Origin of the sequence: Aggregatibacter segnis ATCC 33393 (assembly GCF_000185305.1) — a bacterium.
Taxonomy (GTDB): domain Bacteria; phylum Pseudomonadota; class Gammaproteobacteria; order Enterobacterales; family Pasteurellaceae; genus Aggregatibacter; species Aggregatibacter segnis.
The window spans coordinates 152157-267499 of record NZ_GL622200.1; the positions used below are offsets into that span (position 1 = coordinate 152157).

At 42.6% G+C, this 115343-nt stretch carries 117 protein-coding genes and 1 pseudogene (2 of these 118 cut by a window edge); 63 read left to right on the plus strand and 55 right to left on the minus strand.

The window, feature by feature from the left end:
* The 15 genes in view from HMPREF9064_RS08565 to HMPREF9064_RS08495 are tightly spaced (at most 49 nt apart) and all read left to right on the plus strand, a layout consistent with a single transcriptional unit that may run on beyond the window.
* Positions 1 to 221 carry the 3' portion of a phosphopantetheine-binding protein gene (locus HMPREF9064_RS08565; protein WP_005715810.1) on the plus strand. The gene continues 43 nt to the left of window position 1, outside the view, so 221 of the gene's 264 nt are visible here — the last part of the coding sequence; its start codon lies beyond the left edge, outside the window; its stop codon occupies positions 219 to 221.
* Between the two features lies 1 nt (position 222).
* On the plus strand, positions 223 to 474 hold the full coding sequence (locus HMPREF9064_RS08560; RefSeq protein ID WP_005715813.1) for an acyl carrier protein: 252 nt from the start codon (positions 223 to 225) through the stop codon (positions 472 to 474).
* On the plus strand, positions 474 to 2138 hold the full coding sequence (locus HMPREF9064_RS08555; protein WP_032997742.1) for an AMP-binding protein: 1665 nt from the start codon (positions 474 to 476) through the stop codon (positions 2136 to 2138). Before HMPREF9064_RS08560 ends, HMPREF9064_RS08555 begins: the two co-directional genes overlap by 1 nt.
* A 48-nt stretch (positions 2139 to 2186) precedes the next feature.
* Positions 2187 to 2732, plus strand: a complete 546-nt coding sequence (locus HMPREF9064_RS08550; RefSeq protein ID WP_032998066.1) for a COG4648 family protein — start codon at positions 2187 to 2189, stop codon at positions 2730 to 2732.
* Positions 2725 to 4035, plus strand: coding sequence for an AMP-binding protein (locus tag HMPREF9064_RS08545; RefSeq protein WP_005715819.1), 1311 nt, complete (start codon positions 2725 to 2727; stop codon positions 4033 to 4035). Before HMPREF9064_RS08550 ends, HMPREF9064_RS08545 begins: the two co-directional genes overlap by 8 nt.
* Positions 4032 to 4754, plus strand: a complete 723-nt coding sequence (locus HMPREF9064_RS08540) for a glycosyltransferase family 2 protein (RefSeq protein WP_005715821.1) — start codon at positions 4032 to 4034, stop codon at positions 4752 to 4754. Before HMPREF9064_RS08545 ends, HMPREF9064_RS08540 begins: the two co-directional genes overlap by 4 nt.
* Entirely contained in the window at positions 4751 to 5671 is a 921-nt protein-coding gene (locus HMPREF9064_RS08535; RefSeq protein WP_005715823.1) for an LpxL/LpxP family acyltransferase, read from the plus strand. The genes HMPREF9064_RS08540 and HMPREF9064_RS08535 overlap by 4 nt, the downstream gene beginning before the upstream one ends.
* The gene (locus HMPREF9064_RS08530) at positions 5664 to 6125 is read left to right on the plus strand and encodes an acyl-CoA thioesterase (RefSeq protein ID WP_005715825.1); all 462 of its coding nucleotides are present in this window, start codon (positions 5664 to 5666) and stop codon (positions 6123 to 6125) included. The genes HMPREF9064_RS08535 and HMPREF9064_RS08530 overlap by 8 nt, the downstream gene beginning before the upstream one ends.
* Positions 6125 to 6709: a LolA family protein gene (locus HMPREF9064_RS08525; RefSeq protein ID WP_005715826.1), complete on the plus strand. Its 585-nt coding sequence runs from the start codon at positions 6125 to 6127 to the stop codon at positions 6707 to 6709. The genes HMPREF9064_RS08530 and HMPREF9064_RS08525 overlap by 1 nt, the downstream gene beginning before the upstream one ends.
* Positions 6710 to 6716: 7 nt before the next feature.
* A complete protein-coding gene (locus HMPREF9064_RS08520; RefSeq protein ID WP_005715827.1) occupies positions 6717 to 8990 on the plus strand; it encodes an MMPL family transporter in 2274 nt (757 codons plus the stop codon).
* A 6-nt stretch (positions 8991 to 8996) separates the two neighbouring features.
* Positions 8997 to 9473 carry a hypothetical protein gene (locus HMPREF9064_RS08515; RefSeq protein WP_005715828.1) on the plus strand — a complete coding sequence of 159 codons (477 nt, stop codon included), beginning with the start codon at positions 8997 to 8999 and terminating at the stop codon, positions 9471 to 9473.
* Between the two features lie 7 nt (positions 9474 to 9480).
* Positions 9481 to 10704, plus strand: coding sequence for a beta-ketoacyl-ACP synthase (locus tag HMPREF9064_RS08510; RefSeq protein WP_005715829.1), 1224 nt, complete (start codon positions 9481 to 9483; stop codon positions 10702 to 10704).
* Positions 10697 to 11140 (plus strand): ApeP family dehydratase, encoded by a 444-nt coding sequence (locus tag HMPREF9064_RS08505; RefSeq protein ID WP_005715830.1) that lies wholly within the window; start codon positions 10697 to 10699, stop codon positions 11138 to 11140. The genes HMPREF9064_RS08510 and HMPREF9064_RS08505 overlap by 8 nt, the downstream gene beginning before the upstream one ends.
* A gap of 49 nt (positions 11141 to 11189) precedes the next feature.
* The gene (gene fabG / locus HMPREF9064_RS08500) at positions 11190 to 11918 is read left to right on the plus strand and encodes a 3-oxoacyl-ACP reductase FabG (protein WP_005715831.1); all 729 of its coding nucleotides are present in this window, start codon (positions 11190 to 11192) and stop codon (positions 11916 to 11918) included.
* A 39-nt stretch (positions 11919 to 11957) separates the two neighbouring features.
* The gene (locus HMPREF9064_RS08495; RefSeq protein ID WP_005715832.1) at positions 11958 to 13202 is read left to right on the plus strand and encodes a beta-ketoacyl-ACP synthase; all 1245 of its coding nucleotides are present in this window, start codon (positions 11958 to 11960) and stop codon (positions 13200 to 13202) included.
* Between the two features lie 27 nt (positions 13203 to 13229).
* Here HMPREF9064_RS08495 and HMPREF9064_RS08490 read toward each other — a convergent pair whose 3' ends face one another.
* The 15 genes from HMPREF9064_RS08490 to ilvG form a co-directional block, all read right to left on the minus strand.
* Positions 13230 to 13817, minus strand: a complete 588-nt coding sequence (locus HMPREF9064_RS08490; RefSeq protein ID WP_005715833.1) for a hypothetical protein — start codon at positions 13815 to 13817, stop codon at positions 13230 to 13232.
* Positions 13814 to 14800 carry a beta-ketoacyl synthase N-terminal-like domain-containing protein gene (locus tag HMPREF9064_RS08485; RefSeq protein ID WP_005715834.1) on the minus strand — a complete coding sequence of 329 codons (987 nt, stop codon included), beginning with the start codon at positions 14798 to 14800 and terminating at the stop codon, positions 13814 to 13816. The genes HMPREF9064_RS08490 and HMPREF9064_RS08485 overlap by 4 nt, the downstream gene beginning before the upstream one ends.
* A complete protein-coding gene (locus HMPREF9064_RS08480) occupies positions 14800 to 15090 on the minus strand; it encodes an acyl carrier protein (protein WP_005715835.1) in 291 nt (96 codons plus the stop codon). Before HMPREF9064_RS08480 ends, HMPREF9064_RS08485 begins: the two co-directional genes overlap by 1 nt.
* Positions 15090 to 16331: an ABC transporter permease gene (locus HMPREF9064_RS08475; protein ID WP_005715836.1), complete on the minus strand. Its 1242-nt coding sequence runs from the start codon at positions 16329 to 16331 to the stop codon at positions 15090 to 15092. Before HMPREF9064_RS08475 ends, HMPREF9064_RS08480 begins: the two co-directional genes overlap by 1 nt.
* A complete protein-coding gene (locus tag HMPREF9064_RS08470; RefSeq protein WP_005715838.1) occupies positions 16325 to 17047 on the minus strand; it encodes an ABC transporter ATP-binding protein in 723 nt (240 codons plus the stop codon). Before HMPREF9064_RS08470 ends, HMPREF9064_RS08475 begins: the two co-directional genes overlap by 7 nt.
* Positions 17044 to 18033, minus strand: a complete 990-nt coding sequence (locus HMPREF9064_RS08465) for a BtrH N-terminal domain-containing protein (protein ID WP_005715841.1) — start codon at positions 18031 to 18033, stop codon at positions 17044 to 17046. The genes HMPREF9064_RS08470 and HMPREF9064_RS08465 overlap by 4 nt, the downstream gene beginning before the upstream one ends.
* Before the next feature lie 32 nt (positions 18034 to 18065).
* Positions 18066 to 18455, minus strand: coding sequence for a hypothetical protein (locus HMPREF9064_RS08460; protein ID WP_005715843.1), 390 nt, complete (start codon positions 18453 to 18455; stop codon positions 18066 to 18068).
* Positions 18445 to 19605: a beta-ketoacyl-ACP synthase III gene (locus HMPREF9064_RS08455; protein WP_005715845.1), complete on the minus strand. Its 1161-nt coding sequence runs from the start codon at positions 19603 to 19605 to the stop codon at positions 18445 to 18447. Before HMPREF9064_RS08455 ends, HMPREF9064_RS08460 begins: the two co-directional genes overlap by 11 nt.
* Before the next feature lie 2 nt (positions 19606 to 19607).
* The gene (locus HMPREF9064_RS08450) at positions 19608 to 20528 is read right to left on the minus strand and encodes a hypothetical protein (RefSeq protein ID WP_005715847.1); all 921 of its coding nucleotides are present in this window, start codon (positions 20526 to 20528) and stop codon (positions 19608 to 19610) included.
* A gap of 158 nt (positions 20529 to 20686) precedes the next feature.
* Positions 20687 to 22228, minus strand: a complete 1542-nt coding sequence (gene ilvA / locus HMPREF9064_RS08445) for a threonine ammonia-lyase, biosynthetic (RefSeq protein ID WP_005715849.1) — start codon at positions 22226 to 22228, stop codon at positions 20687 to 20689.
* Positions 22225 to 22662 carry a hypothetical protein gene (locus HMPREF9064_RS08440; RefSeq protein WP_005715851.1) on the minus strand — a complete coding sequence of 146 codons (438 nt, stop codon included), beginning with the start codon at positions 22660 to 22662 and terminating at the stop codon, positions 22225 to 22227. Before HMPREF9064_RS08440 ends, ilvA begins: the two co-directional genes overlap by 4 nt.
* A 135-nt stretch (positions 22663 to 22797) precedes the next feature.
* Positions 22798 to 24636, minus strand: a complete 1839-nt coding sequence (ilvD, locus tag HMPREF9064_RS08435) for a dihydroxy-acid dehydratase (protein ID WP_005715853.1) — start codon at positions 24634 to 24636, stop codon at positions 22798 to 22800.
* Positions 24637 to 24672: 36 nt separating this feature from the next.
* Positions 24673 to 25308, minus strand: coding sequence for a hypothetical protein (locus HMPREF9064_RS08430; protein ID WP_005715854.1), 636 nt, complete (start codon positions 25306 to 25308; stop codon positions 24673 to 24675).
* Entirely contained in the window at positions 25308 to 25523 is a 216-nt protein-coding gene (gene ilvM, locus HMPREF9064_RS08425; protein ID WP_005715857.1) for an acetolactate synthase 2 small subunit, read from the minus strand. Before ilvM ends, HMPREF9064_RS08430 begins: the two co-directional genes overlap by 1 nt.
* A gap of 4 nt (positions 25524 to 25527) precedes the next feature.
* Positions 25528 to 27180 (minus strand): acetolactate synthase 2 catalytic subunit, encoded by a 1653-nt coding sequence (gene ilvG, locus HMPREF9064_RS08420; RefSeq protein ID WP_005715859.1) that lies wholly within the window; start codon positions 27178 to 27180, stop codon positions 25528 to 25530.
* Between the two features lie 154 nt (positions 27181 to 27334).
* Between ilvG and HMPREF9064_RS08415 the strand changes: the two genes are divergently transcribed.
* Together HMPREF9064_RS08415 and crcB are read left to right on the plus strand one after the other, a co-directional pair.
* Positions 27335 to 28153 (plus strand): Cof-type HAD-IIB family hydrolase, encoded by an 819-nt coding sequence (locus HMPREF9064_RS08415; RefSeq protein ID WP_005715861.1) that lies wholly within the window; start codon positions 27335 to 27337, stop codon positions 28151 to 28153.
* Complete coding sequence (gene crcB, locus HMPREF9064_RS08410; RefSeq protein ID WP_005715863.1) at positions 28153 to 28539, plus strand: fluoride efflux transporter CrcB; 387 nt, start codon at positions 28153 to 28155, stop codon at positions 28537 to 28539. The genes HMPREF9064_RS08415 and crcB overlap by 1 nt, the downstream gene beginning before the upstream one ends.
* Here the strand turns inward: crcB and HMPREF9064_RS08405 are convergent.
* The 4 genes from HMPREF9064_RS08405 to HMPREF9064_RS08390 all read right to left on the minus strand — a co-directional run bounded on the left by HMPREF9064_RS08405 (position 28517) and on the right by HMPREF9064_RS08390 (position 32768).
* Positions 28517 to 29449, minus strand: a complete 933-nt coding sequence (locus HMPREF9064_RS08405) for an alpha/beta fold hydrolase (RefSeq protein ID WP_005715864.1) — start codon at positions 29447 to 29449, stop codon at positions 28517 to 28519. The genes crcB and HMPREF9064_RS08405 overlap by 23 nt on opposite strands.
* A 118-nt stretch (positions 29450 to 29567) precedes the next feature.
* Positions 29568 to 30647, minus strand: a complete 1080-nt coding sequence (gene fbaA / locus HMPREF9064_RS08400; protein ID WP_032998070.1) for a class II fructose-bisphosphate aldolase — start codon at positions 30645 to 30647, stop codon at positions 29568 to 29570.
* A 124-nt stretch (positions 30648 to 30771) separates the two neighbouring features.
* Entirely contained in the window at positions 30772 to 31935 is a 1164-nt protein-coding gene (gene pgk / locus HMPREF9064_RS08395; protein ID WP_005715868.1) for a phosphoglycerate kinase, read from the minus strand.
* Between the two features lie 137 nt (positions 31936 to 32072).
* On the minus strand, positions 32073 to 32768 hold the full coding sequence (locus tag HMPREF9064_RS08390) for a ribonuclease T2 family protein (RefSeq protein WP_005715869.1): 696 nt from the start codon (positions 32766 to 32768) through the stop codon (positions 32073 to 32075).
* A 66-nt stretch (positions 32769 to 32834) separates the two neighbouring features.
* On the opposite strand from HMPREF9064_RS08390, the gene HMPREF9064_RS08385 reads away from it, so the two are divergent.
* On the plus strand, positions 32835 to 33095 hold the full coding sequence (locus tag HMPREF9064_RS08385; protein ID WP_032997744.1) for a YfhL family 4Fe-4S dicluster ferredoxin: 261 nt from the start codon (positions 32835 to 32837) through the stop codon (positions 33093 to 33095).
* Positions 33096 to 33154: 59 nt separating this feature from the next.
* Here the strand turns inward: HMPREF9064_RS08385 and HMPREF9064_RS08380 are convergent, their stop codons facing one another.
* The gene (locus HMPREF9064_RS08380) at positions 33155 to 34231 is read right to left on the minus strand and encodes a tRNA/rRNA methyltransferase (RefSeq protein WP_005715872.1); all 1077 of its coding nucleotides are present in this window, start codon (positions 34229 to 34231) and stop codon (positions 33155 to 33157) included.
* 171 nt (positions 34232 to 34402) lie between these two features.
* On the opposite strand from HMPREF9064_RS08380, the gene pssA reads away from it, so the two are divergent.
* Complete coding sequence (pssA, locus tag HMPREF9064_RS08375; RefSeq protein WP_005715874.1) at positions 34403 to 35770, plus strand: CDP-diacylglycerol--serine O-phosphatidyltransferase; 1368 nt, start codon at positions 34403 to 34405, stop codon at positions 35768 to 35770.
* Positions 35771 to 35904: 134 nt separating this feature from the next.
* Here the strand turns inward: pssA and uvrA are convergent, their stop codons facing one another.
* Positions 35905 to 38736 carry an excinuclease ABC subunit UvrA gene (gene uvrA / locus HMPREF9064_RS08370; protein WP_005715877.1) on the minus strand — a complete coding sequence of 944 codons (2832 nt, stop codon included), beginning with the start codon at positions 38734 to 38736 and terminating at the stop codon, positions 35905 to 35907.
* Between the two features lie 170 nt (positions 38737 to 38906).
* Here uvrA and HMPREF9064_RS08365 point away from each other — a divergent pair, with 170 nt between their 5' ends.
* The 3 genes from HMPREF9064_RS08365 (at position 38907) to HMPREF9064_RS08355 (ending at position 40639) form a co-directional block, all read left to right on the plus strand.
* A complete protein-coding gene (locus HMPREF9064_RS08365) occupies positions 38907 to 39383 on the plus strand; it encodes a single-stranded DNA-binding protein (RefSeq protein WP_032997746.1) in 477 nt (158 codons plus the stop codon).
* Positions 39384 to 39775: 392 nt separating this feature from the next.
* Positions 39776 to 40183 (plus strand): SRPBCC family protein, encoded by a 408-nt coding sequence (locus HMPREF9064_RS08360; protein ID WP_005715880.1) that lies wholly within the window; start codon positions 39776 to 39778, stop codon positions 40181 to 40183.
* Between the two features lie 12 nt (positions 40184 to 40195).
* Positions 40196 to 40639 carry a MarR family winged helix-turn-helix transcriptional regulator gene (locus tag HMPREF9064_RS08355; protein ID WP_032997747.1) on the plus strand — a complete coding sequence of 148 codons (444 nt, stop codon included), beginning with the start codon at positions 40196 to 40198 and terminating at the stop codon, positions 40637 to 40639.
* A 680-nt stretch (positions 40640 to 41319) separates the two neighbouring features.
* On the opposite strand, the gene HMPREF9064_RS0109370 is transcribed toward HMPREF9064_RS08355, so the two are convergent.
* Complete coding sequence (locus HMPREF9064_RS0109370; protein WP_005715885.1) at positions 41320 to 41691, minus strand: nitroreductase family protein; 372 nt, start codon at positions 41689 to 41691, stop codon at positions 41320 to 41322.
* 307 nt (positions 41692 to 41998) lie between these two features.
* Between HMPREF9064_RS0109370 and HMPREF9064_RS08350 the strand changes: the two genes are divergently transcribed.
* Positions 41999 to 42577, plus strand: coding sequence for an NAD(P)H-dependent oxidoreductase (locus HMPREF9064_RS08350; protein WP_005715886.1), 579 nt, complete (start codon positions 41999 to 42001; stop codon positions 42575 to 42577).
* Between the two features lie 98 nt (positions 42578 to 42675).
* Here HMPREF9064_RS08350 and HMPREF9064_RS08345 read toward each other — a convergent pair whose 3' ends face one another.
* The 8 genes from HMPREF9064_RS08345 to HMPREF9064_RS08310 form a co-directional block, all read right to left on the minus strand.
* On the minus strand, positions 42676 to 43542 hold the full coding sequence (locus HMPREF9064_RS08345) for a Dam family site-specific DNA-(adenine-N6)-methyltransferase (RefSeq protein ID WP_005715888.1): 867 nt from the start codon (positions 43540 to 43542) through the stop codon (positions 42676 to 42678).
* Positions 43543 to 43546: 4 nt separating this feature from the next.
* On the minus strand, positions 43547 to 44635 hold the full coding sequence (aroB, locus tag HMPREF9064_RS08340; RefSeq protein WP_005715889.1) for a 3-dehydroquinate synthase: 1089 nt from the start codon (positions 44633 to 44635) through the stop codon (positions 43547 to 43549).
* 33 nt (positions 44636 to 44668) lie between these two features.
* Complete coding sequence (aroK, locus tag HMPREF9064_RS10035; RefSeq protein ID WP_005715891.1) at positions 44669 to 45196, minus strand: shikimate kinase AroK; 528 nt, start codon at positions 45194 to 45196, stop codon at positions 44669 to 44671.
* A gap of 214 nt (positions 45197 to 45410) precedes the next feature.
* A complete protein-coding gene (locus tag HMPREF9064_RS08330) occupies positions 45411 to 46835 on the minus strand; it encodes a type IV pilus secretin PilQ (RefSeq protein WP_005715894.1) in 1425 nt (474 codons plus the stop codon).
* A gap of 19 nt (positions 46836 to 46854) precedes the next feature.
* On the minus strand, positions 46855 to 47241 hold the full coding sequence (locus tag HMPREF9064_RS08325) for a pilus assembly protein PilP (protein ID WP_005715896.1): 387 nt from the start codon (positions 47239 to 47241) through the stop codon (positions 46855 to 46857).
* Positions 47242 to 47251: 10 nt separating this feature from the next.
* Positions 47252 to 47779 carry a hypothetical protein gene (locus HMPREF9064_RS08320; protein WP_005715897.1) on the minus strand — a complete coding sequence of 176 codons (528 nt, stop codon included), beginning with the start codon at positions 47777 to 47779 and terminating at the stop codon, positions 47252 to 47254.
* Positions 47776 to 48294, minus strand: coding sequence for a PilN domain-containing protein (locus HMPREF9064_RS08315; protein WP_005715900.1), 519 nt, complete (start codon positions 48292 to 48294; stop codon positions 47776 to 47778). Before HMPREF9064_RS08315 ends, HMPREF9064_RS08320 begins: the two co-directional genes overlap by 4 nt.
* Positions 48291 to 49112, minus strand: a complete 822-nt coding sequence (locus HMPREF9064_RS08310; RefSeq protein ID WP_005715903.1) for a type IV pilus biogenesis protein PilM — start codon at positions 49110 to 49112, stop codon at positions 48291 to 48293. Before HMPREF9064_RS08310 ends, HMPREF9064_RS08315 begins: the two co-directional genes overlap by 4 nt.
* Positions 49113 to 49222: 110 nt before the next feature.
* Between HMPREF9064_RS08310 and HMPREF9064_RS08305 the strand changes: the two genes are divergently transcribed.
* The 3 genes from HMPREF9064_RS08305 to gorA all read left to right on the plus strand — a co-directional run bounded on the left by HMPREF9064_RS08305 (position 49223) and on the right by gorA (position 54208).
* Positions 49223 to 51790, plus strand: coding sequence for a penicillin-binding protein 1A (locus tag HMPREF9064_RS08305; protein WP_005715905.1), 2568 nt, complete (start codon positions 49223 to 49225; stop codon positions 51788 to 51790).
* Between the two features lie 92 nt (positions 51791 to 51882).
* Complete coding sequence (locus tag HMPREF9064_RS08300) at positions 51883 to 52728, plus strand: 23S rRNA (adenine(2030)-N(6))-methyltransferase RlmJ (protein ID WP_005715907.1); 846 nt, start codon at positions 51883 to 51885, stop codon at positions 52726 to 52728.
* Between the two features lie 109 nt (positions 52729 to 52837).
* Positions 52838 to 54208: a glutathione-disulfide reductase gene (gorA, locus tag HMPREF9064_RS08295; protein ID WP_005715910.1), complete on the plus strand. Its 1371-nt coding sequence runs from the start codon at positions 52838 to 52840 to the stop codon at positions 54206 to 54208.
* Positions 54209 to 54327: 119 nt separating this feature from the next.
* Here the strand turns inward: gorA and crp are convergent, their stop codons facing one another.
* The 5 genes from crp to coaBC all read right to left on the minus strand — a co-directional run bounded on the left by crp (position 54328) and on the right by coaBC (position 57579).
* Positions 54328 to 54975, minus strand: a complete 648-nt coding sequence (crp, locus tag HMPREF9064_RS08290; RefSeq protein WP_005715913.1) for a cAMP-activated global transcriptional regulator CRP — start codon at positions 54973 to 54975, stop codon at positions 54328 to 54330.
* Positions 54976 to 55013: 38 nt separating this feature from the next.
* On the minus strand, positions 55014 to 55232 hold the full coding sequence (locus HMPREF9064_RS08285; protein WP_005715916.1) for a YheU family protein: 219 nt from the start codon (positions 55230 to 55232) through the stop codon (positions 55014 to 55016).
* 23 nt (positions 55233 to 55255) lie between these two features.
* Positions 55256 to 55855, minus strand: coding sequence for a nucleoid occlusion factor SlmA (slmA, locus tag HMPREF9064_RS08280; protein ID WP_006716723.1), 600 nt, complete (start codon positions 55853 to 55855; stop codon positions 55256 to 55258).
* Entirely contained in the window at positions 55855 to 56310 is a 456-nt protein-coding gene (gene dut / locus HMPREF9064_RS08275) for a dUTP diphosphatase (protein WP_006716724.1), read from the minus strand. Before dut ends, slmA begins: the two co-directional genes overlap by 1 nt.
* A gap of 69 nt (positions 56311 to 56379) precedes the next feature.
* Complete coding sequence (gene coaBC, locus HMPREF9064_RS08270; RefSeq protein ID WP_006716725.1) at positions 56380 to 57579, minus strand: bifunctional phosphopantothenoylcysteine decarboxylase/phosphopantothenate--cysteine ligase CoaBC; 1200 nt, start codon at positions 57577 to 57579, stop codon at positions 56380 to 56382.
* Positions 57580 to 57755: 176 nt separating this feature from the next.
* Here coaBC and radC point away from each other — a divergent pair, with 176 nt between their 5' ends.
* The 4 genes from radC to mutM all read left to right on the plus strand — a co-directional run bounded on the left by radC (position 57756) and on the right by mutM (position 59936).
* Positions 57756 to 58415 (plus strand): RadC family protein, encoded by a 660-nt coding sequence (gene radC, locus HMPREF9064_RS08265; RefSeq protein WP_032997749.1) that lies wholly within the window; start codon positions 57756 to 57758, stop codon positions 58413 to 58415.
* A 208-nt stretch (positions 58416 to 58623) separates the two neighbouring features.
* Positions 58624 to 58860, plus strand: a complete 237-nt coding sequence (rpmB, locus tag HMPREF9064_RS08260; RefSeq protein WP_005542826.1) for a 50S ribosomal protein L28 — start codon at positions 58624 to 58626, stop codon at positions 58858 to 58860.
* Positions 58861 to 58871: 11 nt separating this feature from the next.
* Complete coding sequence (gene rpmG, locus HMPREF9064_RS08255) at positions 58872 to 59042, plus strand: 50S ribosomal protein L33 (RefSeq protein WP_005613503.1); 171 nt, start codon at positions 58872 to 58874, stop codon at positions 59040 to 59042.
* A 69-nt stretch (positions 59043 to 59111) separates the two neighbouring features.
* Positions 59112 to 59936: a DNA-formamidopyrimidine glycosylase gene (gene mutM, locus HMPREF9064_RS08250; RefSeq protein ID WP_006716739.1), complete on the plus strand. Its 825-nt coding sequence runs from the start codon at positions 59112 to 59114 to the stop codon at positions 59934 to 59936.
* Positions 59937 to 59978: 42 nt separating this feature from the next.
* Here the strand turns inward: mutM and HMPREF9064_RS09680 are convergent, their stop codons facing one another.
* The 6 genes from HMPREF9064_RS09680 to rpmE form a co-directional block, all read right to left on the minus strand.
* Entirely contained in the window at positions 59979 to 60833 is an 855-nt protein-coding gene (locus HMPREF9064_RS09680; RefSeq protein WP_006716742.1) for a glycosyltransferase family 2 protein, read from the minus strand.
* Entirely contained in the window at positions 60821 to 61849 is a 1029-nt protein-coding gene (locus tag HMPREF9064_RS08245) for a glycosyltransferase family 9 protein (RefSeq protein WP_032997750.1), read from the minus strand. The genes HMPREF9064_RS09680 and HMPREF9064_RS08245 overlap by 13 nt, the downstream gene beginning before the upstream one ends.
* 7 nt (positions 61850 to 61856) lie before the next feature.
* Positions 61857 to 62534 carry a glycosyltransferase family 25 protein gene (locus HMPREF9064_RS08240; protein WP_006716746.1) on the minus strand — a complete coding sequence of 226 codons (678 nt, stop codon included), beginning with the start codon at positions 62532 to 62534 and terminating at the stop codon, positions 61857 to 61859.
* Positions 62535 to 63674 carry a glycosyltransferase family 4 protein gene (locus tag HMPREF9064_RS08235; protein ID WP_006716748.1) on the minus strand — a complete coding sequence of 380 codons (1140 nt, stop codon included), beginning with the start codon at positions 63672 to 63674 and terminating at the stop codon, positions 62535 to 62537. It lies immediately after the preceding gene.
* Between the two features lie 30 nt (positions 63675 to 63704).
* Positions 63705 to 64859 carry a glycosyltransferase gene (locus tag HMPREF9064_RS08230; protein ID WP_006716750.1) on the minus strand — a complete coding sequence of 385 codons (1155 nt, stop codon included), beginning with the start codon at positions 64857 to 64859 and terminating at the stop codon, positions 63705 to 63707.
* A gap of 177 nt (positions 64860 to 65036) precedes the next feature.
* Positions 65037 to 65249 carry a 50S ribosomal protein L31 gene (rpmE, locus tag HMPREF9064_RS08225; protein ID WP_006716752.1) on the minus strand — a complete coding sequence of 71 codons (213 nt, stop codon included), beginning with the start codon at positions 65247 to 65249 and terminating at the stop codon, positions 65037 to 65039.
* A gap of 225 nt (positions 65250 to 65474) precedes the next feature.
* Between rpmE and priA the strand changes: the two genes are divergently transcribed.
* The 14 genes from priA (at position 65475) to HMPREF9064_RS10125 (ending at position 81169) form a co-directional block, all read left to right on the plus strand.
* A complete protein-coding gene (priA, locus tag HMPREF9064_RS08220) occupies positions 65475 to 67673 on the plus strand; it encodes a primosomal protein N' (protein ID WP_032997752.1) in 2199 nt (732 codons plus the stop codon).
* Between the two features lie 106 nt (positions 67674 to 67779).
* Complete coding sequence (gene ftsN, locus HMPREF9064_RS08215) at positions 67780 to 68601, plus strand: cell division protein FtsN (protein ID WP_006716758.1); 822 nt, start codon at positions 67780 to 67782, stop codon at positions 68599 to 68601.
* A gap of 199 nt (positions 68602 to 68800) precedes the next feature.
* On the plus strand, positions 68801 to 69370 hold the full coding sequence (locus tag HMPREF9064_RS08210; RefSeq protein WP_032997753.1) for a TetR/AcrR family transcriptional regulator: 570 nt from the start codon (positions 68801 to 68803) through the stop codon (positions 69368 to 69370).
* A 27-nt stretch (positions 69371 to 69397) separates the two neighbouring features.
* On the plus strand, positions 69398 to 70588 hold the full coding sequence (gene acrA, locus HMPREF9064_RS08205; RefSeq protein ID WP_006716763.1) for a multidrug efflux RND transporter periplasmic adaptor subunit AcrA: 1191 nt from the start codon (positions 69398 to 69400) through the stop codon (positions 70586 to 70588).
* Positions 70589 to 70601: 13 nt separating this feature from the next.
* The gene (gene acrB, locus HMPREF9064_RS08200; protein ID WP_006716765.1) at positions 70602 to 73700 is read left to right on the plus strand and encodes a multidrug efflux RND transporter permease subunit AcrB; all 3099 of its coding nucleotides are present in this window, start codon (positions 70602 to 70604) and stop codon (positions 73698 to 73700) included.
* Between the two features lie 147 nt (positions 73701 to 73847).
* Positions 73848 to 74648, plus strand: coding sequence for a class I SAM-dependent methyltransferase (locus HMPREF9064_RS08195; RefSeq protein ID WP_006716768.1), 801 nt, complete (start codon positions 73848 to 73850; stop codon positions 74646 to 74648).
* 419 nt (positions 74649 to 75067) lie between these two features.
* Positions 75068 to 76015, plus strand: coding sequence for a magnesium/cobalt transporter CorA (corA, locus tag HMPREF9064_RS08190; protein ID WP_006716772.1), 948 nt, complete (start codon positions 75068 to 75070; stop codon positions 76013 to 76015).
* Between the two features lie 15 nt (positions 76016 to 76030).
* Entirely contained in the window at positions 76031 to 76591 is a 561-nt protein-coding gene (locus tag HMPREF9064_RS08185; protein WP_006716774.1) for a YggT family protein, read from the plus strand.
* A 26-nt stretch (positions 76592 to 76617) separates the two neighbouring features.
* Complete coding sequence (yggU, locus tag HMPREF9064_RS08180; protein WP_006716776.1) at positions 76618 to 76911, plus strand: DUF167 family protein YggU; 294 nt, start codon at positions 76618 to 76620, stop codon at positions 76909 to 76911.
* 117 nt (positions 76912 to 77028) lie between these two features.
* On the plus strand, positions 77029 to 77688 hold the full coding sequence (locus HMPREF9064_RS08175) for an NAD(P)H-dependent oxidoreductase (protein WP_006716778.1): 660 nt from the start codon (positions 77029 to 77031) through the stop codon (positions 77686 to 77688).
* A 68-nt stretch (positions 77689 to 77756) separates the two neighbouring features.
* The gene (locus tag HMPREF9064_RS08170) at positions 77757 to 79730 is read left to right on the plus strand and encodes an LTA synthase family protein (RefSeq protein ID WP_006716780.1); all 1974 of its coding nucleotides are present in this window, start codon (positions 77757 to 77759) and stop codon (positions 79728 to 79730) included.
* A gap of 232 nt (positions 79731 to 79962) precedes the next feature.
* Positions 79963 to 80253: a hypothetical protein gene (locus HMPREF9064_RS08165; RefSeq protein WP_006716782.1), complete on the plus strand. Its 291-nt coding sequence runs from the start codon at positions 79963 to 79965 to the stop codon at positions 80251 to 80253.
* Positions 80254 to 80408: 155 nt separating this feature from the next.
* Positions 80409 to 80999, plus strand: a complete 591-nt coding sequence (locus HMPREF9064_RS08160) for a sigma-70 family RNA polymerase sigma factor (RefSeq protein WP_081456141.1) — start codon at positions 80409 to 80411, stop codon at positions 80997 to 80999.
* A 32-nt stretch (positions 81000 to 81031) separates the two neighbouring features.
* Positions 81032 to 81169, plus strand: a complete 138-nt coding sequence (locus tag HMPREF9064_RS10125; RefSeq protein ID WP_446053821.1) for a zf-HC2 domain-containing protein — start codon at positions 81032 to 81034, stop codon at positions 81167 to 81169.
* Between the two features lie 50 nt (positions 81170 to 81219).
* On the opposite strand, the gene dprA is transcribed toward HMPREF9064_RS10125, so the two are convergent.
* The 6 genes from dprA to lexA all read right to left on the minus strand — a co-directional run bounded on the left by dprA (position 81220) and on the right by lexA (position 84721).
* Entirely contained in the window at positions 81220 to 82335 is a 1116-nt protein-coding gene (dprA, locus tag HMPREF9064_RS08155; RefSeq protein WP_006716788.1) for a DNA-processing protein DprA, read from the minus strand.
* 212 nt (positions 82336 to 82547) lie between these two features.
* Positions 82548 to 82997 carry a 50S ribosomal protein L9 gene (gene rplI, locus HMPREF9064_RS08150; protein WP_006716790.1) on the minus strand — a complete coding sequence of 150 codons (450 nt, stop codon included), beginning with the start codon at positions 82995 to 82997 and terminating at the stop codon, positions 82548 to 82550.
* Between the two features lie 15 nt (positions 82998 to 83012).
* A complete protein-coding gene (rpsR, locus tag HMPREF9064_RS08145) occupies positions 83013 to 83243 on the minus strand; it encodes a 30S ribosomal protein S18 (protein ID WP_005541294.1) in 231 nt (76 codons plus the stop codon).
* A gap of 12 nt (positions 83244 to 83255) precedes the next feature.
* Complete coding sequence (gene priB / locus HMPREF9064_RS08140) at positions 83256 to 83582, minus strand: primosomal replication protein N (protein ID WP_006716817.1); 327 nt, start codon at positions 83580 to 83582, stop codon at positions 83256 to 83258.
* Positions 83569 to 83946 carry a 30S ribosomal protein S6 gene (gene rpsF, locus HMPREF9064_RS08135; RefSeq protein ID WP_005555822.1) on the minus strand — a complete coding sequence of 126 codons (378 nt, stop codon included), beginning with the start codon at positions 83944 to 83946 and terminating at the stop codon, positions 83569 to 83571. The genes priB and rpsF overlap by 14 nt, the downstream gene beginning before the upstream one ends.
* Before the next feature lie 151 nt (positions 83947 to 84097).
* Positions 84098 to 84721: a transcriptional repressor LexA gene (lexA, locus tag HMPREF9064_RS08130; protein ID WP_006716824.1), complete on the minus strand. Its 624-nt coding sequence runs from the start codon at positions 84719 to 84721 to the stop codon at positions 84098 to 84100.
* Positions 84722 to 84933: 212 nt separating this feature from the next.
* Between lexA and plsB the strand changes: the two genes are divergently transcribed.
* Complete coding sequence (gene plsB, locus HMPREF9064_RS08125) at positions 84934 to 87375, plus strand: glycerol-3-phosphate 1-O-acyltransferase PlsB (protein ID WP_006716826.1); 2442 nt, start codon at positions 84934 to 84936, stop codon at positions 87373 to 87375.
* Between the two features lie 121 nt (positions 87376 to 87496).
* On the opposite strand, the gene ffh is transcribed toward plsB, so the two are convergent.
* The gene (ffh, locus tag HMPREF9064_RS08120; RefSeq protein ID WP_006716828.1) at positions 87497 to 88876 is read right to left on the minus strand and encodes a signal recognition particle protein; all 1380 of its coding nucleotides are present in this window, start codon (positions 88874 to 88876) and stop codon (positions 87497 to 87499) included.
* A gap of 152 nt (positions 88877 to 89028) precedes the next feature.
* On the opposite strand from ffh, the gene HMPREF9064_RS08115 reads away from it, so the two are divergent.
* The 5 genes from HMPREF9064_RS08115 (at position 89029) to HMPREF9064_RS08095 (ending at position 93054) form a co-directional block, all read left to right on the plus strand.
* Positions 89029 to 89823 (plus strand): cytochrome C assembly family protein, encoded by a 795-nt coding sequence (locus HMPREF9064_RS08115; protein ID WP_006716831.1) that lies wholly within the window; start codon positions 89029 to 89031, stop codon positions 89821 to 89823.
* A 76-nt stretch (positions 89824 to 89899) separates the two neighbouring features.
* Positions 89900 to 91162: an HlyC/CorC family transporter gene (locus HMPREF9064_RS08110; protein ID WP_006716833.1), complete on the plus strand. Its 1263-nt coding sequence runs from the start codon at positions 89900 to 89902 to the stop codon at positions 91160 to 91162.
* A gap of 178 nt (positions 91163 to 91340) precedes the next feature.
* The gene (gene exbB / locus HMPREF9064_RS08105; protein WP_006716834.1) at positions 91341 to 91805 is read left to right on the plus strand and encodes a TonB-system energizer ExbB; all 465 of its coding nucleotides are present in this window, start codon (positions 91341 to 91343) and stop codon (positions 91803 to 91805) included.
* Positions 91806 to 91814: 9 nt separating this feature from the next.
* Entirely contained in the window at positions 91815 to 92279 is a 465-nt protein-coding gene (exbD, locus tag HMPREF9064_RS08100) for a TonB system transport protein ExbD (protein WP_006716836.1), read from the plus strand.
* Positions 92280 to 92289: 10 nt separating this feature from the next.
* Positions 92290 to 93054 (plus strand): energy transducer TonB, encoded by a 765-nt coding sequence (locus HMPREF9064_RS08095; protein ID WP_006716837.1) that lies wholly within the window; start codon positions 92290 to 92292, stop codon positions 93052 to 93054.
* Positions 93055 to 93135: 81 nt separating this feature from the next.
* On the opposite strand, the pseudogene HMPREF9064_RS09880 reads toward HMPREF9064_RS08095, so the two are convergent.
* Both HMPREF9064_RS09880 and ppa read right to left on the minus strand, forming a co-directional pair.
* Positions 93136 to 93252: pseudogene (locus HMPREF9064_RS09880) on the minus strand (M48 family peptidase); the annotation flags it as partial.
* A gap of 87 nt (positions 93253 to 93339) precedes the next feature.
* On the minus strand, positions 93340 to 93867 hold the full coding sequence (gene ppa, locus HMPREF9064_RS08090; RefSeq protein WP_006716839.1) for an inorganic diphosphatase: 528 nt from the start codon (positions 93865 to 93867) through the stop codon (positions 93340 to 93342).
* Between the two features lie 153 nt (positions 93868 to 94020).
* Here ppa and mtr point away from each other — a divergent pair, with 153 nt between their 5' ends.
* Both mtr and HMPREF9064_RS08080 read left to right on the plus strand, forming a co-directional pair.
* A complete protein-coding gene (mtr, locus tag HMPREF9064_RS08085; protein ID WP_006716841.1) occupies positions 94021 to 95265 on the plus strand; it encodes a tryptophan permease in 1245 nt (414 codons plus the stop codon).
* A 1-nt stretch (position 95266) separates the two neighbouring features.
* Positions 95267 to 96019, plus strand: a complete 753-nt coding sequence (locus tag HMPREF9064_RS08080; protein ID WP_006716844.1) for a class I SAM-dependent methyltransferase — start codon at positions 95267 to 95269, stop codon at positions 96017 to 96019.
* 96 nt (positions 96020 to 96115) lie between these two features.
* On the opposite strand, the gene leuD is transcribed toward HMPREF9064_RS08080, so the two are convergent.
* From leuD to HMPREF9064_RS08055, 5 genes are all read right to left on the minus strand, one after another.
* A complete protein-coding gene (gene leuD, locus HMPREF9064_RS08075) occupies positions 96116 to 96718 on the minus strand; it encodes a 3-isopropylmalate dehydratase small subunit (protein ID WP_006716845.1) in 603 nt (200 codons plus the stop codon).
* Between the two features lie 10 nt (positions 96719 to 96728).
* Entirely contained in the window at positions 96729 to 98138 is a 1410-nt protein-coding gene (gene leuC / locus HMPREF9064_RS08070; protein ID WP_006716847.1) for a 3-isopropylmalate dehydratase large subunit, read from the minus strand.
* Between the two features lie 85 nt (positions 98139 to 98223).
* On the minus strand, positions 98224 to 99300 hold the full coding sequence (leuB, locus tag HMPREF9064_RS08065) for a 3-isopropylmalate dehydrogenase (protein ID WP_006716849.1): 1077 nt from the start codon (positions 99298 to 99300) through the stop codon (positions 98224 to 98226).
* 87 nt (positions 99301 to 99387) lie between these two features.
* Positions 99388 to 100935 (minus strand): 2-isopropylmalate synthase, encoded by a 1548-nt coding sequence (leuA, locus tag HMPREF9064_RS08060; RefSeq protein ID WP_032997754.1) that lies wholly within the window; start codon positions 100933 to 100935, stop codon positions 99388 to 99390.
* A gap of 731 nt (positions 100936 to 101666) precedes the next feature.
* Positions 101667 to 103451: an ABC transporter ATP-binding protein/permease gene (locus HMPREF9064_RS08055; RefSeq protein WP_109103983.1), complete on the minus strand. Its 1785-nt coding sequence runs from the start codon at positions 103449 to 103451 to the stop codon at positions 101667 to 101669.
* A gap of 156 nt (positions 103452 to 103607) precedes the next feature.
* On the opposite strand from HMPREF9064_RS08055, the gene HMPREF9064_RS08050 reads away from it, so the two are divergent.
* The 11 genes from HMPREF9064_RS08050 to fabZ all read left to right on the plus strand — a co-directional run.
* Positions 103608 to 105266, plus strand: coding sequence for a putative transporter (locus HMPREF9064_RS08050; RefSeq protein ID WP_006716860.1), 1659 nt, complete (start codon positions 103608 to 103610; stop codon positions 105264 to 105266).
* Positions 105267 to 105418: 152 nt separating this feature from the next.
* The gene (gene pyrH, locus HMPREF9064_RS08045) at positions 105419 to 106141 is read left to right on the plus strand and encodes a UMP kinase (protein ID WP_006716861.1); all 723 of its coding nucleotides are present in this window, start codon (positions 105419 to 105421) and stop codon (positions 106139 to 106141) included.
* Between the two features lie 38 nt (positions 106142 to 106179).
* Positions 106180 to 106737: a ribosome recycling factor gene (gene frr / locus HMPREF9064_RS08040; protein WP_006716863.1), complete on the plus strand. Its 558-nt coding sequence runs from the start codon at positions 106180 to 106182 to the stop codon at positions 106735 to 106737.
* A gap of 110 nt (positions 106738 to 106847) precedes the next feature.
* A complete protein-coding gene (gene ispC / locus HMPREF9064_RS08035; RefSeq protein WP_032997755.1) occupies positions 106848 to 108053 on the plus strand; it encodes a 1-deoxy-D-xylulose-5-phosphate reductoisomerase in 1206 nt (401 codons plus the stop codon).
* A 22-nt stretch (positions 108054 to 108075) separates the two neighbouring features.
* Complete coding sequence (uppS, locus tag HMPREF9064_RS08030) at positions 108076 to 108795, plus strand: polyprenyl diphosphate synthase (RefSeq protein WP_006716867.1); 720 nt, start codon at positions 108076 to 108078, stop codon at positions 108793 to 108795.
* A 14-nt stretch (positions 108796 to 108809) separates the two neighbouring features.
* Positions 108810 to 109679, plus strand: coding sequence for a phosphatidate cytidylyltransferase (locus tag HMPREF9064_RS08025; RefSeq protein WP_006716869.1), 870 nt, complete (start codon positions 108810 to 108812; stop codon positions 109677 to 109679).
* Between the two features lie 10 nt (positions 109680 to 109689).
* On the plus strand, positions 109690 to 111024 hold the full coding sequence (gene rseP, locus HMPREF9064_RS08020; protein ID WP_006716871.1) for a sigma E protease regulator RseP: 1335 nt from the start codon (positions 109690 to 109692) through the stop codon (positions 111022 to 111024).
* 26 nt (positions 111025 to 111050) lie between these two features.
* Positions 111051 to 113456, plus strand: a complete 2406-nt coding sequence (gene bamA, locus HMPREF9064_RS08015; RefSeq protein ID WP_006716873.1) for an outer membrane protein assembly factor BamA — start codon at positions 111051 to 111053, stop codon at positions 113454 to 113456.
* 99 nt (positions 113457 to 113555) lie between these two features.
* Entirely contained in the window at positions 113556 to 114134 is a 579-nt protein-coding gene (locus HMPREF9064_RS08010) for an OmpH/Skp family outer membrane protein (protein WP_006716876.1), read from the plus strand.
* Positions 114134 to 115165, plus strand: coding sequence for a UDP-3-O-(3-hydroxymyristoyl)glucosamine N-acyltransferase (lpxD, locus tag HMPREF9064_RS08005; protein ID WP_006716877.1), 1032 nt, complete (start codon positions 114134 to 114136; stop codon positions 115163 to 115165). Before HMPREF9064_RS08010 ends, lpxD begins: the two co-directional genes overlap by 1 nt.
* A gap of 130 nt (positions 115166 to 115295) precedes the next feature.
* A protein-coding gene (gene fabZ, locus HMPREF9064_RS08000) for a 3-hydroxyacyl-ACP dehydratase FabZ (RefSeq protein ID WP_050540575.1) crosses the window boundary here: on the plus strand, positions 115296 to 115343 show its beginning. 363 nt of this gene lie beyond the right edge of the window; the window shows 48 of its 411 coding nt (coding positions 1-48); its start codon is at positions 115296 to 115298; its stop codon lies off the right edge, out of view.

The window sequence follows — 115343 nt, forward strand, 5'->3', positions numbered from 1 at the left end:
TGGCATTAGAAGATATCAGTGTTGAAGATATTGAAAATGACACCGCACTTTTTGGTGATGATGGTTTAGGGTTGGACTCTGTTGATGCGCTTGAACTAGGTTTGGCGGTGCAAAAAACATTTCATTTACAGCTGGATAGTGAACAAACCCAAGTACGTAATCACTTTGAAAGTGTAGCGACCTTGGCAAGTTTTATTCGTAGTCAAAAAGGTGAGGCGTAATATGACCGAACAAGAAATTCGAGATTTATTGACTGAGGCGCTTGAGTCTTTATTTGAAATCGAACCGGAAAGAATTAAGCCGGAAACCAATCTGTATGAAGATTTAGAAATTGATAGCATTGATGCGATTGATTTGATCGATCACATTAAACGTAAAACAGGCCACAAATTGCAAGCGGAAGATTTTCGTAATGTCCGTACCGTAGATGATGTGGTCAAAGCAGTGCTAAAAATTAGTCAGAGCGTTCAATAATGCGTAAATATGCCCCAACCGATCTAATTGCACTCGACCCTGTATGGTGCTATTCAGATTTCGAACAAAAAGCGTATCAAATGTCCGCAGAATTTCAACGCCGTCAGATTCAAGCTGTTGCAGTGTGGTTGGAAGACGGTGCCAAATTGGCGTGTACGCTTTTAGCCGCTTGGCATGCCAAAGTGCGGGTGTTTTTCCCGCCGAATGTTACGCAAGAAAGTGTAGCGTGGGTGAGTGCTCATGCGGATTTGTGGCTAACCGATGTAGAGATTCACTCTTCCTTGGCAGTGTATTTTGATGATTTTGGTGCACAACAGTCTTGTCAAAAACACGCTGAAAATCGACCGCTCTTTGATTATGACAACCAAACGGAAATTTGGCTGAAAACCTCCGGCAGTACCGGTGAGGCAAAAACAATCATTAAAACCGCAGAGCAAATGTGGCTTGGTGCGGAAGTCTTGGCGGAAGCCTTGCCGTTTAAAGCAGAGAATAATGTGACGGCTATTAGTACGGTCAGTATTCAACATATTTATGGTTTAACCGTACACATCATGATGTCCTTGGTCAATGGCTGGCAAATTGGGCGTAAGCAACAATTTTATCCGGAATGTATGCTTGCTGAAACACGGAATACCGAACAGACAGTGATCGTCAGTAGTCCTGCCATGCTAACCCGTATTGACTGGTTTAATACGACAATGCCGAAAAATATCGTCGGTGTGATTTCTTCCGGTGGCGCATTACCGGAAGAAACTTCAGAACAAATGCGCCATTTATTGCAGCAGCCTGTCATTGAAATTTATGGCAGTACGGAAACCGGCCCGATTGCGATTCGTGATGATATTCATTTATGGCAAACCTTGCCGAATAGTCGTTTAGGCTGTAATGAAGATGGCGCACTATGGATTGAGGGATGTTGGCTTTCGACACGTGAGCAAACGGCAGATGTGGTGGAGTTTCTTGATGGTGGATTCCGTTTATTAGGGCGTAGTGATCGTATTGTCAAAATCGGTGATAAACGTACTTCATTAGCCGGTATTGAAGCCAAGTTAAACCAACATGCTTGGGTTGAGGATTGCTATATTGCGCAACATCCTGAACAACCTCGATTGGCTGCTTGGGTCGGCTTAAATGCACAAGGGATTGAAATTTTAAGAGAGAATGGTCGACGTCATTTGATAGATCAACTTAAAGCCTATTTGGCTGAAACACAGGATAAGACGGCGATTCCACGTTTTTGGCGTTTTACGGATAAATTGCCGCGCAATAGCCAATCTAAAATAAACAAACTGGAATTTAACCGCACTTGTATTGAGCCAAAGCGTGAACCGATTTGGTTAACCGAACAGCAAACTAAGCGTCATTATCAGGCAACCGGCAAAGTGCCATTAGATTTGTTGTATCTTAAAGATCATTTTGCAAATTTCCCTTTAGTGCCGGGCGCAATTGAATTGCAATGGATTAGTGACAAGATTAAAGCGTTGGTAGCGCAGGATGTTGAATTTAGCCGTTTGGATAAATTGAAATTCCAAAAATTCTTACGTCCGAATGACTGTTTTTCTCTTGAATTAAACGTCGCCGAGAAACGGGATAAAGTCACTTTCCAACTGAAAGTAGAAAATGATATGTGCTGTAGCGGCGTCGCAGTGTTATCGTATCGTTAATCATGTTATCACTTGTTTGCCTCATAAATTGTGTTGCCTCTTGTGAATATTATTAAGATTATTATCAACCTTTTACTGACGTTAACCGGTATCGCTTATCCGATACTGTGGCTATTCGCCGATAATCAGCAAATGCTGTTTCATTTACCTTGGATTATGGCGCTGCTTTGGGCGTTTAAAGGGGCTGTTCAACAGCAGGGGCAACGTTATTTTGCCTGGTGTATGGCGTTTATTTTAGCCGTGGTGGCGCTAACCCGCTCCATTGAAACCATGTTTTGGTACCCTATCGTCATTAACGTGTTAATGCTTTCGTTATTTGGTGGGAGCCTATTGCGTGGGCAAACTGTGGTTGAGCGTTTAGCGCGTCTTCAAACACCGGATTTAAATGAGCATGGTGTTCGTTATACCCGAAAAGTCACCCAACTATGGTGTGGGGTTTTTATTGTAAATATCTTGATTACTGCCACAGCCATTGGATTGGAATATTATGATTTTTGGGCACTCTACACCGGTGTGATTTCCTATTGCATTATGGCGATTGTGATGGCCGGTGAATGGTTGGTCAGACAAAAAGTAAAAAAACATTATGAATAATCTACGGGATCCTAATGCACTAATTGCCCGCCATCCTGACTGGCAATGGCAAGACTTTCTAACAAGAGCATGGCAAATTTCAGCACAATTAAAGCAAGAACAGATTAAATCGGTTGCTTTTTGGTTTGATGATGCGGCATCGTTTGCATGTGCTATGCTGGCGTGTTTTCATTCCGGTACGCGTATTTTACTTCCTCCTAATTTGCTTTCGGAAAATCAACAATGGATCAAAGAAAATGCGGATTTTCTGTTTGATGACACTCTGTTTAATCATTACGGTATTGAAAAAAAATTCCCTGAAAACCTACCGCACTTTGATTGCCATCATTCCACGGAAATTTGGCTAAAAACCTCAGGCAGTAGCGGACAGGCGAAAATATTGGTCAAAACAGCTCGGCAAATGTGGTTAGAGGCGGAAGCCATCCATCAATCTCTTCCTTTCCCGCAGGGGAATCATATTCATTTAGTATCTAGCGTTTCTGTGCAACATCATTATGGCCTTTCATACCGTATTATGTTACCGCTTATTATGGGGTGGACGATTGCACGTCAACAACAGCCTTATCCCGGACATTTGATTAAAGAAAGTTTTGTTGCACCGGCAAGTATTTGGATTAGTAGCCCAATGCTTTTGACCCGCTTAAACCTGGATGATGCGAAGTTACATCAATGCCCTTTGCTAGGAATGATTTCCTCCGGCGGTGTGTTACCGACAGATACCGGCAATGCTATTCGGCAACAATTGAAGGTTGATGTGATTGAGTGCTACGGCAGCACGGAAACCGGCGCAATTGCTTTCCGTGCCGATGATGGTTTGTGGCAGCCGACTGCAATGACTAAGGTCGGACTGAATACCGAAGGCGCCTTATGGGTTGATTCTGCTTGGCTAAATCAACGGGAGCAAACGGCAGATGGTGCGGAATTATTTGAAGACAAATTTCATTTATTAGGGCGGATTGATCGCATTGTGAAGTTTGGTGACAAGCGTATTTCATTGGTGAACATCGAGCAGGATTTATTGCGACATCCTTGGGTGGCGGATTGCTATATCGCACAGCATCCGGTGCATTTCCGACCGGCGGCTTGGGTTGCGTTAAACCCCGATGGTATACAATCCTATCGACAACGTGGACGACGTGCCCTAGTGAGTCAGTTACGTCAGTTTCTAATGAAAACTCAAGAACATGCAGGGTTGCCTCGTTTTTGGCGCTTTGTGGAAACACTGCCTCGTAATAGCCAATCTAAAATTAGTAAGCCTGACTTTGAACAAGCCTTTTTAGCAGAAAAAGAGGATGGTCTATGAACAAGGTCATTGTCATTGTTCCTCACTACAACCATTCCAATACGATAGGACATGTCGTTCAGCAGGTGTTGAAACAACATCTCCCGGTGTTGATTGTCGACGATGGCTCTGCCGAAACTCACGTGGATGTCTTAAAAACATTGCAACATATACCTAACGTTTTTGTGCATTACTGCCCGACTAACGGGGGCAAAGGTGCGGCAATGAAAATCGGCTTCATGAAAGCGGCTGAAATGGGGTTCACGCATGGTATTCAGGTGGATGCCGATGGTCAGCATCACCTTCCAGATATGGCAAAAATGTTGCTCGAAATGCAAAAAAATCCGACCGCACTTATTTGCGGTAAACCGATTTATGGCGAGGATGCACCGAAAGCGCGTTTATACGGACGTAAAATTACAGATTTTTGGAATGCTATTCATACGCTTTCTTTTGATATTAAAGATGGCATGTGTGGTTTTCGTCTTTATCCTTTAGCGCCGATTTTGGATTTAATGGAAGTGGAGTTGTTAGGAAATCGTATGGATTTCGATATCGATATTGTGGTGAAAGCCCATTGGCATCAAATCCCCTTAATTTGGGTTGATACGCCGGTGCGTTATCAACAGAACGGCATATCTCATTTCCGTGGCTTTGCAGATAACTGGGGCATCAGTAAAATGCACAGCCGTTTATTTTTCGGTATGTTGGCACGAGTATTGACGGGGCGTAAAGTATGAGCTCTCAACATTGGGCAGAGCAAAATGAGCGCGGGAGTAAGCTCTCCTTAAATTTAACTCGTCTTATTGTGCAATACTGCCCGTTGTGGGTCATTAAACTGGTCACTTTTTTTGTAGTGAGCTATTTTTTCCTGACGTCTCAAAAGGCTCGACGTAATATTCGTCGCTATCAACAACGACTCCAACAAACCTTTCCTCAGGTTAATTTGCCCCGTTATCCCGTGTTTTGTCATTTTTTAGCCTTTGGTGAGGCGATCACGGATCGTTTCGCCGTCTGGCAGAAAAAAATTCGTTATGCCGATTTAATTGATGATGACACGGATAACGTCTATCAAGCGATTCGTTCAGGAGGTCGTGGACAAATTCTGGTTTGTTCTCATTTTGGCAATATCGAGATTTGTCGTGCGTTGGTCGATAACCCAAATCATAGCAATTTTAAGCTAAACATTTTGGTGCATAACCGTCATGCACAAGCCTTTAATGAATCTCTCGAAAAGGCAGGAGCCACTTCCTTACCATTAATTCAAGTAGAAGATTTGGATGCGGCAAAAATGTTGGAGCTACATGAACGGCTTGAGCGTGGTGAGTGGATTGCGATTGCGGCCGATCGCGTGCCGGTACGCGGCGATAAAACGCAAAAAGTGGATTTCTTAGGTGCTCAAGCTTCCTTTCCACAAGGTGTATGGCTGATGGCAAGTTTACTGAAAGCCCCCATTAATACGGTCTTTTGCTTAAAAAAATGGGGCGACTATCATTTAAAATTGCGTCATTTTTCCGGCCCTATCGAGGGGCACGGAAAGCAACGAGCTGAGAATATTGAACAGGCAATGCAACGCTATGCGGATTTATTAGCGAAAGAATGTGCCGAAAACCCCTTGTATTGGTTTAATTTTTACGATTTTTGGGAAGATGATTAAAATGTTAAGAAAGAAAAAAGACGTTTATTGTCACCATGCCTCTGAATATGAAATCCAGTTTTTTGATGTGGATTCTATGAATATTATGTGGCATGGGCATTATGTGAAATATTTGGAAATGGCGCGTTGTGCCTTTTTAGACGAAATTCATTACACCTATGATGTGATGAAAGAAAAAGGCTACGGTTGGCCTATCGTCCAGTTGAATTTGAAATATGTGAAACCGGCGTTGTTTCGCCAAAAAATTCGTGTGGAGCTTTCGTTGGTGGAATATGAAACCTGCATTCGCATTGATTATATTATTCGTGATATTGCAACGAATGAGAAACTCACTGCAGGTAGCACAACGCAAGTGGCCGTAGAAATTAAAAGCGGAGAGATGCAGCTGCAGACACCGCCTTGTTGGCGAAGTGCGGTGGAAAATCACCCGACTTTCCAACGGGAGACGGCATAATGCGTATTTTATTGACTATTTGTTTATTGTGGTTGAGTCCGTTGACTTGGGCATTTTCTGAAAATGAACTTATTACTTTGTTGCAAACCCCGCAAAACGTGCAAGGTGATTTTACCCAACAGCGTTTTCTGAAATCTTTAAATAAGCCAATTACCACCCAAGGTAAATTTGTCTTATTGGCGCAAAAAGGGCTTTTATGGCAAATGGAAAAACCCTTTACTAATCAGCTCCGTGTAAAAAAAGACGGCATTATGCAATGGGATGGAAAGCAATGGGTGGCAAATGGAAAAATGGGACAGGCGGAACAAATCAGTTTGTTCCTCGGTTTGTTATCGGGGGATATTTCCGGGTTAAAAACGCAATTTGATGCAATGCTGGTTGGTGAAGCGAAAAATTGGTCTTTAACGTTAACCCCAAGTTCGTTGCTGATGAAACAGATTTTTAATCATATTGAAATTCAAGGTGATAGCGTGGTGAAAACCATTGTGTTAGATGAAAAACAAGGAGATAAAACCCAAATTCATTTTGACAATGTTCAGCAAAACCAACCGTTAACGGCGTTCGCTCAGGCGGCGTTGGAATAAAAAAACGATGAAAAAATCCACCGCACTTGCCTTTCTTTATGCTTCATTTTTACTGATCACCTTGTTGCTGTTTGGCTATGCTGTGAAGCAAGGTCATTGGCTACAAACGGATTTGCGCGCTTTATTGCCGCAAGAACAAGGATGGTCGTCTTGGCAGGCGAAGGCGGATCAACATCAAGAAGAACAACTCAATCAACAGGTGATTTTGCTGGTCGGCCATTCGGATGCGCAAACCGCCTTTACATTAAATGCGTCTGTGGCGCAACAATGGCGGGAAAGTGGGTTGTTTGCTCAGGTGAATGAGCGAATGCAGCCGGATATTGATGTGTTACGCAATGAAATCAAACACCTACGTTTAGCCACCTTGCCTCAAGAGATTCGTCAGCAGTTATTAACGGCACCCCAAGTTTATTTCCAACAATATGCGGAACAATTGCTCAATCCTTTTACGCAAAGCAATTTATTATCTTTAGAGCAAGATTGGCTAGGGTTGGGGCGTTTTGTCTTGCCTCAGGCACAAACACAAAGTCGTATTCAATGGAATGCGATAAATGGCATGCTTTATGTGACGGAAAATGATCAAACATGGGTGTTGTTACGAGGCGTATTGCGACAGAGTAGTTTGATTAATCCATCTGTTAATTTGACCGCACTTTTGGCGCAAAATCGTCTTCAAATTGAAGAAAATAAAGGGCAAATGCGTGCTGCAGGTACGGCGTTATTTGCGGCTCATGCCAAAGTGAAAGCAGAACAAGAAAGCACTTTCATGAGTATTTTGGGCATTAGCCTGACCTTATTGTTGTTACTATTTACGTTTCGAACCTTTCGTGTGCTTTGGTTGTTTTTGCCGATCTTAGCCGGTATGTTAAGTGGCGTGACGGCAACGGTGTACGCATTTGGACAAATTCACATTTTAACCCTTGTTATCGGTACCAGCTTAATCGGTGTGCTCATTGATTTCCCGCTTCATTGGCTTTCATCTTCACTTTCTCATGTTACTTGGAACGCCGCTCAGACCATGCGGAAATTGCGTTTTACCTTTTTGATTAGTCTATTGGTGACTTTGCTCGGGTATGGCTTGTTAGGTTTTACGGTACTTCCGGTATTAAAACAAACCGCACTTTTTTCTGCCGTAGCGCTGATTGCTGCGATGTTAGCGACCTTGCTCTTTTTGCCGCCACTATTTCGTCATTATCAGGCAAAACCTTTGCTTTCCCGACCTAAAGTGCGGTCGATTTTTACGCTGTTTTTACACTATAAATTCGGCATTTTGGCGAAAAGTATCGCTTTGCTTTTTGTTGCGGCAGGGTTGTTTCAATCAAGTTGGCGCGATGATATTCGCGAATGGGTTGCTATGCCGCAGGGAATGCTGATGGAAGCAAAGCAAATCAGTGAGTTAACGGGCATTGATTTAGGGAATCGTTATTTCTTGGTACTTGCAGAGAATGATGATGAATTACTGGAAAAAGAGACTGTCTTGACTCAGCAACTAGAGGCGCAAAATATTCCGTACCGAGCCTTATCTCAATGGCTTATGTCCACAAACCAACAGCAACAATTCATTCAGCAATTCACTGCGGCGGTCCAACCGCAAGATTATGCTGTGTTGCAAGATATAGGGATTCCGCCGGAAACTATCCAAACCGCTTTGCTGGCGTTAGGTACAGAAACGCCTTTATCCTTGTCTTCTGCCTTGCAACAACAAATCGGGCAAGCGTGGCAAACGTTATATTTGGGGTATTTATTGCCGGAGAAAGTTGCCGGTATTGTGCAGATTGTTGGTCAATCTGCCTTTCCGTTTGAAAATTTGGCCAATCAGCAAGATATCTTTTGGACGGATAAACGATCGCATTTGAATCAAGCATTTCAAGCCACCCGTGATCAGGCAGCCTGGCTTAAAGCAATGTCATTTTTGTTTGCCGGTTTATTGTTATGGCGTTTCTTTGGTGTGAAAAAGACGGTGACCATGTTATTGCCACCATTATGTGCCATTGTGTTGACGATAGCCATTTTCGGCTGGGTAGGCTGGCCAATCAGTTTATTTACGATGTTCGGCTTGTTATTAGTGTCTGCCATCGGGATTGATTATACCGCCTATATGCAAACGGCAAATGAACCTTTATACGGTAAGTACATTGCGGTATTATTGGCGGCGACCACAACGCTCATTTCCTTTGTTTTACTGGGCTTAAGCTCAACACCTGCTGTTGCCTCTTTTGGTTTAAGCGTCAGTCTTGGTGTGTTATTCAGTGTTATCATTACGTTTAAAATGTTGCGGTAAGGAAGTATGAAATATTGTTTAATTCTCTTTTTTGCCATGTTAACGGCGTGTAGCACATTACCAACGGTAAAACAGTTGCCGGCGCATCAAGGCATTCGAGTCTTTAAAGTCGAACAAGTGACGGCTGAAAATCAATTACAGCAAGCCAGTTTGTTAACCTTACAAATGGATGCACAACAATGGCGTTGGGTGCAAACGGATCCGCTTGGTGCACCGTTAGCGAGAGTAATTTTAACTAAACAAGGGTGGCAAAATGACGGTTTTGTTATGCCGAATCAACAGGCTCGTCAGCTCTTTTCCGCCCTTTCTACGGCGTTAAACCCGCAGCAACCTTTATTTGATTTTAGCGCTGTTCAGCCTATTTCAAACGGCGCAGATTATTTTGTTAAACAGAAAAAAGTATGGCAAATCAGACAATTGCCATCCATGATTGAAATCGATTTGTCGGATCATAGCCATTGGCGAATCGAGGAACTAAATTAAGAGAAAAATGACCGCACTTTATTTAAGCAAACCGGCAATCCTAAGCAGTTTAGGTGAAGGTATCGAGAGACATGTTCAATATTTACTGAATGCCGAGGATTCGCCACTAAAACTTTCCGAGCGTGCTTTTCATATTTATGGGCTAGATGGAAAACCACGCGTCTTTGGCGAAGTGAATGTTCCTTTACGTCCTTTCCCACAGAATTTACCGGAAATCCATGTGAGCCGTAACAATCAATTACTGTGGCATTGTTTGGCGCAAATAGAAGATCAGATCGTATCGGTCATTCAACGTTTTGGAAAACATCGTATTGCCGTAGTAATTGGCACATCGACAACCGGCGTTGATGAAAATATTCCGGTGTTTAAATATGCGGCACAACATCATGACTGGTCAGGTGAATCCTTTAAACAACAGCAACAATATTTTTCTGCACCGGCTGATTTTGTCGCTTATCAATATGGTTTGGAAGGGCTAACTTACGGTATTTCTACTGCCTGTACTTCCGGTGCAAAAGCATTAATCAGCGCCGCGCGTTTATTAAATGCCGGCTTGTGTGATGCGGTGATTTGCGGTGGGGTAGATGAACTTTCACCTCTCACGATCAGCGGTTTTTCCTCTTTGTCCGTGTTGTCCGATAAACGTTCTAACCCGCTTTCGGTTAATCGTGATGGCATCAATCTTGGTGAAGGCGCCGCTGTTTTTATCATGACACGAGAAAAATCAGAGGAAAGCAACATTGCGTTGTTAGGTTACGGCGCAAGTAGCGATGCTTATCATATGTCGTCTCCGCATCCTGAAGGTGAGGGCGCGATTGCTGCGTTTCGTGCTGCACTGAACTCAGCCAAATTAGCAGCGGATGAAATCGGTTGGATTAATTTACACGGCACGGGCACAGTACATAACGACCAAATGGAAACCTTAGCGGTTCATCAGGTGTTTGGTGATAATACGCCATGCACCACGACCAAACCCTACACGGGGCATACTCTTGGTGCAGCTGGGGCTGTAGAGGCGGCGATTGTATGGGGTATTATCGATCGTACATTGAATCCAACAGGTAAGTTGCCTGCCCAATTATGGGATCATCAGACCGATGCCGCATTGCCGACAATAAATATCACCCATGAAAAAAGTCAGTGGGCTAAGTCACAACGTATTGGGGCGAGCAGTTCTTTTGCTTTTGGTGGAAATAATACCGTATTGATTTTAGGGGAACGACATGGCTGATTTAACCTGTCCGATAACAGACATTGCACCTTTGGTGCCGCACAGTGGCAAAATGATTATGCTGGACAAAATTCTTGATTTTGGTACAGATTTTTTGATTGCCGAGATGGAGGTTAGACCGGATAACCTTTTTCTTCAGGGGGAGAGGCTGCCTAGTTTTTTAGGGGCGGAAATTATGGCGCAAGGCGTTGCCGCCTGGGATGGCTGTAAATGTGCGCAACTCGGAAAACCCATCGGATTAGGGTACTGGCTGGGTTCGCGTAAATTAAGTATTCATCAGCCTTATATTGCTATGGGCAGTAAATTACGTATTCAAATTAAGCTTTCCATTGAAGATGCTTCCGGTTTTGGCGTGTTCGATTGCCAATTAATCGATGCTCACAGTCAACAGATTATCGTGGAAGGCGCGTTAAATGTCTTCAGACCGCAAGCGTAAATTCATCGCTAAAAACCACCGCACTTTTTATCTAATCTAAGGAATTTATATGAGTGAAACAGTTTTAATCACAGGTTCTAGCCGAGGTATTGGCAAGGCGATAGCCTTACAGTTGGCACGGTCAGGCTTTGACATTGTGGTACATTGCCGTAGTCGATTGGAAGAGGCGGAAGAGGTTGCGCAGGTTGTTCGTGAATTGGGTCAACGTGGTCGCGTATTGCAGTTTGATGTCAGTCATCGTGCGGAGGTCGCAGAAAAGCTACTTGCCGATGTGGAAGAGAACGGCGCTTATTACGGCGTGGTATTGAATGCAGGACTCACCCGTGATAACGCATTTCCAGCCTTAACCGAAGAGGACTGGGATCAAGTATTGCGTACGAATTTGGATGGTTTTTACAATGTATTACATCCGATTATGATGCCAATGATTCGTCGCCGAAAAGCAGGGCGTATTGTTTGTATTACATCGGTGTCGGGCTTAATCGGCAATCGTGGTCAGGTCAATTATAGTGCTTCCAAAGCCGGGATTATCGGTGCGGCGAAGGCGCTTGCAGTGGAATTAGCAAAACGTAAAATTACGGTAAACTGTGTGGCGCCGGGATTAATTGATACGGATATTCTGGATGAAAATGTGCCTATTGATGAAATTCTAAAAGTGATTCCGGCTGGGCGAATGGGCGAGCCGGAAGAAGTGGCACATGCGGTAGATTTTCTCATGGATGAGAAAGCGGCTTACATCACCCGCCAAGTGATCGCCGTGAATGGCGGTTTATGCTAACGCATCTAGAAACCATGAAGACGTCAAAGAGATAAATTAATGAAACGAGTTGTGATTACGGGAATCGGCGCCGTTACTGCCTTTGGTAAGGAATGGTCGTCTGTCAAAGCGGCTTTCCAACGCAAACAAAATGCGGTACAGGCAAAAACAGAATGGGCAGAACGTTATCCTGAGTTGGGCGCTAATCTGGGGGCCGAAATTTTCGATTATCAGCCGCCGGCACATTGGAATCGTAAACAATTACGCAGCCTCGGGCGGGTGTCACAATTTGCCGTGGAAGCCGCCGAACGCGCGTTAGCCGATGCCGGGTTATTGGATGAAAACGGTGAAATTCTGGCTTATTTAAAGGACGGCAGAATGGGCGTTGCTTGTGGTTCTTCGACAGGCTCTACCAATGATGTGCGTGATGCGGCTGAATTACTTATGACCGGTAAATCCGATGGTTTTAATGCGAATACTTATGTGCGCATGATGCCGCATACCGCCGCCGCCAATATCGGTATCTTCTTTGGTTTGACCGGACGAATTATTCCTACTTCTAGTGCGTGCTCTTCTGGTAGCCAAGGTATCGGCTACGCTTATGAGTCAATAAAATACGGTTTAATTCCCATGATGTTGGCTGGCGGTGCGGAGGAGTTTTGCCCGTCGGAAGTCTATGTGTTTGATTCTTTATATGCGGCCAGCCGCAATAATGCCAATCCGGACAAAACACCACGTCCTTATGATAAAGATCGTGATGGTTTGGTTATTGGTGAGGGTGCCGGGATTTTTGTCCTCGAGGAGCTGGAGCATGCGCTTGCCCGTAACGCTAATATTATTGCAGAAGTCGTGGGCTATGGGGCGAATAGCGATGGTGCGCATGTGACCCGTCCGCAAAAAGACACAATGCAACGTTGCATGGAATTGGCATTAAAGGATGCTCGTTTATCTCCGGAAAATATTGGTTATGTGAATGGACATGGTACGGCAACAGAACAAGGTGATATTGCAGAAACGCTCGCGACAGAAGCCGTATTCGGTCACATTCCATTAAGTTCACAAAAAAGTTATTTAGGCCACACACTTGGGGCTTGTGGAGCGTTAGAATCCTGGTTCTCCATTGAAATGATGCGTGATGGCTGGTTCGCACCAACCATTAATCTAGATCATATTGATGAGCGTTGCGGCAAGTTAGATTATATTCAAGGCGATGGCCGTTATATTGACACGGATTATGTCATGAACAATAACTTTGCTTTTGGCGGTGTGAATACATCGTTAATTTTTAAACGCTGGCAGGGTTAATGTGTAAGGTTGGGTTCTGCGCACGACCTAGTAAAGTGCCGTTTGCACTAGAGATAAAAAATCCTTCTCTTTCATGTTATCCGTGCTAGGTAAAACAGCTAATTTTTTGACCGCACGTTTAGCGTCTTTCGATATCACCCAAAAACATGCGCCTTCTTGTTGCTCATTATCCGTTTCTAATACCCAACCGACGAGAGCAGATGGTATTGTGCTCTGTTCTAAATCCAATAATGCCAGTTGTAGCGGTTGCCAAATAGTGTGTTGATTGACCGCTAAGAAGAGCGAATTTCCGTTAATTTGTAAGGTTTGCGCCAGTTGGAAGGTCGCCGCATTGTTAATGTTCGCCATAAAATCTAACGGACTTGGCAGATTTTGTGCCGTCAGTTGGTGGAACATTTTGTCGAATTTACTTGGCGAATTAAATGGAGAGCCTAAGTAAATCCCACTTTTTTCTGCTAAATAAGCCTTGAGGGGAAGAGCGCCAAGTAAGGCAAGTTGCGTAAACCGACTTAAACGACGAGCATCTACGCCGTAGGTTTTCAATTCTTGACGCAAGGACTTGTCATCTTTGTGATTGCCTCTGAAGTGATGGATTTGCTGAATATAATACGTCATTGCCCCACCTTAAGTACCCAAGCAATATTGCTGCCGCCAAAGCCTAAGAAATAATTTAAAAAATAACCGCACTTTTGCTCATTATTTTTAAATTGCTCGAACAAAAATGCGCTTTCTAATGCACCGCTGGCGCCGAGCGTGTGCCCCATTCGTGCTTTCAGTGAAAGCTGTTGCGAGTGCGGGAAGAGGTCTTGTAAAACACGGAGCTCCATTTCATCGCTATTTCCACCAACGCCGTGTACCTTCACCCCATCAATGTGTATGGGAGATAAATTGGCGTTGTTTAAGCAGGCGTGAATCAGGTGACGTAATGCGGACTCGCTACTGTTCGTTAGGTTTTCATTGTCCGTTAGCGTGACCACGCCTAATAGTTCACAAGAGCATTGCGGATTCGGTTGAACAGATAAGGCGACACAACCGATGCCTTCGCCTAGCACAATGCCTGTTGGTTGGATTAACGGCAAATATTGTGCGTCCTGCGATAACAAATTCATTGCTTGAAAATGCTCAAATGTCAGGCGATTAAATGTTTCAAACCCGATGACCAAGGCTTTTTCATACAGACCGTTTTGTAGCATTTTGTAAGCATATCCCATCGCTTGTGCAGAGGAGGTGCAAGAGGTTGCGAAGCTAAAGACCTCAGTTTGATAACGTCGGCGTAAATCATCGGCAATGACTGCCAGGCTGTGTTGTTCCGGCAAAGGAAGATGATTAGCTAAACGGGCCTCGCAATCGCTGATCACATAGGCTGTTGAACCAAGCAAAATGGGGATGTTTTTCAATTCGCTTTTATCCCAGCCTGCCAGTTGCAAAGTGCGGTTGATTTCTACATCAAAATAGGTATAGAGTTGTTCAAGAGAGAGCAACGCCTCATCAAACGCGTTGAAATAAGGAAAATGAAGCGGTTGCCCCAACATATGAGAGGTTCGTTGCCCAAGATGATTGGCAAATTTGGCAGAAGCTGCAGTGAGATAAACGTTCATCAGGCTTTTTTGTGTTGTTCACGAATAAAGGCAGCAAGATCGTGTATGTTCATCATGTGTTTGCGCACCATACGATCTCCCTGTAATCGCACGCCAAAATGTGCTTGTAATGCCACAACGACCTGCAAGGCATCTAAAGAATCCAACTGAATGCGGCTTTGTTCACCGAAGAGCCATTCATCATCGCTGATTTCCATTGGGTCAAATTCGTCTTTTTCTGTTTCTTGGATAATCAGTTTTTTGAGTTCTTGTTCTAATGCCGGGTATTCCAGCGTGAAAAGATAAGCCATTAGAATCTCGCTTGTTTAGTTAATTGTCGTTGATAAGTTAACGTGGCAAAAAGTAACGTTATCGCACCAAAGCCACTTAATAAATAGAGCGGTTGTTGAATTTGGCTGAGGTGATATTGGTTTAACAATAAATTTTGGAAACCGCTTAATGCCCATCCCATAGAGGAAAATTGAGCAATGGTTTGCATGATTTCCGGCATCACATACACCGGCACCATAATACCGCCAATGGCCGCCATGATAATAATACCGCCACCGCCCAACACGACGGCGTGTTCGGTCGTTCTTGCCAGTACACTGATTAACAATCCGTAGCCTAGTGCGGCAAGGCTTACTGCAGCGGATAAGACAAAATAAGGCAACCAACTTCCGGAAAGCGTAAACGCAGGCATATCTAGCGTAGGCAACACAAAATAACCGAGCGCCACCATGCCGACAAATTGTAATTGGTTGATCAAAAAATAAGGAATTAGCTTGGCAATAATCAAACTCAATGCAGAAGCTCGCGCCATACGCAACCGAGTCAGAGTGTTGGTTTGGCGTTCCATCGCCATCACATTGGAAAGCGGGATCATAATAAAGAACATGCCAAAAATCAGCCATGCCGGGACACTGTGTTGCACAGAATTAGGTTTAGAAACCTCTTTTCCTTGTCGATTTACATAAATTTCTTGCCACAAATCTTTCGCAAGGTAATCCTTAATTTGCGCGAATTTGCTGTCCAGTTCTTTATTGACTTTATTTTGAATCTCTTTGATTGGCTTACGTTTATTATTTTCTAACGTAATGTGATTGTCTGCCAAATAATCGTTTAAACGCAGTTGCGAATAATGCTTTTGCAACACACCTTTCACACCCAGTAGCCAACTGCGATCTACGCTGGGATTTAACCAAAGCTGCAAGGCTTGTTCTTCTGAAAGTGCGGTCTGTTTTTCATTCGGATTTAAAATCAATAAATCAAACTTACCCGCTTGTAGCTCGGCTTGATATTGTGTTAATTCTGACCGTGGCGCTTGTTTAACGGCGAGGTTTTCTTGTTTGAGCTTGGCTAAGAAATCATCATTCAGTTGATTTTTTTCACTTAACAATACGATTTCCGAGCGATTGCTTAACGTATTATCGTTACTCAAGGCGGCCGACATAATTAACATAAACAAAATTGGCATAATAAATAATACGGCAACACCATGCAGATCACGACTTAATAGACGCATTTCTTTGATAATCGATGCAATTAACATGTTTTTCCCGCCTTATTTAAAAAATCTAAATAAAAACGTTCCAGACTTTGCCCGTCTTCTAAAATGCCTTGCACTGTGCCCTGATAAATGAGATTGCCTTCATTTAACAGCACTAATTTGTCACATAATTGCTCAATTTCTTGTAAATAATGAGAAGTATAAATTACCGTCACACCTTGCTGTTTCAATGCCGCTACGCTATCTAAAATAAATTGGCGGGATTGCGGATCAATCCCCACGGTGATTTCATCTAGAAAAATCACTTTTGGGCGATTAATTAAACCAATAGCAAAATTTAAACGGCGTTTTAATCCGCCGGATAAATGCTTCGCCAGCTTGTTTTTATGCGCCATTAAATCTACTTTGGTTAATAATTCCAACAAATAGTTTTTATCCTGAACATCATACAATGATGCAAAAAATGTCAGATTTTCCCAAACGGTCAGCAGCGGATAAAAAGCAAAATCCTGTGGCACCAAGGAAATCTGATGGCGTTGCTTTTTGCTCAATTTTGCCAAAGGTACGCCATCAAAATAAATCTCTCCTTGTTGTACCGATTGCAGCCCTGCAAGCAGGGACATTAATGTCGTTTTTCCCGCACCATTAGGGCCAAGCAGACCCACGGTAGAAGCCGATTCAATGGTAAAACCGACCGCACTTAATGCGTTCTTTTCGGCGTTGGGGTAGTGATGGCTAAGATGGTTTATTTGAATCATAAATTACGTAAGGTTTGCCAAATGTATTGTTCTTTATCTGCAATCTCCTGCAAATACTCCGCCACCGTTTTATAGCCTTCTATTGATGGCTTTTTGCATTGTTTCACACATAAGCCCGCAAATTGGCGCCACATATCGCCGATTTCTGTCATGTGTTCGGAGGCTTGTTTGTATTTAGGCTCTTGGCAGATATTGGCAGCTTGTTCAAGAAAATAGGCGTATAAATAACGGAAGCCTGCGCCGCCGGTGCCGATTTCTTCCTGCATACGCACGATATGCCCTAAATATAAGAGTTTGTATTTGTCCGAAGGATGCGTTGCCAGTTTTTCAATTTGTTTGGCAACGGTACGAATGCCTTTTACACCGACGAAAAAGAGTGGAGCCAACATTTGTTTGGCATTTTTGCGAATGGCTTTACGGATGAGGTTTGGTAAGTCAATTTGTGCTAAGTTAGGTTGATTTTCAAAATAATACATCAACCCTTTCGGCGCTAATACGCCCTTCGCAAAACGTGCTCGTTGCACATCTTCTGCGGCACAACGTTGTACGCATTCAAACACGGGATCGCTAATCAAATAGTCATTTTGTTCTTTGCCGTACACAATTAAATTGTGTGCATTAAAATGAAAACGCATTTCAGGCGGAAAATAAGGCAACCAGAAAACTGAGGTTTGTAAACCGACTAACTTTTCTTCATAAAGTGCTTGATCTAACGCTTGCTGTCCAGCTTGTGGCGAACGAAACTTTTGCATTTTCAACCGCACTTTTAAGTGCTTTGATAGCCTTTTGATAATGGAACGCGGCGGCATTCGATAAGAAATCAGCGGCAATCCGTTGATTTTAACCAACGGAATATAAACAAAGGTCAAGGCCGACGCCAAACCGAAAACCATGGCTTCGTTAAAATCCACGCCTTGCGCTTTTAACATGGTGGACATGACTCCGCTTTCACAGTGAGCGGTGTGTTGGTGCTGAAAGTTGTTCATAAGAATTAATATATAACCGTTATTCTTTTAATTTAGATATCTTTTAATGTTGAAATCGCCACCCCAAATACCTCCGCATATCTTCCCAATACCTTATCCGACAATTTAGCAAACACGCTTGGTTTAAAATGTCGTTTGATTTGCCATTGCCAAAAGCCGGTGGCTTGGGCGAGGCTGGGGAGGTCGAAACGATAACGGCACATATAATAAAAGAGCGGTGACTTTTCGCCGCGTTTTACGGCGTCTAACGCTTCGGCAGTCAGTTGGTTGAGTTCTTCCACCGCTTGTTCTGTCGCGAATTCTTCTGTTTCCCAGCCGTTCGACGTGGCTGTTTGGTAGTTGCCATTTTGGGTGGCATAGACCACTTTGCGTTGCCCGCGAAAGATTTTGCTGTTGTCTTGCGGGATGTCGTTAATTTCCATTGACCACCTCAAGCAACATAAAACAGGAGGAAAAACGTCCGCTTTCCGGAATATAACACAACACTTTTTGTCCGTTTTTTAGCGGATATTTCTCTAAAAATTCCTGAAGAATGATGTAGATAGAGGCTGAACCGGTATTGCCTTTTGTTTCCAAATTGGTAAACCACTTCTCTTGTGGAATAACGAAATTGATATTTTTCAGCCCGTCCAACAATTTGTCACGGAAAAAACCGGAAGAATAATGCGGTAGGAAATAATCAATATCTTCGGCTTTCAAACGATGTTTTTCGATTAAACGCAACAGGGCATTTTCCACCGTGCAACGCACAATATTTTCGTTGAGCAATTTGACATCTTGTTTGACCGACATGAGACTGCGCGCATCGCGCTCGCCCTTAGTGACATTTTTCCAACTGATAAATCGCGTGTCTTGAATTTCTGCGCCGGCATACATGCACACCGGCATTTCGTTGGCATAGGAAATCAGGTCAATCCAGTGAATTTTCAGGCTCACGCCTTGCGCGTTTGGTTGATGGCTTAATTGCACCGCCCCAGCCCCGTCAGACAACATCCAACGTAAGAAATCTTTTTCAAAACCGATTTCGGGTTTGGCGTCTTCCAATTGTTTTTGGTTGATTTCTGCTTGGAAATGTTCACCCCGCATAATGGCGGAAGCCGTTTCAGAGGCCACGGCAATGGCGCCTTGATGCTCGCCTGTGCGAATAGCGTTATAAGCATGTTTCATCGCTGCCATGCCCGCCACGCAAACTCCTGCTGTCGTGAGCACTTCATAAGCCGGTGCATTTGGGATTAAACCATGCACCATCACGCCTTGACCGGGCATGACTTGATCAGGATAGGACGTGCCGCAAGCAAGACAGCTGACATCATTAACATCCATCCCTTGAGCAATTAACCCGTTGATTGCTTCAACCGCTAATTCCGTGCCGGTGTGTGTGGTTTCTCGTGTCGTTGGATCAATTGCGTAATGACGGGTTTTGATGGCATTGGAACGCAAAATCATTTTGCGTACACGGGACGGCGTATCGCCTACCATGCCCAATACGTGTTCCATGTGATCGTTATCCACAGGCGCATTGGGTAAAAAAGCAGCGACTCGGTTAATGTAAACATCGGCTAGTGCAGTCAAGATTATTCCCCTGATGGTTCGGCAAAATAGCGTTTTTGACGTGCTAATTTTTCTTTTAATAATGGTTTAAGTAAGCGTTTGATGACCGCAGAGAGCGGCACGACCGTGAGAATCAGTATAATTAAAAAGAGAATATAAAAATAGAGTACAACACGGCGAAAACGCGGTGAAATTTGACCGCACTTTAACAGCAATTTGCCCCAAAGATAAAAGCTGCGATGACCGACTTTTTCGCTCATCATCAGTTTCTCGTCAATTTTGACCGCGCCCATGTGACGAAATAACCTGTCATTTAACGGTTGGTCATCATTCAAGGTTTCTGCTAATTTGGTACCAAAGCGTTGCATATCATGCAGTTCATCATCGCTAATGCCGGCACTGGGAAGCCATGAAAAATAACGTTTCTTTCCGCTTAACATCCATGCCGGTGTGGTGATAAAACTGGCCCACGAATTGGATTGGTCGGTTTTTACAATGTTTCCGATAAGAGGCGCATCAAGTGCGGTCAGCATTTTCTTTATTTTTTCTTGTGCCATCAGCCACATATTACGACAGCCGATCAGTGTGATCACCGGTGTATTCTTCAAAATCTTGGCTTGCTCTGATTGCAAAAAGGCGGTGATGGGCTGTGAGGGTGACAAGAACCAAACCGTATAAGCAATGATGACTAAATCATAGTGTTTTTGTTGTAATTCGGGTGTTTCTATTGGTGCCGGCTTTAGGTGTACCGATTCCGGAAATTGATTAAAAAATGGAATAAATTTCCAAGGAAAGGTATAAGGTTGAAGCGGACGAATTTTATATTCTTCGATCACGGTGTTTTCTTGTTGTTTTAATGGATGAAGAAAATGACTGGTCAGCGCATCAAGCTGTCCTGTTTGAGAGTAAGAAACCACTAAAATATGTTTTTGAGCGTCTGACATAGGTTAGAAATATTAGGCTAAATATAAAGCCTAGATTTTATCCTACTTTTGATGAATTTTTAATTGCTATTACAAAGAGACGTTATAAGAAAATCCTCAATAAAAAAAGACCGCACTTGATGATTTAAGAGCAAAGTGCGGTCTTTTTTTAAAGGATTTTAACGCAAGAAATAACGATACGATTTGCTGTCTGTGACATCTTGGTAGACGTAGTCCAGTTTTTCTAATGCGCTTTCAAGCTCGGCGACATCGCTTTGTTCCAACTGAAATCCTGCGAGGATATTGCCATAGTCGGCACCGTGAGCGCGATAGTGGAAGAGTGAGATATTCCAACGGTTTTGTAGCGTTTCAAGGAATTTCAACAAGGCGCCTTTTTGTTCCGGGAATTCAAAGGTGTACAGGCGTTCGCCGTGATTCGCGACCCGCCCGCCCATTAAATAACGAACGTGGGTTTTAGCGATATCATCGTCGGACATATCTTCCACATCAAAGCCATTTTGTGTGAGATCGGCGATGATGTCGGCTTTTTCTTGTTCATCTGCCGTGCGAACTCCCACAAATATGCAGGCGCGTTTATCATCGGCATAACGGTAACTGAATTCCGTCACAGCACGACTGCCTAGTACATGGACGAATTTTAAGAAGCTGCCCGGCTTTTCAGGCATGGTGACCGCAAGTAAGGCTTCGCGATTTTCACCGATTTCGCAACGTTCGGACACATAGCGAAGCGTATGGAAATTCAAGTTGGCACCGGACAAAATTGCTGCCATGTTTTTGCCTTGAATGTTGTGCTGTTTGACGTATTTTTTCAGACCGGCTAAGCCTAAGGCGCCTGAGGGTTCGGATACGGCACGGACATTTTCAAACAAATCTTTCATTGCGGCACAGACTTCATCGCTGTCCACCAGCACCATGTCGTCGAGGTATTGTTGGCATAGGCGGAAGGTTTCATCTCCGATACGTTTTACCGCTACGCCGTCGGCGAATAGGCCAACGTGTGCTAAATCCGTCGGTTCACCTTTTTCTAATGCGGCAGTTAGGCAGGCAGAATCTTTAGATTCTACGCCGATGACTTTAATTTCCGGCATAAATTGTTTGAGTAAAATTGCCACCCCGGCGGCTAAACCGCCACCGCCGACTTGCACGAAGACATAATCCAAATCCGCCACTTGTTGCAACATTTCCATCGCTAATGTGCCTTGTCCGGCAATGACTAACGGATGGTCGAAGGGCGGAATAAACGTCATGTTTTTTTCTTTGGAAAGCGCGATAGCTTTGGCCTTTGCTTCATCGAAATTGGCACCGTGCAATAACACTTCGCCGCCAAAACCACGTACCGCATCCACTTTAATACTTGGGGTGTTTTGCGGCATCACGATAAGAGCTTTTAAGCCAAGTTGTTTTGCCGATAACGCCACGCCTTGTGCGTGGTTACCTGCCGACGCTGCGATCACACCGGCCTGTTTTTGTTCATCAGACAGGGTGGAAATCATGGCATAGGCGCCACGTAGCTTGAAGCTGTTAACCGGTTGGCGGTCTTCACGCTTAATCCAAATATGGTTATTCAGACGGTCGGATAATTTGCCCATTTTTTGTAACGGTGTGACTTGCGCTGCTTCATACACGCGTCCGCCAAGTTTCACGATAGCGTTGATGTAGTCGCTTTGGGTGGGTTGTGGGTTGGTGAGTAGGCTTTTCATAGTATTTCTTTTATTCGTTTATCTTCGACATGAATGACATTGAGTTCTTCGGCATCATAATTTCGGTTAGAGCGACCTTCAATACCTATTTTGAAATCTTCATCTAATCTATCTTGTTTTAAAACTAACGTAAAAATTCCGGGATGATGACATGAAACAGCATATCCTTTGCCATTATCCAAATGGATAACATCAAAATCTGCTGACGGTGTAGCTACTTGAACTTTTCCCCATTTACGTAATAATTCTTTAGCTTGTTTTGCTAAATCTTCTTCGGGCTCAAGTAAAATAACGCAAGTTCCATTTTCAAACAGCACCCAAGACTTCTCATCTCCATTAATGCTATCCTTCCAAACATCAATTAACTTTTCGTTATAAGATGATGCGCCAATCCCAACTATTTCTTTTTTGTTAAAAAAATCGAGAGATGCCATTAGAATCTTCCCATATTTTTTCAAAACACTCAGAAAAATGACCGCACTTTATTGAAATTTGTTGTAGGGACAGGTTTTATACCTGTCCCTGTTCGATATTGATAAGGATAGGCATAAAGCCTGTCCCGACAATTTTTATTTTAATAAGGTTTTATCACGCACGGCGCCTTTATCCGCCGATCTCGCGAAATGCCCGAAGACTTTCAACGCAAAGGACACTTCACGTTGGCGGTTTGCCGGTTGCCAACCTTTGGCATCTTGCTCGGCGCGGCGTTTGGCTAATTCTTCATCGCTGATGTTGAGGTTAATCGTGCGATTTGGAATGTCGATTTCGATAATATCGTCATCCTGTACTAAACCGATAGCGCCACCGGAAGCCGCTTCAGGCGAGGCATGGCCGATAGATAAGCCGGATGTGCCGCCAGAAAAACGTCCGTCCGTTAACAAGGCACATTTTTTGCCTAAGCCCATGGATTTTAAATAGCTGGTCGGATAGAGCATTTCTTGCATACCCGGGCCGCCTTTCGGGCCTTCATAGCGAATCACAACGACATGACCTTCTTTGACTTTGCCGCCTAAAATCCCGGCAACAGCGTCTTCTTGGCTTTCAAATACGATGGCACGACCGGTGAATGTCCAGATGGATTCATCCACGCCTGCGGTTTTGACGATACATCCGTCTTCGGCTAGATTACCAAATAATACGGCCAATCCGCCCTCTTCGGAAATGGCATTTTCTTTATTGCGGATACAGCCGTTTACACGGTCATCGTCCACGCTGTCCCAACGGCAATCTTGTGAGAAAGCTTGGGTGGTACGGATGCCTGCAGGGCCGGCACGGAAGAATTTGTGCAATGCTTCGTCTTTATTGCGAATAATATCGTATTGATTTAATTGTTCTTCCAACCTCATGCCCAACACGGTTTTGGTGTGTCGGTGAATTAAACCAGCGCGATCCAATTCGCCCAATAAGCCCATAATCCCGCCTGCGCGGTGTACGTCTTCCATGTGGTATTTGTTAGTGTTCGGGGCGATTTTACTTAAGCAAGGCACTTTGCGAGATAAACGGTCGATATCGGCCATTTTAAAATCTACGCCGGCTTCTTGCGCTGCGGCAAGTAAGTGTAAAACGGTGTTACTGGAACCGCCCATGGCGATATCTAAGCTCATGGCGTTTTCAAAGGCGTCAAAAGTGCCGATGGAACGTGGCAATACGCTTTCGTCATCTTGTTCGTAATAACGTTTGCACAGTTCGACAATTTGGCGACCGGCTTTTAAGAATAAGTCTTTACGGTCGGCGTGTGTGGCAAGCATAGAACCGTTGCCCGGTAAACTCAAACCAAGGGCTTCCGTTAAACAGTTCATGGAGTTGGCAGTAAACATCCCTGAGCAGGAGCCACAAGTCGGGCAAGCGCTGCGTTCAATGGCATCAATACGCTCATTACTGACATTAGGATCCGCTGCTTCAATCATCGCATCGACTAAATCTAAGCGGATGAGTTGATCGGAAAGTTTGGTTTTGCCGGCTTCCATTGGACCGCCTGAAACAAAGATGGTCGGAATATTCAAACGCATTGCCGCCATTAACATTCCCGGGGTGATTTTGTCACAGTTGGAAATGCACACCATGGCATCGGCGCAGTGGGCATTGACCATGTACTCCACGCTGTCTGCAATCAAATCACGGCTTGGTAAGGAGTAAAGCATCCCGCCGTGTCCCATGGCAATACCGTCATCCACCGCAATGGTGTTAAATTCTTTTGCCACGCCGCCGGCTTTTTCAATTTCCGCCGCGACCAGTTGTCCCATGTCTTTTAAATGCACATGTCCCGGCACGAATTGGGTGAAAGAGTTCACTACCGCAATAATGGGTTTGCCGAAGTCATTTTCTTTCATCCCTGTTGCACGCCATAAGGCACGTGCACCCGCCATATTACGACCCTGAGTGCTGGTCGCTGAGCGTAGTTTTGGCATAAATAAGTTCTCCGAGTAAATTTTTAGGGTTTGTTTTTATTTTCCAGATAAAGACTGAATTGCATAAAAAGGTAATGAGATAATTGCTAACGGTACAAAAATAATCATTGCCGCTGATGCTCGTCCAGCTACTGTAACGTTATCCTCTGTTGCTTCAGCACTGAATCTTTTTTCTTGACGATATTCTAAGTACTTAGTTTCTAAAGGTTTAATCAATTTGGCTTTTTTCAAAATCTCATTTTTATTTTTAATATCAACAATTTCACCATCTTTCATTATAAAAAATATATTATGTTCATGCATATAGTAATATTTTTGTCCATAGAGCTCATTAGATTGCTTTTGAGTAAGCTCTTTATCATTAAAATATAATGTTAATGTAGCTTTCACTTTGTTTTTTTCAACATCTTTGGCGATAGAATGAATTTCCACAGATGATATGTTTTTTACGTAAGGTGATCGTAAGATACGAATTAAATCTCCAGTTTCACTATATTCTGAACCGGCAAAATGATAACTATTAAGTTGCCCTATAGCATAAATGTTGTCTTCTGCTATAAAGAAAGAGTGTATTACTTCTTTTTGAGAAGATAGTTCTTTATCTTGTAATGAAGTGCATCCAAATAGTACGAAAGTAATAAGTAACCCCAATAACAAACGTATATTTTTCATTATTTAATCTCCACCACATCATAAATTTTCTCTAACTGACTGACCAACAAATCCAAAGTGCGGTCGGATTTTACTGTGAATTTTAACCGCACTTTGTCGTCAATCAGTTGCATATCCATTTGAGTCACGGTGAAACCACGGTGGCGGGCTATACGGAGAATGCGTTCTAATACTTCGGGGCGGTGTTGGGCGGTGAGGTCGATTTGGTGTTCCATGTGATTACTCCATACTTTCCAACATATCTGCGTTGCACGCGCCCGGCGGCACTAGCGGCCACACGTTTTCATCGGAATGAATGCAAATATGCAATAAATAAGCCTCTTGGCTGTTGAATAAGCGTTCTAGTGCGGCGTCCACTTGGTGGGCGGAATCAATGCGTTCTCCTTTAATGCCGAAAGCCGAGGCAAGTACCACGAAATCCGGGTTGTCGTCCAGAATGGTGCTACTGTGACGCGCATTGAAGAAGAGGGATTGCCATTGGCGCACCATGCCGAGACGTTGGTTATCCAATAACACGATTTTAATTGGGGCTTTGCCGCGACCAATGGAGCCGAGCTCTTGAATGTTCATCATGATGGAGCCATCACCGCTGACTAAAATGACTTCATCTTCCGGGCGGGCTTTTTTCGCACCGATGGCGGCAGGTAAGCCGAAACCCATGGTGCCAAAACCGGCGGAGGTAATGAAGTTTTCCGGGGCGTGATGTTGCACGTGTAATGCAGACCACATTTGATGTTGTCCCACATCGGTGACGACGATAGTTTCCGGTGTTTTTTTGCGTGAAATGCTGTTGAGCAACCATAACGGGTTGATGAGTTGTTCGCCGTCATGTTCACCGTAGCTGAACGCAAATTGTTGTTTATATTGTGCAACGGTTTGTTGCCAAGGGGCGATGTCAAGCGGCACGCTGAGGCTTTCTAGCGTGGCGATTAGATGACCGCGTAATGGTACATCTGGTCGGCGTAATTTACCTAATTCGGCGCCGTCGATATCCACATGAATCACTTTGGCATGTGGTGCGAAAGTATCAAGCTTGCCGGTCACGCGGTCATCAAAACGCGCACCGAACACGAGCAATAAATCAGCTTCTTGTGTAGCGTAGTTAGCGGCTTTGGTGCCGTGCATACCGATCATGCCGAGATAATAAGGATCGTCAGGCGATACCGCGCCTAAGCCTTTTAGCGTCACAATACTTGGCATTTGAGTCGTGTGTAAAAAATAACGTAATGCCGGTACAGCACCTGCCATGCCCACACCACCACCGATATACGCCATTGGACGTTTAGCGTGTTTTAATAACTCAAGTGCCTGGGTTAGTTGCTTGTCGCAAAGTGCGGTCGTTTTTGGCGGCGAATTCACGATAGGTTTTGCCGTGGTTGGCGCAATTTGAACGTCTTTCGGCACATCGATCAATACCGGGCCCGGTCTGCCACTTTTGGCAATTTCAAAGGCTTTGGCAATAATTTCCGGTAATTCGTCGATGTTTTGCACGATGAAACTGTGTTTGGTACAGGCAAGGGATAAACCAAGTACATCCGCTTCCTGAAAGGCATCCGTGCCGATAAGTGGAGAGGCAACTTGACCTGTAATGGCAACGATAGGAATGGAATCCATTAAGGCATCTCCTAAACCGGTCACTAAATTGGTTGCGCCGGGGCCGGAGGTGGCGATACATACGCCAACTTTGCCTGATGCACGCGCATAGCCAATAGCTGCCATGGCAGCACCTTGTTCGTTACGGCAAAGCAAATGGTCTAAGCCGGAATCGTAAATTGCATCATAGGTCGGCATGATGGCACCGCCGGGATAACCGAAAATGGTATCCACGTGATGTGCTTTTAAGCACTCGATGATTAAATTTGCACCGTTCATATTCGTAGCTGTTTTCAATTGTTAGGGAAGCGATTTTTTTCGTGTGAAAGGTTTAATCTTTTATTACATTTCCTAAAAAAATTCAAGAAAACCTCAAATATTTTTATACAAAATTTGCTACCATTAGTCATTATGTCATTTGAGGTGAAAAATTATGCAAAAACTTCCTTATCGCGCCATCGTTTCTGATATGGATGGGACGTTACTTAACGGACATCATGTGGTCGGCGATTTTACCGCACACACCTTGGAACGTTTGCATGAGAGCAAGGTTGATATTGTGCTGGCAACAGGGCGTAATTATTTCGATGTGTCCAGTATTTTGAAGAAAACCAAGGTGAAGGATGCGGTGCTAATTACTTCAAATGGCGCACAAGCGCATAACTTACAAGGGGAGCTGTTGCTAAATAATTCCTTGCCGGAAGAGATTGCGTATCAAGTCATGAATTTGCCCTTTGACGATAAACGAGTCTGTGTGAACAGTTATCAGGCTGATGGCTGGTTTATCAACAAAGACATTCCTGAGCTTTACAAGTATCACAAAGACTCGGGCTTTGTGTACGATGTGGTGGATTTTAAGCAACATCACGGCAGAGATACCGAGAAAGTGTTTTTTATTGGAAAAGCGCCGGCAGATTTAGTGGAATTGGAACAGCGTATTCGTCAGAACTTCGGCGAGAAAATCAGCATGACTTATTCCACGCCGATTTGCTTGGAAGTGATGAATAAAAATGTGTCAAAAGCCACCGCACTTGCACAGGTAATTGAGCAACGGGAATACGGTTTGCAAGATTGTATTGCCTTTGGTGATGGCATGAATGACGTCGAAATGCTGGCAGAAGTGGGCAAGGGCTGCATTATGGGGAATGCCGATCCGCGCTTAGTACAGGCGTGTCCGCAATTAGAAGTTATCGGTCGCCATGGACATGAAGCCGTCGCCTCTTACCTTCGCGCGATTTTTGGGATTTATTGATGCCGTTGTTATCTTCTTTACTCTGGATTAGCGGCGGTGCCGTGCTGGGTGCTTGCTTGCGTTGGGGCTTGGGCTTGTTGCTCAATCCGTGGTTTAGCGCTTTTTCTTTTGGCACCTTGATCGCCAATTATTTAGGTTGTTTTATTATTGGCGTGTTGTTTGCCGTTTTTTGGTCTTTTCCCTCGCTTTCTTCTGAATGGAAGCTCTTTTTTGTCACCGGCTTTCTTGGCAGCTTAACCACCTTTTCAGCATTTTCGATGGAGGTGGTGGAGAATATCTTGAATGACAAATTCGCTGTTGGCATTGGATTAATTGCGGCCCATGTCTTTGGTAGTTTGCTTTTCACCCTCTTTGGCGTGTGGCTTATGCGTTATGTGTTGAAGTAAAAAATGCCTGAATTTGCTGTAACACCGGCGTGCGAATATCGTCGGTTTCAAACAGAATTTCATGTTTTGCTCCGGCGATTTTTTTCAGACTGCCGTGCATGAAAAGTGCGGTGAGTTTTTCCAACATTTTATTATTCACGATTTGTTCTTGTTCCGCTTCTAACACCAACACAGGTGTTTCAATGCGTGGCAAAATTTTGGGCAAATTCTTAATGGCGATCAAACATAAATACGCCCAACGGAAAGTCGGTCCGCCCAAACGAATCTCCGGGTTTGCCAAATTAATTTCATTCATTCTTTGCATACGCGTGCTGTCATGGCTTAACAAATTTTCCTGCACATCCACCGGTTTATAAGGCCCTTTGCCGAATACATAACGTTTTCCTTGTCCAAATAACATCATGAAATTCAGCGTGATTTCATCCCGAATAGGGTGGCTTAACGGCATACCAAAAAAGGGTGCGGAAAAAACTGCACGTCTAATTTGGTGATCAAAATTCGCTAAATAGTAGGTCGAAATCAACGCGCCTAAAGAATGGGCGAGCAAATATTGTTGCTCGTAGGGGTAAAGTGCAGTCAGATTTTCGATGATTTTTGCCATGTCTTGTGCATAAAACTGAAATTCATCCAAATGTCCTTTTTCGCTGTCCGACAATAATCGTTGTGAATAGCCTTGACCGCGATGATCAAACAGCAACACATCATATCCCTGCGCATAGAAATCCTGCGCAATTTCTGTCCATTTCAGGATATTTTCTACCCGCCCATTGACTAAAATGACCAACTTATCGGCAATCGGCTGGTGAACACAATGTCGATAAGCCAATCGACAGCCACGTTGCCCTTCAAGGTATTGTAGGGGAAATTGTTCAGCAAATTGGTGTAATGGGCTGTTCTCTATATTGTGCATGGTAAATGAGCTGTTGAGGCAAAAGGCTTCAAAATAAAAAAAGAAAAAATAACCGCACTTTAAAGTACATCTCAGAAAGTGCATCTAAAGTGCGGTCGGTTTTCAGCGTGTTTTTAAATTATAAAACGTCAACGCAGTTTAAGTCTTCGAAAGATTGTTCTAAGCGTTTAGACATAGATTCTTCCATTTTACGTAACCAAACACGCGGATCGTAGTATTTTTTGTTTGGTGCATCAGGGCCTTCCGGGTTGCCTAATTGACCTTGCAAATACGCTTCGTTCGCTTTGTAGAAGTTGAGAATACCGTTCCAAGACGCCCATTGGGTGTCGGTGTCAATATTCATTTTAATTGCGCCGTAGCTAATCGCTTCACGAATTTCTTCACGGGAAGAACCGGAACCACCGTGGAACACGAAATTGATTGGTTTTGCCGGAAGGTTACGTTCTTTGGCAACGAATTCTTGGCTTGCACCTAAGATAGATGGTTTTAATTTTACGTTACCCGGTTTGTACACGCCGTGTACGTTACCGAATGCGGCTGCAACGGTAAAGTTCGGGCTGACCGGATTTAATTGGTCGTAAACATAAAGCACATCAGACGGTTGGGTGTAAAGACGAGATTCATCTACGCCGGAGTTGTCCACGCCATCTTCTTCACCACCGGTGATACCGATTTCGATTTCAAGGGTCATCCCCATTTTATCCATACGGGCAAGGTATTCACGGCAGATTGCCATATTTTCTTCCATTGGCTCTTCGGAAAGGTCAAGCATGTGGGAAGAGAATAATGGACGACCGGTTTCAGCGAAGTGTTTTTCACCGGCTTCAAGTAAGCCATCGATCCATGGAAGTAATTTTTTCGCCGCGTGGTCGGTGTGTAAAATCACCGGTACGCCGTATTCTTTGGCTAAAGTATGAACGTGTTTTGCACCTGCAATCGCACCTAATACGTCAGGGCGCGCACCGTTGGTCGGTTTGATGCCTTTGCCTGCGTAGAATGCCGCACCGCCATTAGAGAATTGAATAATGACCGGCGCTTTCACGCGGGCAGCCGTTTCTAATACAGCATTCACGGAGTCGGAGCCGACGCAGTTTACGGCAGGAAGTGCGAAGCCGTGTTCTTTTGCGTATGCGAATACTTTTTGAACATCTTCACCGGTAAGCACGCCCGGTTTGACGATATCTAATAATTTAGCCATTTTCGTTTTTCCTTTTGTGTTGGGTGGGTTGCTCCCACCATTTGAAGAATTTGTTTTACGTTTTTGATTGATAGCACGCATCAGCAGACACGTGCTATGACGATCTTATGCAGAAAAAGTGCGGTTAGTTTTTCGCACGTTTTTCGAGGATTTCTACTGCCGGTAACACTTTACCTTCAACGAATTCTAAGAAAGCGCCGCCGCCGGTTGAGATATAGGAAATTTTATCTGCGATACCAAACAGGTCGATAGCAGCAAGCGTATCACCACCGCCCGCAATGGAGAACGCATCGCTGTTGGCAATGGCGTGAGAAATGCTTTCTGTTCCTTTGCGGAAGTTCGGGAATTCAAATACGCCCACCGGGCCGTTCCATAAAACGGTTTTCGCATTTTTGATAATTTCGGCAAGTTGTTCCGCAGATTTATCGCCGATATCGAAAATAGATTCGTCATCTTTCACTTCGGCCACGGATTTTTCTGTCGCAGGTGCGGTTTCAGAGAATTCGGTGCCCACGCGAACATCAACCGGTACAGGAATGTCTGTGCTTGCCGCTAATTCTTTAGCAACCGGGATTAAATCGGCTTCGTATAAGGATTTACCCACGTTATGGCCGGCTGCGGCAATGAAGGTGTTGGCGATACCGCCCCCCACAATAATTTGGTCGGCAATTTTAGAAAGTGAGTTTAACACTTCTAATTTAGTGGAGACTTTAGAACCACCCACAATAGCCACCATTGGGCGGGCAGGTTCTTTTAATGCTTTACCAAGCGCATCAAGTTCTGCGGCAAGCAATGGACCTGCGCAGGCAACCGGTGCAAATTCTGCAACGCCGTAAGTTGATGCTTGTGCACGGTGAGCTGTACCAAAGGCATCCATGATGAACACATCACAAAGTGCGGCGTATTTTTTACCTAATTCCGGATCGTTTTTCTTTTCGCCTTTGTTGACGCGCACGTTTTCTAATACCACGATTTCACCGGCATTCACTTCAACACCGTCAAGGTAATCGCGTACTAAGCGTACCGGGACATCAAGATGTTCGTTTAAATAATCAACAACAGGTTGGAGGGAATCTTCAGGTTTGAATTCACCTTCGGTCGGACGACCTAAGTGGGAGGTGACCATCACTTTTGCGCCTTTTTCTAAGGCTAATTTTAAGGTTGGGATGGTGGCACGGATACGCGCATCGGATGTGACTTTACCGTCTTTTACCGGTACGTTTAAGTCGGCACGGATAAATACGCGTTTACCATTCAAATCTAAATCGGTCATTTTAATTACTGACATAATTTACCTCTTTTTACTGGTTAAAATTAAAAATAAAAACTGTTGGCATTATACCCGTAACTGAGTAGCTTGTAACCTGAATTCAAGAGCTCAAATTCAGGATTACACATTTCATTGATCCATGTCGAATTATTGGATTAATAACCGGTTCGGCTGCTTGGACAATCCATAATTTGCCAGTTTAAATCGTAACAAATAAAGAGCTCGTTACGTGCGGCGCCAAGGTAAACATCCTTTAATTGCGGGTTATTTTTTCGCATCCATTTAAACAGTTCGGTGCGGCTTAATTCATAGTTCGGTAGCTTCAAAGTGCGGTATAAATTTTTGATCTTTTCAAAATAATCTTGCGCATTGTTAAACATACACGCGCCGTGTTTTTCCCACTCGCCTTGTAATAAGCCGGCACTCGGCACTTCAGGCAAATAGCGTTCAATAAGGTCTTGCGGTAATTGCGGTAAATCGCCCTGACAAAAGCGTGGGTGATCGGAGACTCTTCGAGCTTGTTTGTTTTGTGACCACAACCCATGCACAATCCAACCGAATTGTTGGGTTAAGCCGCATTGATATTGCAAAGAGGTCGGCAAATTATCGCCGTATTGTTGACGTTGCCGTTCACAAAATGCCGGTGACCAAGACAACACGAGGGTGTAATAATCGGTTTGCGCGTGTTTATTTTGCCCGATAGGATCATTTTTCATGACGTAATCGTAATTACGATCAACAACCACCTCCACCGCTTGTTTCTGTTGCGAAAAATAATACCAACCGGCAAGTAAAAACATTAAAAATGCCACCACAAAAAAAGACAGTAGCAACATACGTTTCTCGTTCATAAAATTCCTTTCACTTTGTTAACGTATTGATTATAATCCGACCCTTTCATTTTGCCCGAGGACGCTATGGCTCTACTCATCACTGACAAATGCACGAATTGCGATATGTGCTTGCCGGAATGCCCGAATGAAGCAATTTCAATCGGCGATGAGATCTATGTCATCGATCCTGAACTCTGCACCGAATGTGTCGGTCACTACGACACGCCCACCTGCCAGAAAGTTTGTCCTATCAGCAAATGTATTATTACTGACCCGGATCATGTGGAAAGCGAAGAACAGCTGTGGGAACGCTTTGTGTTAATTCACCACGGGGACAAACTGTAACGCGTTTGAAAGTGCGGTGAAAAAAGAGGGCGTTTTTATGCGCCCTAACTTTTCTCGTTTTATCTAAAATACCATTTTGCCAGTAAAATGCCGGCATTGACCGACACGTTTAACCCATTTTTCACTGGGCTGGCAAACGCCAAACGAACCTGTTCATCGCTTTTCTCTGATAAAGCCTTTGTCGTGCTTTCACTTAGTACAAAAACCGTTTTATTTTTTAACTGTACTTTATCTAATGCTGTGGCGTTTTCATCGCTGCTCACGTGAAGGATTTGATAACCGGCTTGGCGTAATTGAGAAAGCGCATTGCGGGTGTCATTGGTCTCCAACACTCGCACGTATTCTGCGCCGCCTTCTGCGACACGTAACGTCACGGCAGAATTAAGGCTTTCGGCGTTTTCCACCACAATATTTTTCACCCCGAAAAAGGCGCAAGTGCGTAAAATACCGCCAATATTTTGTGCGTTGTTCACATTATCTAACAATACCAAGCAATCTTCTTGATGCGGCACATCGAGATAGCCTTGCAACGTAAACGGATGCGCTTTTTTCACTAACATACAAATGCCGCCGTGGTGTTCTGTACCGCTGACTTTGATCATCTCGTCGTTGTCCACAATGTGATACACCTTTTTATTGGTCGCTAAATAACTGCAAATATCCCCAATTTTATGCGCCATTTGTACGGTTGCCCACAAGCGCACAATGCTTCCCGGGCGTTGTTGGAACAAGGCTAAACACGCATTTTCACCATACACTTTCATTTCTTCTGCGCGATTCTTTTTGATTTTTTCCGGTGCGCGTGGTGACAATGGGCCGGTCTTTTTCTCTCTCGGCTTATCATCGAAACGACTGCTTTTGACGGTCACTTTTACGTTGCCTTCCGCACCACTGGCTTTTTTCATCGTGCTTTCGGCAATGTGTAAGGTTTTTTCTTGGCTTTCAGCGCGTTTAAATTTCGGCTTAGTATTTCTATCGTTATCTCTCTCTCTGCGAAATTCTTGGCGCGAATCGCTTTTTGAGGAGGCAAAGTGCGGTCGATTTTTATCGCATTTTTGACGGTCGTCACCGACACTGCGTTCGGAAAAAGTACGGTTGTTTGATTTGAAAGTCGGTTTGTTTGAATTTTGGTTCATAGTTGTGTTGCCGATAGGGTGGATGAATGGAATAAATTTGCGCTGTTGGCAATAAATTTGTGAGCATTATAACGAAAACCAGCCTTTTTTCTACCAAGGGGGGCGATAAATATTGTAAACTATCGCCCCAATTAGGTTCCGACTCATTGAGTACAACAGAGAACAAATTTTATGTTTAGAGATAAGACAAAACGGGCTCAGAAGCGTCTTGAAAGCCTGCCATGTTTAGCTTTACAGGCGGAACAAGTTGAATTTATTTACAGCCCAATGGCATTCAAAAATGAAATTATTCAACTGATCAGACAGGCGAAAACGCGTATTTTTGTGACCGCACTTTACTGGCAAAATGACGAAGCCGGACAAGAAATTCTCGATGAAATTTACCGTGCGAAACAAGATAAGCCTGAACTTGAAGTGAAAATTTTAATTGATTGGCATCGTGCGCAACGCAATTTATTAGGGGCGGAAAAGAGTGCGACCAATGCCGATTGGTATTGTGAACAACGTCAAAAATATCAACTTGCCGATGACCCGAATCTATTTTTCGGTGTGCCGATCAATACGCGCGAAGTGTTCGGCGTGTTGCACATCAAAGGCTTTGTTTTTGACGATACCGTGCTTTACAGTGGCGCCAGTATCAATAACGTGTATTTGCAACAAAATGAAAAATACCGTTATGACCGTTATCAAAAAATCACCCATCCGCAGTTAGCCGATAGCATGGTGGCTTTTATTCGCGACTTTTTGTTGAATAGCGATGTGGTGTTGCCGTTGGATAGCGTTAATCGCCCGAAAACCAAAGAAATTCGACAAAATATCCGTCATTTCAGAAAAAATCTTGCACTTAATGGACAATATAAACTGCCAAGTGCGGTTGATTTTGGCAATGAATTGACGGTAACGCCGTTGTTTGGTTTAGGCGGCGCGGGCAATGTATTGAATTGCACGATCGAAGATTTATTCCAGCTGGTCGATGAAAAGCTGACTATTTGTACGCCGTATTTTAATTTCCCGCGGACATTGCAACAAAAAATCCGCCATTTGCTACGTAAAGGCAAAAAAATTGAAATTATTGTGGGCGATAAAGTGGCGAATGATTTCTACATTCCACCGGAACAACCGTTCAAAATGGTCGGTGCGTTGCCTTATTTGTATGAAAACAATTTACGCCGCTTCAGCAAAAAGTTTGAACGTGAAATGGCACAAGGTCAGTTGATCATTCGGACGTGGAAAGATGGTGCGAACACCTATCATCTAAAGGGCGTTTGGATTGATGATAATTATATTTTGTTGACCGGTAATAATCTGAATCCGCGCGCGTGGCGATTAGATGCGGAAAATGGTTTATTTATTCATGATCCGAAACAACAACTGTTACCTCAAGTGGTTCAGGAATTAGATTGTATTCGCCAACATACGACGGTGCTTCAACATTACACTGAGTTAGAAGAAATGAGGCAATATCCGGCACCGGTGCAAAAATTATTGAAAAAATTTGCCCGTATTAAAGCGGATAAGTTAGTGAAGATGATTTTGTAATCACATTGTAAGTACATTTACAGTCAATATAAAAAAGGATTGTCAGTGAATGACAATCCTTTTTTCGTGATAAACACGGTGAAAAGAGACCGCACTTTGATTATTCAAGTGCGGTGCAATACGAGCGTGTTTTTTTAACCTTTCGCCAAAATCCCTTTCAGGAATCGCGCGGTATGCGAACCTTCTACTTTAGCGACCTGTTCCGGCGTACCGGTGGCGATAATTTGTCCGCCGCCGCTACCGCCTTCCGGGCCGAGATCCACAATCCAGTCAGCGGTTTTAATCACGTCTAAATTGTGCTCAATGACCACGATGGTATTACCCTGATCGCGCAAGCGGTGCAACACGGAAAGCAGTTGTTTGATGTCGGCAAAGTGTAGCCCGGTAGTTGGTTCGTCCAGAATATACAAGGTTTTTCCCGTATCCCGTTTGGAGAGTTCTGTTGCCAATTTCACCCGTTGCGCTTCACCACCGGAGAGGGTAGTGGAAGATTGGCCCAAGCGGATGTAAGACAAGCCTACGTCCATCAGCGTTTGCAGTTTGCGTGCAATCATCGGAACTGCATCGAAAAATTCCCGCGCCTCTTCCACGGTCATATCCAACACTTGATGAATGGTTTTGCCTTTGTAGCGAATTTCCAAGGTTTCGCGGTTGTAGCGTTTGCCCTTACATTGGTCGCATGGCACATACACATCCGGCAGGAAGTGCATTTCCACTTTGATTACACCGTCACCCTGACAGGCTTCGCAACGTCCACCGCGTACGTTAAAACTGAAACGTCCCGGATTGTAGCCGCGTGCTCGGGCTTCCGGCACGCCGGCGAACAGTTCACGAATCGGGGTAAACACGCCGGTGTAGGTTGCAGGGTTAGAGCGCGGAGTACGACCAATTGGGCTTTGGTCAATATCGATAACTTTGTCGAAAAATTCCAAACCTTCGATAGATTTATACGGTGCTGCTTCGGCATTTTCCGCACGGTTTAACGTGTTTTGGGCAATCGGGAACAAGGTATCGTTAATCAACGTGGATTTGCCTGAGCCGGACACGCCGGTGATACAGGTAAATAAGCCCACCGGAATTTCTAAGTTGGCGTTTTTCAGATTATTGCCTGATGCGCCGAACAATTTGAGTGTTTTTTTCTTATCAAGTGCGGTACGTTTTTTCGGTATTTCGATTTTTTCTGCGCCGGATAAGAATTTACCTGTAAGCGAGTTTGGATTTTGCATGATTTGTTGCGCCGTACCTTCGGCAATAACATTGCCACCATGCACACCCGCACCTGGGCCGATGTCGATAATGTGGTCGGCGCTTAAAATGGCATCTTCATCGTGTTCCACCACAATCACAGTGTTGCCGAGATTTCGTAAGTGAATCAAGGTGTTGAGCAAGCGTTCGTTATCCCGTTGATGCAAACCGATAGACGGTTCATCCAATACGTACATCACACCGACTAAGCCCGCACCAATTTGGCTGGCAAGACGAATGCGTTGCGCTTCACCGCCTGAAAGGGTTTCGGCGGAGCGGGAAAGGGAAAGATAATTCAAGCCGACATTCACCAAAAATTGTAACCGCTCTTTGATTTCTTTCAGAATCTTCTCGGCGATTTGCGCTTTTTGTCCGCTCAGCTGTAGCTCTCCAAAAAAGCTCAAGGCTTCCCCGATGCTTTTCTCCGAGACATCAGGCAGATTGGTTTGCTCAATATAAACGTTACGCGCCTCGGGACGCAGACGCGAACCGCCACAATCGGTGCAAGGGCGATTGCTGATGTGTTTGGCAAGTTCTTCGCGCACTGACATGGATTCCGTTTCTTTATAACGGCGCGCCATGTTGTTTAAAATGCCTTCGAATACATGGTGGCGCAACACGACATCGCCGCGATCGTTCATGTATTGGAATTCAATTTCTTCCTTGCCGGAACCGTGCAAAATAATCTGTTGAATTTTTTTCGGCAGTTCTTCAAAAGGCGTTTCAATATCGAAATGGTAGTGTTTTGCCAAGGACGTGAGCATTTGGTAATAATAGAAATTGCGACGATCCCACCCTTTAATAGCGCCATTAGCAAGGGAAATACTCGGATTTTGTACCACGCGTTTTTCATCGAAATATTGTTGTACGCCCAAACCGTCACAAGTCGGGCACGCACCGGCGGGGTTATTAAAGGAGAAGAGACGAGGTTCCAGTTCCGGCACCGAATAGCCGCAGTGTGGGCAGGCAAAGTTGGCAGAGAACACCAGTTCTTCCGCCTTCGGATCGTCCATATACGCGACGACCGCCGTGCCACCGGAAAGCTCGAGCGTGGTTTCAAAGGATTCCGCCAATCTTGTGGCTAAATCCGACCGCACTTTAAAGCGATCAACCACTACTTCGATGGTATGTTTTTTCTGTAATTCCAGTTTTGGCGGATCAGACAAATCGCAAATCTCACCATCAATACGGGCACGAATGTAGCCTTGCGCAGCAATTTGTTGTAATAATTTAACGTGCTCACCTTTGCGCTCTTTTACCACCGGCGCCAACAACATCATTTTGCTTTCTTCAGGCAGAGAAAGCACTTTATCCACCATTTGGCTGATGGTTTGTGCCGTGAGTGGCACATTGTGATGAGGACAGCGCGGCTCACCCACGCGGGCAAACAACAAACGCAGGTAATCGTGAATTTCGGTAATGGTACCCACCGTTGAACGCGGGTTGTGTGAGGTAGATTTTTGCTCAATAGAAATGGCCGGTGAAAGCCCTTCAATATGATCTACATCGGGTTTTTCCATTAATGACAAAAATTGACGCGCATAGGCGGACAAGGATTCCACATAACGGCGTTGCCCTTCCGCATACAGCGTATCAAAGGCTAAAGAAGATTTACCTGATCCGGATAAACCGGTAATAACAATGAGCTTGTCGCGTGGAATCGTTAAGTTAATATTTTTTAGATTGTGGGTTCTTGCACCACGAATATCGATGGTATCCATAATAGATTTTATAAATGAAAGAAGTGTGAATTTGCGACAATTATCGCATATTCCTAAATAACTGTGCAAATATCCAGTTAATTTTGTTGAAGGCGTGGATTTATTCCAAATTTTCAGGCAGAATAGAGCAAATTTTTTTTACAGCAAAATTGAATAAAGAAGAGGATATTATGGCAGGAGTAAATAAAGTCATTATTGTTGGTAACTTAGGTAACGATCCTGAAATTCGCACCATGCCGAACGGCGAGGCGGTTGCCAACATTACCGTTGCCACCAGTGAAAGCTGGAATGATAAAAACACCGGTGAACGTCGTGAAGTGACCGAATGGCACCGCATTGTGTTCTATCGTCGTCAGGCGGAAGTGGCAGGCGAATACCTGCGCAAAGGCTCTAAAGTCTATGTTGAAGGACGTTTAAAAACCCGTAAATGGCAAGATCAAAACGGCCAAGAACGCTACACCACAGAAATTCAAGGCGACGTTTTACAAATGTTAGACAGCCGCTCTGATCGTCAATCCGGCGGCTATGCCCCAGCTGCTCAACCGACTTATCCAAGCCAAGCACCAAGTGCGCCACGTTCCACCCCGGCAAGTAAACCGGCAGCCGAAGCACCGATGGATAACTTTGATGATGATATTCCGTTCTAACGAATAACACAAAAATGATAAAGGGTCTGATGTTATGTCAGACCCTTTGTTTTTTTGGGGCATAACGTTGGTGTATTTTTAGCGTGAAAGTGTGGTCATTTTTCTGTGCGTTTTTTCAACTTAAATATCGCAAGTTTTGACCGCACTTTTTATCGTAATAAGAAAATAGCGCATTTTAGGACGCAATTACGCAATCACCGGATACTGCGACATTTCCAACATAAGAGGGTTTTGTAAGGTGTTTGCTCATTGATTAATCCTTAGAAAAATTGGCACAAGCGTGGACGCTTGCGCCATCGGTGGCAAAGAATAGTATCCCAAGTAGAAATTTCGTTGACAATATTATAAGTTAACTTATAATAAGCTAACCTATAATCAAAGGAGAAATTACAATGGAATTTAGTTTTAGTTTGAAAATCAAAGCTGCAAAAGAAGATGCATGGGAGTACTATGCAAATATTGAAAAATGGTATGATTGGGAAGAAGATTTAAAAAACATTACATTGAACGGTAAATTTGAGACTGGCTCATACGGAACTATGGAGCTTGAAGGAATGCCTCCTATGGAATATCAGCTTACTCTTGTAAAACCTTTTGAGGAATTTTGGGATAAAACAGAAACTCCGTTCGGAGATATTCTTTTCGGGCATCAAATAATTGATAATAATGACGGAAGCGTGAATATAAAACACACTGTGATTTTAGATAGTGAGGATGAGCAACATTTGGAATTTTTAAAACAAGTTTTTTCAGATGTTCCTCAGTCTATATTTATTCTAAAAAATCGTTTGGAAAAATAAGGTGATTGCTGTTTGTTTACATCAAAATATAAAGACAATTCAGAAAAATCAACAGGATTGTTGTTCATGAGGGTGTACAATAAATGGCATCTTATGATAAAAAAAGAGTTAAAGAAAATAAATTTGACACACCCTCAATTTGTTGTTTTAGCTTCTCTTGCGTATCTATCGCAAAATGACAATGAAGTTACACAAGTTATGATTTCAAAACTCTCAGAGATAGATGTCATGACGGTATCTCAAATATTGAGTTTATTGGAAAAACATGATTTTGTGAAAAGAAAAGAACATTCAAGAGATACAAGAGCAAAAGTTGTTATTTTAAACAAAAAAGGAGAAGAAATATTACAAACAGCTGTTCCGTTAATTGAGCAAATTGATGAGTTTTTTTTCGGAAAGTTGGATAACGATGAAGAACTATTTAAACACTTTCTTGTTAGATTAAACAAAGAATAATATTATCCATATTACATGTAAAACTCAAAAAATAGAACATAGATATAAAACAGAAATTTACTCAAGAGGACTATTTACGCAAAAGTATAGAAGTCCTCTTTTTTATTCTCAAAAAGCAAAACAGAGAACATAAATGGTTGACTCTTGAACGCAATGTGTAAAAATTTTACGTTTATATTGTAAAATATAATGACATAATTACCGTGTTATCGGGGTTATTTTTACGTATTTTTTAGGCAAGTATCAATATTTGATTGTAACAATTTGAAATAATTAGAGTTTTATTTTTGCATTCTTTCGTTATATAGAAACAACCGTTCTAACGAATAAAGCACAAAAATGATAAAGGGTCTGATGTTATGTCAGACCCTTTGTTTTTTGTGGCATAAAGTCGGTGTATTTTTAGCGCAAAAGTGCGGTCATTTTTCTGTGCGTTTTTCCAACTTAAATATCGAAAATTTTGACCGCAGTTTTTTATCGTAATAAGAAAATAGCGCATTTTAGGACGCAATTACGCAATCACCGGATACTACGACATTTCCAACGTAAGAGGGTTTTGTAAGGCGTTTGCTCATTGATTAATCCTTAGGAACATTGGCACAAGCGTGGACGCTTGCCCCATTGGGGGATGTAAAGTACTTAATGCTTATTTATATTATTTAATAAACTCCACCACTTGCTCAAAACGTTGACGCGTTTTGGGGCGAGGTTCTTAATTCTTTGGTATCAAATAAACCTTTTTCCGCCAATAACGCTTCTATTTTGGCATAAGGGAAACCTTCAATCGGGGTTCTTTTAATGCCGATCATTGCTGACGAGGTCAGCATATTCCCCAGCGCAATATAACTTTGCTTACATACCCAATCGTAAAAATAGCTCGGATTATCTGCAAATGCGCCTTCAAATTGACTGTATTGGTGGAAGAATTTCAAGCGCATGATAACGGCATCTTCAGGTAGCTGCTGAACGGTGCGCATAAAATGCGGCAAATAATCGTCGTTCAGGTCAAGGATGGTTGCTGGCGCAAAGCGATTGAGCGTTTGATTACTCACTTAGATAACCTCAAGCGCTTTGAACCGCCCCTTAAAATTCAAGGCTTTACCAAAACACTGATTTGGCACGAACGGACCCATAAAGATTCTGCGTATCGCTAGGTAAGGGAGTTGATTGAAAAGGCTTGTTTAGTTGATGGGAAATAGTGAATGTTGATGTTACCGATTAGCCGTAATTGATGGCGTATGAGAAATTTCCCTTATGGTCTGGAAATAGCGTGGCAAGTAACTGCACTTTTAAAATATAGAGTAAGAAGGCATAATTGCGGCTCTAGTTTTTCGAATTATTTATTTTAGGAGCAAAGAGATGAATATTTTATTATTGGATGGTGGCAAAGATTTCGGACATTCACATGGCGAGTTGAACCATACACTTCATAAAAAAGCAAAAGAAATTTTGACCGCATTTGGACACAATGTAAAAGAAACCGTGATTGATGCCGGCTATGACGTTGAAGCAGAAATCGAGAAATTTGTTTGGATGGATGCCGTGATTTGGCAGATGCCGGGTTGGTGGATGCACGAGCCTTGGACAGTGAAAAAATACATAGACGAAGTATTAACCAGCGGACACGGCAAGCTTTATCACAGTGACGGCCGTCATCGCGTCAATCCGACAGAAGGCTACGGCACAGGTGGCTTGTTGCAAGGCAAAAAGCACATGCTTTCACTTACTTGGAATGCCCCGATTGAGGCGTTCACCCGCGAAGGCGACTTCTTTGAAGGCAAAGGCGTGGATGCTTTATATATGCATTTCCACAAACTCAATGAGTTCATCGGCTTGACCCGTCTGCCAACATTCTTATGTAACGACGTGATTAAAAATCCACAAGTAGAACAATACTTAGCAGACTACCAAGCACACTTGGAAAAAGTGTTCGGTTAATTGATAATTGAGAAATATTTGTTTAGAAGGTGAGCATTTTGGCTCACCTTTGTTTTTTGTCGTAGAGAATGAGAGTATTTTCTTGTGCAAAAGTGCGGTCATTTTTCAGCGTGTTTTTCTACTTTAAATATTGCGATCAGCTCCCGTACTTTAATTCGCTTATGTGACGCTTGGCTGATAGAGCGTTGTACTTTTAAACGGCGGATTTTCGCGCCTTGGTAGATTTCTCGGGTGAATGGCGTATCGTGATTGGAAATCACCACTTGGATGTTGCGTTGTTTCACGGTGTCTTTGGCTAGATTGGCAAGATCACGCTGGTGTGTGATGGAAAATTCATTGCCGGAATAATTGGTGAAATTGCTGTCTTGTGAAATGGGAGCATAGGGTGGGTCGCAGTAAATGACGCAGTCTTCATCCGCCATTTCGAAGGTTTGTTGAAAATCGGCGCAAATAAAGACCGCACTTTGTGCTTTAGCGGCAAAAAAACGGAGTTCTTCTTCCGGGAAATAATGGGTTTTGTAAGCACCGAAAGGTACATTAAATTCATTTTTGGCGTTGTAGCGACACAAGCCGTTAAAGCCAAAACGATTTAAATACAGAAATAACACGGCGCGTTGGAATACATCGGTACTTTGATTAAATTCTTTACGCTTGGTGTAGTAGTAACTTTCCGTATTAGCATCGGGATGAAAGAAAACCGGTTTGCACGCTTGGATATAACCTTCAACGTCCTGTTTGACGATGTTGAATAGGTGGATTAAATCAGGGTTGATGTCTGCCAGAATGTAGCGTTCAAAATGGCTGTTGAGGAATACCGCACCTGCGCCGACAAACGGTTCGACTAAACAGTGTTTACGTTTGGGCAATAAGCGGTTAATTTCGTCTGTGAGGCGATATTTACCGCCCGCCCATTTGAGAAAAGGGCGGCTTTTGGTTTTTGTGGTGGATTTAGTAGGTTTCGGCATGGGGTTAGTCAACTTGCGTACAACGATTGATGGCTTCAATCACCTGTTCTTGTGGGACATCCGTCGCCACATAAGCCTGTCCAAGCGCTTTGAGGAGTACCAAACGCAATTTGCCATTTAGCACTTTTTTATCACGCATCATTAGCTGCAAGTAATCTTGTGCGGTCATGCCATCCGGTGAAACCGTTGGCAAATTGGCGCGCGCTAAAAGTTTTTCTAACCGTGCGACATCATGCGGTGTTAAATCGCCTAATTTTTCAGACAACACTGCAGCCATCATACAGCCGGCGGATACCGCTTCGCCGTGTAACCAGTTGCCGTAACCTAAATGGGTCTCGATGGCGTGACCGAAGGTGTGGCCCAGATTTAATAGCGCACGATCGCCTTTTTCCGTTTCATCGCGCGCTACAATATCCGCTTTTAATTGACAACAACGGGCGATACATTGTTGTAATGCGTTTTGGTCAAGGGCGACTAAATTATCGATGTGTTGTTCTAACCATTGGAAAAAGGGAAAGTCTAAAATCGCCCCATATTTTATGACTTCGGCTAAGCCGGCATTGACTTCACGTTTGGGTAAGGTATTTAAGGTGAGTGTATCGATAATCACGGCGGTGGGTTGATAAAACGCACCGATCATGTTTTTGCCTAATTCATGGTTTACCGCCGTTTTGCCGCCCACGGAAGAATCCACTTGGGCTAATAATGTCGTCGGGATTTGGATAAAACGCACGCCACGTTGATAACTTGCTGCGGCATAGCCTGTCACGTCACCTATGACACCGCCGCCCAATGCCACGATCGTGGTATCCCGTCCGTGGTTGGCTTTTAAAAGTGCGGTGAAAATTAGATTCAAAGAATCCAGGGTTTTGTACTGTTCGCCGTCCGGCAATAAAACGTGCTCAACAAGACAACCGATTTTTTCTAAGGTGTCCGTCACGGTGGAAAGATAATGTTGTGCAACAGTTGGATTGGTCACGATCATGACCTTATTGCCGGATTTCAGCGGATAGCAATCGGTATTCGTGAGTAATCCGGCACCGATATGAATCGGGTAGCTTCTTTCTTTCAATTCAACATTTACACACAACATTTACTTTGCCTTTGAAGTATTTAACCGTTTGTACTAACCGTTGTAGTTGTCAATCAGGTCGATAATTTGTGTCGCCATGACTTTGGCACTTTGTTCGTCAGTCGGTAGGGTGATATCCGCCACTTCTTCATAGAGCGGATTGCGAACTTTAGCTAAGTCTTCCAACACTTGGCGCGGATCGTCAACATCTTGCAATAGTGGACGTTTTTTATCTCGTTGGGTGCGTTGATATTGTTTCTCTACGGTAGTTTCCAAATAAACTACGATACCGCGTGCGGAAAGATGATTGCGGTTGTCTTTTGACAACACTGCACCACCACCGGTAGATAATACAATGCCTTGACGTTGTGTTAATTCATTAATAAGGCGTTCTTCTCTTTTGCGGAATCCTTCTTCGCCCTCCACATCAAAAATCCAACCGATGTCGGCACCGGCGCGTTCTTCAATTTCTGCGTCGGTATCGACAAAATCCATGTTGAGTAATTGTGCGAGTTGGCGTCCGATGGTGCTTTTACCTGCACCCATAGGGCCCACTAAGAAAATATTACGTTTTTCTGCCATTGCTATAATCTTAAATTTATGTCGTCGTAAAGAATGTGATCTTTTAGAAAATAAGAAACGACCGCAAGTCATGATTCATGTGGTCGTGTGAAAGTTTTGAATAAAATTGAAAAGATCACCCCAAAATTGCACGAGATTATCTCAATAAATCGCCATTCTTTTCAACATAAACAGGCGATTTATTTCGTTTATACCGCGTTAAAGACAAAATAAACTACTGCGTTATCGTCTTTTTAGGTGTGTTTTGTGCCGCCTTAGATTTTCCTAGACTATTGTTCTTTTTCGCTGTTGACTGTTTGTTCTTCAAGTTTTCCAATGTCTCACCTTGGCGCAAAATATGCGGCGTGACGAAGATCACCAATTCCCGCTTTTGGTGGCGATCACTTTCTTTGCTAAACAAATGCTTAATGCCGGGAATGTCTCCCAGTAATGGCACTTTGTCTAAGCTTTTGGTAATGGTGTCGTGAAAGACGCCACCAAGCACGATGGTTTCCCCATCCTTGGCGAAAACTTGCGTATTAATTTCTTGTTTATCAATCGAAACCACCTCGCCTAAACCGTATGCCACGCGGCTGCCCGGTGCGTTTTGACTGACAATTAAATCCAACAGAATTTGCTTATCCAAGGAAATGTGCGGTGTGACTTCCAACCCTAATACGGCTTCGCGAAACTCTACGCTTTGCGTACCACTTTTTTCATTCACCATGATATAAGGCAATTCCGTCCCTTGCTTAATGCTGGCGCTTTTCTTGTTGGTGGTAAGCAAACGTGGGCTAGCGATAATTTCCACATTGTTTTCCCGTTCAAGTGCGGTCAATTCTAAGTCTAAAAGTCGTCCGTTGATTTTGGCTACCTGTAACGCGATAGACCCCGCCGGTGTTGTGGCGGTGGGCAGGTTTACGTTTAATTGATTCGCAATATTGTCAAAGCCGTTAGCGGCGAGACTGCCAGCAATTTTGTGGGCATTTTCTGTCGGGTTAAAAATCCCCCAACGCACGCCCAAATCTTTCAAACTTTCCGCGTTGATGGTGACAATACGTGCTTCGATGGCGATTTGTTCAATGGGCTTATCTAATTCCTTAATCAATTTTTTCAAATTGGCGATGGATTTCGGTTCGTCTTGAATCAGCAAGAGGTTGCTTCGGTCATCAAAGGTAATACTGCCATTCGGTGATAACATCGACCCACTGCCACCGGTGAGTGATTTCATCACTTCAGAGGCTTTGGCAAAGTGCAGTTTAATGGTGGCGGTCGCGAGCGAGGTTTCTTCCTCCGAAGGCAGTGCCGCAATGGCTTGAGGTTCTGTCATATTGCCGGTAAATTTGGCGACGGTATCGCGTTTACTTAAATAATAAATCCCCTCTTCCTGCCATAAATCTAATTGTTTGATTTTGGCAACGGAACGAAAGAGTTGATCTAAATCTACGTTATCTAACTTTAATGTCAGTGTGCCTTGCAATTCGTCGTCAATTAGCAAGTTAACATTTTGCGCCAGCGCAAGTTGTTGTAAGGTCGGCACCAAAGGCGCCTGTTTGAGTTGAATGGAAAAGGTTTGATGTTGTTCGGCATGCACGGCGAACGTGAAAAAACATCCGAAAAACAGACCGCACTTTAAGATCTTGAGAAAAAACGATTGCATGATATTTCCTTATAATGATTTAAAACTGAACATTAAACGGGAGCGTCTGTTCACAATGTTGATTGTTTTCTCTGCGTAGAAACGTAATTTGCTGTTTGGCGATATGGTCTATTTTGATTGCTTCTGTGGCGATGACATCATTGACGTTCGCCAAATGAACATGCTGGTCTGCTTGTAAAATAAGTTGCCAATCTTTTTGTTGCTGAATAATGCCGACAATCTGAATTTGAGCAAAAGGCGTGTTTGGGAAAAGCCCTGTTTGGCATGAATGCTCAAGTGCCTGACCTTGCTTTTGGACATGTTCTGGTTTGGTGCGATGGCGTTGTGTTTTATCAAATGGATCATTCGCGGCTGCGGGTAAGCTGAGCAAAATGCCCAATATTAAGTATAAAAGTGGTTCTCGCATTCGTTTTTCCTTAGTTTCCTTTGCTATTTAATTGAAATAAAAGTGCTGTTTGAATGGATGAGGTTTCATTGGCTTCATCGTGTTGCGAAACTTGCCATTCCACGAGTTCCAATTCTGTGTTCGCGTTTAAAAGTGCGGTTAAAAATGAATGCAAATCTTTGAAATGGCCTTGAAGTTGTAGCCTGAGTAAGGGCTTTTGATGAAAATCCCACTGGCTTTGTACGATTTGCAAATGTTGAGCAAGTTGTTGGATTTCTTGATTTATCGGCGGCAGTTTGGCCGCCAGCGCCGGTGTGAGTAATTGCGTTGCCGCTTTCTCTTTTAGCGCGGCCAAAAGTTTTTGTTGATGTGCTAAGTTTTCCCGTTGCGTTTGTAATTGTTGCTCCATATGTGTCATGTAAGCACGTTGTTGCCAATAATGTTGCAAGGGGAAAGAGAGGATAAATACGCCGAGGAAAAGTAACGTGGCGTGTTGTTTCCAGGGATGTAAACGGTGCCAATGGGTCAATGTCTCGGTAAGTTTTTGTCTGAAATTCATGGTGTTGTTTTTATCTTTATATCAAATTGGAAACGCAGTTCTTGCGCTTGTGGTTTAAATTCCACCAGATTAACTTCGCGAAATAATGGTTGTGCGGAGAGATATCCATTGAGGCGAGAAAATTCTTCTTGGTTTTCAGCATATCCCTTGAGCATAAGATGTTCGGTATTGAGGTGTAATTCCGTTAATTCACCTTGTGTAAGTGGAAACTCAGCTAATTGATTTAACAAAGAAAAAAGTGTTTCTTTTGGAATTTCTTGAAGGGTTTCCAATTGTGCATGACTGTGGCGAAATTGTTGAATCTGTTGCTGTGTCGCCTGTAATTCTTGTTGGTGAGTAGTGTATTGCAACTGTGCTTTGCCCGCATTCTCGGTATAGCTTTCCGCAAAATGGCTGAGCAATAATGTGCTGATCGTACATAACGTTGCCCCGATAAATAGGGTAACCAACAAACGCCGATTTTTCTGTCGAAGCTGTTTAATGCGCCAAGGCAACAAATTCATGTCTTTTTTCATGTCATTTTCTCTAAAGATGGCGCTTTAACATCAAAAAGTGCGGTGGATTTTTGTAACGTTTCTTGTTGCCACAAGGCATTACCAAGGGCGATAAAAGGCAGGGAGGTGTTTATTTCCACCCAGTCTGCTCCAATGTGTGGCGTAGATTCAGTGCTGTAATAGAACACTTTTTCCGGTTTTTCATCATAACGCTGGCAATATTGCTCAAAAAGTGCGGTCAAATTTCCGTCCGTTTGAAACAGTGTTTGGGTCTGTTGTCGTTTGTGGTGAATCGCTAATGCGCCGCTTTCGTCTTGGTACAACACTAAGGTATCGATCGGTAATGGTTGCTCTAAAATATATTCGCCGGCGCGTAAAACAGCTTTGGCAACGCTATCTAACACATCAATTTGCAAGGGAATAAATTGATTTAAATAGTTTTTCGCAATTTGTTGTCTAATGGCGAAAATATCTAAACGAAATCCTTGTTTTAGCGGCATGGCGGTATAGTCATACCAAACTTCCTCAAGTGGAATCGGTAATTCATGGGTAAGAGTAAAATGACACTGTTGCTCACATTCTTGGGTGTTTAGATTGTGCGGCAGAATAAGGCTTTTTTGCCAAATATGCTGCGGCATAATGGCGGTAATGAATTTATAGTTTGCTCTTCTCGGTGATTGATTTAATTTCTGATTCAAAGTTGAAGAGAGTGTAAGTAAATCCAGTTCGCTACATTGTAAGAACTGGGCTTGGTTTTGTGAATCGAACCAAAGAACATCAATATGTTGTGGGCGGTAGCAAAGGCCAACTTGAATGGCTGACTGATGTCTGATGAACATGAAGTATCCTTGTTTGCAATATTTACTGTCGTTTTTGTTGCGTAGTCTTTATACTTAGCCACTATATTTTTCATTCCTTTTATTGCATTTAACTAAGTGAGAATTTTTCGATGCGGATCGCAAAATTAATATTAAGTTCCTTATTAACGCTGTTCATTTTGGGCTGTATCGCCGTGGGCGTTGTCTATGTGCAGCTAAAATCCGATTTGCCGGATGTGGAAACGCTGAAAACCGTTGAGCTGCAACAGCCAATGCAAATTTATACTTCTGACGGTAAGTTGATTGGTGAAGTGGGTGAACAGCGTCGTATTCCGGTGAAATTAAATGAGGTGCCGCAAAAGTTAATTGATGCGGTATTGGCAACGGAAGATAGCCGTTTTTATGATCACCATGGGCTAGATCCTATCGGGATTGGCCGTGCGGTGATGGTGGCGATCAGTAAAGGTGGGGCTTCCCAAGGGGCGAGTACCATCACGCAACAGTTGGCGCGTAACTTCTTCTTAACGCCGGAAAAAAGTTTGATTCGTAAAGCCAAAGAGGCGATTTTAGCGATTGAGATCGAAAATGCTCTAGATAAAAACGAAATTCTTGAGCTTTATTTAAATAAAATTTATTTGGGATACCGCTCTTATGGTGTGGCGGCCGCGGCAAAAACCTATTTTGGTAAAGAATTAAATCAACTGACTTTGTCCGAAATGGCGGTGATTGCAGGTTTGCCGAAAGCCCCTTCTACGATGAATCCGCTTTTCTCCCCGAAACGTGCGTTAGAGCGTCGTAATGTAGTGTTGGGGCGTATGTTGGATCAAAAATATATTTCTCAAGAAGAATATGATGCTGCGTTGAAAGAGCCAATTGTCGCCAGCTATCACGGTGCGCAATTGGATTTTCGAGCTGATTACGTCACAGAAATGGTGCGTCAGGAAATGGTAAAACGTTTCGGTGAAGAAGACGCCTATACCAAAGGCTATAAAGTGTATACCACAGTGCTTTCCAAAGATCAGGAAACGGCGCAAAAAGCGGTACGTGATAATTTAATCGCTTACGATATGCGCCATGGTTATCGTGGTGGTGAACCCTTATGGAAAAAAGGCGAAGCCTCTTGGGATAATGATACTATTATTGGTTTTCTGAAAAAGTTACCCAATTCTGAGCCGTTTATTCCGGCAGCTGTCATGAATGTATCTAAATCCGGTGCAGAGCTTTTATTGGCATCCGGTGAGAAAATAACGTTGTCAACCAGTGCGATGCGCTGGACGGGGCAGTCTGCTCCGGTGAAAACTGGTGAGCAAATTTGGCTACGTAAAAACGACAAAGGTGAATGGGTCTTGGGGCAAATTCCGCGAGCCAATTCCGCGTTGGTTTCTTTGAATAGTGACAATGGCGCCATTGAAGCGATTGTGGGCGGTTTTAGTTTTGAACAAAGTAAATTTAACCGAGCGACACAATCATTAGTGCAAGTGGGTTCTTCCATTAAACCGTTCATTTATGCGGCTGCACTGGAAAAAGGCTTGACCTTATCTAGCGTGTTGCAAGATACGCCGCTAGTGTTGAAAAAGCCGGGTCAAAAGGAATGGCGCCCGAAAAACTCACCGGATCGTTATGATGGTCCATTGCGTTTACGTGTGGGACTAGGCCAATCTAAAAACATGATTGCTATTCGTTCCATGCAAATGGCCGGTGTCGAGTTTGTTGCGGATTTCTTGCAACGTTTTGGCTTTAAACGAGATCAGTATTTTGCCAGTGAAGCACTTGCATTAGGTGCGGCTTCTTTTACGCCGCTTGAAATGGCGCGTGGTTATGCCGTGTTTGATAACGGTGGTTATTTAGTTGATCCTTATATTATTAATAAGATTTTAGATAATACCGGCAAAGAAATTTTTGTGGCTAACCCTAAAGTCGCCTGTCCAACTTGTGACAGTATTCCTGTCATTTACGGCGAAACGGAAAAATTAGATGGTTTCAAAAATACCGATTTGACCATGGCTGACGGCTTGAAACGTAGCGATGATTCCACTAACGGCGAAGAAGTGGATCAAGGTGAAACTGTGCCGGATATTCCAGAGTTACAGCCGCGCGTTGACGCTGTGAAAGAGGAAAATTTAAATTTCATGGCGCAAGCAAAAACCAACAACTCGCAAGTTGAGTATGCGCCGCGTGTCATTAGTGGTGAATTGGCGTTCTTGATTCGTAGCGCATTAAATACGGCGATTTATGGTGAACAAGGGCTAGATTGGAAAGGCACCAGTTGGCGCATGGCAAATGAGATCAAGCGTAAGGATATTGGCGGCAAAACCGGGACGACCAATAACTCCAAAGTGGCGTGGTATGCCGGCTTTGGTGCGAATTTGACGACGGCCGTGTATATTGGCTTTGATGACAATAAATTCGATTTAGGTCGCGGTGAGGCTGGTGCGAAGAGTGCGATGCCAGCATGGATTAGTTACATGAAGACCATTTTGAAAGAGGTGCCTGAACGTACCTTGCCGACCCCGGCGAATATTGTCGAGAAAAACATTGATCCGCGTTCCGGCTTACTATCTGGTGGTGGACGTGTCGAATACTTCATTAAAGGCACCGAGCCGACTCGAGCTTATGTGGAAGAACGTGGTTATTATGTGCCTAGCGATCTGCAGGAAGGCGGTGGCGCATCGGGTGGCCAACGGGAAGAATTATTCTAGACCGCGACTTGTTTTTGAAGCCCGGCAGCTGTCGGGCTTCCTTTTTGGGGAAAAGTGCGGTCATTTTATTTAACGTTTTATAAGTAGGAATTATGCTCAGTTATCGTCATAGTTTTCACGCAGGTAATCATGCGGATGTGTTGAAACATATCGTGTTAATGCTGATTATTGAAAGCCTGCAACAGAAAGATAAAGGTTTTTATTATTTAGATACGCATTCAGGCGCAGGACGTTATCGTTTATTTAGTGCAGAAGCGGAGAAAACGGCTGAATATGTGGATGGTATTGGTCGTTTGTGGGGACGAGAGGATTTACCGCCGGAAGTGGCGCGGTATGTGGCACTGATTAAAAAACTCAACTATGGCGGCAAAGAATTGCGTTATTACGCCGGTTCCCCTTTGTTGGCTGCGAATTTATTACGCCCACAGGATCGTGCGTTAATGATGGAATTACACCCAAGCGAATTTCCGTTATTACGTAATAATTTCAAAGAATTTGAAAATGTTACCGTGAAGATTGGTGATGGTTTTCAGCAAGTCAAAGCGACATTGCCTCCTAAAGAGCGTCGAGGCTTGGTACTAATTGATCCGCCTTATGAACTGAAAGAAGACTATGATTTGGTGGTGAAAGCCATTGAAGAAGGCTACAAACGTTTTGCAACCGGGGTGTATGCAATTTGGTATCCGGTGGTACTACGTCAGCAAACCAAGCGCATCATTAAAGGCTTGGAAGCTTCGGGCATTCGTAAGATTTTGCAAATTGAATTGGCGGTGCGCCCGGATTCTGATCAACGTGGCATGACTGCGAGTGGCATGATTGTGGTGAATCCGCCATGGACGTTGGAACAACAGATGAAATCCATTTTGCCGTATTTAACCACCGCACTTGTACCGCAAGGTACCGGCAGTTGGTCGGTGAATTGGATTACACCTGAATAAGATGACGCCAGCATAAGATAATACCAATTAGACCGATTTATCCTATTTGTTTGATTTGTGAACATCCTTTGGGCAGAATAGCGCCCAATTTATTAATAAGGAAAAGAGTATGACCAGACATTATGATTACATTGCCATCGGTGGTGGCAGCGGTGGAATTGCTTCCATTAACCGTGCAGCAAGTTATGGCAAAAAATGTGCCATTATTGAAGCAAAACATTTAGGTGGAACCTGTGTTAACGTGGGCTGCGTGCCGAAAAAAGTGATGTTCTACGGCGCACAAATTGCGGAAGCCATCCATCATTATGCACCGGATTACGGTTTTGATGTGGACGTCAAAAAATTTGATTTCGCTAAGTTGGTGGAAAGCCGTCAAGCCTATATTTCCCGCATTCATACTTCATACGATAACGTGTTGGCAAAAAATAACGTGGATGTGATTCGTGGTTTTGCCAAATTTGTCAATAAAAATACCCTTGAAGTGACTTTTGGCGATGGTTCCACCGAACAAGTGACAGCAGATCATATCTTGATTGCTACCGGTGGACGTCCAAGTATTCCAGCAATAAAAGGCGCGGAATACGGTATTGATTCTAATGGCGTTTTTGCCTTAACCGAGCTGCCTAAACGCACAGCCGTTGTCGGCGCAGGTTATATTGCCGTAGAGTTGGCAGGCGTCTTGAACAGCCTTGGTGTGGAAACCCATTTATTTGTGCGTAAACACGCGCCGTTGCGTAATTTTGATCCAATGATGGTGGAAACCTTAGTGGAATCCATGCAACAAGACGGCATTACGTTGCATACTCATGCCATTCCAAAAGAGGTGGTAAAAAATGCAGATGGTTCTGTGACCCTTAAATTAGAGGATGGTCGCGAGCAAACCGTGGATTGCTTGATTTGGGCCATTGGACGTGAGCCGACGACTGATAAAATTAATTTACAAGCTGCCGGCGTAGAAGCGAATGCGCGTGGCTTCATCAAGGTAGATAAATACCAAAACACCAATGTGCCGGGGATTTATGCGGTAGGCGATATTATTGAAGGCGGTATTGAACTCACGCCGGTGGCGGTTGCAGCCGGACGTCGTTTATCCGAACGCCTGTTTAACAATAAACCGAACGAACATTTAGACTACAATTTAGTACCGTCTGTGGTGTTCAGTCATCCGCCAATCGGCACTGTCGGATTAACCGAACCACAAGCCATTGAACAATATGGTGCGGAAAATGTGAAAGTGTATAAATCTTCCTTTACCTCTATGTACACGGCTGTCACCCAACATCGTCAACCTTGCCGCATGAAATTGGTGTGCGTGGGTAAAGAGGAAAAAATCGTGGGCTTACATGGTATCGGTTTTGGCGTGGACGAAATGATCCAAGGTTTTGCTGTTGCTATTAAAATGGGCGCGACAAAAGCGGATTTTGACAACACAGTGGCTATTCACCCAACAGGCTCGGAAGAGTTTGTAACAATGCGTTAATTAACACTTATTAAATAAAAAAGGTCTGAGTTTTCAGACCTTTTTTGTATTCTTTATTCTGTATGTTAGACGCAAACTTTAGCACTTTAACTAAAGTGCGGTCTTATTTTATCGTGTTTTTAACGGGTCCCATAAACAACGATGGTCTTGCCATGGGCTGAAATGAGATGTTGATCTTCCAGCATTTTGAGAATGCGTCCAACGGTTTCACGGGAACAGCCTACCATTTGGCCGATTTCTTGGCGGGTAATTTTAATTTGCATCCCGTCAGGATGGGTCATCGCTTCCGGCATTTTGGCTAAGTTTAATAAGGTTTGAGCAATGCGCCCGGTAACATCCAAGAAAGCCAAGTTACTGACTTGGCGTGAGGTGTTTTGTAAACGACGTGCCAACTGTGCGGTAAGGAGCATCAGAATTTCAGGATTAACTTGAATTAATTGGCGGAATTTACGGTAGGAAATTTCAGCAACTTCACAAGCCGCTTTGGCTTTTATCCAGGCGGAACGACGCTGATCTTCTTCAAATAAACCGGCTTCCCCGAAGAAATCGCCTTGGCTTAGATAAGTCAGAATCATTTCTTTGCCATCTTCATCTTTCACTAAAACGGAAACGGAACCTTGAATTAAATAGTATAAGGTTTCAGCCTTTTCACCGGCATTGATTAATGTGCTTTTAGATGGATATTTATGAATATGACAGTGAGATAAAAACCAATCAAGGGTTGGATCCGTTGATTGAGTTGTAACTTGTGCGTTTTGTTCCTGCACGTTGAAAACCTCCAGCTAACAATAAAAAACTAAAAAGTTTATTTAAAAAATTCCGTTTTATCTTTTATATCGATAGATTCATGTAGTTCAGACCAAACGATCACCGCACTTCCTTGGCGGATTCTGTTCAGTAGCGCTTTCTTTTTTTGTTCGAAAGTCTGTTCATGTGAACCATAATCGGTTCCTTCACGTAAAATGACGCTTTCCACAATATTGATTAAAGTGTCTTCCGCCAGTTCTTGCCAAGGAATAATCACGACATATTACCTAAATAAATAAATTATGCAAATAAGCTTTCAATGAGCTGCCATTGCTGGCTAAACCCTTGATTTGGTGTGTGTCGGAAGTTAGAACGCACATAGCGCATAAACTGTCCTTCACAGAGGGTGACGAGGTGTGCGGCGATAATGCGTTCGTCCACGTTAAATCCGCGGCCTTCGCGCAATTTTCGCATTTGCAGAATATTCACAAACTGCAATTCCAGCCTGTCAAAAAAGGTGGCAACGCGGGCTTGTAGTTTGGCATCTTCAAACATCAGCGCATGGCCGGTTAACACACGGGTTAAACCGGGGTTTTTACGGGCAAAATCCAAGATCATCTGCAGGATGTCTTTTACCCGTTGCATGGTGTTGGTTTCATTTTTGATAGATTGTGAAATGCGATTAAGCAATGTGCTTTCGATATTCTCAATTAAGGCTTCAAAAATCTTGGTTTTGCTTGGGTAATAACGGTATAACGCCGCTTCTGACACGCCCACTTCTGCGGCTAAACGCGCCGTTGTCATACGCTCCATGCCGCGTTCGGAATGCAACATATGCGTGAGCACCGTCAACACTTGTTGGCGGCGTTCTTTAATACTGCGTTTATTGGTTTGTTCCATTAGTGTTTACCTGAATGGCCGAAACCGCCTTCGCCGCGTTCTGTGGCATGAAATTCGTTGACGATATTAAATTCCGCTTGCACAACGGGCACAAAGACTAATTGCGCGATGCGATCGCCTACTTCAATTTTGAACGGCTCATTGCCACGATTCCACACGGAAACCATGAGTGGACCTTGATAATCAGAATCGATTAAACCGACTAAATTGCCCAATACGATACCGTGTTTATGACCTAAACCGGAACGAGGTAAAATGACTGCGGCTAAATTGGGATCGGCAATATAAATAGAAAGTCCCGTTGGAATTAATTTGGTTTCACCCGGTTGAATTTCAATGCCATTTTCTAGGAGCGCACGTAAATCCAAACCTGCGGATCCTTCGGTGGCATACGTTGGCAGGGGAAATTCGTTGCCAAGACGGCTATCTAAAATTTTAACGTCAATTTTTTTCATTGTGATCTTTTCCTTTAACGAAATCTTTTGTGTTTTTGATAAAGTGCGGTTGGTTTTTGCTGTGTTTTTTTATTGACGGTAACGCGCCATAATTTCACTGACTAATGCTTCTGCCAATGTATTTTTATCCGCCTGCGGCAAGGCTTTTTCTCCGTTTTTCCAAAAGAGGTGTAGCGCATTGTGATCTTGTCCAAACACTTGCCCGCCGGAAACGTCATTGGCACAAATCATATCCAAATTTTTGCGCGTCAATTTATCTTTCGCGTAATCGGCAACATTCTGTGTTTCAGCCGCAAACCCAATAGTGAAAGGGCGCTTTTCCGTAAGATGCGCCACATCCGCGATAATATCCGGATTTTTAACGAGCTTTAACGTCATTTCTTCAGCCGATTTTTTGATTTTTTGATCAGCGATATCCGCAATACGGTAATCCGCCACCGCAGCACAACCAATAAAAATGTGATTTTTGACCGCACTTTCTAATGCGGTTTGCCACATTTCTTGCGCGGAAGTGACATCAATACGGTGAATATTGGGTGAGGCGGTGAGATTCACCGGGCCGGCAATTAACGTCACAGTTGCCCCACGTTTGGCAAAGGCTTCTGCAATCGCAAAGCCCATTTTACCGGAGCTGTGGTTGGAAATATAACGCACCGGATCGATGGCTTCACGCGTTGGGCCTGCCGTAATGGCAACATGGATGCCGAGTAAATCTTGCTGCACAGTAAAATGATGGCAAAGTGCGGTGAAAATTTCAGAAGGTTCGGACATTCGCCCTGCGCCCACATCACCACAGGCTTGTTCACCACTATTCGGGCCGATAAGTTGTATGCCACGGCTTAAAAGCGCGGTCAGATTTTGCTGCGTTATGGCTTGGCGATACATTTGTTGATTCATCGCCGGCGCAAGAAAAATCGGTGCACTGGTGGCAAGGCAAATCGTGGAAAGTAAATCGTTCGCCATCCCAACAGTTAAGCGCGCAATAACATCGGCACTGGCAGGTGCGATTAATACGACATCCGCCCATTTCGCCAATTCAATATGTCCCATTGCCAGTTCTGCTTGCGGATCCAATAACGATTGCGCCACGGCATTACCGGAAATCGCTTGTAAGGTGAGTGGGGTCACAAATTCTGCGGCAGCAGGCGTGAGCACCACGCGAACCTGCGCATTGGCTTTGCGTAATAAACGAATTAATTCGATGGTTTTGTACGCGGCAATGCCGCCGGTAATACCCACAACAATGCGTTTATTTTCTAGATTAATCATGCTTGAATCCCATGAATTGACTGGCTCGGAGATGAATTCGCTTATTCTACTTGAATTATGATTTAATCAAAAATCTTATTTTGCGATCCCAATCCCATCTTTTGAATGTACTTTTTGGATTTTACGACGTCCTGTGAATGAATAGCGAATCTGTTATTTTTTGCGAGGTTAAAGAAATGAATGAGGCCTTAATGCCAAGGGAAAAGCTCTTAAAATATGGAGTCGCCACACTAACAGATGCTGAACTTTTGGCCATTTTCTTGCGTACGGGGATTAAAGATTGTCCGGTGATGCAGCTATCGAAAAATGTACTACAACATTTTGGATCGTTGCGAGGACTTATTAGCGCCAATCAAAAGCAGTTTTGTGCAGTGAAAGGCATTGGCATTACGCAGTTTATTCAATTGCAAGCTTGCACGGAAATGACCCGTCGTTATTTATTGGCGGAACTTAAAGAAGGGTATTGTTTTAGTTCGTCAGAGACAGTGAAAATGTACTTACAAACAGAGTTGGAAAATACAGAGCGAGAAATTTTCTTAGTGCTGTTCTTGGATAACCAGCATCGCTTGATTAAGCAGGAGCGCTTGTTTCTTGGCACAATTAATAAAGCGATGGTTTATCCGCGTGAAGTCATCAAAGAGGCGTTGGCTTGCAATGCGGCGGCGATTATTTTGGCACATAATCATCCTTCCGGCGTAGCGGAACCAAGTTTTTCCGACCGACAAATTACGGAGACTATCAAACAGGCAGCGGAGTTGGTGGAAATTCGAGTGCTGGATCATTTTGTGATTGGCAAAGGCAATTATTTTTCCTTTGCGGAACAAAATCTTCTCTAAAACTGACCGCACTTTTGGATAAATTTTAGTTTTAATGTCAGCAAATTCAGGATTTAGGCTTGAGAATGCAATATAAAGTGAGTATAATGCACGACCTTTAATATAGTATGCGGGTCGGGTTATACGACCTGACGAGGTCATTCAAAAGTTATTTTTGAAGTATTCCGAACCGTAAGCTCGAGCTTAAATTTCATTATTGGAGATTAATATGTCTAGAGTCTGTCAAGTAACAGGCAAGCGTCCGGCAGTGGGTAACAACCGCTCTCACGCAATGAACGCGACTCGTCGTCGTTTTCTTCCTAACCTTCACACTCACCGTTTTTGGGTTGAAAGTGAAAACCGTTTCGTAACATTACGCTTAACTGCAAAAGGTATGCGTATTATTGATAAAAAAGGCATTGATGCAGTTTTAGCTGAAATCCGTGCTCGTGGCGAGAAAATCTAAGGAGCTAACAAATGGCAGCAAAAGGTGCTCGTGAGAAAATCCGTTTAGTTTCTACCGCAGAAACCGGTCATTTCTACACAACTGATAAAAACAAACGTAATATGCCTGAAAAAATGGAAATCAAAAAATTTGATCCAGTTGTGCGTAAACACGTTATTTATAAAGAAGCAAAAATCAAATAATTTTGCACGAATTGAAAAACCCGACATTGTTCGGGTTTTTTTATATCCAGTGGCTATCGGAGAAAGAGAATGCCTGAACTACCTGAAGTCGAAACCGCACTACGTGGCGTAAGCCCTTATCTAAAAGATTACACGATTGAAAAAATCGAGGTACGTCAGCCGAAACTCCGCTGGGCGGTATCACCGGAATTAGCAACATTGCATCAAGTAAAAATTCTGGATCTTACCCGCCGCGCTAAATACCTCATTATTCATACCGAAAAAGGTTATATCATCGGACACTTAGGGATGTCGGGAACCGTAAGAATCGTACCGCATGACTGCCCGATTGATAAACATGATCATCTGGATATTGTGCTAAACAATGGTCGATTATTGCGTTATAACGATCCGCGCCGTTTTGGCGCTTGGTTGTGGACGGAAAAATTAGACGAGTTTCATTTATTTTTAAAACTGGGACCGGAACCGTTATCAGAAGAATTTAACGCAGACTATCTTTTCAAAAAATCCCGCAAAAAAACGACCGCACTTAAAACCTTATTAATGGATAACACCGTGGTTGTGGGCGTTGGCAACATTTATGCCAATGAAAGTTTATTTTTATGTGGTCTGCATCCTATGAAACTTGCCGCCAATCTGACGCGTAAGCAATGTGAACGTTTGGTTGATACCATTAAATCGGTTCTTGCAAAAGCGATTGAACAAGGCGGAACCACACTCAAAGATTTCTTACAACCTGATGGCAGACCGGGTTATTTTGCGCAAGAATTACTGGTTTATGGCAACAAAGGCAAACCTTGTCCAAAGTGCGGTACAAAAATTGAAAGTTTAACCATCGGACAACGAAACAGCTTTTATTGCCCGATGTGTCAGAAGAAAGGGTGGATAATATAAAATAAGAATTATATATTAGGTGTTATTTATTAAGAAAAATTGTTACTTAATAAAGTTAGTTCCATATGAGAATATTCTTAGTTTATTTAAAAATAAATATATTCTAGGAGAAGCTAAATAGATAAACAAACCTAGTAATCTATGTTTTTTATTTTTGAGTTTCTGTGTTATATAGTCATTAATATCTTGTTTTGATAGAGTTGATAATAAAGTCTTATTTCTAGATCTTAGTTGATATTCTCTAAATAATTTTTCATTTTTTTGAGATAGGGATTGGCTATTTTTTATTATCCTCCAATAATAGTTTGGCATCTCCATATATTTAAACTTGGCATTTATAGAAAACGCTCTACAATAAAAATCATAGTCTTCGCTTGTTATAAAACTTTCATCATATCCATTTAATTCCTTCCATAAATCCCGCTTATATATAGAACAAGATGGAATAAATTTATCATCTAAAAAAAACTCAAGTTTAGTTGTTTTATCTAGTTTATAGATATGATCTGCATCTCCAAAGGTATATAAATCTCCAAATAATACATCAATATTTTTATTATCTATTAATTCATTAATATATAACCCAATATACTCACTAACAATATCATCTGAGTCTAGTGGAAAAATGTATTTCCCTGATGCATGGAATATACCAAAGTTTCTTGCAGATGGTAATCCCTTATTAGATTGATTCAATACTGTATAGTTTGATTCTGAAAGATACTTAATCGTATCTTCCGATGTTGAACCATCATTTACAATAATGACTTCTATGGATTCTCTCCATTTCTTAAGATGTAATTCTATACTCTTTAAACATTCATCAATTAATTTTGGAGAGGTATTGAATACAGGTATAATTATAGATATCAACATGTTTAGACTCACTTTATCCATTCTTCTTTTAACTTATCTATAGATATTTCATTAATATTTTCTTTATAGAAAATAATATGCGTTTCATTTTTACAGTTAGGATGCCAATGTTTAAATGCAATAATATCTTCCTTATAAATAGCAATAATTGGTTTATTAAATCCAGCTGCAATATGCACTGTTGAAGTATCTGTTGATATTAGTTGAATTGAATTTCGAATTAATTCAATGGTATGAAAAATAGTTTTTGTATCATGAACAAAGATATTCTCATATTTTTTAGATAATTCTTTCAATAAAGGTGTAACTTCTGGGTAACTCAATAGTACGAATTGCTTTCCTCTTGTGATCTCTGTTAAATATTTTAAGTATAGTTTAATATTTTCATTGTTTACTTTCTTAGCTCTATATGCTCCAAAGAAATTTACAGTAATATAGTCAGAGATATTATTTCCTTGTAAAAAATTCTGAATTTCAACTGCACTTTTTTCATCATAAGGAATATCATAAGTGGTATCTACATTTGTTATTCCTACTGCTTCTAAAGATTGTTGATAGATTTTAGAAAAATGTTCATCATTTTCTAAACTGTGAGTAAAGATTTTATAATTTGATTTTTTATAACCAATATAATTTTTAGCATTAATTAATCTTAGTAAAAGGAGATCTCGGTTTTTTATTGCTAGTGTTGGGTCAATTACTACATCATATTTTTCTTTTGCAAGGACTAAGCCGGATTTAATATAGTCAAGAATACTGCGTTTCTTTACAAAGTAAAGTTGATCAATATGAGGATTTTGTTTAAATAAGTAGGCATCTTTTGTTGTACAAACTACACCAATTTTTATTTCAGAGTTGAATTTCTTAATTTCTCTGAAAATAAAAGAGCTCACAATGTAATCGCCAATCTTCCCATCTTGTCGTAAGAAGAGAATTCTCTTAGGAAGAAGTACGGTAGAATTTTTAGCTATTTTTTTATCTAAGATAAGTTTCCCTATCATTAGTCGTATTTTTTGCAACGTTTCTTTTAATTTCATAGTGCTACTATTTATATCTATTTTCAATACTATCTATTTCAGAATCTACATCCCCAAAGACGCATGCAGGCTCAATACCATAAGCATTAATATTTGTCAGTTGTAATAGACCGGTTAAAAAATCTGATGGCATTCTTATTGGATAAGCATATGATAATAATTTTTTTGCTCCTTCATAAGTAATTAAATAACCTGTTGTTCTAATAATACTTCTTTTAGATTTTTTGGATGGAGAACGATATTTGGCTAGTCTATAACGTTCAGGAAGTCTTTTCATGAAAGGATATACTTTGGCTTTTCCATGATCTAAGAAGAGTATCTCTTTTTTTGAGGAAACTTTATTTAGCGCGGCTGTTACTATTTCTTCAAAGTATAGAGATACAATTGCATCGTCTTCTAGAATAATAGCCTCTCTAATATTATTTTTCACAATGTGCTCGTAGAGCATGATATGGCTCATCGCACAACCAATTTCCCCTAGTGTTAGAGGCTTTTTAGCAGAAAAGTTTTGAGGATAGAATTGAAAATCAATTTGAGATAGTTGTTCTTTTGATAAGTCTTTACCATAGATAGCATCAAAAAACTCAAATTGTAGTCCTAATTTTGAAAGTCTATTCTTGATAATAGATCTTCTGGGAGAATTTACAAGGCTAATAATAAATATGAGAGGTAATTCATTTTTCATCTAATAATCCTTTATTGTTTCTAGGATAGTTTCTTTTATATCATGAATAAAACGATCAAGGTTATGCACCTCTTTTATATATTGAATAGCATTATTTGCTAGTTCCACTCTGCTAGATTCATTTTCAATTAGTTTTCTGATTCCATCAACGTATTTTTGTACATGTTCAAAACCATCTCCTAAAACTGTTCCAGTATAGACACCAAATTTTTCTGTTAGATTTTCAGGGTTCTGATTACTAACTAATAGTGTTCCGTATGATAAAGCTTCTAGAAATGATATAGGTAATGCCTCATGAATAGATGTGTTTACAAGAATTTTGGCATCTTTTAAAAACTGCTCTTTTTCATTACCATCTACGTGTCCTACAAAGTGTAAATTAGGGATATCTTTATATCGGCTAATAATTTCGGAATTTCGCTCAGCATCATAAAATGTTTGTCCTAGCATATAAAATTCGTATTCAGGACAATTTTTAGCTATTTCACAAAATAACCACCCTCTTTTTACTGATTCAATACGTCCTAGGAATATAATCATATTTTTCTTTGGGTAAGTATTTACATCGTATGCATTATCTATCTCTATAGGATTAGGTAGATATTTTATATCAATATTTTTGTCTAGGTTATAAAGTTCTTTAGCTTTATTATTTAAAAAATATCCTTGAGAAATGAATCTTATTCTACCTTGTGTATACCATTCATGAATTCGATTATATAAGTTTTGATCATAGTAACAAGGTTCTGGAAATAATTTTACTGTGTTAATTTCATCCCAATCATGCTTAGGTCTTGGATCTTGTATCCAAAATATGAGTTTTTTGTTTATATCGGGATCATAAAGGAACGGTAAATCAAATGTAACCTCAATACTTAGATAGACATCATAATTTTGTTTTTTTAACCAACGCGAGGTAAAGAATTTTTTCTTAGGTAATTCAAAAACATGAACCCCATCAATAATATGCTTTCTAGCAAATAATCCAAAATTTTTTGATGTTGTCTTTAATAAAATATCTACCTGTATGTCTTCATCTTGAAGATATTTAGCTACTAATCGTCTTGCTAAAAAACCATAGCCACCATAACCGGTTCCTAGTGCACCAAAATATTCATTAATAAGTAGTCCAACTTTCATTTTTTTCTATTTTTTTCTCCAGGATATTCTTTATATTAAAGAATATAGAAATTTTATTAAATTTTCTCTTGTTCTATTTTCAGAAAATATATGAATATGTTCTTTAATCTCTCCTCTTATTTTTTCTAAGAGCTCTTTTGAACTTGATATCTCATATGTTTTACTGATGAATAAGTCAAAATTATTTAAAGGTATTAATCCTCCACATTTACCATTATTAAGTATTTCTCTAGGGCCTGTAGGGCAATCTATTGCTATGACAGGAACATTTAGAAATAGACTCTCTAGAAGAACAGTAGGTAATCCTTCTCGTTCTGAAGTATGTAAGAATAGTTTGGCATTCTTAATATAAGGGTAAGGATTTTTTATTTCTCCTAATAATAAACAACGATCTTCTAAATTAAGTTTTTTTATAAGTTTACTTAGATTTTCTTTTTCTTCTCCATCACCTAAAATATATAGATTTTCTTCTATACCTAATTTAACTAATTTAGAATATATATTTATAAGATCTTCATGTCTTTTTATCTTATCTAGTCTGGCAACTTGTATAAAATAAGGATTTTTTAGATGAGTTAAAATAGGTTGCTTAGATTTTAATATCACCTCATCTTCTCCGATCGGATTATATAATGTAAGTATATTGTCTTTTAAGCCAGATCTTAATGATAAAGATTTAGCCATATCTTCACAAATAGCAATTACATAATCATATTTTCGTAAGTATGAAATTTCTTTAATTACTTCTTTTGATTTATCTTCTTTTAAAGCTAAGTGTTGCCATCTGATAGTTGGAGATTGAATTTTGTTAAATGGTAAATATTGATCAAAGTGATTGCTAAAATTTATGATGATGTCATATTTATTTTTTATTATGCTATTTATTCGATTTCTATAATCGAATTTTTCTTTAATTCTTACAATTTTATATCTAAATTTAGATATTATATTTTTATTTCTATTTTTATATAGAAAGTTTATCCTTTTAGTATTTTCATTATTAAATAAGAATATAGTAGTTATATTTTTAGGTATTTCTTTTTTAAATGGAGAGTCTGAGTGATCATATGCTAAAATAAGATCTATCTTGATTTCTTTTTCATTGCTAAGTAACTTGAGATAATTAATAAGGATTTTTTCTATTCCGCCCATTACAAGCCATTTGTGTAGAATTAATATTCTCATATTTATCTTTCTTTGATAGTTTAAGTTAGTATGAAGCTAATTACTAAGCTAGATTAATTTTTTATGAGTGGATAGACTGTTTTTATTTGTAGTATCCATGATATGTTTGGTTCGCATTCTATCCCTTATCCTAATAAAACAAAACCCCGCGTGTTGCGGGGTTTTGAAAGACACAGATTACTTCGTACCTGGAATTTTGAAACGGCTGTTAAAGCGTTCAACACGACCGCCGGTATCAACAACACGTTGTTTACCTGTATAGAATGGGTGGCATTTACCGCACACATCAAGGTTGATGTCTTTGCCTAAGGTAGAACGAGTTTTGATCACGTTACCGCAAGAACAAGTTGCAGTAATTTCTTTATATTCAGGATGAATACCTTGTTTCATAGAAAACCTCAAATTTGAAGCCATGCCGCTATCAAGCCAATCGCAAAAGCAATCCCTGACACCGCATGAGATTAATATTACGCCATTTAAAATGGCACGCTTGTGTGTAAGGATGCGAATTTTACAGAAAAAGAAAATGACATTCAACCCATCCGCCACTAAATAGACAATAATCCCCCGAAATGCTATATTCCGAGTCCATTTTAGCTCACTGAATTTCCATTCATGCCATTTACCCGAATCGCACTTCCGGTGCCGTTACATCGCTATTTTGACTATACTCTTCCTGCTTCGATGAAGGTTGTTGTTGGGGGGCGGGTGCTTGTGCCCTTTGGGACGCAGAAGCAGGTTGGCGTTGTGGTAGATGTTGTGGAGCAGACGGAAGTGCCTGAAGGACAGTTGAAGCCGGTGTTGGCTTGTCTTGATGAAATTTCTTTGTTTTCAGTGGAAAGTTGGCAGTTCTTAAATTGGGCGGCAAATTATTATCATGCCCCTTTAGGAGAAGTGTTATCGCAAGCCTTGCCGGTGAAGTTGCGCCAAGGTGAAAGTGCGGTGGAAAAACAAAAAATTTTTTGGAAACCGACCGCACTTGGCGAGCAAGCATTGGCGCAAGGCTTGCTAAAACGCTCGAAAAAACAGCTTGAAGCGTTGCAGGCGGCAAAGGATGGGATGGAAAAAGGCAACAATCCCTTTGGCAGTGGCATTTGGTCGGCGTTGAAAGCCAAAGAATACATTACCGAAATCGCTCAAGAACCGGAAATTCAAACCTGGCAACAGCAATTAGTTGATAAACCTATCGTCAATAAAGCCGATCGATTAACACTTAACAAACAACAAGCGTTGGTGTTTAGCCAATTGAAATTTACTCAAGGCTTTACGGCATGGTTGTTGGATGGCGTGACAGGTTCCGGCAAAACAGAAATCTATCTACAATTTATTGAAGAGATTTTAAATCAAGGCAAACAAGTGTTGGTCTTGGTGCCGGAAATCGGGCTGACGCCACAAACGGTAAGCCGTTTCCAAGCCCGTTTTAATGTGGTGATTGATGTGTTGCATTCCAATTTAAATGACACGCAACGATTACACGTGTGGCAACGTGCGCGTAGCGGACAAAGTGCGGTCATTATTGGTACGCGATCAGCGTTGTTTACGCAATTTGCCGATTTAGGCGCGATTATTATCGATGAAGAACATGACGCTTCTTTTAAGCAGCAAGACGGTTGGCGTTATCATGCTCGCGATTTGGCGGTGGTGTATGCAAAACAACTCAATATTCCCGTTTTAATGGGGTCGGCAACGCCTTGTTTGGAAAGTCTGAATAATGTGCAACAGGGGAAATATCAGCGTTTATGCCTATCAGAAAAAGCCAATCAGTCCACCGCACTTCAACAACACGTCATTGATTTAAAACATCAGTCAATGCGCAATGGTTTATCGGAAATCCTGATAAAGCGCATGCAGGTGCATTTAGAAAAAGGCAATCAAGTCTTGTTATTTCTGAATCGACGCGGTTTTGCACCGGTGTTGCTGTGCCATGAATGCGGCTGGATGGCGGAATGTCGCCATTGCGATAAGCCTTATACGTATCATCAACAACACAATGTTTTGCGTTGTCATCATTGCAGTGCGCAAAAGCCGATTCCGCGCCAATGCGGCAATTGCGGTTCTACCCAATTAATCACTACGGGCTTAGGTACGGAACAGCTAGAAGATTCCTTAAAAGCAATTTTCCCAAATTACGGCATTGCCCGTATTGACCGTGACACGACGGCACGCAAAGGCAAATTGGAAGGTTATTTAGAAAATATTCAACAGGGTAAAAGCCAAATTCTTATCGGTACCCAAATGTTGGCAAAAGGACATCATTTCCCGAATGTTACCTTAGTGGCATTAGTCAATGTGGATAGTGCGTTATTTTCATTGGATTTCCGTGCGGAAGAACGGCTAGCTCAACTTTATATGCAGGTAGCGGGGCGTGCGGGGCGCGGTGCGCAACAAGGCGAAGTGCTTTTACAAACCCATTATCCGGAACATCCTTTGTTACAAAGTCTGTTACAACAAGGTTACAACCAATTTGCACACAATGCCCTTGCCTTGCGTAAAGCGATGGGATTACCACCTTTCAGTTCGCAAGCTTTGTTCAAAGCGCAAAGTCGCCATACTGAAGACGCAGAGCATTTGTTGGCGCAGTTTGCAGAGTATTTACAGCAAGTGAAACGAGATATTGCCCCAGAATTAGAAATATTAGGTCCAATGCCCGCGCCATTCAGTAAAAAAGCAGGACAATATCGTTGGCAGTTATTATTGCAGCATCCTTCTCGTGCAACTTTGCATCAGGTCTTGACGGCATTTGGGCGTGACCAAAGCGATCAAGCAACAAAAGTGCGGTGGATTTTAGATGTGGATCCGTTGGATTTAAGCTAGTTTCGGCTTTTTTGTAGTCAATAAAGTAATTTTTCAGTAGAATTAGCGGAATTTTTTATTGTCATATCGTTAATTATTATTTTAGTTAGATTAAACAGGTTTTATCGTGGCTCAACGTGATTACGCTGCCCGTAGTGGCGCAAAGAAAAAGAAGAAACAGCGCAAAAGTAATAAGTCGGTGTTGTTCATGCTTGCCATCATGATTGTGGCGGCATTTGCATTCGGATTGTATTTGTTGAAGGAAAAAGCACCAGAAAACATGATGCAACCACAAGAAACCGTCGAAAAAACACAACCGAAAAGTGTTTTACCGAATCGTCCGGAAGAAGTGTGGAGTTATATCAAAGCATTAGAAACTCGCACGGTGCCGATTGATGATAATCCAAAATCCTTGGATAAAAATATGCGTTTAACAGAAGAACAGCGCAAGATTTTGGCTGCGATGGAAGAAGAGCAAAAACAAGCTGAATTGGCAAAAACGAAAGCGGCAGAAGCGCAACAAACTGCACAAGCCGCTACGCAACAACCGGTTCAAGCGGCTACTACACAAGCAACGCAACAGCCTCAAGCACAATCGAAGCCGCAACCTCAGGTTGTAGAAGCGAAGAAAGCGACTGCACCAAAAGAAGAGAAAAAAACTGAGCAAACAGTGAAGGCTGAACCTCAGAAAAAAATGGAGGCCGCTCAACAAACAGCGACAAGCAGTAGTGGTGAGCGTAAATACGGTTTACAGTGTGGTGCTTTTAAAAATAAAGCACAGGCAGAAGGTTTGCAGGCGCGTTTAAGCTTACTCGGATTGCCGGCGAGAGTGAAAGAAAGCGCGGATTGGAATCGAGTTGTGGTTGGTCCGGCAGGGGATCGCAACGCCGCAGTGAAGATGCAGGAAAAAGCTAAGAGCGTAATTAACTGTGTTGTGATTGCCATGTAATGAATGAAACAACAAAAAAGTGCGGTGATTTTTCACCGCACTTTTTTATTTTTAACTTGCCAAAAAACAAAAAATCAATAAAATGAACGAACGTTCATTCAGTGGTAATGTATTGACTGTATGTAACCTACCCCATGTGTGAGGTGAAAATATTTTTCACCGCACTTCTTAACGATTTACTCAATGTTTACGAATGACTATGAATCAATCTGAAATGGATATGATTGAGCGGATTTTTTCTGCAACAGACAATTTGATGGCGGTGGAAGGCTTGCCGAATTTGTCCATGCACAAAATCGCAAAGGCAGCGAAAATTTCGCCGGGGACCATTTATATTTATTTTAAAAATAAAGAAGAATTGTTGGCCCAATTCGCTCGTCATATTTTCCTCTCATTTCAACGTGCGATGGAAAAAGAGCACGATGAAACGCAATCTTTTTCCGAGCAGTACCGAAAAATGTGGTGGAATATTTGGACGTTTTTGCAAAGTGATCCGACGATCATGAGTAATATGCACCAATATGAATCTTTACCGGGATTTACTGATATTTGTCGGGAATGGGAGCAAGATAGCCTGTGGCATAAGTTTTGTAATAAAGCAAAAGAGGCGGGCGAAGTGGCAGATTTGCCAACCCATATTTTATTTGCCATCTTGTTGGAAAGCGCGATTAATATCGCCTTCAAATGCCAACATTTTATCAAAGAAGTTTCAACAGAAATGCTGGAGTCTGTGATTGAACGGACTTGGCGGGCTGTTAAAAATCAATAATCACTCAAGAGATATTACGGAGTTTGTATGACCGAAACCATCAAACCAAAGCGTTCGCATGCCTTTTTGCTAAAAATGACTTTGGGTATTTTTGTCCTCATTTTCATCGCAATGATTGTGATGAATTATATGAAATCAAAAAGCATTGCTGAGTATCTTGCTAATCAAGGTGAAAGGGCTGTTCCGGTAACGGCAATGACCATTTCTGCGCAGCAATGGACGCCGGTGATTGAGACCACCGGTTTGGTTCGTCCAAATCAAGGGGCGATGCTGAGTGCACAAAGTGCGGGGACGATTTCAAAAGTGTTAGTCACTAACGGACAAAGCGTGAAAAAAGGAGATTTGTTGGTGGAATTAGACAGTTCGGTGGAACGTGCAAGCTTGCAAGCGGCGGAAGCGCAAGTGATTTCTTTGCGTCAAACTTACCAACGCTATGCGAATTTGGCTAAGAGTGGCGGTGTTTCCCGTCAAGAATTGGATAATGCAAAAGCCGCCTACGATGCGCAAGCGGCTAACGTAGAATCCTTAAAAGCGACTATTGCACGTCGCCAAATTGTCGCCCCGTTTGATGGCAAAGCCGGCATCGTGAAAGTCAATGTGGGTCAGTATGTATCGAACGGCACAGAAATCGTACGTGTGGAAGATCGCAGTTCCATGAAAGTGGATTTCTCTATTGCACAGAATTTATTGGATCAATTGCGTATCGGTCAAAAAGTGACAGCTACGGCAGATGCGCGTTTAGGCGAAACTTTTGCTGCACGAGTTACGGCAATTGAGCCGGCAATTAATTCATCCACCGGTTTGATTGATGTGCAAGCGACCTTTGAGCCGGAAGATGGCGAAAAATTGTTATCCGGCATGTTCACCCGTTTAAATGTGGCATTGGCAACGGAATATGAGCAAATCGTGGTGCCGCAAGTGGCGGTGAGTTACAACATGTATGGCGAATCGCTTTATATTTTGACCGCACTTTCTGATGAGGAAAAAGAGAAATTTGCGAAACAGGGTGATGTAAACAAAATGTATCGTGCTAACCAAATCACCGTGTTTACAAAGGATCGCCAAGGTATCTATGCTCAGTTAAAAGGCGATGAAGTGAAAATCGGCGATAAAATTATTACCGGCGGTCAGCAAAATTTAAGTAACGGTGCGTTAGTGCTTGTGGCGGATAAAGAAGGCGTAGGCACCACACAACCGGCATCGAAAACCAATCTTTAATTAGGAAATACGAATGAAATTTACCGATATATTTATTCGTCGCCCGGTGCTTGCGGTTTCGATTAGTCTGTTAATCATTATTTTGGGATTACAGGCGATTTCCAAACTGGCGGTGCGTGAATATCCTAAAATGACAACCACGGTGATCACCGTGACAACAGCCTATCCCGGCGCAGATGCTAACTTGATTCAGGCGTTTGTGACCTCGAAAATTGAAGAAGCGGTCGCGCAGGCGGATAACGTGGACTATATGTCTTCTTCCAGTAGACCGAGCAGTTCTTCGATCACGGTGAAAATGAAATTAAATACCGACCCGAATGCGGCGCTTGCCGATGTGTTGGCGAAGGTGAATTCCGTGCGTTCAGAATTGCCAAGCGGGATTGAAGATCCGACGGTGACTTCTTCTACCGGTGGTTCGGGCATTATGTATATTAGTTTCCGTTCCAATAAGTTAGATGCAAGCCAGGTGACGGACTATATTCAACGTGTGGTAAAACCGCAGTTCTTTACCGTGGAAGGGGTGGCAAGCGTGGATATTTTCGGTGCATCTGAATATGCTCTGCGCATTTGGTTGGATCCGCAAAAAATGGCGGCACAAAACCTTTCTGCCACGCAAGTGATGTCTGCCTTATCGGCAAACAACGTGCAAACGGCTGCGGGTAACGACAACGGTTTTTACGTGGTGTACAAAAATAAAGTGGATACCACCACAAAATCCGTTGATGAGTTAAGCAAACTGATTGTGTATTCCAATGGCGATAAACTTGTCCGTTTACGCGATATTGCAGATATTGAATTGAATAAATCCAGCGATAATGCCCGTGCGGTAGCAAACGGTTCTGATTCCGTGGTGTTAGCAGTGAATCCGACATCTTCGGCAAACCCGTTAACCGTGGCGGAAAAAATTCTTCCATTGTATGAAAGCATCAAAAATAACTTACCGGACGCTATTCAAACAGACATTTTATATGACCGCACTGTTGCCATTAACAACTCCATTGAAGAAGTGGTAAAAACTATCATTGAAGCGACTCTCATCGTATTGGTGGTGATCACTATGTTTATTGGCTCCTTCCGTGCTATTTTGATTCCGGTTATTACCATTCCGATTTCCCTTATTGGGGTGATCATGATGCTACAAACCTTGGATTTCTCCATCAACTTGATGACATTGCTGGCTTTAATTTTAGCGATCGGTTTGGTGGTGGATGATGCCATTGTGGTGCTAGAAAACGTTGACCGTCATATTAAGCTCGGTGAAACGCCATTCCGTGCAGCGATTATCGGTACGCGTGAAATTGCGGTGCCGGTCATTTCCATGACGATTGCGTTGATTGCAGTATATTCCCCGATGGCGTTAATGGGTGGCATTACCGGAACATTGTTTAAAGAGTTCGCTTTAACCCTTGCCGGTGCGGTATTTATTTCCGGTATCGTGGCGTTGACGCTTTCTCCGATGATGACCAGTAAATTACTTAAAGATCATTCGGCACCAAGCAAGTTGGAAGAGCGTGTTAACCGCACTTTAACCAAAGTGAACAATGCTTACGCTTATGTCTTGGATTTGGTGATGGCAAATCGTAAATGTATGTTGGCATTTGCGGGCGTTATTTTTGCCACATTGCCGGTATTGTTTAATTCACTTTCCAGTGAACTTACACCGACAGAAGACAAAGGTGCATTCTTAGCCATCGGTTCTGCACCGTCTAACGTGAACGTCGATTATGTACAAGCGGCGATGGCACCGTATCAAAAAATCTTAACGGAGACGGATGAAGTACAATTTGCGATGACCATTTCCGGTGTGCCAAGCACCAACCAATCTTTGAACGTAGTGACGTTAAAAGACTGGAAAGATCGTTCCAGAAGTCAAGCAGAAGTGTTGCAAGAGTTAAACAATAAAGCCAAGACCATTCCGGAAGTATCTGTCAGTGGTTTTGCTTTCCCTGAAATTGAAACCGGGGAACAAGGACCACCAATCGGTTTCGTGATCAGCACTTCTCAAGACTATGCAGATTTGGCGAATGTGGCAGGCAAATTCTTGGAAGCGATGCAGAAATCCGGCAAGTTCGTTTACTCAAGCTTAGACTTGAAATTCGACACAGCACAAATGCACATCAAAATTGACCGTGAAAAAGCCGGTACTTACGGTATTACGATGAAACAAATCAGTGCAACGTTAGGCAGCTTCTTATCTGCCGCAACGGTTGAACGTGTGGATATTGACGGTCGTGCGTATAAAATTATTTCACAGGTGAAACGCGAAAAGCGTTTATCCCCACAAAGCTGGAATAACTATTATGTGTCGGCTGCGAATGGCGAATCAGTTCCGTTAAGCAGTTTGATCAGCGTGTCATTAGAACCACAACCAAGCTCTTTGCCGCGTTTCAGCCAGCTGAACTCAGCGGTGATCAGTGCGGTGCCGATGCCGGGTTCTTCCATTGGAGATGCGATTCAATGGCTTGAAGACAGTTCAAAAGAATTGTTACCACAAGGCTACAACTACGACTTCAAAGGCGAAGCCCGTCAGTTAGTACAAGAAGGTAATGCGTTAGCGGTCACATTCGTGTTGGCGGTCATTATTATTTTCTTGGTGTTGGCGATTCAGTTTGAGTCCATTCGTGACCCAATGGTGATCATGATTTCCGTACCGTTGGCGATCAGTGGGGCATTGCTTGCCTTGAACTTCTTTGGCTTCATTGGCACGGCAGGGGCAACGCTGAATATTTACTCTCAAGTCGGCTTAATTACGCTGGTCGGTTTGATCACCAAGCACGGTATCTTAATGTGTGAAGTGGCAAAAGAAGAGCAGTTGAACCACGGACGTTCCCGAATTGATGCGATTACGCATGCGGCAAAAGTACGTTTACGTCCAATTCTGATGACCACGGCGGCGATGATTGCCGGCTTGGTTCCATTGCTTTATGCGACCGGTGCCGGTGCAGTCTCCCGTTTCAGTATGGGGATTGTGATTGTTTCAGGCTTGGCGGTTGGTACGTTGTTTACCCTGTTCGTGTTGCCGGTGATTTATTCTTACGTGGCAAGTGAACATAAACCGCTTCCGGAATTTGATGAAAATATCAAACCGATTGAGGGTGAGATTAATCACTAATTTACATCACCTGTAAAACAAACCGCACTGTTGAGCAATCAAAGTGCGGTTTCTTTTTGCGTTAAATCTTGTATACGTTATATTTTAAAGCATATAGCAATGCGGTAAAATCTATCGCCAAAATCCACCGCACTTTAGGAAAATACAATGACTTTCTACGATATTGATTTTAACGCCCTCTACAAACAGCATCTTATTGCTTGTAACCATTACAATTTGCCGCCAGAGAAATGGGACAAGAAAGCCGTCAAAATGGCAGAAAATCTGGTGGGGAAAGCCAGCCGTTATAACCAACAATTACTGGAAACCATGCAGGTGCAACCTGACGAAAGCGTTCTCGATATCGGTTGTGGCCCGGGCACCTTTGCCATTCCTTTGGCGCAGCAAGGCAGTCAGGTGTACGCCTTGGATTACAGCACAGGAATGTTGGATGTGTTGGCAGAATATAAACAAAAATTGCAACTGGAAAATTTAAATCTGATTCGTCGTTCTTGGTTGGAGAATTGGGATGATGTGCCGCAAGCGGATGTGATTTTGGCATCACGTTCTACGTTAGTGGATGATTTAGATGACATGATCGAGAAACTCTGCGCTAAAGCGAAAAAACGGGTGTATCTCACTTCCGTGACGCAGCGCCACTTCTTAGATGAAGGCGTATTTTCCGCCATCGGGCGTGATGATATTGGTTTCCCGACCTATATTTACCTGCTCAATCGGCTTTACCAAAAAGGCATTCAAGCCAACCTCAGTTTCATTGAAACGGAATCCGGCCGTTTTATGGGCGAAACCTATGAAGATTTGTTGAATTCCGTGGAATTTTCACTTGGTCCGTTGAACGACAAAGAGAAGCAAGGTTTATCCGCATTTTATCGTCAAAAACAACAGAACAACGAAGCCATCGAACACGGACAACGAAAATGGGCGTTAATTTGGTGGAATGTGGCTTAAAAGTGCGGTGCAATTTTGAGGTGTTTTTTCACTTTAAAAGGTTATTCGGCGAAGGGGATTTTTTTGCCTTCGCCTTGACGAATCAGGCTTTCAGGCGTAACATTGCGCGCGATTTAGTAACATGAGGACACACACTTTGGACAGTCACAGTCGATACCGAACGGAGTTTTTACTGTAACTATCGCCTTTCTCACTTATCGGCGATGGTTTCGTTGGTAAGTTTCTTTTACCTTTCTCTTTTTCGGCATCTTTTCGTCAAACGAAATTTGCAACATATTCTTTCATTACAGCTTTCTTTATTTGTCGTTAAAAAACGCGTCTAAAAACGACCGCACTTTTGATCGTGATTGCTTGTAATATTCCTTTCGTTTGCCGCCGCTTACTGCCATGTGCATAGTCCAATACGGGAGTATGACAAAATGATAAATGCTTTTGCCCTTGAAGACGCTCGCTTGGTTCGTATTGATGAAACCACCGAGCCGTTAAATACCGCGATTTGGCTTGATTTAATTGAACCAACTATTGAAGAACGTGAGACCTTGCAAGAAAATCTAGGGCAGAGTTTAGCCTCTTTCCTTGAGTTGGAAGACATCGAAGCATCCGCACGTTTTTTTGAAGACGAAGACGGTTTGCACTTGCACTCCTTCTTTTATTGTGAAGATGAAAATGACTATGCAGATTTAGCCAGCGTGGCGTTCACTATTCGTGACGGGCGTTTGTTTACCTTGCGTGACCGTGAATTACCGGCGTTCCGTTTATATCGTATGCGTTCTCGTAATCAGCGTTTAATCGAATGTAACTCCTATGAATTATTATTGGATTTATTTGAGACCAAAATCGAGCAACTGGCTGATGTGATTGAAAACGTGTATGCGGATTTGGAAAAATTAAGTCGCGTGGTGTTAAACGGAACCCAAGGGGAAGCTTTTGATGAAGCCTTGGCAACCTTAACAGAACAAGAAGATACCAGTTCCAAAGTGCGTTTGTGTTTGATGGATACGCAACGCGCGCTTAGTTTCTTGGTGCGTAAAACCCGTTTGCCGGCTAATCAGTTAGAACAGGCACGTGAAATTTTACGAGACATTGAATCTTTGCAACCGCATAATGAATCCCTGTTCCAAAAAGTGAACTTCTTGCTTCAAGCTGCGATGGGTTTCATTAATATTGAGCAGAACCGTATTATCAAGATCTTCTCCGTTGTGTCGGTGATTTTCCTCCCGCCAACCTTGGTAGCGTCTAACTACGGCATGAACTTCAACGATATGCCGGAACTTGGGTTTAAATTTGGCTATCCGATGGCGTTGGGGTTAATGGCATTGGCGGCGTTTGCACCCTATTGGTATTTCAAACGCAAAGGCTGGTTATAATTTTAAGGAAACAGCATGAATTCAATTCAATTTTTAATTGCGACTGTGATCAGCGTTTATAGCTTTATTTTAATCTTACGTGTTTGGTTCCAGTTGGCACGCGTGGATTTTTATAATCCTTTATCACAAGCCTTAGTGAAAGCGACACAACCTGTTGTCGCGCCACTCAGTCGATTCGCACCAACAGTGAAAGGTGTGAATATTGCCGCGCTATTGGCATGTTTGATTTTGGGATGGGTAAAATTTCCTTTATTAAACTTTTTTGGCACTATCGCAGGCGCTTCCTTATTTGAATATGCCGTGATTGGTGTATTAAGTGTGGTGCACAGCATTGGTGAGGCTATTTTCTACGTGTTGTTAGTGGGGGCTATTTTAAGCTGGTTTAATCGTGCTGCAGGGCAAACACAATATTTGTTGTACCAATTAAGTGAGCCTGTGCTTCGTCCCATCCGTAAAATTCTACCTAATACCGGTATGATTGATTTTTCACCAATGGTGGTGGTTTTTATCTTGTATTTACTCAATCGTGTGCTCTACGACATCTTCGGTGGTCTTTGGGCTGTGGCAGCGTTTTAAGCTAACGACATTTTAGGAATCTCAGTATGGCGGCAGTAGAACGAAGCGGCGATGATTTGCGCCTTAGAATCTTTTTACAACCCAAAGCCGCCAAAGATCAGATTGTCGGTTTGCATGATGATGAATTAAAAATCAGCATTACCGCACCTCCTGTAGATGGGCAAGCCAACGCCCATTTACTCAAATTCCTCAGTAAACTCTTTAAAGTGCCCAAAAGTAGCATTGTGCTGGAAAAAGGCGAGCTTAATCGACATAAACAGGTTCTCATCCCTTGCCCTAAGGCGATTCCGCCACAAGTTGAAGCTTATTTAACCGTGTAAAAGTGCGGTCAAAAATCCGCATGTTTTTACTGGACAAATATCAAAATAAGCGGAGAATGAGCAAGCAAATTGCAACTTATTCTTATTTCTCATTATGTTATTGTAAAGGAGACATTTATGAGCATCACTAAACAACAAGTATTAGATGCCTTCCATTTCCGTTGCGCAACTCGTTATTACGATCCCGAGCGCAAAATCAGCAAAGAAGATTTTGACTATATTTTAGAACTTGGTCGCTTATCGCCAAGTTCCGTAGGATCCGAACCATGGCAATTTTTAGTGGTGCAAAATCCCGAATTACGCCAAGCCTTAAAACCGGTGAGTTGGGGCATGGCAACGCAGTTAGATGATGCCAGCCATGTGGTCGTCATTTTGGCAAATAAAAAAGCCCGTTACGATTCGGACGATTTTCGCCAGAATTTGTTGCGTCGCGGCTTAAATGAAGAACAACTACAACAAGCTGTGGCGAAATACGAAACATTCCAAAAAAACGACATAAAAGTGTTGGAAAACGACCGCACTTTATTCGATTGGGCGAGCAAACAAACCTATATCGCTTTGGCTAATATGATGACGGGGGCTGCCTTAATCGGCATCGACAGTTGCCCGATTGAAGGTTTCAATTATGCGGAAGTCAACCGTATTTTGGCGCAAACCGGTGCGTATGATGCAGAAAAATATGCGGTGTCTGTGGCGGTGACTTTCGGCTATCGTGCTAAAGACATTCGTCCGAAATCCCGCAAGCCACTCAATGAGATTGTTCATTGGATTGAATAATTTTTCTCAAATCCGTTCTTTGCTTTCATAGCCTAAAAGAGCGGATTTTTTATGTTTTGGAGACTAACATGTCACGATATTTATTTACGAAAGGCAGACCGCGTTCGTTACTATTTCCGATTTTTTTCTTTTCTTTGATTAATCTCATCGTATTTACCCTGTCTCGCCTCGGCTTGTCTTTATGGCAACAAGAACGGGTCAGTGCCGTTAATGGTTGGGGCGAATTGTTCTTGCAAGGCCTACGCATGGACGTAGTATCTTTGTGTTATTTATTCGGCGTGCCGGCCTTATTGACTGTGTTGCTATATCATCAAAACGCGTTAGGGCGCATTTGGCAGCGTATTTTGCGTTTCTGGTTGACGGCCGGCAGTGTGTTTATCGTGTTTATGGAACTGGCGACACCGGCGTTTATTGAAACCTATGATTATCGTCCGAATCGTTTGTTCATCGAATATTTAATTTATCCGAAAGAAGTGTTCTCCATGTTGATGGAAGGGCATCTAAGTGCGGTCATTTTTAGCCTTGTTTTTACCCTTATCGCTGCCGTGGTGTATTGGAAACTGGCCGGTTGGGCGGTGCGTAATATCACGACAATGCGTTGGACGTGGCGTCCGGTGGTGGCGTTGTTGGTGATTGCGTTGAGTTTTCTTGGTGCGCGTTCTAGCTTGCAACACCGCGGAATCAACCCGGCCATGGTGGCATTTTCCTCTGATGCCATGGTGAATTCTTTGGTGCTGAATTCAGGCTATTCCGTGATTTATGCAGCACAACAGTTTAAAGATGAAGGCACCTCTTCCGAAGCCTACGGTAAAATGGATGTGGAAGAAATGCTCTCCATTGTGAAAAACAGCGGAAGCCGTCCGGCAGAGGCTTATCTTTCCAAGGAAATTCCAACCTTGACCCATAACCAAGCCACTTACCAAGGTAAACCGAAAAATATTGTGATTGTGTTGGAGGAAAGCCTTGGGGCGCAATTTATCGGTACGCTAGGTGGTTTGCCATTGTCGCCCGAATTTGACAAGCTGGCACAGCAAGGCTGGTTGTTTGATAATTTATATGCCACCGGTACCCGTTCCGTACGTGGTATTGAAGCCGTTACCGCGGGTTTTACCCCGACACCGGCACGTGCAGTTGTGAAATTGAATAACAGCCAAAATGGTTTCTTTACCTTGGCGCAAATCTTAAGCCAACGGGGGTATGACACGTCCTTTATTTACGGCGGGGAAAAGCATTTTGATAACATGGCGGGCTTTTTCTACGGTAATGGTTTTAAACGTATTATTGACCAAATGGATTATCAAAACCCAAGCTTCACCGGGACTTGGGGCGTGAGTGACGAAGATTTGTTCACTAAAGCCAATGAGACGTTTACTCAATTACACAACGAAGGAAAACCGTTCTTTAGCCTCGTGTTCAGCTCCAGCAACCACGATCCGTTTGAATTTCCGGATGGAAAAATCGATCTGTACGAACAACCGAAAGCCACGCGCAACAATGCGGCAAAATATGCGGATTATGCGATTGGGCATTTCTTCAAACTTGCGAAAGCCTCCAATTATTGGCAAGACACTATTTTCTTAGTGATTGCTGACCACGACTCTCGTGTGGCTGGTGCCAGCTTGATGCCGATTAAGCATTTCCATATTCCAGCATTGATTTTGGGCGAAGGCATCGAGCCGCGTCGTGATAACCGTTTGGTCAGCCAATTCGATATGCCGACGACCTTACTTTCTCTGGCTGGCATTAGTGGCGATTACCCGATGATCGGTTATGACCTGACTCAACCGAACGATCCAAACCGCGCCATTATGCAGTACGACCAAGTGCAGGCACTGATGCGGGGCAATGATGTGGTGATTCAATTCCCGAAAGTCGGTGCCAAAACCTACCGTTACGACAAAGCCACCGAAACCTTAACGGAAGCAGAGGTGCCGCAAAGCATGGTGAAAGAAGCTTTGGCTCACGCATTGTTAGGCAGCTATTTGTATAAACACCGCTTATACACAACGCCGGAAATTAAACAGGCGGAAAGCAAGCGCTGATTTTAAGTGGAAAAGTGCGGTGGAAATTCTCGATAGATTTTAACCGCACTTTTTTTGTTTTCTGTCATCGCAGCTTACCTCCTCTTCCCATCACCTCTTTTTTCATAAAAATTTTTGTAAGAAATTGTCAACGAGTTCCGTCTAATCAGCATGTAGGAAAGCATTCGTTTTCTTACAGTTTTTCTTAATTAAAAAAATTCAACACATCTTAATAGGATTAAAGGAGTTTCTTATGAAAAAAATGACATCATTCGTAACATTAGCCGGTGTGCTTGGCATGGTAATGGCTTTTCAAGTTTCTGCTGAAATGAAAAGCATGCAACCAATGGAACAGCAAATGGAACATAAAATGGAAAGCATGAAAGATGCCAAGCCGATGATGGATAATAAAATGGATAAGATGAAAGAGGGAAAATCAATGAAGCATGACATGAAGAAAAAGATGAAATCAGATAAAAAAATGATGGAAAATAACATGGAACAGGGTATGAAAGAAGCTGAAACAATGAAGCCAAAAATGTAACTTTTAAATGATAAGGCTTGTGCTAAACAAGCCTTATCACAAAGCGTATCATTCATATCCATGAATTCTGCGGTATGGCTTTCTTTGTGAAAGAGGTAGGATTATGATGAATGCCTGCAAGTACAGATAAAACGGATTTTCTTATGTCTTCAACGATGCCCTTGGCTTTTCAATTGATTTCATCTCAGCAAATACAAGAGATTCGGGAGCAAATGTTAAAATTTGCACTGCTGCAGTTGCGTGACAAGGATTTGGCGGAAGATGTGGTGCAAGAAGCCCTGACAAGGGCGTATCAGCATGCGGCGTCATTTAAAGGTGCGGCTGCGTTAAAAACGTGGTTTTTCGCCATTTTAAAAAATCAGATTATTGATTTGTTGAAGTATCGGCAGCGTGTAGTGACGGTTTCAGAAGTGAGTGATGACGATGACCCGAATGCGTTTTTTGATCAAGAAGGGCATTGGGATCGTAGTCGATTTTTACCCTCAACTTGGGAAGAACCTCAAGAACAGGCATATAAAAAAGAGTTTTGGATTATTTTTGAAGCATGCCTGGATCATTTACCGGCACAGCAAGCGCGTGTTTTTATGATGCGAGAATATTTTGATATGCAAAGTGAACAAATTTGCCAAGAATGTGATGTATCCATCTCTAATTTGCACGTGTTGCTATACCGCGCCCGCTTACAATTACAAGCATGTTTGTCCCGCCATTGGTTTGATCATAAGGATAACGCCGGAGAGAAATGATGAAATGTAATCAAGTCACCAAATTTATCTCAATGCACCAAGAAAAACCCCAGTCCTTATTAACACAAGGTCGGGTGTATCTGCATTTGGCTATTTGTCCGTACTGTCGCGCATTTGCTAAAAATTGTAAAAAAATGCATAAGTTAATGCGTGATTTCTCTGAACAATAAGCATCGATTGTTTCTTATTCTGAGGATTTTGATGTCTTTTGAGGGATAAATTAAGTGCGGCGGTATAACCCGTTTTCACTGTAAATCAGTTCTTGAAGTTCTAATTCTAAAAGCTGAATAAGAAGTTGCTCCACCGACAAATTGAGTGTGCTAGAGAGGGAATCAATGCTGATTGGCGTATACCCAATCGCTTGATAAAGTTCAGGATAAGTAGGCGATACCTTTTCCTCTTGTTGCGGAGAAATGACCGTTGGGGAAGAAAAGTGCGGTCTATTTTTCAGGTGTTTTTCCCATGCCATTTGTGGTGCAAGGTTTTCTAAAATATCTTCTACATTTTCTACTAGCATCGCGCCTTGTTTAATAAGTTTATGACAGCCTTGGCTAAATTGACTTTGGATATTGCCGGGTAGAGCAAAAATTTCTCGGTTTTGTTCCAGTGCATAACGAGCGGTGATTAAAGATCCGCTACGTTCGGTGGCTTCGATAATTAATGTCGCGAGAGATAATCCGCTGATAATGCGATTACGGCGGGGAAAGTTTTCTGCGATAGGAGGTTGTAACGGGAAAAACTCAGAAACTAACGCACCACCTTGTTCAATGATATGTTGTGCCAATTTACGGTGTTTTGCCGGATAAACCTCTTCTAAGCCACTCCCTAATACCGCGATAGTCGGCTGTCTCAAATCTACTGCTGCTTGATGACAGAATCCGTCAATGCCCAGCGCAAGTCCGCTGGTTATGATGAAGCCGTTGGTGGTTAATTCTGAGGCAAAATACTTTGCCCAGTATTCCCCATAACTAGAACATTGGCGACTGCCAACGATAGCAATCTGTGGGTGAGATAAGGTGGATGTTTCACCTTTGACGAATAACACTGGTGGTGCGCTGTCAATTTGTTTTAATTGCTGAGGATAGTCCGGATGATAATAATCAAGAATATGATTTCCTTCTTTTTCTCCCCATAAAAGTGCCGGTTCAATATAGCGTTTTTCAGGATTGAACCACGCTTGGATTTGTTGAGCATTCCACCCTATATGTTTGAATGCGGTAACATCGTAATCTTGTAAATCAGATAAATTTACTTGATCAAGTATTTTTTGAATTGAGGTTGGGCCTAGTTTAGGAATTTGTAATAGGCGAAGGAAAAGGGGTAAATGGTTGTTCATGCTCTTCTTTGCTCTTTTTAAAGCAAAATTATACGGAGAGCAGAAATGAGGAGGATAAAAGAGGTGTTATTTTGCGATCAGGATCGTAATTTAGAAAGAAAGAGGATAAAAATTGGGAGAGATGGGGGAGAAATATTATTTTTTATTACCGCACTTTTTAGTATCAAATAAAAAACCCGGCAGGGCAGCCGGGTTTTTCTTTTCGCACTGAATTATTCAGCAACGATAATCACGTTCAAGTGAGAGAAAACTTCGCCATGGAATTGGAAAGTTACTTCATGTTCACCAAGAGTACGGATTAAACCGTTTGGTAAACGAACTTCACTTTTCGCCACTTCAACGCCTTTTGCAGTGATTGCATCAGCGATGTCACGGGTACCGATAGAACCGAATAAACGACCTTCGTCACCTGCTTTAGATGCGATGGTTACAGAACCTAATGCTTCTAAGCGTGCTGCGCGGTCAACAGCAGCGGCTAATGCTTGTGCTGCTTTTTCTTCTAATTCTGCACGACGTGCTTCAAAGTGTTCAATGTTAGCTGCGGTTGCCATAACTGCTTTACCTTGTGGGATTAAGAAGTTACGTGCGTAGCCGGATTTAACATTTACTTGATCGCCCACTTTACCTAAGTGTGCAATTTTATCTAAAAGAATTACTTGCATTTGACCTTCCCCTTCTTAGTGATGATGCGTGTCAGAGTAAGGTAATAACGCTAAATAACGAGCGCGTTTGATTGCGCGAGCTAATTGGCGTTGGTACTTCGCACGAGTACCGGTAATGCGGCTTGGTACAATTTTGCCGCTTTCAGAAATGTAGTTCTTTAATGTAGCGATATCTTTGTAATCGATTTCAACAACATTTTCCGCTGTGAAACGGCAGAACTTACGACGACGGAAATAACGTGCCATTTGGCTGGTCTCCTAATCTATAAATTCGATTTGCTCGGCATGTAAGACTAATTGTTTTGACCCATTATTTAACTGATGGGTGGTTAAAAAACCTTGAATTAATACTTTATTGCCGACCGTAATGCCTTGAGTTTTTTCTACTAATTGATTGCCGCTTACCTGAACCGGAATTTTGCACCAAGCTTGTCTGCTTAAATTAGCTTCCACTTGGTTTGAACGATGTTCCAATAAAAATTGGCAATGTTCGATTCCGTTTGGGCTTTTGCGCCGCTTAAGATTACCGGTAACGATACCAATAATGGATAAACGGTTTTCAATGTTCAAATTACTCTTCAGCATCCTCAAAATCGTTGGATTCAACTTCAGTTAAAGCTTTACGATCATCTTTTGCTTTAACCATTGGGGACGCTTCGGTTACGGCGTGCTTAGTGTGAATAACAAGGCTGCGTAATACAGCATCGTTATAACGGAAAGTCGTTTCTAGCTCGTCGATTACTTGTTGAGGCGCTTCTACATTCATAAGCACATAGTGTGCTTTATGTAATTTGTTAATTGGGTATGCTAATTGACGGCGACCCCAATCTTCTAGGCGATGAATTTGACCGCCGGCTTCTTTTACAGAACCGGTGTAACGTTCAATCATGCCCGGTACTTGCTCGCTTTGGTCCGGATGAACCATAAACACGATTTCGTAGTGACGCATTACTGCTCCTTACGGGTTAATCAGCCTCCAACGTAAGACCAGTCACCAATCTTGTGGAAGCAAGGAACTAATTCGGATGTGACTGAGGGCGCAAATTATACACGGAAAGCTGGTTTTTGCAAGAAAAGTGCGGTCGATTTTTCCGGTGTTTTTACATCCAAGCATTATTACGAATAATGCCGACAGCGATCCCCTCAATTTCGAATTGCGTCGGTTGAGTCAAATCCACGACAATCGGGGCAAATTCTTCGTTCTCGGCATGTAAATAAACCGTCGAACCTTTACGCTCCAAACGTTTTACCGTGACTTCGTCTTCAATGCGGGCAACGACAACTTGTCCGTTGCGTACGTCCTTGGTGCTATGGACGGCTAATAAGTCACCGTCCAAAATGCCGATGTCTTTCATGGATTGACCATAAACTTTGAGTAGAAAATCCGCTTGTGGTTTGAACATTGTCGGATCAACATGATAGGTGCCTTCAATATGTTGTTCGGCCAAAATCGGTTCGCCTGCGGCAACGCGCCCGATTAACGGTAATCCCGGTTCTTCTTGCCCATTATCTTCAAGCAATAAGCGAATACCACGGGATGTGCCGGAGACGATTTCAATCACGCCTTTTTTCGCTAATGCTTTTAAATGTTCTTCAGCCGCATTTGGCGAGCGAAATCCCAGTTCTTTAGAGATCTCCGCCCGTGTTGGTGGCATGCCGGTAGTTTCAAGATGGTGTTTCAGAAAATCATAAACTTCCTGTTGCCGAGCTGTAAGTGGTTTCATAAATTTACCCTGTTATTTTATACATAAGTAACTGGTATTATATACAGAAAAGCTTGGGGCGCAACTTTTCTTTTGTTGAAATATAAATCGAATCAGAGGCTTATCCTAGAATTGTGTTGTTCGTCACTAATTCTATGAAGTTTTTATGCTAAACTAGCGCCAATTTTGCACAAAGTATGTGAAATAACGTTAATTATACAAGGATATTTATTATGGCTGGTTTTCTGAATGCTTACCGGAAATTACTTGAATTGCCATTGTCGATTTTAGTAAAAAATAATCCGATTCCTCATCATCCTATTGAAGAACTAGAACTAAATATTTCCCAACCTATCGTTTATGTGTTGCCTTACACATCACAAACCGATTTTGTGATTTTCCGTAAAAACTGTTTGAGCGTGGGCTTGCCGGATCCTTTAGAACAAAATGAAATTAATGGCAATTTATTACCTCGCTTTGTTTTTTTAGATGAAGGTCGCCGCTTTTTTAAATCGAAAGGGGCTAAAAAAGAAACGATCACTGTTTTCAATAAATATTTGGAATTGCACCGCACTTCACCGGATTTAGACGTGCAGTTAGTTCCCGTTTCAGTTTTATGGGGAAGAGCTCCGGGGCGTGAAGATCAAACGGGTTTGCCAAACTTACGTTTGTTAAACGGGCTACAAAAAACAGTCGCGGCATTATGGTTTGGACGCGATACCTTTGTGCGTTTCTCGCAAGCGGTGTCTTTACGTTATATGACTCGTGAGCATGGATTTGATCAGAAAATTGCACAAAAATTAGCTCGTGTAGCCAAAATGCACTTTGCTAAACAACGTATTTCGGCGACTGGTCCTCGCTTGCCAAATCGCCAAGCCATGTTCAATAAATTATTGCAACTGCCGGTAATTTTAGCGGCAATCGAAGACGAAGCGAAAAGTAAGAACATTAGTAGAGAGAAAGCGCATAAAGAAGCTGAAAAAATTCTGGATGAAATTGCGGCGAATGTGAGCTACGAAAGTTTACGTGTAGCGGATCGTTTCTTGCGTTGGTTGTGGAACAAATTGTATCAAGGCATTCAAGTTGAAAATGCGGATCGCGTGCGTAAATTGGCGTTAGAAGGCCATGAAATCGTGTATGTGCCTTGTCATCGTAGCCACATTGACTATTTATTGCTTTCCTATGTGTTATATCACCAAGGTTTGGTTACTCCGCATATTGCCGCAGGGATTAACCTTAATTTCTGGCCGGTTGGTGGGATGTTCCGCCGTGGTGGGGCATTTTTCATTCGTCGAACCTTTAAAGGTAACCGCTTATATTCTACGATTTTCCGTGAATATTTGTCGGAGTTGTTCCATCGTGGATATGCCGTGGAATACTTCATTGAAGGTGGGCGTTCACGTACGGGGCGTTTACTCGCGCCGAAAACCGGTATGATGTCCATGACATTACAGGCATTACAGCAACAACAGAGCCGACCGATTACGATTGTGCCGGTGTATGTGGGGTATGAACACGTTTTAGAAGTGGACACTTACGCCAAAGAATTACGTGGTGCGGCGAAAGAAAAAGAAAATGCCGGCTTGGTATTACGTGTGATTAAAAAATTGCGTAATTTAGGCAAAGGCTATGTGAATTTCGGTGAGCCTATTACGTTAAATGCTTATTTAAATCAAAACTTCCCGGAATGGAAAGAGCCACCGGAAGATCGCCCTCAATGGTTTAATAAAGCTGTCGATGCGGTTTCCCATCAAGTGATGGTGAATATTAATAAAGCCGCGGCAGTGAATGCCATGAACTTAACCGGCACGGCATTGTTGTCTTCCCGTCAACGTGCACTTTCCCGTGAGCAATTATTAGAGCAACTTTCCAGTTATCAACAATTATTGCAAAACGTGCCGTATTCTGACGATGTCGTTGTGCCGGCTGAAAAACCGGAAATTATGCTGGATCATGTGTTAAGTCTGGATCGAGTCGGTATTTTGGTGGAGAAAGACAACTTCGGTGAAATTGTCCGTTTGGAACGTTCTTCAGCCGTATTAATGACCTACTACCGCAATAACATTCAACACTTATTTGTGTTGCCATCCTTGGTCGCAAGTATTGTGTTGCATTACGAAGGTATTCAAAAGGATTTAGTGTTAGATGCCGTGCTTAAGATTTACCCGTTCTTGCGTAGCGAATTATTCTTGCATTTTACGGAAGAAGATCAGATCGCACAGCGTGTAGAGCAAATCATTAACGAATTGCAACGCCAAAATATTATTAAGCACAGTGAGAATATGCTAACAATCAATAAGCCGAATATTCGGATGTTGCAACTTTGGTCTGCCGGTGTACGTGAAATCTTACAACGCTATTACATTACCGTGAATTTACTGCAAAATAATCCATTGATTTCCCGTGCAGATTTGGAAAAAGAAAGTCAGTCTGTAGCACAACGTTTGTCTGTCCTACATGGCATTAATGCACCTGAATTCTTTGATAAAGCAGTTTTCTCCGCCTTTACGAATAGTTTAAAAGACCAAGGCTATTTCAATGAAAGCGGCAGTGCGAATACGGAAAAATTGCATGTGTTGGCAGAGATTCTAACCCATCTGATTTCAACGGAAATTTGCTTAACGATTAACGGTGCCGTGACAAAAGTAGAAGAGAAAGAACATAGCGAAAATTAAGGAAACAAAGTAAAAGTGCGGTCATAAAAAAGGTTATTTTTTTGACCGCACTTTGTTTTTTTAAATTATTTGTTAATAAAAAAGCCATCTTCCTTTAGATGGCTTTTTCTTTGTGTCTGAGTTAACGTCTAAACATTCCGCCTAATCCGCCGAGCCCGCCGCCCATTAAGCCTTGCATGCCGCGCATCATTTTTGCCATGCCGCCTTTACGCATTTTCTTCATCATACGTTGCATTTCGTCAAATTGTTTGAGTAGCTTGTTTACATCTTGCACCTGCGTGCCGGAACCAAGAGCAATGCGACGACGGCGAGAACCTTTGATGATGTCCGGATTGGCGCGTTCTTTTAAGGTCATGGAATTAATGATGGCTTCGAGTTTGTTGAACATTTTGTCGTCCACCTGATTTTTCACATGATCCGGTAGGTTTTTCGCGCCCGGTAATTTTTCCAACATGGACATCATGCCGCCCATTTTTTTCATTTCGCGTAATTGTTCGCGGAAATCTTCTAAGGTGAAATCGTCGCCTTTTTTGAATTTTTGCGCCATTTTCTCCGCTTTTTCACGGTCAACGGAACGCTCTAAATCTTCAATCAAAGAAAGTACATCACCCATGCCAAGAATGCGCGACGCCACACGATCCGGGTGGAACGGCTCTAACGCATCGGTTTTTTCCCCCACCCCGAGGAATTTAATCGGCTTGCCGGTAATTTGACGAATAGATAATGCGGCACCACCACGCGCATCGCCATCCACTTTGGTGAGGATCACACCGGTAAGCGGCAAAGCCTCATTAAAGGCTTTTGCTGTATTTGCCGCATCTTGACCGGTCATGGCATCCACGGTGAAGAGTGTTTCAATTGGATTTAACGCAGCATGAACTTGCTTGATTTCATCCATCATTTCACTATCAACGTGCAAACGACCTGCAGTATCCACGATCAGCACATCGTAGAATTTTAATTTCGCGTCTGCCAACGCGGCTTTCGCAATATCTACCGGCTTTTGTTTCACATCGGATGGGAAGAAATCGACATTAACCGCTTGGGCAAGGGTTTCTAATTGTTTGATCGCTGCAGGACGATAAACGTCGGCAGACACCACAAGCACTTTTTTCTTATGGCGTTCACGCAGAAATTTGGCCAGTTTACCCACGCTGGTGGTTTTCCCCGCCCCTTGCAGACCCGCCATTAAAATCACGGCAGGCGGTTGGGTAGCCAGATTTAAACTTTCGTTGGCTTCACCCATTGCCGCTTCTAATTCGGCTTGGACGATTTTGACGAATTCTTGTCCCGGTGTGAGGCTTTTATTGACTTCCACCCCAATGGCGCGTTCTTTTACGTTGTTAATAAAATCGCGCACGACCGGCAATGCCACATCGGCTTCTAACAATGCCATGCGCACTTCGCGCAAGGTTTCTTTAATGTTATCTTCGGTTAAACGACCTCGACCGCTGATATTGCGTAAGGTTTTGGAAAGACGATCGGATAAATTCTCAAACATAATATTTCCTGTGGTTAAATCGGAAAGGTATCATCGGTAAAATGCCGTTCATTATACTGAAATTCCGCGCATTTTCACGTCAAATAAAGTCGTGGCGATTTTAGCTTGATCTCGTTAGAATAAAACGCCAACAAAACAAAGGAAGAATAATTATGTGGTTTGCTGTTTTATCAATTCTTTTTTACCTCATCAGTGTGTTACGCATTGCGCCCATTTTATTAACCTCGCAAGTGGCGGGAGCCGATGTTAAAACTAAAAAAACACAGTTTTTTTTGACCGCACTTTTGGCGGTGGTTTTTCACCTTATTAGCACTTTCCCACTATTGAGAAACTTGGCGGAAGGGCAGAATTTCAGCATTATGGAAGTGGCTTCATTGATGAGTGTCATGATTGCTATACTTGCCACGTTAGCCATGTTGCGCGTCAACACTATGTGGTTTGTGTTACCGATTGTTTATTGTTTTTCCATTATTAATTTGATTTATGCCACTTTTCTTCCAAGCCACATTATTCAATTATTGAACCAAAATACGTCTATGCTTTTTCATATCGGTTTGTCGATTTTTGCTTATGCCGTCTGCTGTATCGCGACTCTGTATGCGATTCAGTTGGTCTGGCTTGATCGTCGTTTGAAAAGCAAAAAGATGACTTTTTCACCAATGGTGCCGCCGCTTATGACGGTAGAGCGTCATTTTTTCCGTTTATTGGTCAGTGGTGAAGTATTGATGACATTCACCCTTATCTCCGGCACCTTTCATTTGGTTAACGCTATGACGCCGGATAATATTCATAAAGGTTTATTTTCGTTATTCGGCTGGATTGTATTCGGCATTGCGATTTTAGGCTATAAGCACTACCGCTGGCGTGGAAAAAAGATGATTATTTATGCAATTTCAGGTATGATTTTGCTCACGATTGCTTATTTCGGTAGTCGTCTGATTGTGTAATATCAGTAAATGAGAAAAAAGTGCGGTGAGTTTTTCCCGCCTTTTTTTATTTTTAAGTCAATGTAAGGATTTCACTTTGGACAGTATTCCCCTTAGTACGTTATTTATCATTTTAATTGCCTGTTTAGTCCTTTCTGCCTATTTTTCCGGCTCTGAAACAGGTTTGCTTTCTTTAAATAAATATCGCCTGCGTTTTTTAGCAGAGCAGGGCAATAAAGGCGCCAAAAAAGCGGAGATGTTGCTTGCTAAACCGGACAAACTACTGAGTTTTATTCTTATCTTTAATAACCTTGTGAATATTAGTGCTTCGGCGATTGCGACCGTTATTGGGATGCGATTATATGGCGATGCCGGTGTGGCGATTGCCACCGGTGCATTAACGTTCGTGATGTTGATTTTCTCTGAAATCTTCCCCAAAACGGTGGCAGCGATGCACCCGGAAAAAGTGGGATTGACCTCGAGCCATCTATTAACCCCATTACTCAAGGTTTTTGCTCCTTTAGTTTGGGTGATGAATGTGTTCACCAAATTTTTAATGCATTTAGTGGGCTTAAAACCGGATCTGAAGAAACAAGTCATTAGCCGCGAAGAATTACGCAGCATCGTTTCCGAAGCGGGAGAAGCAACACCGGATGAGCAACATCCGCAAATGTTGCTGTCTATTTTGGATATGGAAACCGTTACCGTGGATGACATCATGGTGCCACGCAATGAAATCGGCGGCATTGATATTGATGATGACTGGAAATCTATCATGCGCCAGCTCAATCATGCGGCACATAACCGTGTGGTGTTGTATAAAGGCAGTATGGACGAAAACGTGCTAGGTATTTTGCGTGTTCGCGAAGCGTTCCGTTTGTTGCTGGAAAAAAATGAATTCACCAAAGAAACGTTGATTCGTGCTGCTGATGAAGTGTATTTCATTCCTGAAGGAACGGCTTTAAAGACGCAATTAGCTAATTTCCGTAATAAAAAAGAGCGTATCGGTTTAGTGGTGGACGAATACGGTGATATTAAAGGTTTGGTTACCTTGGAAGATATTTTGGAAGAAATCGTGGGGGATTTCACCACATCTAATGCGCCGACAATTGATGAAGAAGTTGTACAGCAATCTGATGGTTCGATGATTATTGAAGGTTCTGCCAATTTGCGCGATTTAAATAAAATGTTTAATTGGAATTTGGACACCGAAGATGCGCGTACATTTAACGGTTTGATCTTGGAGCATTTGGAAGAAATTCCTGAAGAAGGCACCGTCTGTGAAGTGAATGGCTTGCGGGTGACTATTTTGGAAGTGAGTGACAACATGATTAAACAAGCTAAAGTAGTTAAGCTCTAAAATGTGACTTAAATCAAATTAAAGCGATGAAGTGTCTTCATCGCTTTTTTATTGCTAAATTTTAATTTACAAACGATGGAAGATTCTTATAATTAATGCGATTCATTATCAGTTGTAAAAGGAGTGTGATTTATCTCCTTCTTTTTATATTTTAAGCACCTCGTCTAAGGGAAAACAAATGCCACAAATTTTTGAATTTTTACACAATTACAGTGATTACATCATCATCGGTTTATTGTTATTTATGAGCGTCTTAATGCTCGCTATGGTAATCGAGCGTTTCTTCTTCTTATCTCGTGTTAAAGTCAACCAATATTCTACGATTCACGCTCTTGAAATTGATTTAAATCGCAACCTTACTGTGATTTCCACCGTTGGTGCGAATGCGCCTTACGTGGGGTTATTGGGGACGGTAATTGGGATCCTTTTAACGTTCTACCAAATTGGTCAATCCGGCGGTGATGTCAATGCCGGCGAAATCATGATGCATTTATCTTTAGCGTTAAAAGCGACCGCACTTGGGATTCTTGTGGCAATTCCTTCCATGATTTTCTATAACGCCTTAGGTCGTAAAGTAGAAGTTAACCGTTTGAAATGGAAAGTATTACATTCTCAAAAGAATAAAGAAGATACCGAAGCATAAGGAATCACCGTGAAAAAGTTTGATGAAATCAACATTATCCCGTTCATTGATATTATGTTGGTGTTGCTTGCCATCGTATTGATTACGGCGTCTTTCATTTCTCAAGGGAAAATCCAAGTGAATGTGCCGAAAGCCAGTTCTTCTGTGGCATTTAAATCCAGTGAGTTGGCGAAATTATTGACGGTGACTGCTGAAGGGGAAGTGTTCTTTAATGACAAACCGACCAGCTTAGAATCGTTAGAAACAGAAATTGCCGCGTGGGATAAATCCCAAAAAGTAACATTAAAAATTGATGCGGGTGCTACTTTCCAAGATTTCGTGTCAGTAACCGATTTATTGGCAAAAAATGAGATTAAAGATGTTGCCATTGTGGCAACTAAAGGTGGCGAAAAATCAAAATCGACAGATGCTCCGTCGGCAACACCTGCTGCGCCACAAAGTGGCAACACAGAAACAACACCGGCAGCGCAGTAGGAGAATCTGAATGCAGAATGCCAAACGTTCGCTGTTAAGTTTCCTGCTATCTGTGGTTATTCATGCCATTATTATCTTTGTGTTATTTTGGAGCCATTTGACAAAAACAGATACGACCGCAAATAGTGCAACCGGCGAAATTTCTACCAGTATTTCTATGGAAATGCTTATGGCGATGGTGGAAGCCGATACGCCACCGGTGGTGGAAAAAGCACCGGAGCCGGAAAAACAGGAGATGGTGGAAGATCCGACAGTAAAACCGGAACCACCTAAGGTTGAGAAACCAAAAGAACCTGAAAAGCCGAAAGAGAAACCAAAAGAAAAACCGAAAGAAAAGCCAAAAGAGAAGCCAAAGGATAAACCGAAACCAAAAACAGATGCTGTGGTCGGTGATCGAACTGTTGAATCCAATGCGTCCGTTAACTCTAAGGCAACCACTACTGGTCCGGCAAATACGACGAATCCGAATTTGGTTGGTAATGGCGTGGGCGGCAGTGAGAGAGATGCTTATTTGTCAGCCGTTCGACGTGAGATTGAAAAACATAAACGTTATCCGGCACGTGCACAAATGATGCGTAAACAAGGTGTTGTCACCGTGTCCTTCTCGATTGCAGCTGATGGTAGTATCAGCGGTGCTAGTGTAGTAAAAAGCTCCGGTGTTGAGGATTTGGATGGCGCGGCATTAAAAGCCGTAGCAAGTGCTCGTTCTATCGGCCCTCGTCCTGCAGGTGTTTCTTCCAGTATTACGGTGCCGATCAGTTTCAATCTGAGATAGTTTCTTTCTTACAAATAAAAGTGCGGTCAAAAAATAAATAAATTTTTGACCGCACTTTTTATTGCCTCTTAACGCAGAAAATTAGCTGTGTTTGCTTTTCTGGTAGAGTGCCATTGCTTCTGGCATGAGGCGTAATAAGTTTTCTTGGCGATCTTTGTCGCTTGGGTGGGTGGAACTAAGTTTATCCAACACACTTTGGAAACCTTTAGCGACTTTTTATGGATTTGTGTGTAAAAAAGACCGCACTTTTTAAAGATGCGGCCTGTTTTTTTTTGTGATTTTTGATTATTTTTTTGCACGCTCAAATGAATCAAGGATTTCTTTACGCGCTGCGTCAACGCCTTCCCATCCTTCTACTTTCACCCATTTACCTGCTTCTAACGCTTTGTAGCTTTCGAAGAAGTGTTTAATTTGTGCTTTTAATAATTCCGGTAAATCGCCCACGTCTTTGATGTGGTCGTATTCTTTGCTTAATTTCGTGTGCGGTACCGCAACGACTTTCGCATCGCCACCAGCTTCATCTGTCATTTTCAACACGCCTACCGGACGGCAACGAATAACGGAGCCAGGTTGTAACGGATACGGTGTTGGCACTAACACATCAACCGGGTCGCCGTCAGAAGATAAGGTGTTGTTCACATAACCGTAGTTTGCCGGATAGAACATGGCGGTTGCCATGAAACGGTCCACAAATAATGTGCCGGTTTCTTTGTCTACTTCGTATTTGATTGGATCAGAGTTTGCAGGGATTTCAATAACAACATAGATGTCATCTGGTAATTCTTTACCTGCCGGTACGCTTTCTAAGCCCATTTGTTATTCCTTCTTGTGAGTTAAATAAACGTCGCAATTATAGCGGTAATCGGCTTCATTTGTCGAGTTGAGGGAAAACGACATAATAAAATCCGGTTGTCTTTTGTTATTGTACTATTATAATAGTCCAAAATTTTGAGAGAGGATTTTACAATGACAATACAAAAACGCCCTTCATTACTCGGTGGCGCGATGATTATCGCCGGTACGGCAATCGGCGCTGGTATGCTTGCTAACCCAACTTCTACTGCCGGTGTGTGGTTTTTCGGTTCAATTGCGATTCTGATTTACACCTGGTTTTGTATGACCACCTCGGGCTTAATGATTTTAGAAGCCAATTTACATTATCCGACCGGCGCCAGTTTCGATACGATTGTGACTGATTTATTAGGCAAAGGCTGGAACGTCATTAATGGTTTATCTGTCGCCTTTGTGCTTTACATTCTCACTTATGCTTACATCACCTCCGGCGGGAGCATTACGGAAAATTTCCTTAATCAATTAGGCGAAAACGTGGAAGTGGGGCGCACTGCAGGTTCTTTGATTTTCTGTTTTGTGTTGGCGGCATTTGTATGGTTTTCAACTAAAGCGGTTGACCGTTTTAGTACGGTGTTAATCGCCGGGATGATCATTTCTTTCTTCCTTTCCACCTCCGGTTTGTTGAGTTCGGTGAAAGCCGATGTGTTGCTTAACACGGTGGCACAGGGCGAACAACAATATTTACCTTATATTTTGACCGCACTTCCGGTGTGTTTGGTGTCGTTCGGTTTCCATGGCAATGTGCCGAGTTTGGTGAAATACTATGATCGTGACGGCAAGCGCGTGATGAAATCTATTTTCCTCGGTACCGGCTTGGCATTGATTATTTATATTTTGTGGCAGCTTGCCGTTCAAGGTAACTTACCGCGCGCCGAATTTGCGCCGGTCATCGCCAAAGGCGGGGATGTGGCGGCCTTATTAGAAGCCTTGAATAAATACATCCAAACGGATTACATCGGGATTATTTTGAATTTCTTTGCCTACATGGCCATCGCCAGTTCTTTCCTTGGTGTCACCTTAGGCTTATTCGATTACATCGCTGACTTGTGTAAATTCGATGACAGCCGCTTAGGACGCACGAAAACGACATTAGTCACTTTCCTACCGCCGTTATTACTGAGTTTGCAATTCCCGTTTGGTTTCGTTGTCGCTATCGGTTACGCAGGTTTGGCTGCCACGATTTGGGCTGCCATTGTGCCGGCATTGTTGGCAAAAGCGAGCCGTAAAAAATTCCCGAATGCCACCTATCGCGTACATGGCGGCAACTTCATGGTGTATTTCGTGATTTTATTCGGATTATTGAATATCTTCGCTCAAGTGGCATTGCAGTTCGGTTGGATTGCCGACTTCAAAGGATAATATGCAAGAAAAGCAAAGCGTGTATGACAAGGACGATTTTTTCGACCTGTATCAGAAACTGCGTAGCAACCCGAACAGCTTAAATGAAATCGTCGAAAAGCCCACTATGTTGGGCTTAGTTGGTGATGTGTCGGGTAAGCGTATTTTAGATTTAGGCTGTGGTTGCGGAGAACATCTCAAGCTCTATTTAGAACGGGGCGCGGCGTTTGTTGCCGGCATCGATTTATCTCAAGCCATGTTGCAGCAGGCAGCAAAAAATCTCGCAGAATTTCGACCGCACTTTTTACTGGAGCAAGCCTCCATGGAACGTTTAGAACCGTTAAATGAGGGCAGCTTTGATTTAATCACCAGTTCCTTTGCTTTTCATTATGTACAGGATTTTCCTGCCTTATTAGCAAAAATTCATACCAAACTGAAACCAAACGGACAATTGGTTTTCTCTCAAGAGCATCCCATTGTGACTTGTTATCAAGGTGGTGAGCGTTGGGAAAAAGACGCACAAAAACGCCAACTCGCCTATCGTCTGAATTTCTATCGTGATGAAGGCGAACGCCAACGCAACTGGTTTAAGCAACCTTTCACTACCTATCACCGCACCACGGCGACTATCATCAACAATTTGATTTCTGCCGGTTTTCACATTGAGCAAATGGCGGAGCCGATGCTCGCTGACCAACCGCAATGGCAGGATGAATTTAAAGATTTACAACATCGCCCGGTATTATTGTTTGTTAAGGCGAGAAAAAACATATAAAGTGCGGTCAGTTTTTGACGTGTTTTTGAGAAAAGAAGGCGGACAATTTGTCCGCCTTTTAGCGCAGAAAATATCTGCTTTCCGAGTGATAAAAAGTTAACGCAAGAATGCCGGAATTTTGCTTTCGTATTCTGCGATTTTGTCTTCGTGTTGAAGGGTTAAACCGATGTTATCCAAGCCGTTTAACAAACAATGACGACGGAATTCATCGAGTTCAAAGTGATACACTTTGTCGCCTACGGTTACAGTCATGTCTTCCAAATCCACATGGATTTGTTTGCCTTCATTTGCCCACACCCATTGGAAGATTTCTTCCACTTCCTCTTCGCTTAAGCGAATCGGTAACATATGATTATTCAAGCTATTGTTATAGAAAATATCCGCGAAACTCGGTGCGATCATCACTTTGAAACCATAATCGGCTAATGCCCAAGGCGCGTGTTCACGCGAAGAACCACAGCCGAGGTTTTTGCGTGCTAATAAAATAGTCGCCCCCTGATATTGTGGGTAATTCAGCACAAATTCCGGATTCGGATTGGTGCCTTCTACATCCAAATAACGCCATTCATGGAATAAGTGTTTGCCGAAACCTACGCGGGTAATGGCTTGTAAAAATTGTTTTGGAATAATCGCATCTGTGTCCACATTCGCGGCATCCAATGGCACTACTAAGCCTGAAAGTTGTTTGAATCCTGCCATTTTCTGCTCCTTAATTTAATGTCACGTCACGAATATCAACGAATTTACCGAACATTCCCGCTGCGGCAGCCATGGCTGGGCTCACTAAGTGAGTGCGACCATTACGGCCTTGGCGACCTTCAAAGTTACGGTTCGAAGTGGAAGCACAACGTTCCCATTCGCCCAAGCGGTCGTCGTTCATTCCTAAACACATGGAACAGCCTGGATTACGCCATTCTGCGCCCGCTTCGATAAAAATTTTATCCAAGCCTTCTTTTTCCGCTTGTTCTTTCACTAAGCCGGAACCCGGCACCACTAAAATCCGTTTTACGTTATCGGCTTTTTTACGACCTTTCATGACGGCTGCCGCTGCGCGTAAATCTTCGATACGGGCATTAGTACAGGAACCGATAAACACTTGATCCACAGGGATTTCTTTTAAATCAGCGTTAGCTTCTAAGCCAATATAAGTCAAGGCTTTTTCAGCAGAGGCGCGAGTTACCGGATCGGTCATTTCTGCTGGATTTGGCACTGGCTGATCGATACCGATCACTTGACCTGGGTTTGTTCCCCAAGTGACTTGTGGTGCAATGTCTTTGGCTTCTAATGTGATGACAGTGTCAAATTTCGCATCATCATCAGATTTTAAGGTTTTCCAATAAGCGACTGCATCATCCCAATCTTTACCTTGCGGTGCATGTGGACGACCTTTTAAATAGTCGAAAGTGGTTTCATCCGGTGCGATTAAACCGGCTTTTGCACCCATTTCGATTGCCATATTACATACGGTCATACGTCCTTCCATGGAAAGGTCACGAATTGCTTCGCCACAGAATTCCACCACATGGCCTGTACCGCCAGCCATGGTTGTTTTACCGATAATGGCAAGAATAATATCTTTTGCGGTAATGCCCGGCGCTACTTTGCCACGCACTTCAATTTTCATGCTTTTTGCGCGAGCTTGTTTTAAGGTTTGGGTTGCTAAAACGTGTTCTACTTCGGAGGTGCCGATACCAAATGCTAATGCACCAAAAGCACCGTGCGTAGCGGTATGAGAGTCACCGCAGACGATCGTCATACCTGGCAAAGTTAAGCCTTGTTCCGGTCCCATCACATGCACGATACCTTGTTCTTTTGTGGTCATGTCGAATAATTGAATACCGGTCGCTTTCGTGTTTTTTGCAAGCTCCAACACTTGAATTTTCGCTTGACCTTCAAGTTTGTTCACATCGCGTATTTGGGTAGAAATACTGTGATCCATGGTACCGAAAGTTTTGCTCACTTGGCGCACTTGACGGCCTGCAACACGTAGCCCGTCAAAAGCTTGCGGACTGGTCACTTCATGGATTAAATGACGGTTAATATACAAAATCGGCGTTTCGCCTTCCGCTTCGTACACCACGTGGGCATCGAATAATTTTTCGTAAAGAGTTTTTGCCATAATGTTCCTCAATTCGTTAGAGGTTTTGTTAGGGTAAGTGCGGTCAAATTTCAGGGTATTTTAAAACCGCACTATCGATTGCGACTTAAATTGCATCAGCAATCAATGTACCCATTTCTGCCGTTGAAACAGGGGTTGAGTCATCGGCTAAATCGCCGGTACGGTGACCATTCGCTAAGACTTTTTGTACCGCATTTTCAATGGCGTCCGCTGCTTCGTTTAAGTTGAAGCTATAACGCAACATCATTGCCGCAGAAAGAATTTGTGCGATGGGGTTGGCAATGCCTTTACCTGCAATATCCGGTGCAGAACCGCCTGCCGGTTCATATAAACCGAAACCTTCTTCATTTAAGCTAGCGGATGGCAACATGCCCATAGAACCTGTGATCATCGCCGCTTCATCAGAAATAATATCGCCGAAAATGTTGGAGCAGAGGAGCACATCGAAAGACTCAGGCGCTTTAATTAACTGCATGGTCGCGTTGTCGATATAAATGTGATCTAAGGTGACTTCAGGGTAGTCTTTAGCCACTTCGGTCACGGTTTCACGCCATAAAATAGAGGATTGTAATACGTTAGCTTTATCCACGGAAGTGACGTGTTTACGACGTTTCATTGCCGCATCAAAAGCCGCGCGCGCAATACGCTCGATTTCATATTTGTAATAAATTTCGGTATCGAATGCTTTGGTTTGTGCGCCTTCACCTTCACGACCTTTAGGCTGACCGAAATAAATCCCGCCCGTTAATTCACGCACCACTACCATATCAAACCCTTTTGCGGCAATGTCTGCGCGTAAAGGGCAGAATTTTTCTAACCCTTTGTAAAGAGTTGCCGGGCGAAGATTGCAGAATAATTTGAAATGTTTGCGCAATGGCAATAATGCGCCGCGTTCCGGTTGTTGATCCGGTGGTAAGTTTGTCCATTTTGGCCCACCTACAGAACCGAATAAAATCGCATCGGCCTCTTCACAGCCCTTTAAGGTATCTGCCGGTAGTGGGCAACCGCAGTGATCAATTGCAGCACCACCCACATAAAATTCATTGAAGTTGAGTTTAAAACCGAATTTTTCTTGGGCTTTGTTTAATACTTTAATGGCTTCTGCCATCACTTCCGGGCCGATACCGTCGCCGGGTAGAACTGCGATGTTGTATGATTGCATATTGTTTTTCCTATTTTTTCACACGAAAGTGCGGTTAATTTTTTTCACATTTTCTCCCCTCTTTGCTAAAGAGGGGAACTCGATAGATTAATGATGTTTATGATTCTTAATATCCGCCACCTTATGCGCCCGATAAATTGCATTGATGGCGTGCACTAAGGCAAGGGCGGAAGATTCAACGATATCTGTTGCTAAACCAACACCATGGAATTTACGGTCTTCGTGTTCCACCACAATATCCACCTGACCCAAGGCTTCAGCGCCTTCGCCTTTGGCGGTTAAGTTATAGTGAGACATTTTGATCTCTAAACCGGTTAAATTTAAGATGGCGTTGTAAACCGCATCGACCGGGCCGTTACCGCCGATTGACGAAGTGCTTAATTTCTTACCGTCTAACTGTAATTGAACAAAGGCAGTCGCCGGATATTCCTTGGTGGAGTGAGCGGAAAGTTTATCTAACACCAAACGATCTTCATCGCCTTGTTGCATATCAATGAACGCCAACGCTTCCAAGTCATAATCGAACACTTGGCCTTTTTTGTCCGCCAATTTTAAGAAGGAATCGTACAATTTATCCAAATCGTAATCTTGTTCGGTGTAGCCCATGTCGGTCATGTGGCCTTTCACCGCCGCACGGCCGGAACGCGCGGTTAAGTTTAATTTCTCTTTCTTCAAACCAATGGTTTCCGGTGACATGATTTCGTAGGTATTTTTGTTTTTTAACATCCCGTCTTGGTGAATGCCGGAAGAATGTGCAAAAGCATTGGAACCCACAATAGCTTTGTTCGGTTGAATTGGCATATTGCAAAGCTGGCTGACCATTTGACTGACACGGTGAATTTCTTGGGTATTAATTCGCGTGTCCACGCCGAAGAGTGCCTGGCGGGTTTTAATCGCCATGACGACTTCTTCCAATGCGGTGTTGCCTGCACGTTCGCCGATGCCGTTGATGGTACATTCAATTTGGCGCGCGCCGTTTTGTACGGCGGTTAAAGAGTTGGCGGTTGCCATACCTAAGTCATTGTGGCAGTGCACGGAAATAATGGCTTTGTCGATATTCGGTACGCGGTTACGCACTTGGGCGATGATGTTGCCGTACTCCATCGGTAAGCAGTAGCCCACAGTGTCTGGAATATTGACGGTGGTGGCGCCGGCGTTGATTGCCGCTTCCACAATGCGGCAGATATTGTCGATACCGGTACGTCCGGCATCTTCGCAGGAAAATTCTACGTCATCGGTGTAGTTACGCGCGCGTTTTACTGCCGCAACAGCCATTTCCACCACATCGTCAAAGGTGCGTTTTAATTTGGCTTCAACGTGTAATGCGGAACTGGCAATAAAGGTGTGAATACGGAAAGCTTCCGCCACTTTTAAGGCTTCGTAGGCTGCGTCGATGTCTTTATCTACCGCACGGGAAAGTGCCGCGACACGACTATTTTTGATATGGCGTGCGATGGTTTGCACGGATTCAAAATCCCCTTGCGAGGAAACAGGAAAACCCACTTCCATGACATCCACGCCTAAACGCTCTAAAGCAAGGGCAATTTGTAATTTTTCTTTTACGGTAAGGCTTGCTTTTAACGCTTGTTCCCCATCACGCAAGGTCGTATCAAAAATAATAACGCGATCTGTCATAACATTTTCCTTTTTTTCAATCACTCAAAGTGCGGTCGCTTTTTCAGTTGTTTTTGCTCGTGTAAAAACGAAAAAACCCGCAAATTAGAGTGCGGGTTTAAATCTTGAGGGTTTTACATTTGACTGTTTTTCATCCACAACTTAGCCGCACAAAGAATGTGAGAGCAGCAGGTTGAGGGAGAAAGAAACAGTGTTAAACATGAAAAATCCTAATGCATAAAATCTGTAAAAGTGCGTCACATATTACGGATTTAAATTCTTCTGTCAAACGTTTGCTTAGTGTTTTATGTTGATTTTTTCGTTATTTTAGAAATTAATTTGGATTTATTGTCTGATATTTTTGTGTTTGTTAGATTGATGTTCTTTATTTGTTTTTTGCTGTGAATTTTTATTCTAGGAAAAATTTATTTGATAAATAGTTCTACTTTTTTTCGTTATGAAGAAATAAGTTGGAAATTTCTCTCAATCGAATCAAGTTCGATTGTTCGTCTCGATGGGGTTTTAGGCTTAAAATTCGTTAGATTTTGTGACCGCACTTAGTGGTATGACTGGGTTCCCTTCTTTGACGCCCTTGTGGCATTGAGTTTGTAGGAAATTTTCGCTTTGTTTGAGCGAAGTGAGTTCGAAAATTTCCGTCAAGCAAATTCAATAGAACAAGGGGAAAAAAGGCAAAGCAGGGGCGTCTTTCTTTGGTGACTTTCTTTGGCGAAGCAAAGAAAGTCACAGTAAACCTAATGAGTACTTAATTCCCAATGCCCATCCGTTTTCAATTCTAAACGCTTTTCATGTAACGGCACTAAGGTTGAACGATGCCCGACGCTGATAATGATGGTATTCGGCAATTCCCGACGAATTAACCGATACATGGCATCTTCAAGTCCTTCATCCAGGCTGGCGGTGGCTTCATCTAAAAAGGCGACTTGCGGTTTATGGAGCAAAAGCCGTGCGAAGGCGAGACGTTGCTGTTCACCAAGGGATAAAATGCGGCTCCAGTCTTGTTCTTGCGCCAAACGTTCTTGTAAATGGGCAAGTTGTACTTGTTGTAATATTTCGGTCACTTTCACTAAATCGGCCTGTTCCGCGGAATTAGGATAATACAGCGCGGTGAGTAAATCCCCTTGAGGTAAATACGGGCGTTGTGAAAGGAAAAGGCTGTTTTGTTGTAGGCAGAAGATTTCGCCGTGGGCATAAGACCATAAACCCGCCACGGTGCGTAGCAACGTGGTTTTTCCCACACCGGATTGTCCTTGGATTAGTAATGAATCTCCTTGCGGTAGCGTGAGATTGAGATCGTGAATCAAGGTTTTGCCAAGTGGCGATTTGACATTTAAGTGTTGGAAAATAACGTCCGTTGGGTGATCGGTAATCTGGATTTTGCTTTCTTTCTGTGCGGCTTCTACGCTGTAATGGAAGCCGGTTAAACGGTCCAAAGTGGCTTTGTATTCGGCAAAGCTATCGTACGTGTTACGGAAGAAAGAAAGATTGGAATGCAATTTGCCAAAGACTTGCAAGGTTTGCATCAGATCGCCCAGTTTAATTTGTTTTTCAAAATAGCGTCCCACTTGAATGAGTAAAGGGAATACCACTGAAATTTGGCTGACCACTAAGTTAAAACCGGAGAATTTTAAGGCTCGAAACACAATATCCCACATGTTGTCGATAACAGCGCGAAATTGTTTATAAAGCTGGCTTTTTTCAACTTTTTCACCGGCATAGAAGGCGATGCTTTCCGCATATTCTTTTACACGGATTAAAGAATAACGGTAATTCGCGTTTAATTTTTCGTTAGCAAAATTGAGGCGAATTAACGGCTTACCAAGCCAAAAGGCGATAAGTGTCGTGAAGATCACATAAGCAAACACTAAAAAGACCATCATGTGCGGGATTTCTACGCCGAATAAACTCATTGGCCCAGCTAATCCCCACAATAAAATCGTGTAAGAAATCATGGAGGTTACCGCATCAATGACGCCGGTACTCAAGGAAAGCGTTGTTTTGACATAGGATTGCACGTCTTGTTGAATCCGTTGATCGGGGTTATCCAAATGCTGTGCGGTATATTGGCTTTTATAGTAGGCACGGTGGCTCATCCATTTTTCCAACATTTCTTGGTTTAACCATTCAATCCAATTAATGGAAAAGCGCTGGCTAATGTAATAGCTAATCAAGGCAGAAAGTACGGAAAATCCGGCGATAAAACAAAATAGGATCATTTGCTCCCAGAAGACCGGCTGATTGAACTCTTGTAGCGAGGTGTACATGTTGTTGTACCAAGTGGAATGTACCAGCCCAAGACGAACGCTAAACAAAGTTAAGGCGACAATCAGCACGAAAAATAACAATGGTTTAACGCTACGTTTCGGTGAAAGGTAACCGCCGGCAAACATCCAAAATTGTTTTCCCCAGTGAGTGAAACGCACCAACAAAAAGATACTGAGGCTAAAAACAACGGTTGTGATTGCTAAGGTTTTGGCAATCCAAAGTAGGGAGGTAATCGTTTCCTGAGAGTAGTCCATTATGTAATCCGCTAATAAAAAAGTGCGGTTCATTTTAAAAAAATTTCCCTATTAGGCAAGAAAAAATGTGATAGAGGTTTCATTTTTTGTGTTTGTTTTCCCTAAAAAAAATGAAGTTGTTATAATTTGCCACAGTTAATTTTATTTGAGGTAAATATGAGTGATATTGCTATTACGATTAGCCTGCTCGCCCTGGTCGCCGTGATCGGTTTATGGATCGGTCATTGGAAGATCAAAGGTGTCGGTTTTGGTGTAGGCGGGGTGCTCTTTGGTGGGATCATTGTGGCGCATTTTACCAATCAGTACGGATTGGCACTAGACACGCATACATTGCATTTCGTGCAAGAGTTTGGCTTGATTCTGTTTGTGTATACGATCGGGATTCAAGTGGGGCCGGGGTTCTTCTCTTCCTTGCGCCGTTCGGGGTTAAAACTTAACGGTTTTGCCTTTTTTATTGTATTGCTTGGCGGGATTTCGGTGATTCTCATTCATAAGATTGCCGATGTGCCGTTAGACATTATTTTGGGGATTTATTCCGGTGCGGTAACCAATACGCCATCGTTGGGGGCAGGGCAACAAATTTTAGCGGAGCTTGGCTTAAAAAGTGCTACGTCAACAATGGGGATGGCATATGCCATGGCCTATCCGTTTGGGATCTGCGGTATTTTACTTTCCATGTGGTTGGTGCGTTTGTTCTTTAAAATTAAGGTAGATGAAGAAGAACAACATTTCCAACATGAAAGCGGACAAGATAAAGAAACGTTAACCACCATGGACGTAAAAGTCACCAATAAAAACTTGGATGGTTTACGCCTAATCGATATCCCGGGCTTTGGTGAAGGGGACATTGTGTGTTCCCGTTTGAAAAGTGGCAACAATGTTTGCGTGCCGAAAGCCAGCTCAGAAATCCATTTGGATGATGTGTTGCATTTGGTCGGTGATGGCAGCGCATTGAAAAAAATGTGCTTAATTATTGGTGATGAGCTGGATGTGCCTATTTCAACCAAAGGTGGAGAGATTCGTTCAGAGCGGGTTGTGGTGACCAGCGAAAAAGTGTTGGGTAAAAAAATCAAATCGTTGGGTATCCATCAAAAATACGGCGTAGTGATTTCCCGCTTAAACCGTGCCGGTGTGGAATTGGTTCCGACAGCCAATACGACTTTGCAGTTCGGTGACGTATTACATATGGTGGGTCGCACAGACATGATGAATAACGCCATTTCTGTGATAGGTAATGCCGAGCAAAAATTGCAACAAGTGCAAATGTTGCCGGTGTTTATTGGGATTGGTTTGGGGGTGTTATTCGGTTCTATCCCTTTTTATATTCCAAGTTTCCCCGTTGCCTTAAAATTAGGTTTAGCGGGGGGACCGTTAGTGATTGCATTGATTTTGGCGCGTATCGGTACGATCGGTAAGCTGTATTGGTTTATGCCACCAAGCGCTAACTTAGCGTTACGCGAGTTAGGGATTGTCTTATTCTTGGCTGTCGTTGGGCTGAAATCAGGCGGTAGTTTTATGGACACCTTATTAAATGGAGGCGGTTTGGAATGGATGGGCTACGGTATCGTTATTACGTTAGTGCCATTATTAATTACCGCTGTTATCGCACGTTTATACAGCAAATTGAATTACCTTTCCCTTTGTGGTGTGCTTGCCGGTTCAATGACCGATCCACCGGCATTGGCATTTGCTAATTCGATTAAAGAAGGTAGTGGGGCAGCTTCTCTCTCTTATGCGACAGTATATCCATTGGCGATGTTTTTACGTATTGTTTCTCCACAATTGCTGGCGTTGCTCCTTTGGAGTTTTACATAACCAGAAAACGCGTTTAAAAATGACCGCACTTTCTCTAAAAGTGCGGTCATTTTTTTCCTTATTTAAGGGCGCTATTTCTTCATGTTGACTTCACAGGGTAGATAAGATCTATTAAAATGAGACAATTTTTGTGAAGACAAAAGGGAAATAAGATGAGCCAACCGATTTATAAAAGAATTTTGTTAAAACTAAGCGGAGAAGCCTTGCAAGGTGATGAAGGTTTCGGGATTGATGCGTCTATTCTTGATAGAGTGGCCTTAGAAATCAAAGAGTTGGTCGAAATGGACGTAGAAGTTGGCGTCGTATTAGGCGGTGGCAACTTATTCCGTGGTGCTAAATTAGCCAAAGCGGGAATGAACCGTGTGGTCGGCGACCATATGGGAATGTTAGCTACGGTCATGAACGGTTTGGCAATGCGTGATTCGCTTTTCCGTGCGGATGTGAATGCAAAATTAATGTCGGCATTTCAATTAAACGGCATTTGCGATACTTACAATTGGTCTGAAGCCATCAAAATGTTGCGCGAAAAACGCGTTGTGATTTTCTCCGGCGGTACAGGCAGTCCGTTTTTTACCACAGATTCCGCCGCATGCTTACGCGGTATCGAAATTGAAGCAGATGTTGTGTTAAAAGCAACCAAAGTAGATGGCGTATATGATTGCGATCCGGCAAAAAATCCAAATGCTATGCTTTATCCGCACCTTACTTATGCTGAAGTGATTGATAAAGAATTACAAGTCATGGACTTAGCAGCCTTTACCCTAGCTCGCGATCACGGTATGCCGATTCGCGTGTTCAATATGGGTAAACCGGGGGCGCTACGTCGCGTGATTACCGGCGAGCAAGAAGGCACACTCATTTGTGCAAAAGACTAGTTTAACGGTTTAATTTATTTAATAGAGAAGGAATTATCGTGATTAACGACATTAAAAAAGATGCGCAAGACCGCATGGAAAAAAGCCTTGAAGCGTTAAAAGGCCATATTGCAAAAATTCGTACCGGCCGTGCACAACCAAGTTTGTTGGATGCCATTCAAGTGGATTATTACGGCTCTGCGACACCATTACGTCAATTAGCCAACGTGGTGGCAGAAGATGCCCGTACTTTAGCGGTAACCGTGTTTGATCGTTCATTGATTCAAGCGGTAGAAAAAGCCATTTTAACTTCTGATTTAGGCTTGAACCCATCTTCTGCCGGTACAACGATTCGCGTGCCACTTCCACCATTAACAGAAGAACGTCGCCGTGATTTGATTAAAATTGTGAAATCAGAAGGCGAGCAAGGTAAGGTAGCGATTCGTAACGTACGCCGTGACGCGAACGATAAAATCAAAGCTTTGCTAAAAGACAAAGAAATCAGTGAAAACGATCAGCACAAAGCTGAAACGGAAATTCAACAAATTACCGATAAATTCATCAAAAAAGTTGATGAAGTGTTAGCGGAAAAAGAAAAAGAATTGCTCGATTTCTAATCATAAGAACAGGTTAACATCAGACGCAGTGCCTTACTGCGTCTTTTCTTATATGGGCGTGTGAGGTTTTCATGTTGCCCGAAAAATTGACAAAGTGCGGTCGAAATTTTATGCAAAAAAAACAAAAGGTCGTGATTCTTGGCGCGACAGGTTCCATCGGTAATAGCACCCTTTCGGTGATTGAACACAATCCGGAAAAATATGAAGCGTTTGCTTTAGTTGGGGGTTCCAATGTGGGTGCCATGTTTGAAAAATGCGTGAAATTTCGACCGCACTTTGTTGCTTTGGCAGATGAAAGCGCAGCAAAACATTTGCGTGAGAAAGTAGCTACGCATCAGCTCCCGACGCAAGTATTTGCCGGTCAACAAGCGATTTGCGAATTAAGCGCACATCCTGATGCAGACATGGTCATGGCAGCGATTGTTGGTGCGGCAGGTTTATTGCCAACGTTGTCAGCAGTGAAAGCCGGCAAAAAAGTTCTGCTCGCAAATAAAGAGGCATTGGTTACTTGCGGCCAAATTTTTATTGATGCGGTAAAACGCTATGGCGCGCAATTATTGCCGGTGGACAGTGAACATAACGCCATTTTCCAATCGTTGCCTCCGCAGGCTCAACAACAAATCGGGTTTTGCCCGTTGGCAGATTTGGGCATCAGTAAAATCGTGCTGACCGGTTCGGGTGGGCCTTTCCGTTATACGGAGTTAAGCGAATTTGACGGTATTACACCGGAACAGGCGGTAGCACATCCTAACTGGTCTATGGGCAAGAAGATCTCTGTGGATTCCGCAACGATGATGAACAAGGGATTGGAGTATATTGAGGCCCGTTGGTTGTTTAATGCGACAGCCGATGAAATGGAAGTCATTATTCACCCGCAGTCCATTATTCACTCCATGGTACGCTACATTGATGGCAGCGTTATCGCGCAAATGGGGAATCCTGATATGCGCACACCGATTGCGGAAACTATGGCGTATCCGCACCGCACTTTTTCGGGCGTAGCTCCGTTAGATTTTTACCAATTAAATGGGTTGACTTTTTTAGCACCGGATTATCAACGTTATCCTTGTTTGAAACTGGCGATAGAGGCTTTTGCGGCAGGACAGTATGCGACCACTGCCATGAATGCGGCGAATGAAGTGGCCGTACAAGCCTTTTTAGATCGCCAAATTAAATTTACGGATATTGCCAAACTAAATCAGGCTGTCGTGGAACAAATGCCGTCGCAACAAATCAAACAGATTGATGATGTACTGGAGGTGGATCGTGCTGCTCGTGAATATGCACGACAACAATTGGCACATTGGTCACACTGATATTTTGCATTGAGAAGGGATAATGACAGAATTAGATCGGAATAATATTCCGCAACACGTTGCGATTATCATGGACGGCAACGGGCGTTGGGCGAAGCAGCAAGGGAAAATGCGCGTTTTTGGACATAAAAACGGCGTGGCGGCAGTACGTGAAGCCGTGTCTTATGCTCGCAAAATTGGGGTGAAATATTTAACATTATATGCGTTTAGCAGCGAAAACTGGAACCGCCCCGAGCAGGAAGTGAGCGCATTGATGAGTTTATTTATGCAGGCGCTTGATTTTGAAGTGAAAAAACTGCATAAAAATGACATTCGTTTGAAAATTTTAGGCGACATTTCCCGCTTTAGTGCAGGCTTGCAGGAAAAAATCAAAAAAGCGGAAAAATTAACGGAAAATAACACCGCACTTAGGTTAAATATTGCCGCGAATTATGGCGGGCGCTGGGATATTGTTCAGGCGGCACAGCAGTTGGCAGAACAGGTTCGAGCGCAACAAATCACTGTTGCAGATATTAACGAAGATTTATTGCAGCAATATTTGGTAACAAAAGATGAGCCTGAAGTGGATTTATTGATTCGTACCAGTGGTGAACAACGCATTAGCAATTTCTTATTGTGGCAAACAGCCTACGCAGAGTTATATTTTTCCGATGTGCTGTGGCCGGATTTTAATGAAGCCGAGTTTCATCAGGCGATTTTATCTTATCAACAACGTCATCGCCGTTTTGGCGGGACTGAATAATAGAGGAATATATTGTGCTTAAACAACGAGTTATTTCGGCAATTGTGTTAATTGCCCTTGTCTTTACCGCGTTATTTTTATTTTCACCTTATTATTTTGCTCTCGCCTTGGGCGTTGTCGTCGTGTTAGGCGTTTGGGAATGGACGCAGTTTTTTAATTTCAAGCAACCCACTTTTTGGCGCTATGCCATCACAGGTTTAAGTGCTGCCTTTTTATTCCTCTGGATCTATGGAGAAGGCAATTATTTAGATGCCGGACGTGTATTTGAACTGTATACTCAGCCAATTTTATTGGGCGCGGTTATTTGGTGGCTGGTGGCCTTATTTTTTGTGGTGACTTACCCGAAAAGTAGTGCCATTTGGGGCAAACATTCCGTCTTACAATTCTTTTTCTGTTTCTTTACCCTTATCCCATTTTTAATCGGCGTATTATTGTTACGTTTAGATCATTATGTGACAGAGCCTTACCACGGCATTATGCTGTTGTTGTATGTGTTCATTTTGATTTGGGTAGCGGATTCCGGCGCTTATTTTGTCGGTCGTAAATTTGGTAAGCACAAATTGGCACCGAAAGTTTCTCCGGGGAAATCTTGGCAGGGGGCGATTGGCGGTTTGGTCATGGCAGGTATTGTTGCAGCCATTTTTGTGAATGTGGCGCAACAAAGTTTGACTGCAAATGTCTCATCCGAAGCCTTTATTGGTCTGTCTGTGGCAACGGTTGCGATTTCTATTTTAGGCGATTTAACGGAAAGTATGTTTAAACGCCAAAGCGGTATTAAAGATAGCAGTCATTTAATTCCGGGGCATGGCGGTATTTTGGATCGCATTGACAGCTTAACGGCTGCCGTTCCATTCTTCGCCTACTTCTATTTTTTTGTACTATAGGATTGGCGATATGTCATTTTTGTGGTCAACCGTTTCATTTCTGATTGCGATTGCCGTTTTAGTAACGGTACATGAATATGGCCATTTCTGGGCGGCACGAAAGTGCGGTGTGAAAGTGCATCGTTTTTCTATTGGTTTTGGTAAAGTCATTTGGTCGCGTACCGATAAACAAGGGACAGAATTTGCTGTGTCGGCCATTCCTCTTGGGGGTTATGTCAAAATGCTGGATGGAAGAAACGAAGACATTCCTTCAGAGTTGGCATCTCAAGCCTTTGACAATAAAACGGTCGCCCAACGTGCTTTTATTATTGCCGCCGGTCCGATAGCGAATTTCTTGTTTGCTATTTTTGCTTATTTTCTGATTTATACCATCGGAATTCCAAGCGTTAAACCGGTCATTGATGATATAAAACCTCATTCTATTGCAGAGCTGGCGCAGGTTCAGCCAAAAACGCAAATTACTGAAATTGATGGTGTTGCTACGCCTGATTGGGAGACCATCAATATGCTGTTGGCTACTAAAATTGGTGAAAGTAGAGTAGAGTTAACCCTAGTTGAATTCGGTTCGAATATTGAACAGCATAGAATCTTGGATTTATCTCACTGGAATTTTAACCCTGAAAAAGAAACAGCTTTCGGTTCTCTCGGTATATTACCGGTTAGAACTAAAGTCGATATGACTTTGTCTAAAGTCGTCGAGAATTCTCCTGCACAAAAAGCGGGATTACAAGTTGGTGATAAATTATATTGGGCGGATGGTAAGGCGATACGTTGGCTGGATTTTATTGAGCAAGTGGAGTTAGGTCATCCTCTGTCACTAAAAGTCGAGCGTAACGGTGAGTGGTTGATGAAGACCATTACGCCGGAACTCAATGACAAAAAGCGTTTAGTTGTTGGTATTTCTCCGACTTTTTCCCCAGTGCCTGATGAATATCGTACTGAATTAAAGTATGATATGTTTGAATCCTTACAGAAAGGGGCTGAGAAGACGTTTCAACTCTCTTGGCTAACCATAAAAGTGATCGGGAAATTATTGGTTGGCGAGTTGTCTTTGAATAATTTAAGTGGTCCGATTTCTATTGCGCAAGGTGCAGGCGCATCATCTGAGTTAGGATTAGTTTATTACCTCAGTTTTCTCGCACTGATTAGTGTCAATTTAGGGATCATGAATCTCTTCCCATTGCCTGTGCTTGATGGGGGACATCTAGTCTTTTTAGGATTAGAAGCGCTTAAAGGAAAGCCGGTTTCCGAACATGTTCAGAATATCAGTTATCGAATCGGTGCAATCTTATTATTAATGTTAATGGGATTTGGCCTGATTAATGATTTTTTACGTTTAAATTAGTATTTTTATACAGGATAGAAATTACGATGAAAAAACTTTTACTTGTAAGTTTGTTGTTTGGTTCTACCGCCGCTCTTGCGGGACCTTTTGTAGTTCAAGATATTCGTGTTGATGGTGTTCAGGCTGGTCGTGAAAGTCAGATTATTGCCTCGTTACCGATAAAAATTGGTCAGAAAATTAATGATGCCAATATTTCTAATATCGTCCGTAATTTGTTCCTAACAGGTCAGTATGATGATGTGAGAGCATCACAGCAAGGAAATACGTTGGTTATTTCGGTTACGCCGAAAGCGATTATTTCTGATGTGGTGTTTGAGGGAAATAAATCCGTTCCAAACGATGCATTAAAACAAAACTTAGATACCAATGGTTTTCGTAAAGGCGATATGTTGAATCGTGAAAAATTAGAAGAGTTTCGTAAAGGATTAGAAGAACACTATCATAGTGTTGGTCGTTATAACGCAAAAGTCGAAACGATTGTTAACCCATTACCAAATAACCGTGCGGAAGTTAAGATTCAAGTGACTGAAAATGATGTTGCTTTGCTGAAAGATATCACTTTTGTCGGTAATCAAGCCTTTGATAGTGATCGCTTAGAAGATCAAATGGAGCTCCAACCGGATGCGTGGTGGAAGTTCTTTGGTAACAAATTTGATTCTACGCAATTCACTAAAGATCTTGAAACAATTAGAAATTATTACCTTGATCGTGGTTATGCAAAAGCCGGAATCGCCAATACCGATGTGAAACTGAATGATGAGAAGACGGAAGCTCGAGTAACAATTGATATTGTTGAAGGAGAGAAATATACCGTTAATAGTGCGCGTATTGTGGGTGATGTAGGCGGCATGGCGGAACAATTGGCGCCGTTACTTAAGCAAATTCATGTTGGCGAAGAGTTTCGTCGTAGTGATGTACTGTTAGTTGAAGAAAGTATTAAAGCAACACTTGGCGAACGTGGTTATGGTAGTGCACAAGTGAACGTACAGCCTGATTTTAATGATGAGAATAAAACAGTTGGCTTGAGTTTTGTTGTTGATGCCGGTAAACGTTATTCTGTCCGTCAAATTCGTTTTGAAGGTAATACCGTGAGTGCGGATAGCACCTTGCGTCAAGAAATGCGTCAGCAAGAGGGGAGTTGGTTATCTACTGATTTAGTTGAATTAGGTAAAGTGCGGTTGGATCGTACAGGCTTTTTTGAAACCGTTGAAAGCCGTACCGAAGCCGTTGAAGGAACCAATGACCAAGTTGATGTTATTTATAAGGTAAAAGAACGTAATACCGGTAGTATTAATTTTGGTATCGGTTATGGTACGGAAAGCGGTTTAAGTTACCAAGCCAGTATTAAGCAAGATAACTTCTTGGGTATGGGCTCTTCTCTTAGTTTGGCCGGCTCCCGTAATGATTACGGTACAAGCGTAAATTTAGGTTATACCGAACCATACTTCACTAAAGATGGTGTCAGTTTGGGTGGAAATGTTTTCTTTGAAAGCTTTGATAACTCAAAAAATTCAACATCAGCAGCTTATGCACGTACGACTTATGGTGGTAACCTAACCTTAGGTTTCCCGGTCAATGAAAACAATGCCTACTATCTTGGTGTTGGTTACGCCTATAACAAATTAAAAAATATTACACCTGAATATAATCGTGCTTTGTATTTAGCCTCTATGAACTTTGATGACTGGGTGTTCAAATCTCACGATTATGATGTTTCATTCGGTTGGAATTATAACAGTTTGAACCGTGGTTTCTTACCAACTAAAGGGGTTAAAGCATCTATCGGTGGTAAGGTTACGATTCCTGGTTCTGATAATAAATACTATCGACTCAATGCCGATGTTCAAGGATTCTACCCGCTTAACCGTGATCAGACATGGGTATTGTCTGGACGTTTAGGGGCATCTTATGCGGATGGTTTCGGTGGTAAACGTTTACCGTTCTATCAAACTTATACAGCAGGTGGTATTGGCAGTTTACGCGGCTTTTCTTATGGTGCGATTGGTCCACAAGCGATTTATGCTAAAACGCCAATCTCAGCGGCTTGTCGTGGCGTGAGTACAACCCCTAGCTGTTATAATGACGATAAGTTAAATGGTGATGTGGTTGGCGGTAATGCGATGGCCACTGCCAGTGTGGAATTAATTGTACCAACGCCGTTTGTTGCAGAGAAAAATCAAAATTCTGTTCGTACCTCATTCTTTGTTGATGCAGCGAGCGTATGGGATACTCACTGGAAATCAGAGAAAGGTAAGTTTAATAGTAATTTACCTGATTATGGCGATCCTTCTCGTGTTCGCGCTTCTGCCGGTATTTCATTCCAATGGCAGTCTCCGATTGGCCCGTTAGTATTCTCTTATGCTAAGCCAATCAAGAAATATGAAAACGATGATATTGAACAATTCCAGTTCAGTATTGGTGGATCGTTCTAAACAGAACAGTCTAATCCAATTGATATAAAGAGATATCTGTGCCAAGACATTGGCACAGACGAATTTAATGTTTAACTTACTAAAAGGAAAAATAAAAAAATGAAAAAAACTGTAAAATTAACCGCACTTTCTTTAGCTTTAGCATTCACTTCTTCTTTAGCAATGGCAGAAGAAAATATCGCTTTTGTAAGCGCAGATTACCTTTTCCAGAATCATCCGGATCGTAAAGTTGTTGCTGAAAAATTAGAGGCAGAATTCAAACCAACTGCGGATAAATTAGCAGAAAACAAAAAACAGATTGATGCAAAAATTGCGGATGTTCAAAAGAAAGTTGAAGCAAAAGTGGCGGCTTTACAGAAAGACGCACCTAAATTACGTTCTGCAGACATCAAAAAACGCGAAGATGAAATTAATAAATTTGCTAATGATGAACAAGACGCTATTAATAAATTAATTACTGAGCATGACCAAAAAGCAAAAGCTTTCCAAGAAAGTTATGCAAAACGTGAAAATGAAGAAACAACAAAAATGATTGCAAGCATTCAAACCGCCACGAATAACGTAGCGAAACAAAAAAATTACACTTTAGTGCTTGATGATCGTTCCGTTGTTTTTGCAGTTGACGGTAAAAACATCACAGAAGATGTATTAAAAGCAATTCCTACACAGGCTAAATAATGAAGACCTATTCCCTCTTGGAATTAGCACAACAAATCGGCGCTACCATTCGTGGTAACGCCGATGTTGTTGTGAGTAATATCGCTCCCTTAGATAAAGCAGAAAAACATCAGCTAACATTTATTTCTAATGCCAAATTCCGTGAAAAACTGGCACATTCAAAGGCGGGTATTTTGGTGGTGTCCGAAGCGGATGTGGAATTTTGTTCACCGGAAAGTAATTTGCTTATTGTGAAGGAGCCTTATGTTGCCTATGCAAAATTAGCACAATATATGGATACCACCCCAAAAGCGGCAAGCGGAATCGCAAAAAGTGCGGTTATTTCTGACGATGTTTTGTTAGGTGAAAATGTTTCTATCGGTGCAAACAGCGTTATTGAATCCGGTGTTGTGCTTGGCGATAACGTAGTAATTGGTGCAAATTGCTTTATTGGTAAAAATACTAAAATTGGCGCACATACCCAACTTTGGGCGAATGTGTCTGTATATCATGATGTCGAAATTGGCCAGCATTGCTTGATTCAATCCGGCGCTGTCATTGGTAGTGATGGTTTTGGTTATGCTAATGAACGCGGTAAATGGATTAAAATCCCCCAAGTAGGACAAGTGATTATCGGCAATTACGTGGAAATTGGTGCTTGTACCTGTATTGACCGTGGCGCATTAGATGCAACTGTGATTGAAGATAACGTGATTATCGACAACCTTTGTCAGATTGCTCATAACGTGCATATCGGCACGGGGACGGCGGTTGCCGGCGGTGTGATTATGGCAGGCAGTTTAACCGTGGGACGTTATTGTTTAATTGGCGGTGCGAGCGTGATTAACGGGCATATGGAAATCTGTGATCAAGTGACAGTCACCGGCATGGGGATGGTCATGCGTCCGATTACCGAACCGGGTGTGTATTCTTCCGGTATTCCGCTCCAAACCAATAAAGAATGGCGAAAAACAGCGGCATTGACACTTGGCATTGATGGTTTAAATAAACGCATTAAAGCCCTTGAGAAAAAACTGAAATCAGATGAGTGATGTTTCGTTCATTTTGTGTTGATGCGTTAAATAACGTATAATTTAACGCGTATTTTTTGTTTCTTATTTAATATTGAAAGGTAATCCCGTGACTGAACAAACCTCAAGAATTATCGAATCTCACGAAATTATGCAATTATTGCCACATCGTTATCCATTTTTATTAGTGGATCGCGTG

Coding starts and splice junctions, on each gene's coding strand:
- ilvA (WP_005715849.1), bottom strand. CDS start 22,228: ATGAAAAGCCTACTCACCAACCCACAACCCACCCAAAGCGACTACATC.
- priA (WP_032997752.1), top strand. CDS start 65,475: ATGCCATTTACCCGAATCGCACTTCCGGTGCCGTTACATCGCTATTTT.
- uppS (WP_006716867.1), top strand. CDS start 108,076: ATGACAGAATTAGATCGGAATAATATTCCGCAACACGTTGCGATTATC.
- leuD (WP_006716845.1), bottom strand. CDS start 96,718: ATGGCAGGATTCAAACAACTTTCAGGCTTAGTAGTGCCATTGGATGCC.
- leuB (WP_006716849.1), bottom strand. CDS start 99,300: ATGCAATCATACAACATCGCAGTTCTACCCGGCGACGGTATCGGCCCG.
- HMPREF9064_RS08165 (WP_006716782.1), top strand. CDS start 79,963: ATGAAAAAAATGACATCATTCGTAACATTAGCCGGTGTGCTTGGCATG.
- yggU (WP_006716776.1), top strand. CDS start 76,618: ATGGCGGCAGTAGAACGAAGCGGCGATGATTTGCGCCTTAGAATCTTT.
- dprA (WP_006716788.1), bottom strand. CDS start 82,335: ATGAACAACCATTTACCCCTTTTCCTTCGCCTATTACAAATTCCTAAA.
- rpmB (WP_005542826.1), top strand. CDS start 58,624: ATGTCTAGAGTCTGTCAAGTAACAGGCAAGCGTCCGGCAGTGGGTAAC.
- HMPREF9064_RS08430 (WP_005715854.1), bottom strand. CDS start 25,308: ATGAAAAATATACGTTTGTTATTGGGGTTACTTATTACTTTCGTACTA.
- HMPREF9064_RS08170 (WP_006716780.1), top strand. CDS start 77,757: ATGTCACGATATTTATTTACGAAAGGCAGACCGCGTTCGTTACTATTT.
- HMPREF9064_RS10125 (WP_446053821.1), top strand. CDS start 81,032: ATGCACCAAGAAAAACCCCAGTCCTTATTAACACAAGGTCGGGTGTAT.
- HMPREF9064_RS08475 (WP_005715836.1), bottom strand. CDS start 16,331: ATGTTAATTGCATCGATTATCAAAGAAATGCGTCTATTAAGTCGTGAT.
- HMPREF9064_RS08405 (WP_005715864.1), bottom strand. CDS start 29,449: ATGCACAATATAGAGAACAGCCCATTACACCAATTTGCTGAACAATTT.
- fabG (WP_005715831.1), top strand. CDS start 11,190: ATGAGTGAAACAGTTTTAATCACAGGTTCTAGCCGAGGTATTGGCAAG.
- priB (WP_006716817.1), bottom strand. CDS start 83,582: ATGCTGAAGAGTAATTTGAACATTGAAAACCGTTTATCCATTATTGGT.
- ffh (WP_006716828.1), bottom strand. CDS start 88,876: ATGTTTGAGAATTTATCCGATCGTCTTTCCAAAACCTTACGCAATATC.
- HMPREF9064_RS08300 (WP_005715907.1), top strand. CDS start 51,883: ATGCTCAGTTATCGTCATAGTTTTCACGCAGGTAATCATGCGGATGTG.
- HMPREF9064_RS08520 (WP_005715827.1), top strand. CDS start 6,717: ATGAAAAAATCCACCGCACTTGCCTTTCTTTATGCTTCATTTTTACTG.
- rseP (WP_006716871.1), top strand. CDS start 109,690: ATGTCATTTTTGTGGTCAACCGTTTCATTTCTGATTGCGATTGCCGTT.
- fbaA (WP_032998070.1), bottom strand. CDS start 30,647: ATGGCTAAATTATTAGATATCGTCAAACCGGGCGTGCTTACCGGTGAA.
- HMPREF9064_RS08095 (WP_006716837.1), top strand. CDS start 92,290: ATGCAGAATGCCAAACGTTCGCTGTTAAGTTTCCTGCTATCTGTGGTT.
- HMPREF9064_RS08055 (WP_109103983.1), bottom strand. CDS start 103,451: ATGGACTACTCTCAGGAAACGATTACCTCCCTACTTTGGATTGCCAAA.
- HMPREF9064_RS08330 (WP_005715894.1), bottom strand. CDS start 46,835: ATGCAATCGTTTTTTCTCAAGATCTTAAAGTGCGGTCTGTTTTTCGGA.
- HMPREF9064_RS08385 (WP_032997744.1), top strand. CDS start 32,835: ATGGCTCTACTCATCACTGACAAATGCACGAATTGCGATATGTGCTTG.
- rpmE (WP_006716752.1), bottom strand. CDS start 65,249: ATGAAACAAGGTATTCATCCTGAATATAAAGAAATTACTGCAACTTGT.
- HMPREF9064_RS08450 (WP_005715847.1), bottom strand. CDS start 20,528: ATGTCAGACGCTCAAAAACATATTTTAGTGGTTTCTTACTCTCAAACA.
- HMPREF9064_RS08535 (WP_005715823.1), top strand. CDS start 4,751: ATGAGCTCTCAACATTGGGCAGAGCAAAATGAGCGCGGGAGTAAGCTC.
- HMPREF9064_RS08470 (WP_005715838.1), bottom strand. CDS start 17,047: ATGATTCAAATAAACCATCTTAGCCATCACTACCCCAACGCCGAAAAG.
- acrB (WP_006716765.1), top strand. CDS start 70,602: ATGAAATTTACCGATATATTTATTCGTCGCCCGGTGCTTGCGGTTTCG.
- HMPREF9064_RS08490 (WP_005715833.1), bottom strand. CDS start 13,817: ATGACGTATTATATTCAGCAAATCCATCACTTCAGAGGCAATCACAAA.
- HMPREF9064_RS08495 (WP_005715832.1), top strand. CDS start 11,958: ATGAAACGAGTTGTGATTACGGGAATCGGCGCCGTTACTGCCTTTGGT.
- plsB (WP_006716826.1), top strand. CDS start 84,934: ATGGCTGGTTTTCTGAATGCTTACCGGAAATTACTTGAATTGCCATTG.
- HMPREF9064_RS08345 (WP_005715888.1), bottom strand. CDS start 43,542: ATGCCGAAACCTACTAAATCCACCACAAAAACCAAAAGCCGCCCTTTT.
- HMPREF9064_RS08380 (WP_005715872.1), bottom strand. CDS start 34,231: ATGAACCAAAATTCAAACAAACCGACTTTCAAATCAAACAACCGTACT.
- HMPREF9064_RS08175 (WP_006716778.1), top strand. CDS start 77,029: ATGAGCATCACTAAACAACAAGTATTAGATGCCTTCCATTTCCGTTGC.
- HMPREF9064_RS08415 (WP_005715861.1), top strand. CDS start 27,335: ATGCAAAAACTTCCTTATCGCGCCATCGTTTCTGATATGGATGGGACG.
- HMPREF9064_RS08230 (WP_006716750.1), bottom strand. CDS start 64,859: ATGAGAATATTAATTCTACACAAATGGCTTGTAATGGGCGGAATAGAA.
- HMPREF9064_RS08050 (WP_006716860.1), top strand. CDS start 103,608: ATGAGTGATATTGCTATTACGATTAGCCTGCTCGCCCTGGTCGCCGTG.
- HMPREF9064_RS08510 (WP_005715829.1), top strand. CDS start 9,481: ATGACCGCACTTTATTTAAGCAAACCGGCAATCCTAAGCAGTTTAGGT.
- leuA (WP_032997754.1), bottom strand. CDS start 100,935: ATGACAGATCGCGTTATTATTTTTGATACGACCTTGCGTGATGGGGAA.
- HMPREF9064_RS08240 (WP_006716746.1), bottom strand. CDS start 62,534: ATGAAAAATGAATTACCTCTCATATTTATTATTAGCCTTGTAAATTCT.
- HMPREF9064_RS08465 (WP_005715841.1), bottom strand. CDS start 18,033: ATGAACAACTTTCAGCACCAACACACCGCTCACTGTGAAAGCGGAGTC.
- HMPREF9064_RS08545 (WP_005715819.1), top strand. CDS start 2,725: ATGAATAATCTACGGGATCCTAATGCACTAATTGCCCGCCATCCTGAC.
- HMPREF9064_RS08505 (WP_005715830.1), top strand. CDS start 10,697: ATGGCTGATTTAACCTGTCCGATAACAGACATTGCACCTTTGGTGCCG.
- HMPREF9064_RS08350 (WP_005715886.1), top strand. CDS start 41,999: ATGAATATTTTATTATTGGATGGTGGCAAAGATTTCGGACATTCACAT.
- lpxD (WP_006716877.1), top strand. CDS start 114,134: ATGAAGACCTATTCCCTCTTGGAATTAGCACAACAAATCGGCGCTACC.
- lexA (WP_006716824.1), bottom strand. CDS start 84,721: ATGAAACCACTTACAGCTCGGCAACAGGAAGTTTATGATTTTCTGAAA.
- mtr (WP_006716841.1), top strand. CDS start 94,021: ATGACAATACAAAAACGCCCTTCATTACTCGGTGGCGCGATGATTATC.
- acrA (WP_006716763.1), top strand. CDS start 69,398: ATGACCGAAACCATCAAACCAAAGCGTTCGCATGCCTTTTTGCTAAAA.
- ilvD (WP_005715853.1), bottom strand. CDS start 24,636: ATGCCAAAACTACGCTCAGCGACCAGCACTCAGGGTCGTAATATGGCG.
- HMPREF9064_RS08210 (WP_032997753.1), top strand. CDS start 68,801: ATGAATCAATCTGAAATGGATATGATTGAGCGGATTTTTTCTGCAACA.
- HMPREF9064_RS08325 (WP_005715896.1), bottom strand. CDS start 47,241: ATGCGAGAACCACTTTTATACTTAATATTGGGCATTTTGCTCAGCTTA.
- HMPREF9064_RS09680 (WP_006716742.1), bottom strand. CDS start 60,833: ATGGATAAAGTGAGTCTAAACATGTTGATATCTATAATTATACCTGTA.
- HMPREF9064_RS08530 (WP_005715825.1), top strand. CDS start 5,664: ATGATTAAAATGTTAAGAAAGAAAAAAGACGTTTATTGTCACCATGCC.
- ppa (WP_006716839.1), bottom strand. CDS start 93,867: ATGGGCTTAGAAAGCGTACCGGCAGGTAAAGAATTACCAGATGACATC.
- rpsR (WP_005541294.1), bottom strand. CDS start 83,243: ATGGCACGTTATTTCCGTCGTCGTAAGTTCTGCCGTTTCACAGCGGAA.
- HMPREF9064_RS08480 (WP_005715835.1), bottom strand. CDS start 15,090: ATGGCTTATCTTTTCACGCTGGAATACCCGGCATTAGAACAAGAACTC.
- gorA (WP_005715910.1), top strand. CDS start 52,838: ATGACCAGACATTATGATTACATTGCCATCGGTGGTGGCAGCGGTGGA.
- HMPREF9064_RS08360 (WP_005715880.1), top strand. CDS start 39,776: ATGGAATTTAGTTTTAGTTTGAAAATCAAAGCTGCAAAAGAAGATGCA.
- HMPREF9064_RS08195 (WP_006716768.1), top strand. CDS start 73,848: ATGACTTTCTACGATATTGATTTTAACGCCCTCTACAAACAGCATCTT.
- rpmG (WP_005613503.1), top strand. CDS start 58,872: ATGGCAGCAAAAGGTGCTCGTGAGAAAATCCGTTTAGTTTCTACCGCA.
- HMPREF9064_RS08080 (WP_006716844.1), top strand. CDS start 95,267: ATGCAAGAAAAGCAAAGCGTGTATGACAAGGACGATTTTTTCGACCTG.
- HMPREF9064_RS08540 (WP_005715821.1), top strand. CDS start 4,032: ATGAACAAGGTCATTGTCATTGTTCCTCACTACAACCATTCCAATACG.
- HMPREF9064_RS08555 (WP_032997742.1), top strand. CDS start 474: ATGCGTAAATATGCCCCAACCGATCTAATTGCACTCGACCCTGTATGG.
- HMPREF9064_RS08560 (WP_005715813.1), top strand. CDS start 223: ATGACCGAACAAGAAATTCGAGATTTATTGACTGAGGCGCTTGAGTCT.
- aroB (WP_005715889.1), bottom strand. CDS start 44,635: ATGTTGTGTGTAAATGTTGAATTGAAAGAAAGAAGCTACCCGATTCAT.
- pyrH (WP_006716861.1), top strand. CDS start 105,419: ATGAGCCAACCGATTTATAAAAGAATTTTGTTAAAACTAAGCGGAGAA.
- corA (WP_006716772.1), top strand. CDS start 75,068: ATGATAAATGCTTTTGCCCTTGAAGACGCTCGCTTGGTTCGTATTGAT.
- HMPREF9064_RS08525 (WP_005715826.1), top strand. CDS start 6,125: ATGCGTATTTTATTGACTATTTGTTTATTGTGGTTGAGTCCGTTGACT.
- HMPREF9064_RS08365 (WP_032997746.1), top strand. CDS start 38,907: ATGGCAGGAGTAAATAAAGTCATTATTGTTGGTAACTTAGGTAACGAT.
- HMPREF9064_RS08315 (WP_005715900.1), bottom strand. CDS start 48,294: ATGAAAAAAGACATGAATTTGTTGCCTTGGCGCATTAAACAGCTTCGA.
- HMPREF9064_RS08485 (WP_005715834.1), bottom strand. CDS start 14,800: ATGAACGTTTATCTCACTGCAGCTTCTGCCAAATTTGCCAATCATCTT.
- slmA (WP_006716723.1), bottom strand. CDS start 55,855: ATGGAACAAACCAATAAACGCAGTATTAAAGAACGCCGCCAACAAGTG.
- HMPREF9064_RS08235 (WP_006716748.1), bottom strand. CDS start 63,674: ATGAAAGTTGGACTACTTATTAATGAATATTTTGGTGCACTAGGAACC.
- leuC (WP_006716847.1), bottom strand. CDS start 98,138: ATGGCAAAAACTCTTTACGAAAAATTATTCGATGCCCACGTGGTGTAC.
- ilvM (WP_005715857.1), bottom strand. CDS start 25,523: ATGGAACACCAAATCGACCTCACCGCCCAACACCGCCCCGAAGTATTA.
- HMPREF9064_RS08440 (WP_005715851.1), bottom strand. CDS start 22,662: ATGGCATCTCTCGATTTTTTTAACAAAAAAGAAATAGTTGGGATTGGC.
- HMPREF9064_RS08310 (WP_005715903.1), bottom strand. CDS start 49,112: ATGTTCATCAGACATCAGTCAGCCATTCAAGTTGGCCTTTGCTACCGC.
- coaBC (WP_006716725.1), bottom strand. CDS start 57,579: ATGATTAATCTAGAAAATAAACGCATTGTTGTGGGTATTACCGGCGGC.
- HMPREF9064_RS08305 (WP_005715905.1), top strand. CDS start 49,223: ATGCGGATCGCAAAATTAATATTAAGTTCCTTATTAACGCTGTTCATT.
- aroK (WP_005715891.1), bottom strand. CDS start 45,196: ATGGCAGAAAAACGTAATATTTTCTTAGTGGGCCCTATGGGTGCAGGT.
- HMPREF9064_RS08160 (WP_081456141.1), top strand. CDS start 80,409: ATGCCCTTGGCTTTTCAATTGATTTCATCTCAGCAAATACAAGAGATT.
- bamA (WP_006716873.1), top strand. CDS start 111,051: ATGAAAAAACTTTTACTTGTAAGTTTGTTGTTTGGTTCTACCGCCGCT.
- mutM (WP_006716739.1), top strand. CDS start 59,112: ATGCCTGAACTACCTGAAGTCGAAACCGCACTACGTGGCGTAAGCCCT.
- HMPREF9064_RS08010 (WP_006716876.1), top strand. CDS start 113,556: ATGAAAAAAACTGTAAAATTAACCGCACTTTCTTTAGCTTTAGCATTC.
- exbB (WP_006716834.1), top strand. CDS start 91,341: ATGCCACAAATTTTTGAATTTTTACACAATTACAGTGATTACATCATC.
- crcB (WP_005715863.1), top strand. CDS start 28,153: ATGCCGTTGTTATCTTCTTTACTCTGGATTAGCGGCGGTGCCGTGCTG.
- HMPREF9064_RS08460 (WP_005715843.1), bottom strand. CDS start 18,455: ATGGAAATTAACGACATCCCGCAAGACAACAGCAAAATCTTTCGCGGG.
- HMPREF9064_RS08515 (WP_005715828.1), top strand. CDS start 8,997: ATGAAATATTGTTTAATTCTCTTTTTTGCCATGTTAACGGCGTGTAGC.
- HMPREF9064_RS08185 (WP_006716774.1), top strand. CDS start 76,031: ATGAATTCAATTCAATTTTTAATTGCGACTGTGATCAGCGTTTATAGC.
- pgk (WP_005715868.1), bottom strand. CDS start 31,935: ATGTCAGTAATTAAAATGACCGATTTAGATTTGAATGGTAAACGCGTA.
- HMPREF9064_RS08245 (WP_032997750.1), bottom strand. CDS start 61,849: ATGAAATTAAAAGAAACGTTGCAAAAAATACGACTAATGATAGGGAAA.
- rpsF (WP_005555822.1), bottom strand. CDS start 83,946: ATGCGTCACTACGAAATCGTGTTTATGGTTCATCCGGACCAAAGCGAG.
- pssA (WP_005715874.1), top strand. CDS start 34,403: ATGTTTAGAGATAAGACAAAACGGGCTCAGAAGCGTCTTGAAAGCCTG.
- rplI (WP_006716790.1), bottom strand. CDS start 82,997: ATGCAAGTAATTCTTTTAGATAAAATTGCACACTTAGGTAAAGTGGGC.
- radC (WP_032997749.1), top strand. CDS start 57,756: ATGAATGAGGCCTTAATGCCAAGGGAAAAGCTCTTAAAATATGGAGTC.
- HMPREF9064_RS08115 (WP_006716831.1), top strand. CDS start 89,029: ATGTGGTTTGCTGTTTTATCAATTCTTTTTTACCTCATCAGTGTGTTA.
- HMPREF9064_RS08390 (WP_005715869.1), bottom strand. CDS start 32,768: ATGAACGAGAAACGTATGTTGCTACTGTCTTTTTTTGTGGTGGCATTT.
- HMPREF9064_RS08320 (WP_005715897.1), bottom strand. CDS start 47,779: ATGAATTTCAGACAAAAACTTACCGAGACATTGACCCATTGGCACCGT.
- ispC (WP_032997755.1), top strand. CDS start 106,848: ATGCAAAAAAAACAAAAGGTCGTGATTCTTGGCGCGACAGGTTCCATC.
- dut (WP_006716724.1), bottom strand. CDS start 56,310: ATGAAAAAAATTGACGTTAAAATTTTAGATAGCCGTCTTGGCAACGAA.
- uvrA (WP_005715877.1), bottom strand. CDS start 38,736: ATGGATACCATCGATATTCGTGGTGCAAGAACCCACAATCTAAAAAAT.
- ilvG (WP_005715859.1), bottom strand. CDS start 27,180: ATGAACGGTGCAAATTTAATCATCGAGTGCTTAAAAGCACATCACGTG.